The following is a 110107-nucleotide window of genomic DNA, read 5'->3' as shown; positions in this document are numbered from 1 at the left end:
GCGTCACCTCAAGGCTCGCCCCAAATTCGGTCAGTAATTTGGCCAGGTCTTTGTCATTCCTGCCCGACAAGCTACCCCAGAAAGAGTCCCAACTGCCTTGGTTCTGAAAGTCGTTCAATTGCGCTCTGATTTTCGAGCCACGCTGTATTGCAACGTTGAGCTTTTGCAGGCCTTCATGGAAGTCTTTCAGCTGGTTCTCTTCGGAGCGCGGCGTCGGAAGCAACTGCTGTGCCGGTTGAAGGGCTACTTCATCGGCCGGCGACACGGTAAGTACGACTCTGCCACCCAGAAAATTGAACACGTCAGGACTCCTGCGAAATACGTTTGGTCGGCAAAAGTGCCGAAAAATCGATTGCACGCACACTGGTGTGTCGAGCCAGCCGTTTGCGGTGGTCTATTGCGTCCGTGGCCAGCGCTTCTACTGAACGCGTATATTCGATCAGCCCTTCGGCCATCAGCCATTCGTTTTCCTGCACCGTAATAAGCTGCAACGCTGCCTCTCGTTTGGCTTCCAGCGAATCGCCCCACCCTGTCTTGAAATCCACCAAGTAGGCAACGATAGGGGGCACGAGGTTCTGCAAGTGATAACTGCACAGCCCGAAACCGATGGCCGACAACACGCAGGATATATAGGGGGCTGCCACCCCGGTAAGCGGAATTAATTGCGACTCGATCACTGGTTCTAGGCCGTCCCAGAGCACCAGCGTGCCACTGACTACTACTGTCTCGACGACCTTCTGGATCAACTCTTCCCGGCTCATCGATTGCGCGCCTTTGTACAATTGCCAGGCGCCGTGAGCGAGGTCGAAAAGGTTGCGAGCGAGGTTGTAGACTTGGCGGACCGCCTTGGACAAGGCATTGACGATGAATTCGACGATGCCATTGAGTAGTTTCAGAGGCGCCTCGATGATTTTTTCAATCACCGCCCAGATCTTTTTGAGGAAGCGCTCCACGCGCTGTTTCAGGCGAGCAGCGCCCCCCATGAACACGTCGACCAGTTCGTCTTTAACGGCCAATATCGCGGCTGAAGTCAGTTGTTCCAGCAACTGCCAGCCTGAATTTTTCAGCGCTTCTTTGCCAGCACCCAGAGCAACGTCAGTGGCATTACCCAAAGTATCTTTGAGCTTTTTGGCTTCGATGTTGCTGCGAGTGCCTTGTTCCTGATGCAGCTCCTGGCGCTTGTTGATGGGCGGGTTTTCGGTCTTGATGAGGTGTGCTTCCAAGGCAGCAGCTGTTTCGGCCGAGTCCATGGTCACGAATTTCACCTTGCATCCCGCTTCCAGTTGCTCGGAAAGCTTGTACGATTCTCCTTTTTTGTTGCCATTGCGATGGTCGTTCAGGTGTCCGTCCTGCCAACGCTGTCGCATGTTAGTGCTATCACCGATATAGACCAGCTTGCCGCTTGTGTCATACACCACATAAACACCTGGCTTCTCGGGCAGTTGGCTGGTGTTGGAGGTGTCGGCAGCGCTGAGGTCAAACTCTCCATCGAACTGCAAGGTAGCAAGTGAACCGATTCCCGCTGACAAGCTTTTGAGCAGAATCTCCTTCCACGCTACCCCCCGATTGGCAACATCCATCGCACTTTTCGCCGACGTGGCGGCAAGGGTGTCCTTACCGACCTGCAAAGGGTCTACTGTCTTGGCGTTCGGACGGGAGTTCTTCTTGTTGCGAAAACCGGCGATCAGCTTTCGATTGGTGTTCTCAATCGCGCGATCAACGATAAGGTTCGCCAATGGCGATAGCGTCTTTTGTTCGTATTGTGGGCCCATTATTCCTTCTCGAAAAACTTGCCTGTTTGAGGGGCGAACTACGGGCATGGAAGCTATCAAAGTGACACTAATGGTTCCACCTGAAAACGACGCGTTTGAAAAGGTTGTGTTCAGGGTGCTGTCAACGAGGCTCATACCGCCAATACCTTTGCTGAACACGGACGCACGCAAAGTCTCCCTCTGGCCGAAAACAGCCCACCACAAGAAAGCTTTTCACCCCATAGCTTTCATTGAATGAAGGTCACGAAGCTGGTTTCAATTTCGACGCATGCTGGCGGGAGCGTATTGACCAGCATGGCGGCATCGTCGCCCTGGTTAAGAAAAATCAGGAAGTCCCCGGACTCAAACTCGATCCTAAATCCGACTAGCCGAGATGCCTGGCCATTGAGGGCATCGAGAATGCCCTTGACCTCGAGAACTTTCTCGCCTTCGAGGTGGGACGCTGATAACGCTGCAAGGAGGTTTTCCCTCTTCCAGGCGCAGGTCACGTCAGGCTCTATCTCGAAGGAAACGGGCGTGTTGATGGGGTATATGTCAGCCCCAACACTCTCACCATCACTCAAGAGGTACATGGATATCACCTCTTGCCCGCCGAAATGCCATTCAATAGAGCCGACATCTCCCAGACTCCTTTCCCCGTTGAAATAGTACTGGTCATGCATCAGCGCGTTCAGCCGCTTACCCACCAGCAAACGCGCCCTGTGCAAGTCTTGGGCTGCCCTGGTATGAGAAAAGCAATAGCGGCTATCCATCAAGCACCTCATGTACGTCGGACGAGGGGCAGTCCAATGCTGACCGAAAACTGGCACTCAAGGACGATGCCGTTGAGTCGATAGCAGCCCCTTCTGCATTCGACCAGAAACAAGGGTTGGAAAACGCTACAACGAATGGCAGCCCACCCCTACCCCTGCGCCACCCAATACCAAACCGCTCCCCCCTCAAACTCCGGCATCACTTCCCCCTGCGCAAAGCAGCGCCGCGACTCCGGCTGCGCCGGGGTAAACCAATATCCGGCCTTGCTGCAGGACTGCCCTGCAGCCACCGGCGCTATACGTTTCGGGTGGCTCGGCCGAAGGTTCCTCGCATAGGCCACCAGATCCTTGGGATAGACCCTGTGCTCGACCCCGCTGTCATCAATGCCATACAGAAAGGCGATGGCGGCTGCCTCGAACGCCCAATACCCGCAATAGCTGCCTTCGTCCCCTTGCAGGTGGCTGTCGTGCCAGGGTGCCTGTTCGAACTCGGGGTACCAGTCGTCACAGTACTGCTGCAGAAGGTCGCTGGCTTCGGCCGGGTCGTCGGCGTAGATGGCCTGTATCAGCGGTGTGTAGACATCGTGGTACCAACGGTCCACGTCATATCGATCGGGCAGCAGTTTGCACAGCAGGTCCTCGTAGAGGGTGTCGTCCCCGGCGTAGCCCGCCGGGTCGATCAGGGCCACGAAGCGTTGGAGCAGGTCGCTGCGGTGCAGCAGGATGCACAGGCTGAACACCTGGACGCACTCTTGGTACTGGTCGAGCCAATCGTCGATCGCCAAGGGGGTGATGTTCGGAATCTGGTTGTATTCGGCCAGTTGTTTTTGCAGGTGTTCGTAACTGTCCACCAGGGTTTCCAGCAGGGGAATCAGCAGGTCGATGCTGTGGCCGGCGGTGTAGCGGATGAGGATTTCCTTGAAGATCCACTTCTGGAAATGCCGGGCCCTGAGGGACTTTTCCTGTGCTTCGGAGTCGGACTCAAAGGTGTGTTCGGCAAAGAATTCCACGCTGTGCTGGTAGTTGCTGAAGAAGTTCTCCAGGCGTGCGGCGCTGAGGAATGCTTGTCGTCTGTCCTTGATCATTTGTCGTCCTTGTTTGCCCGACGCCCGCTCCAGACCCTGTCCGCAAGCGTGGTTACGGCAGTCTCCGGGGCGTGGGCCGGTCTAAAAAACAAAGCCCGCGACACAAGGCGCAGGCTGGATAGGGTTGCAACAGGTCGAGCCGGATCAGTCACCCAGCCACTTAGAAGTTCGCCGGGGTGTTGGCGCTGATGATTTCCGCCTCATCCTGGCCAATGTTGCGAAAGCTGTGGGGCAAGGTGGTGGGGAAGTAATAGCCATCCCCCGGGTTGAGCACGCTGACTTGCCCGTCCACGGTCAATTCCACGGTGCCGCGGGTTACCAGGCCGCACTCTTCGCCTTCGCTGTGCACGATGGCTTCTTCGCCGGAGCTGGCGCCGGGGGCGTACTGCTCGCGCAGAAAGCGCATCTGCCGGTTGGCCACCGGGGCGCCGATCATCAACAGGCGCAGGCCGTCGCGGCCCAGGTCCGGCTGTTCGTTGGCGCGGAACACGTATTGGTGCTCCCGGGGTGGCTGGTCGAAGGTGAAGAAGTCGGCCAGGGACATGGGGATGCCTTCCAGCAGCTTTTTCAGGGAGCTGACGGAGGGGCTGACGCGGTTCTGTTCGATCAGGGAAATGGTGGCATTGGTGACGCCGCTACGCCGGGCCAGCTCGCGCTGGGAGAGTTTGTAGCTTTCGCGAACGAGTTTGAGTCGGGTGCCCGTGTCCATAACAGCCTTATGTGAGAGAAACTTAAGGGTATTTTTGCGGCGGTTGGGTCGCGAACTTCGCGATTTGGCTGCCCCTGGAGCCTGAAAAGGCGGCTATTTAAACATGTTTGACAGGCAAGCTGTAAAGACTGGCGATGGGCGTGAAGGCTGGGTGATGGAGTGTCGGTTTTCCGGGGCTTTGCGAGGCTTTTTCCGGGGCGGGTCAAGGGCCGGAGCTTCGCGAGCAAGCTCGCTCCTACAGGAGTGGGGGCTGTAGGAGCGAGGTGGCGTCAGATGCCGAAGCGGTCGCGCAAGGCGTAGTACGCGGCGCCCAGGGCGGTCAGTGGGGCCTGGAAGGTGCGGCCGCCGATCATCGGCATGTGTGGCAGGGAGGCGAAGGCGTTGAAGCGCTCGGCGTCGCCGCGGATCATTTCGGCAATCAGCTTGCCCGCCAGGTGCGAACAGGTGACGCCGTGGCCGCTGTAGCCCTGCATGTAGTAGGCGTTCTTTTCGATACGGCCGAATTGCGGCATGCGCGACATGGTCAGCAGGAAATTGCCGGTCCAGCGGTAGTCGATCTTCACGTCCTTGAGCTGGGGGAAGGTCTTGAGGATCTTCGGCCGGATCAGTTGCTCGATGTCGTCCGGTTCCCGGGCGCCGTAGACCACGCCACCGCCGTACAGCAGGCGGTTGTCGCCAGTGAGGCGGAAGTAGTCCAGCAGGTAGTTGCAGTCTTCCACGCAGTAGTTGTTGCTGATCAGGCTGCGGGCCAGTTGTTCCGGCAACTGTTCGGTGACCACGATCTGTGAACCGCAGGGCATGCTCTTGCGGATGACGCGGGGGTCGAGGTCTTGCTGCAGGTAGGCGTTGCCGGCGATCAGCAGGTATTTGGCGCGCACCACGCCCTTGGCGGTGCGCACCACGTTGGGTTCGCCGTAGGTGATTTCCACCGCCGCCGACTGTTCGAAGATCTTGCCGCCCAGGCCGATGATGGCGCTGGCTTCGCCCAGGGCCAGGTTCAGCGGATGGATGTGACCGCCCTGCATGTCCAGCAGGCCGCCGATGTAGTTCTTGGTCCCGACTTCGCGGTCGATCTGCGCCTTGTCGAGCATCTTCAGGTTGTGGTTGCCCAGGCGTTCCCAGTTGCGTTTCTGTTCCGCCAGGCCCTTGAGCTGCTTGTTGTTCAGGGCGGCGAAAATGCCACCGGGGCGGTAATCGCACTGAATGTCGTAGTGCTGGATGCGCTGACGGATGATGTCGGCGCCTTCGAAGATCATGCTGCCGAGCACTTCGGCGCTTTTTTCGCCGTAGCGTTCTTCGATCACGTCGACGTCGCGGCTATAGGAATTGACCAATTGCCCGCCGTTGCGTCCGCTGGCGCCGAAGCCGACCTTGGCCGCTTCCAGCACGGTGACGCTGTAACCGGCTTCCGCCAGGAACAAGGCCGAGGACAGGCCGGTGTAGCCGGCGCCGATCACGCAGACGTCGCACTCCACACTCTCTTCGAGTTGCGGGTAGTCGGTGGTCTGGTTGCGGGTCGCCGCGTAGTAGCTGTTCACGTAGGTTTGCATGAGAAATTCCCCAGCGGGTACGGGCCCAGGCCCGCCGCCGCTGTTGTTATAAGAGTTAGAGCTTGATCCAGGTCGCTTTGAGCTCGGTGTATTTGTCGAAGGCGTGCAACGATTTGTCGCGGCCGTTGCCGGACTGTTTGAAGCCGCCGAACGGCGCGGTCATGTCGCCGCCGTCGTACTGGTTGACCCATACGCTGCCGGCCCGCAGGCCACGGGCGAAGCGATGGGCGCGGCTGAGGTTGCTGGTCCAGACCCCGGCCGCCAGGCCGAAGATGCTGTCGTTGGCAATCTGCAGCGCCTCTTCTTCCGTATCGAAGCTGATGAGCGACAACACCGGTCCGAAGATTTCTTCCCGGGCGATGGTCATGGCGTTGGTCACCCCATCGAAAACAGTCGGCTCGACATACAGGCCGCCTGTGCTTTCCAGGGTGCGGACACCGCCGGCCAGCAGTTGGCCGCCCTGCTCCTTGCCGATCTCGATATAGCGCAGCACGTTGTCCAGTTGGCGCTGGTCCACCACGGCGCCGACCCGGGTTTCGGGGTCGAGGGCGTGGCCCGGCTGCCACCCCTTGAGGGCCTCCACCAGCAGCGGGATGAACTGCTCGCGGATCGAGCGTTGCACCAGCAGGCGCGAACCGGCGGTGCAGACTTCGCCCTGGTTGAAGGCAATGGCCGCAGCTGCCGCTTCTGCGGCTTCGCGCAGGTCCGGGGCATCGGCAAACACCACGTTGGGGCTCTTGCCACCGGCTTCCAGCCACACCCGCTTCATGTTGCTTTCGCCGGAATACACCAACAATTGCTTGCCCACGGCGGTGGAGCCGGTGAAGGCCAGCACGTCCACGTCCATGTGCAGGGCCAGGGCCTTGCCGACGGTGTGGCCGTAACCCGGCAGGACGTTGAACACGCCCTGGGGGATACCGGCGTCCAGGGCCAGCTGGGCGATGCGGATCGCGGTCAGCGGCGACTTCTCCGACGGTTTGAGAATGAACGAGTTGCCCATTGCCAGGGCCGGAGCGAACTTCCAACTGGCCATGATCAGCGGAAAGTTCCACGGCACGATGGCCGCCACCACGCCCGCCGGTTCCCGGGTCACCAGGCCCAGCTGGTCGTGGGGCGTGGCCGCCACTTCGTCGTAGAGCTTGTCGATGGCTTCGGCGTTCCAGCGGATGGCGTTGGCCGTGGCCGGAATGTCGATGGCCATGGAGTCGCCAATCGGCTTGCCCATGTCCAGGGTTTCCAGGAGCGCCAGTTCTTCCTGGTGCGCAAGGATCAGTTCGGCGAAGCGAAGCAGAATGCGCTTGCGCTCGGCCGGGGCCTTGCCCGACCAGACGCCACTGTTGAACGCCTGGCGCGCCACGGCTACTGCACGATCGGCATCGACCTGATCGGTGCTGGCGACGTTGGCCAGAAAGCGCCCGTCCACCGGGCTCAGGCATTCAAAGGTGGCACCGCTGGCGGCGGCGCAGTACTGGCCGTCGATAAAGGCACGGCCTTCAAGGCTGAGGGACTGGAAGTGCTGCTCCCAGTCGCTGCGGGATTTAGTCATGGCAAATACTCAACGCAGGAAGTGACACGGTCATCAGACCGTGTGCAGGTACCAGTTGTATTCCAGGTCGGAGATGGAGTTTTCGAACTCCGCCAACTCGCTTTCCTTACAGGCCACGAACACGTCGATGTACATCGGGTCGATGTACTTGGCCATCACTTCGCTGTCGTCCAGTACGCGCAGGGCGTCCCGCAGGTTGGTGGGCAGGCTTTGTTCGTTCTGCTCGTAGGAGTTGCCTTCAACCGGCGCGCCCGGGTCGATCTTGTTGGTCAGGCCGTGGTGAATGCCCGCCAGCACCGAAGCCATCAGCAGGTAAGGGTTGGCGTCGGCGCCAGCCACCCGGTGCTCGATGCGCACCGCATCGGCAGAACCGGTGGGTACGCGCACGGCCACGGTGCGGTTGTCGATGCCCCAGGTCGGCGAGTTCGGCACGTAGAACTGCGCACCGAAACGGCGATAGGAGTTGACGTTGGGGCACAGGAAGGCCATCTGCTGCGGCAGGGTGTCGAGCACGCCGCCGATGGCATGGCGCAGGGCTTCGTTGGTCTCTGGGTCTTCGCTGGCGAAGATGTTGTTGCCCTGTTTGTCGAGGATCGAGATGTGCACATGCAGGCCGTTGCCCGCCTGGCCCGGGTAGGGCTTGGCCATGAAGGTGGTGTCCATTTCATGGTCGTAGGCGATGTTCTTTACCAGGCGCTTGAGCAGTACTGCGTAGTCACAGGCCTTGATCGGGTCGCTGACGTGGTGCAGGTTGACTTCGAACTGCGCCGGGGCGCTTTCCTTGACGATGGCGTCGGCCGGAATGCCCTGCTCTTTCGCGCCTTCGAGGATGTCTTGCAGGCAGTCGACGTACTCGTCGAGGTCGTCGATCAGGTAGACCTGGGTGGAATGCGGACGCTTGCCGGAGATCGGCGAACGGGGCGACTGCGGACGGCCGTTCACGTTGTCCTGGTCGATCAGGTAGAACTCCAGTTCAAAGGCCGCGCAGATGGTCAGGCCCATCTCATCGAACTTGCTCACCACCTGGCGCAGCACTTCGCGGGGGTCGGCGAAGAACGGCTGGCCTTCGATCTCGTGCATGGTCATCAGCAGTTGCGCGGTGGGGCGCTTCTGCCAGGGCTCGACGCTCAGGGTGCCGGGGATCGGGTAGCAGATGCGGTCGGCATCACCGATGTCCAGGCCCAGGCCGGTGCTTTCCACCGTGGAACCGTTGATATCCAGGGCAAACAGCGAGGCGGGCAGGTTGATGCCCTTCTCATAGACCTTGTGCAGCGCGGTGCGCTCGATGCGCTTGCCGCGCACCACACCGTTCATGTCTGCAATCAGCAGATCGACGTAGAGAACCTCGGGGTGTTTTTTCAGGAAGGCATTGGCTTCATTGAGTTGAATGGCACGCGGGGGGACCGACATGATGCACCTATTGTGTTAATTATTATGTTCACTGCTGTGACACGCCAGCAGTCAACCCGAAAGAAAAACCGGAGTCAATAGCCAACAGCAGCCACCATTCGTCAATTATTTTGCCTCACTAAAGGTCGATACGCCGCGCAATCCGCGCCGCCTGCGGGTTTCAAGCAGATAATGTTTAGAATTTTTTACATGGAAGTTGTTAATTAAAATCAACGAGGATAAGCTCTGGAAAAACTCGTTCCAGCGTGAATTTCGAGGTGATAAAAATGGCATTCAAGCCATTGATCGGCGTTACTGCGTGCGTCAAAGAGATCGGCCTGCACCCCTACCACGTCAGCGGCGACAAGTACTTGCGTGCTGTCAGCGTCGCGGCCGAGGGCCTGCCCCTGATCATTCCTTCCCTGGCGGATCTGATCGACATCGACGATCTGCTGCGGCAAGTGGATGGGCTGCTGTTTACCGGCTCGCCATCCAATGTCGAACCCTTCCATTACCAAGGCACTCCCAGCGAGCCGGGCACCGCCCACGACCCGCAGCGCGATGCCACCACCCTGCCCCTGCTGCGCGCGGCGATTGCCGCCGGCGTGCCGGTGCTCGGCATCTGCCGCGGTTTCCAGGAAATGAACGTGGCCTTCGGCGGCAGCCTGCACCAGAAGGTGCATGAACTGCCGGGCTACATGGACCACCGCGAAGCCGACGATCCGCGCATCGAAGTGCAGTACGCCCCGGCGCACCCGGTGGCGATCCAGCCCGGCGGTGTGTTCGAGGCCATGGGCCTGGGCGGCGAGATCCGGGTCAACTCGATCCACAGCCAGGGCGTCGACCGCCTGGCCCCCGGCCTGCGGGTCGAGGCCGTGGCCCCGGACGGCCTGATCGAGGCGCTGTCGGTGGAACACAGCAAGGCCTTCGCCTTCGGCGTGCAGTGGCACCCGGAATGGCAGGTGCTGTCGAACCCGGCCTACCTGCGGATCTTCCAGGCCTTTGGCGACGCCTGCCGGCAACGGGCCGCACAACGGCGCTGAACCACCGGCCGCGGCCACAACCCAGACGATTCATCACGCCCTGCCCCGCGGCGAGCGCGCCTGTGCGCGCCCGTCGTCCAGCGTGAGCAACACACGGCAAGACCACAACAACAAATAGCGTCAGGCCGCCAGGGAGGCAGCGCCGAATCAGCCCGCACTCACTGCGGGCTGGCAATCAACCTTTAGGCCCGGCCGAATTGATCGGGCTGCTGACACCTGTTGGGAGTTTCACATGGCAAACGCCTCCAGCACTTACCGCAAGGCCCTCGAAGGCACTCCGAGCCCGCAGAAGGTCCTGGTCAAGATCGACCGCGTGACCAAGAAGTTCGATGAAACCGTGGCCGTGGACGATGTGTCCCTGGAGATCCACCAAGGCGAGATCTTTGCCCTGCTGGGCGGTTCCGGCTCCGGCAAATCCACCCTGCTGCGCATGCTCGCCGGCTTCGAACGCCCCACCGAAGGCCGCATCCTGCTGGATGGCGTGGACATCACCGACATGCCGCCCTACGAGCGGCCGATCAACATGATGTTCCAGTCCTACGCCCTGTTCCCCCACATGACCGTGGCCCAGAACATCGCCTTCGGCCTCAAGCAGGACCGCCTGCCGGCCAACGAGATCGACGCCCGGGTCGAGGAAATGCTCAAGCTGGTGCACATGACCCAGTACGCCAAGCGCAAGCCGCACCAGCTCTCCGGTGGCCAGCGCCAGCGCGTGGCCCTGGCCCGCTCCCTGGCCAAGCGCCCCAAGCTGCTCTTGCTGGACGAGCCCATGGGCGCCCTGGACAAGAAGCTGCGCTCGCAGATGCAGCTGGAACTGGTTGAGATCATCGAGCGCGTAGGCGTGACCTGCGTGATGGTGACCCACGACCAGGAAGAAGCCATGACCATGGCCCAGCGCATCGCCATCATGCACCTGGGCTGGATCGCCCAGACCGGCAGCCCGGTGGACATCTACGAAGCGCCGGTGAGCCGCCTGGTGTGCGAATTCATCGGCAACGTCAACGCCTTCGATGGCACCGTTACCGAAGACCTGGAAGGCTACGCCATCATCGACTGCGCGGACCTCGAGCAGCAGATCTACGTCGGCCACGGGGTCAGCACCTCGGTGCAGGACAAGTCGGTGACCTACGCCATCCGCCCGGAAAAGATGCTGGTCACCACCCTCAAGCCCGATGCCCGCTACAACTGGTCCAAGGGCAAGGTGCACGACATCGCCTACCTGGGCGGTCACTCGGTGTTCTACGTCGAGCTGCCTGGCGGCAAGATTGTCCAGTCGTTCATGGCCAACGCCGAGCGTCGCGGCTCGCGGCCAACCTGGGATGACGAAGTCTACGTCTGGTGGGAAGACGACAGCGGCGTGGTACTGCGAGCATGAGTACATCGACCATGAGCACTTTCAATCAGAAGCTGTTCCGTATGCTGCCCAGCGGTCGCAAGCTGGTGATCGGCATTCCTTTCCTCTGGCTGTTCCTGTTCTTCATGTTGCCGTTCTTCCTGGTGATGAAGATCAGCTTCTCGGAAGCGGCCCTGGCGATTCCGCCCTACTCGGAGATCTACAGCTACGCCGAACAGAAATTCCAGCTGCTGCTGAACCTCGGCAACTACGCCATGCTGGCCGGCGACGAGCTGTATTTCTCGGCCTACCTGGGTTCGCTGAAGGTGGCCCTGCTGAGCACCCTGATGTGCCTGGTGGTGGGTTTCCCCATGGCCTATGCCATCTCCAAGGCCAGCAAGGAGGCGCAGAACGTCTTGCTGCTGCTGATCATGATGCCGACCTGGACCGCGATCCTGATCCGCGTCTACGCCTGGATGGGCATCCTCAGCAACAACGGCCTGCTCAACAGCTTCCTGATGTGGACCGGGCTGATCAGCCAGCCGCTGGAAATCCTCAACACCAACACCGCGGTGTACATCGGTGTGGTCTACGCCTACCTGCCGTTCATGGTGCTGCCGCTGTACGCCAACCTGGTCAAGCACGACCAGAGCCTGCTGGAAGCCGCATCCGACCTGGGTTCGAGCAACTTCAACAACTTCTGGAAAATCACCGTGCCCCTGGCCAAGAACGGCATCATTGCCGGCTGCATGCTGGTGTTCATTCCGGTGGTGGGTGAGTTCGTGATTCCGGAACTCTTGGGCGGCCCGGAAACCCTGATGATTGGCCGCGTGCTATGGCAGGAGTTCTTCAACAACCGTGACTGGCCGGTGGCCTCCGCCCTGGCGGTGGTGATGCTGGCGATCCTGATTATCCCGATCTTGCTGTTCAACCGCAGCCAGGCCAAAGAGATGGAGGCACGGGCATGAAACGCTTCGAATTTTCCAAACTGATGCTGGTGCTGGGCCTGCTGTTCATCTACCTGCCGATGCTGATCCTGGTGATCTACTCGTTCAACGCCTCCAAGCTGGTGACAGTGTGGGGCGGCTGGTCGATCAAGTGGTACGTCGGCCTGCTGGACAACCAGCAACTGATGGGCTCGGTAATGCGCTCCCTGGAGATCGCCTGCTACACCGCCATTGCCGCGGTGGCCCTGGGCACCCTGGCGGCCTTCGTGCTGACCCGGGTCACCCGCTTCAAGGGCCGCACGCTGTTCGGCGGCCTGGTCACCGCGCCGCTGGTGATGCCGGAAGTGATCACCGGCCTGTCCTTGCTGCTGCTGTTCGTGGCCATGGCGCAATTGATCGGCTGGCCCATGGAGCGCGGCATCGTCACCATCTGGATCGCCCACACCACATTCTGCGCAGCCTATGTAGCCGTGGTAGTCTCCGCGCGCCTGCGGGAGCTGGACCTGTCCATCGAAGAAGCAGCCATGGACCTGGGAGCGCGACCGTTCAAGGTGTTCTTCCTGATCACCATCCCGATGATCGCGCCGTCACTGGCGGCCGGCGGCATGATGTCCTTCGCCCTGTCCCTGGATGACCTGGTACTGGCCAGCTTCGTCTCCGGCCCGGGTTCCACCACCTTGCCGATGGAAGTGTTCTCGGCGGTGCGCCTGGGGGTCAAGCCGGAGATCAACGCCGTGGCCAGCCTGATCCTGCTGGCGGTGTCCCTGGTGACCTTCCTGGTCTGGTACTTTGGCCGCCGCGCCGAAGCGGCCCGCAAGCGGGCGATCCAGGAGGCCATGGACTTCACCGCCAACGAATCCTGGCAGCCACCGGCAGCGAAAAAACCTGCGGTACGAACACCTGCGACGGCCTAACCGCCTCTTCGCCAGCAAGCTGGCTCCTACGGATAACCCAAACCTGTAGGAGCCAGCTTGCTGGCGAAAAAGGCTCACCCCGAACCCTCGAGTTGCACACGCAGCAATCTGCACAATAAGAAATGGAGTTGTAGTGATGAAAATGCTTGGCAGGACTCTGCTCTCACTGTCCTTGATGGGCGCAATGGTTACCGGCGCTCAAGCCAACGACAAAGTGCTGCGCGTCTACAACTGGTCGGACTACATCGCCCCGGACACCCTGAAGAAGTTCGAGGCCGAGACCGGCATCCACGTCACCTACGACGTCTTCGACAGCAACGAAACCCTGGAAGCGCGCCTGCTCACCGGCAAGTCCGGCTACGACATCGTGGTGCCGTCCAACAGCTTCCTGGCCAAGCAGATCAAGGCCGGGGTCTACCAGGAACTGGACAAGTCCCGCTTGCCCAACTGGAAGAACCTCAACCCGGTGCTGCTGAAAAACGCCTCCGCCAGCGACCCGGACAACGCCCATGCCTTTCCCTACATGTGGGGTTCGATCGGCATTGGCTACAACCCGGACAAGGTCAAGGCGGCCCTGGGCGCCGACGCCCCGACCAACTCCTGGGACCTGCTGTTCAAGCCGGAGAACGCCGAGAAGCTCAAGGCCTGCGGCATCAGCTTCCTCGACTCGCCCACCGAGATGCTCCCCGCCGCCCTGCACTACCTGGGCTACCCGGTGACCAGCAAGGACAAGGCGCAGATCCTCGAAGCCGAAGCCCTGTTCATGAAGATCCGTCCTTCGGTGACCTACTTCCACTCCTCCAAGTACATCTCGGACCTGGCCAACGGCAACATCTGCGTGGCCGTGGGTTATTCCGGCGACGTGCTGCAGGCCCGTTCCCGCGCCGAAGAGGCCGGCAACAAGGAGAAGGTCGCGTTCAGCATTCCCAAGGAAGGCGCCGGCAGCTTCTACGACATGATGGCCATCCCCAAGGACGCCACCAACGTCGACAACGCCTACCTGTTCATGAATTTCCTGATGCGCGCGGACATCATCGCCGAGGTCACCAACAGCCTGGGCTACAGCAACGCCAACGCGGCGGCCACGCCGCTGGTGGACGAAGCGATCCGCAACGACCCGGCGTCCTACCCGCCCCAGGCCGTACTGGCCACCCTCTACGCAGTACCGGACCAGCCGATCGCCATCCAGCGCGTGATGAACCGCGGCTGGACCAGGATCAAGCTGGGCAAATGACTCAAGCTGCCCGCCGCTGGCGGGCACCGCTCGCCTTTTTCCGTTCACGTCGCGCCTTACCACCGCGACACTCCTGCGAACGGCTTCACCCGGCTCCCTCGGTTGGGGTGAATCCTTGGCGCCTTCGGGCGCCTTTTTTGCGTTCCCTGCAGCCGCTGGCGCAGGCGCGAATGGCTGGAGCGACATAGGCGATCCCGGCAACAGAGGGTCCTGCGGCCCCTTTCGCAGCCTCGCTAACGCTCGGCAGCGGCTACAGCTGGCAGACAGCCATTACTTTGGCTAGATTCAGCCGACACGGCTCCCCTCCCACTTCGTTCAATGACCGGCATAGGTCCTTCGACATGCATGCAACCTTACGTGCGCTCTTGCTGGCTTCTGCCTTGTTCCCGCTGTACGCCAGCGCCGCACCACCGGTGCTGGCGCTGGTGGCCCTGCCCTCTACGGCCAAGCCGGCGCCGGGCAGCGAACACTCCATCGGCAACATGCCGCTGGCGACCTCGCAACAGGGCCTGGGCCTGTGCTTCAGCCACAGCGCGGCGGCGGTATTCAACTACTACCAGTGCCAGGCGGCCAAGGAAGACTGCACCCGCATCGACAAGAACCAGCTGGCGGCGCCCCTGGACATGGCGCGCTTTGGCCGCAAACCCACGGGCGAGGTAGACAGCGTCGCCTCCTACGAGGACATCGACGAGGGCGGTGACCCGCTCTACACCCTGGAAACCGCGGCCCTGATGGTGGGCTCCGTGGTGTCCCAGGCGTGCTTTTCCGAAGAGAAACTGTTCAAGGACAAGTTCGTGCCCAGCGGCGCCATCAGCGCCGAGGACGTCAAGGCCCAGCGCGCAGTACTCAAAGCGCTGGAGGACTTCTATCAACAGAACCGGCTCAAGGCCCCCTGTGCCGAGTGTGTCGCCAGCGCGACGCAGGTGGCCGAACTCCAGGCCATCTACGCCACCACCCGCGATCCCCGGGGCATCGCCCAGGCCCTGGGCAAGCCGCACTTCGGCGGTTTTTTCTCGGCCATCATCATCCCCCCCGAATGCCGGCGCCTGAGCCGCCGGGCACTCTTCGAACTCCAGGACAAGCTGCAGATCCGCGCCCTGCCGGAAACGGCCGCGCAGAACAACTTCGCCGGCCTGTACCCGGCGCTGAAACAGGCAATCAATGCCGACAACCCGGTGATCATTGCCAACGTCTGCCTGTATCGCGGCGCCAAGCAGAAAAAATGCCCCGAGCAGTACCGGCACAGCCTGGTGGCCTACGCACATGCCCGTCTGTGTACGCCCCAGGGCCAGTGCCAGGAAGGGCTCAAGGTGCTCAACAGCTGGGGCGAGCAATGGCAGAACCACGAGGGCCAGCAATGGTTCGATGCCCGGCGCCTGCTGGACAGCACCGGCTATGGCAAGCAGAGCATTGGCTGGCTGGAACACAGGAGCGCGGACCAGGACTGAGCAGCCCGGCGGGTCCCGAGGGTTCCTGCTCGCACCGGCCCCCTTCGGGCTGATAACAGCCGAATCCCGGCGCGGCCATTGCCCAGCGGCAACTGGCCGCTACACAACAGCAGGTTCCTCGCCTCAGGAAGTGGTATTTTTTGCGGCTTCTGGCGTGGCTGATCGGCATGAAGCCAAGGCCGCCAACTTTCAGGGAGCTGCACCGATGAAGTCTGCCGTACACCCTTGCCCGTTGCCCCATGACTCCAGCATCGCGGCCCTGGCCCCGGGTGCCACCTTCATCGACTGCCGCCGCACACTGGCCGAGGACCCCGAACGCAGCGCCATGCGTCACCTGCTGTGCCTGATGAGCCAGACCCCAGCCTGGATCGACCGCCTGATGGGCCTGCGCAACCGCGTGGTGCAGCTGTTCGGCCTCAAGGACCTGGGGCGCCTGACCCGCATCGACCTGTCGCGCCCCGACGAGGCTTACCAGCCCGGCGACCGGGTGGGTATCTTCACCCTGATTTCCCAGAGCCCCGACGAGGTGCTGGTGGTGGACCGCGACAAGCACCTGGACGTGCACCTGTCGCTCAACCGCCTGCCGCTGGACGCCGAGGGCCGGCGCCCGGTGGTGCTGTCCACCGTGGTCCACCCGCACAACCGCCTGGGGCGCCTGTACATGCTGCCGGTGGCGCCGTTCCACCGGATCATCGCGCCCATGACCCTGGCCACTATCAATAACTGCTGAGCCTTCTATCCCAAGGATCTTGCCGTGCACACACCGGATTTCGATGTTGTAGTCGTAGGCCTGGGCGCCATGGGCGCCGCCACCCTCTATCAACTGGCCAAGCGCGGGGTAAGGGTGGCGGGCATCGACCGCTTCGCCCCGCCCCACGACCTGGGTTCCAGCCACGGCGACACCCGCATCACCCGCCAGGCGGTGGGCGAAGGGGCGGCCTATGTGCCCCTGGCGATCCGCTCGCAGCAGATCTGGCGCGAACTGGAGGCGGAGCTGGATGTGCAGTTGTTCGAGCAATGCGGGGTGCTGGTGATGACCGCCAGCACCGACCCGCAGCGCCCGGCAGGGGCCCGGGACTTCACCGACAACAGCATCGAGCTGGCCCGGCGCTATGGCATCGAGCACCAGGAGCTGGACGCCGCCGAGATCCGCCGGCGCTTCCCGCAGTTCGCCCCGCTGGATGACAGCGCCCGGGGCTACTTCGAACCCGGCGGCGGCTTTGTCCGCCCGGAACGCTGCATCGATGCCCAACTGACCCGGGCCCGGCAACTGGGGGCAACCCTGATCACCGGCCAGACAGTGCTGGAGCTGGACGCCCAGGATGACGGGGTGCACATCATCAGCGACGGCTCGCGGCTGTTTGCCCGACAGGTCATCGTCAGCGCCGGCATGTGGTCGGCGCAGTTGCTGGGGGCGCCCTTCGATTCGCTGTTGCAGGTGTGCCGCCAGCAGCTGTACTGGTTCCGCCTGGATGAGCCCGAGCGCTACCCGGCCCGCTCCCCGAGCTTCATTCTCCACAGCGCCGATGACGTGGACGCCTGCTACGGCTTCCCGCCGATTCCCGGCGAAGGCAGCGTGAAGATCGCCACCGAGCAGTACAGCGCCAGCAGCCAGCCGGACAGCCTCGACCGCCAGCCCAGCAGCGCCGACGCCCAGCGCCTGTTCCACAAGCTGATCGCCCCCCATATCGCCGGGCTGGCCCCCGAGTTGGTGAAGGCCAGCGTCTGTGCCTACACCGTGACCCCGGATTCGGGGTTCATCATCGACCGCCACCCGCGCCTGGCCAATGTCACCGTGGTCAGCGCCTGTTCCGGCCATGGCTTCAAGCATTCGGCGGCGATTGGCGAAGCCCTGGCCCAGCAGCACGTGGACGGCTGCAGCGAAATCGACCTGAGCAGTTTTTCTCTGCACCGCTTCAACTGAAGGCAACGGCCCCTTTATCGGGGCCGTGGTGAAAAAAAATCCTCGGGGTGACGTTTTTCGCCGTTTATCTGCCGTTTTCAGCCTTGCTGGTTGGCCGAGTCTCTACGATTCTTTAGAAACCCCTCAGGGCGGCGCATCGCCGCCCCACGTAGAACAACCGGAGCGCCCCATGAAGAGCGTCGCAGAACTGCTGAAACTCAAGGCCAAGCACAACCAGCAAGTGCACACCATCGCCCCGCACCAGATGGTCCTGGAGGCGCTGATGGTGATGGCCGAGAAAAACGTCGGCGCCTTGCCGGTGCTGGAGAATGGCGTGGTGGTCGGGGTCATCAGCGAGCGCGACTACGCGCGCAAGCTGGTGCTCCACGGGCGCTCCTCGGTGGGCACCCCGGTCAGCGCGATCATGAGCTCGCCGGTAATCACCGTGGATTCGCACCAGAGCGTGGACACCTGCATGAACATCATGACCGACAGCCACCTGCGCCACCTGCCGGTGGTGGAAAACGGCCAGTTGCTGGGCCTGCTGTCCATCGGCGACCTGGTCAAGGAAGCAATCGCCGAACAGGCCGACCTGATCCGCCAGCTGGAGCAGTACATCCGCGGCGAATGACCCCAGGCCCTGCGCCGCCCTGGCTCACAGGGCGTCACCCGCCGTGAAGAATTGCCGCCCATCGCTCTTGAGCAGATCCAGCAGGGCCTGGGCTGCGGGCGACAGGTAGCCTTCGGCGCGTACCAGCACCACGATGCTGCGGCGCATGCAGGTTTGCGCCAGGGGCACTTCCCGCAGGTGGGCGATGCCCTTGAAGTCGTCCAGGGTTTCCCGGGCCAGAAAACTCAGCAGCCCGGTCTTGGCGATCAGCCGCGGCAACAGGGAGATGGTGTTGGTCTCTATCTGCACCGAGGGCAGCGGCAGTTCATGGCTCTGGAACACGTTGTCGATCCAGCGTCGCGCCGACACCCGGGTGCCCGGCAGCACCCAGCGGTAGGCGCACAAGTCGCGCAGGCGCATGGGCGTGGCGAATATCGGGTGGTCGCGGCTGGCCACCACCACCGCCCGGTCTTCGAACAGGGTGTGGTGGCTCAGGTGCGGGTCGCCTTCGAACATCGGGCAGATGACCATGTCCAGGCGCCCGGAGCGCAGGGACTCGCGCAACAGGTCGTCCTGGCCGATCACCAGGTTCAAGGTGATGTCCGGGGCCCGCTCCAGCAAGGTGGCGGTCATCTGCGGCAGCAGGTGTTCGGCCATGCTGGCGGCACAGCCCAGGCGGATATTGCCGAGCACGCCGCTGGCGAAGTCCCGCACCTCGCGGTGGGTCTCGGCGATGTTCTGCTGCAGTTGCCGGCTGCGCCGCTGCAGCAACTCACCCACGGCGGTGAGCTTGATGCCGCGGCCTTCACGCTCGAACAGCTTGGTGCCGAAGGACTCCTCCAGGCGCTGGATGCTCTTGGTCAGCGCCGGCTGGCTGCGATTGAGCTTCTGCGCCGCCCGGCCCAGGTGGCCGAGCTCGGCGATGGTGTCGAAATAGGTCAGGTCGCGCAGGTCCATGATCGATCAACAATAGTTATGAGTTGATCACAATTAGAAACTGGACTTGATCAATCGCGCTATCAATAATTTGCTCCGGCGCAGGTTTTACCGCTCCCGCAACAGGAGTGGCCAGCGTCTTGGAGAGTCGTCCCTTGTCGCCATCGCTTCGTCTATCCCTGAATACCTGGCCCCAGGCGCTGCAATGGCCGGCCTGGCTGTTGCTGGCCGGCATCAGCGGCCAGTTGCTCAAGTACCTGGAGATTCCCGCCGGGCAGTTTCTCGGGCCGATGCTCACGGCGATCCTGTTTGGCGTGTGCGGTGCCAGCATCCGCGTGCCGCGCCTGGCGTTTCGCCTGGGCCAGGGCTCGGTGGGCATGCTCGCCGCCCACTCCATGACCCTCGCCGTGCTCACGGCCATGCTCCAGTCCTGGCACGTGATGCTGGTGGCCACCCTGCTCACCGTCAGCCTCAGCGCCCTGGTGGGCCTGGTGCTGGTGCGCTTCGGCGCGATTGCCGCCAGCACCGCGGCCTGGGGCACGGCGCCCGGTGCGGCCTCGGCCATGGTGTCGATGGCCGACGAGTTCGGCGCCGACTCACGGGTGGTGGCCACCATGCAATACGTGCGGGTGGTGTGCGTGGTGATGGTCGGGGCCCTCGTCAGCCACTGGATTGGCGCTCCGGCCAGCGGCAGCGAGGCCCACGCCAGCCAGATGGCCCTGCACGGCATGAGCCTGCCGAATGTTGGCCTGAGCATCGTGGCGATCGTCTGCGGTGTGCTCCTGGGTTCGCGGGTGCCTGCCGGGGCCCTGCTGGTGCCGCTGCTGCTGGGCGGCGCGCTGCAGGTCAGCGGGCTGTTGCAGATCAGCCTGCCGTCCTGGCTGCTGGCCTGCGCCTACGGCGCCATCGGCGGCTATATCGGCCTGCGCTTCGACCGCCCGACCCTGAGCTATGTGTTCGGCCACCTGCCGGCGATGATCGGCGGCGCCCTGCTGCTGATCGCCCTCTGTGCCCTCTCTGCCTGGGGGCTGGCCCTGTGGATGGGCAAGGACTTTCTCTCGGTCTACCTGGCCACCAGCCCCGGTGGCCTGGACGCCATGGCGATCATCGCGGTGGACACCCATTCGGATGTCGGCCTGGTGCTGGCGATGCAGACCCTGCGCCTGTTCGCGGTGATTGTCAGCGGCGCGTTTTTCGCCCGGCTGATCATCAAGTGGTCGCGATAGGTGCCGGAGCAAGCTCCCCTGCCCCCCCCTACAGTGCTTGCCCTTGATTGATCGGCATCAGCACCCAAGGCACATTTTTTTAACAACCTGAAATAGTAAATCCAAGCGGTGTGAAACCTGCCCCTGCTCGCCGCCAGCCTTCCAGGCTGGGGCTTTGCACGGTTTCCACAGCCTCTGGGGGGCGATTCGCAAAGCCTGTCCCCAGGTCTTTCCTTGACGATTAAGAAACGTCTTGCCGTCAGCTCTTGTTAAGATCGCGCACATTTGCGTGAAGATTTGATGACAGGCAGGTTATTTGTGAAGTTGATCCGTCGTTGCCTACAACACCCTCTTGCACCCCTGTGCGCCCTGTTCGGCCTGCTGTTGCTGCTGCCCATGGGCGCGCGCCTGGCCCTGGGCTGGTCCAACCCGCTGGGCTATCTGTCGGACCTGGCCAGCGCCAGCCTGCTGACCGTACTCCTGTACCGCCGGCCCTGGTGGCTGGCGCTGCCGGTGCTGCTGGTCTGGGCCCTGCTGACCCTGGTCAGCGCCGAGCTGGTAAGCGCCGTGGGGCGCATGCCCAACCTCGCCGACCTGCACTACCTGGTGGACCCGCAGTTTGTCGGCAACTCCACCGGCGGCGGCCTGACCCACCCGGACCTGGGCCTGGCGCTGTTGCTGGGGCTGGTGCTGTGGCTGGTGGTCCAGCGCGCCCACCGCGGGGTGCGCCCCCCGGCACTGCCGCGCCATAGCTGGAGCCTGCCGGTGCTGTTGCTGGTGGCCCACGGCGGCATCCAGTACCTCAAGCCCAGCGAAGCCGACCAGTGGCAACTGTTCAACCTGCCCCACCAGGCCCTGGCCACCGCCACCGGCCAGGCGCAGATGCAGGTGGAGGACTGGCTGCAAGGCGACGTCGCCGATGCCCCACCGCCCATGGCCGGGCTCACCCGCCTGGACCTGGAAGGCCAGCCGCTGCTGCCCAGCGCAGGCCGCGCGCGCAACGTGCTGCTGATCACCCTCGAAGGCATTCCCGGTGCCTATATCCGCACCAACCGCGAAGCCCTGAACAGCCGCTACCAGGAAGACCTGATGCCCAAGCTCAGCGCCTGGGCCGAGCGCGGCATGAACACCCCGGACTACGTGCTGCACAGCCACCAGACCATCCGCGGCCTGTACGCCATGCTCTGCGGCGACTACGACAAGCTCGACAACGGCACCCCCAAGGGCGTCGAGATGCTCACCCAGAGCCAGCGCAACCAGGCCTGCCTGCCGGCGCAGATGCACAAGTTCGGCTTCAACACCCACTACCTGCAAGGCGCCGGCCTGCGCTTCATGGCCAAAGACAAGATCATGCCGCACATCGGTTTTGACGCGACCCATGGCCTGGAGTGGTTCAAGAACGACAACTACCTGGAGTTCCCCTGGGGCAAGGACGACAAGGCGTTCTTCGAAGGCGCACTGACCTACGTCGATCAGTTGAAGAAGAAAAAGCAGCCATGGATGCTCACCCTGCTGACCGTCGGCACCCACCAGCCCTACTCGGCGCCCGAGGAATACCTGGAGCGTTATGACACGCCAAAGCAGGCCGCCGTCGGCTACCTGGACGACGCCATCGACCAGTTCCTCAAGGGCCTGGAACGCAAGGGCGTGCTCAAGGACACCCTGGTGATCATCACCTCCGATGAATCCCACGGCATCGACGGCGTGCGTCTGGCCTCGTCCTGGGGCTTCAACCTAATGCTGGCCCCGGACCAGGACCTGCTGCCTCATCTCAAGTCCGGGACCTACGGCCACGTCGACCTCAGCGCCTCGGTGCTGGACTACTTCGGCCTGCCGGTGCCCGCCAGCCTCAGCGGCCGCTCGCTGTTTCGCGACTACGCCCAAGGCCGGGAAATCATGTCCTACACCAACGGCAAGCTGCGCTACCACGATGGCCAGGGCACCTTCACCGAGTGCGACTTCCAGCAACGCTGCCGCTACTACGCCAGCCCCGGCTTCATCGTCGACAGCGCCAGTCTGCAGGGTCAATACGGAGGCCTGCGAGCCCGGCAGATCAGTGCCCGAGCCACGCATCTGGATCGCAGCCTGCTGCAATCGCCACTGAACCAGCACTATCAGTTCGGCAGCCCGGCGATCATCCCGCTGCAGGCGCAGATCAAGGATGACTGGGCCGACAACCTGATCGGCGCCCAGTACCTGGAAATGCCCAAGGGCTCCCAGACCCGGGTGCGCTTCACCGTGCGCTCCGCCGACCCGCAGCAGAACGCCTACATCCTGCTCAAGGGCAAGGAACTGGAACAGGACGTGCCCCTGGGCCTGCCGGAAGAAATGCTGGTAACCCCGGACCAGCCGCTGCAGATGGACTTCAGCTTCGACAACCCGGAAACCCGCAAGGCGTTCTCCTTCCACCTCCTGGGCTACGGCCTGGGCGCGGTGGAAGTCAGCGACTTCAGCGTAATCACCGAGTTGCCGGGGCAACCTGAAAACGTCGACCCCGAAGAAGACAGCAGCGCCCATTCCAGCTGAACCCTGCCGGACATCGAGCATCGCCCTTTCGGGCGATGCTCGATGCACACCTCTACAAGCCCGCAAAAAATATCTTCCTGTACATGAAACTTTTTTTGTACAGGAAAAGTCGGACCGTTGATGTCATTTGAACATCATTGAGCTATCACGCTGCCTCATCTAGACACAGCCCTGTGAAGCATTCAGTCAACGGTTTAGGAGCGGTCCTTCCTATGTTTTCCAATCTGAGCATTTCGCAAAAGCTCTATGCCGGTTTCGGCGTCGTCCTGCTGATCCTCCTGCTGCTGGTGCTGGCGGCCCTGCGCGGTTTCGATCAGGTCAGCAGCAGTGTCAAAAGCAACATCCACAGTTACGAAGTACTCAGCCAGTCCGACGCCCTCTTGCGCAGCCTGATCAATATCGAGACCGGCATGCGCGGTTATGCCCTGACCGGCCGCGACAGCTTCCTCGAACCTCTGGAGCAAGGCGAAAAAGCCTTTACCGACTACTACGCCCGGATCAAGAGCAGCACCGCTGACAACCCCGAACAGCAGGCGCGCCTGGAGCGACTCAAGGCCCTTCACGACCAGTGGCTGCAAGACGACGTCCAGGGCAACCTGGCCCTGCGCCGGGCGATCAATGCCGGAAGCCGGCCTGCCGAAGCCATGGCGGCGCAGATCAGCGCCGGCCGCGACAAAGCCAAGATGGACGCCATGCGCCAGCTCACCAGTGAGTTGCGCGAAGCGGAAAAAAGCCTGCAGGACGCCCGCAGCCAGGCCATGGACGCTGCCAAGTCTTCAGCCCTGGCGATCCTGATCGGCGGCGGCTTGCTGGCGGCGGTGCTGGCCATGCTCGTTGCCTGGTCGCTGTCCAGCAATCTGGTGGGCCGTATCCGCCAGGCCGTGGAGGTGGCCAAGGCCATCGCCGCCGGCCGTCTCGACAGCAGCATCAGCGTCACCGGCCGTGATGAGGTGAGCAATCTGCTGCAAGCCTTCGCCGCCATGCAGGAGCGCCTGCGGACCATGATCAGTCAGATCAAACTGGGGGCCGACCAGTTGGTCAGCGCCTCCCAGAGCATTTCCAGCGCCTCGTTGCAGCTTTCGGCCTCGGCCCAGGAACAGTCCCACTCGGCCTCCTCCATGGCCGCCACGGTGGAAGAGCTGACCGTGAGCATCAACCATGTGGCAGACAACGCCGGGGATGCCCACGCCCTGTCCAGCGAGTCCGGGCGCCAGTCCGAGGAAGGCGGCAGCGTGATCCAGGACACCCTGGGCAGCATGCGCCTGATCGCCGAGACCGTGCAGGCTTCGGCCACTCAGATCGGCGAACTGGGTCAGCACGCCGAGCAGATCTCCAGCATTGTCAGCGTGATCAAGGGCATTGCCGAACAGACCAACCTGCTGGCCCTCAACGCGGCCATCGAAGCTGCCCGGGCCGGCGAGCAGGGCCGTGGTTTTGCCGTGGTCGCCGATGAAGTGCGCCTGCTGGCCCAGCGCACGGCCAATTCGACCCAGGAGATCACCGAGATGGTCGACAAGATCCAACTGGGCACCCGAGAAGCGGTGAGCAGCATGGACGTCGGGGTCAATCAGGTGAAAAGCGGCGTCGAACTGGCCCAGCAGGCCGGCGAGGCCATCGTCAACATCCGCACCTCGTCCGGCAATGTGGTGCGGGTGGTGGACCAGATCTCCCTGGCCCTGCGGGAACAGACTGCCGCCAGCCAGGATGTGGCGCGCAACGTCGAACGCATCGCCCAGATGTCCCAGCAGAACAGCCAGGCCGTGGAAGAAACCACCGAGACGGCCCGCTCCCTGCAACAACTGGCGCAGAACCTGGAGCAGCAGGTGAACGTGTTCAGGCTCTAGGGCTGGCGTCAGCACTGCCCGGCTGAAGGCGCCGTGCACGCACCAGCATCAGGCTCAGCCCCGCCCCCAGCAGCAAGACCGTGATCAGCATCAGCCAGGCGTTGGCAAAACCCGCCGCGCCTTGTTGCACGGCACCGAACAGCACCGGCCCGAGGGCGAACCCGGCGAAGAAGCCTGCCGAGAGCAGGCCCGAGGCCGCGGCCGGGCCGCCAAAGGCCGGATCGCGCAGCAGCATGCTCATGGCGATGGCATTGGTGGCCACCGCCGTGAGGCCCATGCCCAGGGCGCCGAACCACAAGGGCCAGTGCGCCTGGGCCGTGGCCTGGGCGGTCACCGCCAGGGCCAGGCTGGCCAGGAGCAATAACGTCAGCAGCAGCCAGGATTCCTCGGCCATACGTGCCGCCAATGGCGTCAACAAGGTCCGGGCCAGGATGCCCATGACCCCGAACCCGGCGACCATGGCTCCGGTCTCGCCGACCGCCATCCCTTGGCGAGCCGCGAATACCCCAAGAAAGGTCACGAAGGACGAAAGCACCAGGCCGACACACAACTGCACGCTCAGCAGCAGCGTCAGCCGTGAATTCGGCCGGGGAATCTTCAAGCTCATGGTCTTGCCCGCTGCGCTGCCCGGCGCCACCTTTGGCCCCCACAGGGCCAGCAGCAAGGTCGGCAGGAGCAGGCAGGCCAGAGCCGCGCGCCAACCCAGAGACCCGGCCAGAGGCGGCAGCAACAGGCCGGCGATCAGCACGGACAGCTGCACCCCAGACTGTTTCAGCCCCACCACCGCGGCCTTGCTACGAGCCTCGACACACTCGGACACCAGCAGATTGGTCACCGGGTTGGCCAGGGCCTGGGCCACTCCGCAGATCGCCAGGGCCAGCAGCACCCCGGCAAATCCCGGCAGGCTGACCAGCAGGCCATACCCCGCCAGGGTCGCCCAGAACAGCAAGGCCAGGGCCCGCCGAGTGCCGAGCCGGTTCACCAGCGGCCCCGCCCACAAAGACAGCAATGCCGCCAGGCCAAAAGCGCTCATCACCAGCCAGCCCAGCCAGTGGGGCGCCACCCCAAGATCAGCGATCAGCAAGGGCCCGAGGGTGCCGATGGCGTAGAAGATCAGCATCGGCAGACCCATGGCACACACCAGTACCGTGCGCAGCCAGAGCCCCCGGGGACCGGCGGTTTTCAAGTTCTGCAGGTTCATTGCTTGCTCCTTTGCAGGTGGGGCGCCGCAAGATTGCGAGGCTCGCCCCTGCTTGGGAAACAGCTTACTTTTTAGCGAGAATGCTTATCATGCGTGTTCATATGGGAAACGGATCCATTCCCATGGCAAACGCAGAACATCCATTGCAGGAGCGCGAACATGGCCGTTGCACCCGGTTCTTCCCAGTCCTATCGCTTGCCGTGCCACGCACCACGCGAGCACAGCCAGGCCCCGGGCGGCGGGTCACGCCAGCAGTTGCCCGAGATTCTGGGCGATTGCCATTTCGAGAGCCTGCCCTTGGCTCAGGGCCTGACCCTGGTGCGCTCGCGCTATCACCCCAATCGCCCCTTGATCGAGGAGGCCAGCAGTTGCCACGCAGGCCGCTTGCTGGTGATCACCTGCGCCCTGCAAGGTACTTCGGGCTACCTGGATGCCAAGGGTTCGAGCCTGGCGTTTCGCGCCGGACACACCACCGTCACCGCCTTCCAGGCCAGCCGAGGCGAACGCCGTTATGGCGCCAATGAAACGGTGGAGCAACTGCGCCTGCTGGTGGGCGAAGCCCTGCTCCAGCAGTACCTGGGGCCCGCCCGGGCCTGTGAGTTGCTGGGCCAGGACGCCTTGCAACTGCTGGCCTGCGGGCCCACTTCCCGGGCCAGTGCCGGCCATCTCAGTGCACTGGCCCAACCCTTGGGCCTGCAACAGCCACCGACGCTGGAGCTGCATATCCACGCCCTGAGCCTGCTGTCCTTGCAATTGCAGGCCCTGGCACCCGCCCCTGCCGTCCCGGGCCGGCGCCTGAAGGCCGCCGATCTTGAACGGCTACAGCAGGTGCGCGACCTGATGTTCGAGCAGATGCACCAGCCCTTGACCGTGGCCTACCTGTGCGCCGCTGTGGGTCTCAACGAGTTCAAGCTCAAGCAGGGCCTGCGCGAACACTACAACACCACACCGCAGCGCATGCTCCTGGAAATCCGCATGGGCCACGCCCACCGCCTGCTGGAGGGCGGGTGCCAGGTGGCCCAGGCGGCCTATCAGGTGGGCTACCGCTTTCCCGGCAATTTCAGTGCGGCCTTTACCCGGTTCTATGGCAAGCCACCCAAGTCGGTGTTCGGTCCCCGGCGCTGAACCTTGGGTAAAACACTGGCGCCGCGAGGGCTTTGCGTCTATTTCTGGTAGGCGTCCCTGGCCACTGGAAACGAGTGCAGCCCATGATCGATCGCCCCACTGCCCCGCTGCTCGAGCAACTCGCCGCCGCCATGCACGGCAAGCCGTTCATGGTCCTGACCGGGGCCGGCATCAGCACCCCCTCGGGCATCCCCGACTATCGCGACAGCGAAGGCGTGCGCCGCGGCAAGCAGCCGATGATGTACCAGGAGTTCGTCAGCGAGGCCAACGCCCGTCGTCGCTACTGGGCCCGGGCCATGCTCGGCTGGCCGCGCATTCGCCAGGCCCGACCGAATGCCGCGCACCAGGCGTTGGCGCAATTGCAGGCCGCAGGCCGGATCGCCGGGGTGATCACTCAGAATGTCGATGCCCTGCACGACGAGGCCGGCAGCCTGGAGGTCATCGAGCTCCACGGCAGCCTGCAGCGGGTCTTGTGCCTGGACTGCGGCCAGCGCAGCCAGCGGGAGGCCATCCAGCAGCAACTGGAGGCGCACAACCCTTACCTGGCCGGCGTTGACGCGGTGCAGGCGCCGGACGGCGACACCCTGCTGGACCCGGCCTTCGAGGAACGCTTTCAGGTGCCCCACTGCCCCTACTGCAATGGCTCGCGATTGAAACCCGATGTGGTGTTCTTCGGCGAGAACGTGGCCGCGGCCACCGCTGCCCGGGCCTTGAGCGCCGTGCACGAAGCCGCAGGCCTGCTGGTGGTGGGTTCGTCGCTGATGGCCTATTCGGCGTTCCGCCTGTGCCGCGCCGTGGCCGAGCAAGGCAAGCCGCTGCTGGCCATCAACTTCGGCAAGACCCGCGCCGACGAGCTGCTGGACCTCAAGCTCGGCGAGCCCTGTGACCTGTTGCTGCCCCAGTTGGCCGAACGTCTGCTGCGTTGAGCCTCAGAGTAGCGCCAGGCGCTGGCCGAGGTTTTCCTCGCGCAGGATGTCGAACAGCGCCTGGGCCGCGGTGGACAGCTCGTCCCCCGGCTTGGTCAGTACACCAATGGCCCGCTCCACCACCGGATCATGCAGGGTCAGGCAGTGCCCGCCCAGCTCGCGCATCTGCTGGGCGCACAGCGCCGGCACCGCACTCACCCCCAGGCCGCTGGCGACCATGCGCCCCACGGTCGCCAACTGGTGGCTTTCAAACTCCACCGGCAGTTGCACGCCCCGTGCCCGCAGGTGATCTTCGAGCATCACCCGCACCGTGGACGGCCGCTGCAAGGTGATGAAGGGCTCCTGCAACAGCGCCTGCCAGTCGATCTCGCTGCGCCGGGCCAGGGGCGAATCCCGGGGCACCACGGCGACAAAGCGGTCGATGTACAGCGGGGTGAACACCAGCGAGGTGCTGTCCTGGGGCTCGAACGCCACCCCCAGCTCCACCTCGCGATCACGGACCATCTCCAGCACCTGCTCGTTGACCACGTCGTTGACCGTGACGTTGACCTGGGGATAGCGGGCCCGAAAGTGCTTGAGGATCGGCGGCAGCAGGTTGCCGGCAAAGGACGGCATCGCCGCCAGGGTCACCCGGCCTCGCTGCAGGGTGAAACGCTGGCGCAGTTCGTCCTCGGCGTTGTCCCAGTCGGCGATCAGACGCCGCGCCAGGGGCAGCAGGGCCTCGCCTTCCGGGGTCAGGGCCACATTGCGCGTATTGCGCGTGAACAGGCGCCCACCCAGGCCTTCCTCCAGCGCCTTGATCGTCAGGCTCAGGGCCGACTGCGACAGGTGCAGCCGTTCGCAGGCCAGGGCAAAGCTCAAACTGTGGGCCACGGCCAGAAATGCCCGTATCTGTTTAACCGTCATCTGCCATTCTCTTGGGTGTATGCCGCCCTGGATTATGCTGCTTTTCCAATCAATCAACCTTAAAAATCAACTTAACAAATCAATCCCGCAGCGCAACACTGGCCCGCAAACGGCTGGCCAGCCGCCAACGAACAAGAAAGAGGAAGGTGCAAATGGCAGGTTTCGACAAGCGCGTGGCGTCCTACGAGGAAGCCCTGGAAGGTCTGCAAGACGGCATGACCGTGATCGCCGGCGGCTTCGGCCTGTGCGGTATCCCCGAAAACCTGATCGCCGAGATCAAGCGCCGCGGTACCCGCGACCTGACCGTGGTGTCCAACAACTGCGGGGTCGACGGTTTCGGCCTGGGCGTGCTCCTGGAAGACCGCCAGATCAGCAAGGTGATCGCTTCCTACGTGGGTGAAAACGCCCTGTTCGAGAAGCAGTTGCTCAGCGGCGAGATCGAAGTGGTACTGACCCCACAGGGCACCCTGGCGGAAAAAATGCGCGCCGGCGGCGCCGGGATCCCGGCCTTCTTCACCGCCACCGGCGTCGGCACCCCGGTGGCCGACGGCAAGGAGACCCGCGAATTCAAGGGCCGCACCTACCTGATGGAAGAGTCCATCACCGGTGACTTCGCCATCGTCAAGGGCTGGAAGGCCGACCACTTCGGCAACGTGGTCTACCGCCACACCGCACAGAACTTCAACCCCCTGGCGGCCACCGCCGGCAAGATCACCGTGGTCGAAGTGGAAGAAATCGTCGAACCGGGCGAGCTGGACCCGACGCAGATCCACACCCCCGGCATCTACGTCGACCGGGTCATCTGCGGCACCTTCGAGAAGCGCATCGAACAGCGCACCGTGCGCAAGTGATCGCCCTTCCCCAGCCCGACTAAAAGGACAACAAACATGGCTCTTACCCGCGAACAAATGGCTCAGCGCGTCGCCCGCGAACTGCAGGACGGCTTCTACGTCAACCTCGGCATCGGCATCCCGACCCTGGTGGCCAACTACATCCCCGACGGCATGGAAGTCATGCTGCAGTCGGAAAACGGCCTCCTGGGCATGGGCGCCTTCCCCACCGAGGACGAAGTCGACGCCGACATGATCAACGCCGGCAAACAGACGGTGACCGCGCGCATCGGCGCCTCGATCTTCTCGTCCGCCGAATCCTTCGCGATGATCCGCGGCGGCCATATCGACCTGACCGTGCTCGGCGCCTTCGAAGTGGACGTGCAAGGCAACATCGCCTCCTGGATGATCCCCGGCAAGCTGGTCAAGGGCATGGGCGGCGCCATGGACCTGGTGGCCGGTGCCGAGAACATCATCGTCACCATGACCCACGCCTCGAAAGACGGCGAATCCAAATTGCTCAGCCGTTGCAGCCTGCCGCTGACCGGTGCCCAGTGCATCAAGCGCGTGCTCACCGACCTTGCGTACCTGGAGATCGAGAACGGCGCCTTCATCCTCAAGGAGCGCGCCCCCGGGGTCAGCGTCGAGGAAATCGTCAGCAAGACCGCCGGCAAGCTGATCGTGCCGGACCACGTGCCTGAAATGCAGTTCGCCTGAGGAGCCCCATCATGCAAGACGTCGTAATCGTTGCCGCCACCCGTACCGCCGTGGGCAGTTTCCAGGGCTCCCTGGCGGGCATTCCCGCCGTTGACCTGGGCGCCGCCGTGATCCGCCAACTGCTGGCCCAGACCGGCATCGACCCGGCCCAGGTCGACGAAGTGATCATGGGCCAGGTGCTCACCGCCGGCGCCGGGCAGAACCCCGCCCGCCAGGCCGCGATCAAGGCCGGCCTGCCCCACGCCGTGCCCGCCATGACCCTGAACAAGGTCTGCGGCTCGGGTCTCAAGGCCCTGCACCTGGGCGCCCAGGCCATCCGCTGCGGCGATGCCGAGGTGATCATCGCCGGCGGCCAGGAAAACATGAGCCTGTCCAACTACGTGCTGCCCGGCGCCCGCACCGGCCTGCGCATGGGCCACAGCCAGATGATCGACTCCATGATCAGCGACGGCCTGTGGGACGCTTTCAACGACTACCACATGGGCATCACCGCCGAGAACCTGGTGGACAAGTACGGCATCAGCCGTGAAGCCCAGGACGCCTTCGCCGCCGCTTCCCAACAGAAAGCCGCAGCGGCCATCGAGGCCGGGCGCTTTGTCGACGAGATCACCCCGATCCAGATTCCCCAGCGCAAGGGCGAGCCGCTGACCTTCGCCACCGACGAGCAGCCACGCCCCAGCACCACCGCCGAAGCCCTGGCCAAACTCAAGCCGGCGTTCAAGAAAGACGGCAGCGTCACCGCCGGCAACGCCTCGGCGCTGAACGACGGCGCTGCCGCGGTGATGCTGATGAGCGCCAGCAAGGCCCGGGCCCTGGGCCTGCCGGTGCTGGCAAAAATTGCTGCCTACGCCAACGCCGGCGTCGACCCGGCGATCATGGGCATCGGCCCGGTCTCGGCCACCCGCCGCTGCCTGGACAAGGCCGGCTGGACCCTGGACCAGCTGGACCTGATCGAAGCCAACGAAGCCTTCGCCGCGCAGTCGCTGTCGGTGGCCAAGGAACTGGAATGGGACGCCAGCAAGGTCAACGTCAACGGCGGTGCGATCGCCATCGGCCACCCGATTGGTGCATCGGGCTGCCGGGTGCTGGTGACCCTGCTGCATGAAATGATCAAGCGTGATGCCAAAAAGGGCCTGGCGACCCTGTGCATCGGCGGCGGCCAGGGCGTGGCCCTGGCGATCGAGCGCTAACCTCCGCGCAAAACCGCCCTCCTTGTAGGAGCTGGCTTGCCAGCGAAGGCGCCCGTGAGAGCGCCTTCGCCAGCAAGCTGGCTCCTACGGGGAATGCGTGCGCAGGATGGTCTTTGCCAGCGAGTTTTTCCCGCTATGCCAGGTCCAGCTGTACGCCATCCACGGCACCATCGACTGTCCATTGGCGAGCCCAGTCGCTGTCTTGAACCACACTGCTATGGCCCTGGTAGACGACGCTCAACTGGGCAGCCTGGGCAGCATTGGCATTGCAGATCAGATACAGGTCGGCACTGGCATCCGCTTGCAGGACATAAAGAACCACGTTTCCTTGGGCAGGTATGTTGACGTTGGCCAGGTTGTTGCCCTGGGCGGTATTCCTGATGGCGACTTGCTGCGCAGCGGCGGTGTTGTTGCGTGCGTGAATGGCAATAGGCATTTTATTTGACTCCAGAACTGGTCAGGGGATTGAGTCGCTACGGTCCGGGCCTGCACCTGAGGCTTGTCACAAGATCAGCCGACCGCAGGGCTATCCTCGGTAACTGTCTGCCGCCATACGAGAGGGACATGTTTCCCTGAAGCGCCAACACACCCTCTTCACCAACAAGCTGAACATTGGGCCACGCCCCCATCAGCCTGAGCGATTCACCCCTTGCCCTCCCTGCACTATCCGCCCGACCTGCTCTTGCAGTGCCTTGGCCTGGGTGCGCAGGGCTTCACTGAAACCCTCGACAAAACTCGACGAGGGCCGGTAATCCGGGCGGATCAGCATCACCCGATAGGGCACCGACAGCTGCAACGGTCGGATCGCCAGACCGCGCCCGGCCTCTTCCATGGCACTCAAGGGGTTGATGATCGCCACCCCGAGCCGCTGGCGCACCATGGCGCACACCGAAGCTGCGTTGGTGGTTTCCACCACTATCCGGCGATCCACCCCGGCCTGGCGAAAATGCTCATCCAGGGTCTGGCGGTAGATATCCAGGCCCGAGAGGTTGATGAAGTCCTGGCCGCGAAAATCCGCAAGCGCCAGCCGTGGCCTGGCCAGCAGCGGATGGTCGTCCGCGAGGATGCAGACCATGTCGGCGCAGAACAGCAGTTCGCCCTGGGTGCCCCGGGGCAGGTGCTCGCTTTCGGTCAGGCCCAGGTCATGGCGCTGGGCACTGAGGGCCTCTTCCAACAGCGGCGATTCCTGGGCGGTGATGCTCAGGCCGATGCCCGGGTGCTGCGCCTGGAACTGCTTGCACACCGGCGGCAGCAGGGTCTGGGAGAACAGCGGCAGGCAGCTCAGGCTCAACTGGCCGTGCTCGAAGCGGCGGATCGACTGGGCCACGCTGTTGATCCGCTCCAGCCCCACATAGGCCCGCTCGACTTCCTCCAGCAACAGCAGGGCCTGGGCCGTGGGCAGCAGGCGCCCGCCTTCACGATCGAACAGGCGCAAGCCGGAAAGCGTTTCCAGCCGGGCCAGCTCGCGACTCACGGTGGGCTGCGAAGTAAACAGCAGGCGCGCGGCGCCGGTGACGCTGCCGGCCTGCATGATGGCGCGGAACACTTCGATGTGCCGCAGGGAGATGTCCATGGCGGGAAACTCGCTTAATCAACCAGCCCATATCAAATATGAATATCTTGGCAAAGAATAGATATTTTCTTGAATAAACACCAACGGGCATGCTGCCTCCATTCCCACTGATCACAGATTGCATTCGCCATGGCCATTCCATTTTCCCCCGCTCAACTTGTCGCCGCCGCCCGCCAGTACGGCACTCCACTGTGGTGCTATGACGCCGCCACCATCCAGGCGCGCATCGCCCAGTTGCAGGCGTTCGACGTGGTGCGCTACGCCCAGAAGGCCTCGTCCAACCTGCACCTGCTGCGCCTGATCCGCGAGGCCGGGGTACGGGTCGATGCGGTGTCCCTGGGGGAAATCGAACGCGCCCTGCTGGCCGGCTTCAGCCCGGTGGATGCCGGCATCGTCTTCACCTGCGACCTGTTCGACGAGGCCACCCTGGCCCGGGTGGTGGAACTGCAGGTGGAAGTCAACGCCGGCTCCATCGACATGCTCCGCCAACTGGGGGAGAAATCCCCGGGGCACCGGGTCTGGCTGCGGATCAACCCGGGCTTCGGCCACGGCCACAGCCGCAAGACCAACACCGGTGGCGAAAACAGCAAGCACGGCATCTGGCACGACCAGATGAGCGAAGCCCTGGCAGTGATCCGCCAGCATGGCCTGCACCTGGTGGGCCTGCACATGCACATCGGTTCCGGGGTCGACTACGACCACCTGGAACAGGTGGGCGCAGCCATGGTGGCGGCGGTGAAATCCCTGGACCACGACCTCGAGGCCTTCTCCATCGGCGGCGGCCTGTCCACCCCCTACCGCGAGGGCGACACCCCGGTGGACGTGCAGCGTTACGCCAATGCCTGGAAAGTGGCGCGCCAGGAGATCGAGGCCTACCTGGGCCACGGCGTGCGCATGGAGATCGAACCGGGGCGCTTCCTGGTGGCCGAGGCCGGCTGCCTGGTCAGCGAAGTGCGGGTGGTGAAGACCGCCGGCCAGCATCACTTCGTGCTGGTGGACACCGGGTTCAACGACCTGATGCGCCCGGCCATGTACGGCGCCTACCACGGCATGAGCCTGCTGGACGCCGCCGGCCACCCGGTGGAGCGCCCGCAACAGCTGACCGTGGTCGGCGGCCCGCTGTGCGAGTCCGGCGACATCTTCACCCAGGACGACGAATGCCTGACCCCGCGCCCCCTGCCCCAGGCCCGGGTCGGCGACCTGCTGGTACTGCACGACACCGGCGCCTATGGCGCCAGCATGTCCTCCAACTACAACAGCCGCCCGCTGCTGCCGGAGGTGCTGTTCGAGAACGGCCAGCCGAAACTGATCCGCCGCCGCCAGCCACTGGCGGACCTGCTGGCGCTGGAACTGGGGCTGTAAGCCGCCCCTGGGTACTGACCGGCAAAGGGACACAGGGCACCCAGGCCCTGTGTTCGCCCAACCGTGTGTTCGAGGCGTCCCCCTGCCCTGGCAGCACTGAAAGTGCTTGTCCAGCCCGTTCCGTGGACAACGCTCCCCCCTTGAACTAAGAGTTAGGAGCCAGGAGTTCCTGGGCAAGGGAGAGCGCCATGTGCGAAGCAGACAAGGGCAAGAAAGAGCCTGGCAAGAGCGAGGGCGGCAGCGGGCTCACCTCGATCCTCAACCTCATTCCCAGCGTCTATTACGATCTGATTGCGCGGATCTGCCCGGGCATGGCGTTCTGGATCGTCCTGGCCTTCAAGTACCCCCACGAACAGCTGCAACCCCCCGATATTCTCGGCGGCGCCCTGTTGTTCGTGCTGATCATCCTCAGCTACGTGTCCGGTATCGTCTTCACCGGCTTCGCCCCGCTCTGGGACTGGCTATCCATCGCTACGCTGAACCGCTTCAGGTTCCTGGCGGCGCTGGTAGGCCTGGCAGATGCCCCGGCATCCTCCAGCTTCGCCAGGTGGAAGGCGGTGACCAGGCAACTGGATGAAGTCATCCAGGCAGATGACGGCGCCGGCAAGACCCTGGTCAAGGCGATGGCGGAGGTCAGCCTCTGCCAGAACCTGTTGACCGGCTGTATCGCCCTGGCCCTGATCGAAATCGGCTTCAGCGCCTGTGGGGCGCTGTCCATGGCCCAGCATCCCGGGTTCAACGGCTTTAGCGCCCTGGCCCTGCTCGTGGCGATGTACATGCGCCAGATGATGTTTCTCGGGCGGGTGAGCCATCTGCACCAACTCCATGTGACAGGCCACTAGAGCAGGTGCGCCCAGGGCCAGCCCCGCTACCAGGGCATCAGTTGCAGCCGCTCCGTCTGGTCGTTGACGCTATCGTCCTGCTTGCTGTCACCAGGCGCACAAGCGATCCAACTGGCCGGGTTCGGCCGGGTGCAGTGAAGGTCGGCCCAGCAGGTGGTTGTCCTGCAAGGCGCCGGGCACATCATCGACAAAGCGCTGGGTACGGGTATCCAGCACGAAGAACGGATAGTTGGAACAGGAAAAGTCGTAGAACAGCTGCTTGACCGAACGGTGCTTGAGGTACTGATCGTTGCCGGACATCGCACGGTTCTGCACATGGCTGTCCTCGAAGCGCGGCCCATGGCTCCACTGGTAGCTCATGTAGGCGCCCATCGCCCAGTTGAACAGGGTGCGCTTGCTACCGTTCTTGTCGATGCGGTCCTGCGTTCAGTTGTCCTCGATCTCGTGGTCGTCGAGGATCATGTAGGTGGGTTTGTGCGCCAGCAGACGACTGATGAAGGGCGAGCCGGCCTCCTCGGACAGCCGGTTGCGCCCGGCGCTGAGCAAGGCCAGCAGCATCAGCAGCGCCGCCACGCCAAAGGTCCAGTGCATGCCGCGGGACACGGCCTCGACGCCGGCCTGCGGCCCCGAGCCCCAGGCGAACAGTGCGCCCATGGCCGCCGCGCCACTGATCAGCCCGAGGTTGCGCGACAGGCTCAGCAACCCCGCCGTCAGCCCGCGCTGCTGCGGCGCCACATCACGCATCACCAGGCTGTTGTTGGCCGCCTGGAACAGCGCGTAGCTGGCGGTGGCCAGGGCCAGCGGCAGCAGGTAGCCTGCCAGCCCCAGGCTCCGGGGCAGCAGCGCCAGCAGGCCCAGGCCGCCACACAACCCCAGCAGGCCGAGCCGGGACAGCGGCCGGGCACCGTAACGATCCACCAGACGCCCGGCGGGGGCGCCGCACAGGGTCGCCACCAGCGGCCCCAGGGACAGGCTCAGGCCCACTGCCAGGCTCCCGAGCCCCAGCCCCCGGGCCAGGTAGAACGGCCCCACCACCAGGGTGGTCATGATCACCGTCGACACCAGCAGGCTCAGCCACAGGCTGCTGCGCAGTTGTGGCCGGCGCAGCAGGGCCGGCTGGAACAGCGGCGCGGCGGCCCGGCGCTCGACACGCACCAAGAGCGCGACCCCGACCACGCTGGCCACCAGCAGGCCCAGGTTCAACGGCGCCAGCAAGTTGTGCCCCAGGGTCAGGGCCAGGGCATAGGCGCCCAGGCTCAAGGCCAGCAGCAGGCTGCCCGGCACATCGAAGGCACTGGCCGACGCCACAGGCCGGTCCGGCGGCAGGCAACGCCAGGCCAGTAACAGCGCCACCAACCCCAGGGGCACATTGACCAGGAACATCCAGCGCCAGCCGACGCTGGCCAGTATCAGGCCGCCGAGGGCCGGGCCCAGGGTGGTGCCCAGGGCCGACATACTGCCCAGCCAGCCCATCGCGGCCCCGATGCGGGCCTTGGGCAGCGCGTCACCCACCAGGGCCATGCTCAGGGCCAGCATTACCGCCGCCCCCAGGCCTTGCAGCGTGCGGGCCGCCAGCAGCCAGCCCAGGCCAGGGGCCAGGCCGCAGCACAGCGAGGCCAAGGTGAACAGGGCTATCCCCGCCAGCAGCGCCCGGCGCCGGCCCCACTGGTCCCCCAGGCGCCCGGCGCTGGCGATCAGGGTGGTAATGGCCAGCAGGTAGGCCAGGACAATCCATTGCACCTGCTGGAACGACGCCTCAAGGGTCTGGGCCAGGCTCGGCAGCGCGGCATTGGCGATGCTGGTGTCCAGGGACGGCATCAGCATCGCCAGCGACAGGCTGGCCAGGGCCCAGCGCGCACGGGGCGCCAGGGCTTCCTGGGGGGCGGTTTGGGGGGCGGTTTGGGACTCGGGAATGGGCATCGCACAGGCTCCGGCAAGGTGATGCCCGCCAGCCTAGGGCCAGCCGTGACCAGGCGGAAGGCGCAGCCTTTGCAGTTAATTGATGCATTCAACGCCATGCCAGCTGCCTGCGTGCTACATTGCGCCGATGTCGACTCCCGATCTGAACCTGCTGCTGACCCTGGACGTACTGCTGGCCGAAGGCAGCGTGGCGCGGGCTGCCCAGCGCCTGCATCTGAGCCCCTCGGCCATGAGCCGGGCGCTGGCCCGCCTGCGCCAGGCCACCGGCGACCCGCTGCTGGTGCGCGCCGGGCGCGGCCTGGTGCCCACCCCTCGGGCCCTGGAGCTGCGCCAGCGCATCGGCCAACTGGTGGCAGACGCCCAGGCCACCCTGCGCCCGGCCGAGCAGATCGACCTTGGCCGCCTGCAGCGCACCTTCACGCTGCGCAGCCGTGATGGTTTCGTCGAGAATTTCGGCCCGGCGCTGGTCAGTCGCCTGCGGGCTGAAGCGCCCGGGGTGCGGGTGCATTTCGTACCCAAGCTGGACCGCGACAGCCAGCCCCTGCGCGATGCCAGCGTCGACCTGGAAACCGCGGTGATCGACGCCGACACCAGCCCCGAGTTGCGCACCCGGGCGCTGTTTCGCGATCGCTTTATCGGCGTGGTGCGCGCCGGCCACCCCTTGAGCCGGGGGCCGGTAACCCTGGATGCCTACGTGGCTGGCGAACATATCCTCGCCGCCCACCAGGGCCATGCTCATGGGCGCATGGACGAGGCCCTGAAAGCCCTGGGCCTGGAACGGCAGATCGTCACCCTGGTCAGCGGTTTTTCCGCCGCCCTGGCCCTGGCCCGGGGTTCGGACCTGATCGCCATGGTGCCCGAGCGCCACACCAGCAACCTGCGGCACGGCCTGCACGGTTTCAGCCTGCCGGTGCCCCTGCCGGAAATGACCATCTCCCTGCTCTGGCACCCGCGCATGGAGGCCGACCCGGCCCATCGCTGGTTGCGCCAGGTGGTGCATGAGCTGTGCAGCCAGAGCGCCCTCCCCGACCATCAGCCCGGCTGATCCACAACTTCATTAGCGAGATCCTGCATGTCTTCCAGCTCCCTGCGCCTGCTCTCCCTGAATCACCTGCCCGCTGCCGCCGCGTTGCTCTGGGGGCTGTCCCTGGCAATCGTCCGGGCCTGGCAACCGATAGATTATTTCTGGGAGAACTTCGCCGCCTACTGGCTGCCCCAGGGGCTGATTCTCGGCCTGCTGCTGTGCACCCGGCCCACGCCGGCGCTGTTCACCGGGGTGGCCCTGGCCCTGGCCGCGCACCTGCAACTGTTCTGCCTGTGGATCAGTTCCCCGGAAGGCGCCTTGGGCTGGCTGTTCTATCTGTTCGACTTTCCCGGCGCGCTGATCGGCGCCGCCATCGCCCGCTTCCTGGCCACGCGCGTGGCTCCCGGCAAGCCGTTGATCAATGGCCTGCTGGGGCTCGGCTGGGTGTCGTTGGGGCTGTTGCTGAACTTCAAGCTGATGATGTACAGCCAGATCTGAAACGGGCCGGCGAATGCGGCCCGGGGGGACTGAAACCCGCCCGGGCCACCGACGGCCCGGGCAGACAATGCCTCAGCGGTGGCCCTGGCTGAGGTTCGACAAGCGCCCGGACAGGGCCTGCATGGCCTCGCTGACCTTGTCCAGGGCCTGGGCGTCCCGGGCGTTGTCCTCGCTGATGCCGTGGATGCGCACCGCCAGTTCGTTGATCTCCTGGGTCACGTGGCTCTGCTGCTGGGCCGCCACGGCAATCTGCTGCGCCCGCTGGGAAATATCGTCGAAGCTGGTCACCGTGCTGGACAGCGCATCCGATGCACCGGACGCCTCGCCCACCGCCTGGCGGGTTCGTGTTTCGCCGGCCTGGATCGCCTGCACCGCCTGACGCGAGGCCTGCTGCAAGTCGTTGATCATGCCGCTGATCTCGTTGGCCGAGGTCTGGGTGCGGCCGGCCAGGGTCCGCACTTCGTCCGCCACCACGGCAAAGCCCCGGCCCTGCTCCCCGGCCCGGGCCGCTTCGATGGCGGCGTTCAGCGCCAGCAGGTTGGTCTGCTCGGAGATCGCCTTGATCACATCCAGCACCGCGCCGACCTGCTGGCTGTCCTGCTCCAGGCGCTGGATCACTGCCGCCGCCTCGGCCATTTCCGCGGACAACTGCTGGATCGACTGGCTGTTGGCATCGACCTTGTGCTGGCCCTCCTGCACCACCACCAGGGACTGGCGCGCGGTGTCGGCGCAATTGTTGGTGTTCTGCGCCACTTCCAAGGCACTGGAGGACATCTCGGTGATGGCCGTGGCCAACTGGGTGTTCTCCTGGCGCTGCTGCTCGGCACGCTGGGCCAGGGTGCTGCTGAGTTGACCCAGGCGCGCGGCTTCGTTCTGCAACTGCCGGGCTTCGCTGGCGATCTTCTGCAGCATTTGCCGCAACTGCCCGGCATAGCGGTTCACCGCGGCGCGCAAGGCGCCGATCTCGTCGGCCCGGGCCACGTGCAACTCGGCGTTGTCGCTGGCCTGGCCACTGCCCAGGGCATCGATCTGCCGGGTGGTTTCTTCCAGCTGGGCAATCAGCTTGTGCCCGGCCAGCCAGGCAAAGAACAGCAGCAGCGCCAGCAACGGCAGGAGGAACAGCAAGATCTCGGTGGTCATGGCCCGGGCCAGGCCGGTGACCTTCTGCTCCGGGGTCACCAGGCCGATGGTCCAGCCGCTGCCGGGCATGCTGAACAAGCTGACCCGCGCCGCTTCCTGCAAGCGCCCGTCCTCGTCCAGGTCCAGGCTGCGCACCTGCCCGGTCGGTGCCGGCTTGGCCAGGGCCTCGGCCACCGGAAGCAACCAGGGTTGCTGCTTGCTCAGGGCGTCGAAGCTGAGCATCTGGCCCCCGCCGCCGGCCTGGGCATCAGGGAAATACAGCACGTTGCCGGCCTGGTCCAGGGCGAAGGCATAGCCACCGGTGACCGCCCCCTGCTCCTTGAGGAAGCGCGCCAGGTCGTCCAGGCGCAGGTCGATGGTGGCGACCCCGGCAAAGGCGCCGTCCTGGCGATAGGGCACGCTGCAGGTGGTCATCGGCACCTGGGTCACCGGGTCCTGGTAGGCCTCGGACCACAGGCAACGGCCCGGCGCGCTGTTGCGGGCGCCGGTATACCAGGCTTCATGGTGATAACCGGCGCTGCCGGCGGCGTTGTAGTCATCTGAGAATGCCAGGGGCCCGGCATCGCTGCGGGCCCAGAAGAAACTGCGGCGCTCCACGCCGGGGGTGAAGGCATTGGGTTCTGGCCAGATGCCGCCCCCGGCGATCGCCTTGTCGCCTTCATGGTCGATCACCTTGGGCAGGGTAGCCATGACCAGCGCCTGCTCCTTGGGCAGCCCTTCCAGCAGGTGGGCCATGCTCGCGGTCACCCCTTCGATGCCCGCCAACTGCAACGCCAGCTGGCGAACGATGGCGCTGCCGGTCTGCTCGATCAGTGCCGAGCTTGCCTCCACCACTTTGGGCTGCCCCCGTAAGGTCATCACGGCAAATACCGCCAACGCCGTGAACAGCAACAGCAACACACTGCCGAGGGTCAAACGATGAGACAGACGAACCGGTAGCAAGGCCATGACGAACTCCATATCAATAGGCATTCAGAGCTTATCGACCGGATGCCTGCTTCCCTTGAACAAAGAGTGATGCCGTTCACTTTTTTTGTCAGCGCAACAGGCGGGAGTACACCTGGAGAGGGGCGACTCAGGCAGGGCCCTCGGTAGCCGGGGCCCTGCCATCCTCGAAACAAGACCCCGGGCTACGGGCAGCCCGGGCCAGGCACGAGAAGCGCTACACAACTGGCGGCGCTGGCGCCTTCAGTCCTGCTTGGCGCCCATGTACAGCTCGAAGTTCTCGATGTAGTCCGTGAGGTTCTCTTCCATCATCAGGCGGAACTCCTCGACGAAATAATCCACCGCCTGCTGTTTGGCCGCCGCCAGCTCCTGGGCATTGCGGCACCCGCAGGCGCTGACCCAGGCGCTGAAACGGGAGTTGGCGTACATCAGCGACGCGCTGGCCTTGCCCCGGCTGCTGTCGGCGATATGGGAGTTGGCCAGCTCGATAACGGCGTCGGCGCGGTTGTAGAAATCCTGGTCGGTGTCATTGGCCACGGGGCGTTCCTCTGGCAGAGTGGGGAAAATAAAGCGCCGGAGTATAAGAGTTTTGTCCTCCTGCACCGACTACTTTCATCCCCAGGCCGCAGAAGCCGGGCTGCCGGCGAAGGGGCCCGTGAGCCTTGCGCCCGGCTGAGGGCCGCTTTCGCTGGCAAGCCAGCGCCTACAGATGGGTGGGCGCCGGCAAGGCTCGCAGCTGTTCGGCCAGCAGGGCTTCACTCTTGCCCTGGGACAGCACCACGCTGTTATTGGCCGCTTGCAGCGCCTGTTGCAGATGGTGCTCGCCCCGCTGCCGGTCGCCTTCAAGAATGGCTTGCAAGGCCAGGCAGCGCGGTCGCAGCCAGGGTGCGTTCCAATCCACTTCGGCGCTCATCGGCGTGTTGTTCAGGGGCGCGGCGTCACGCTGCAGCAAAGCGCGGCAGAACGCCAACTCGCCCCTCAATAACTCGATCAGGCCACTCATGCCGTTCAGTTGCGCCGACCGGGCCGCCAGCAATTGATCCAGCTCCTGCTCCATCTGCACCGCGGCCGGCCAGTCGCCCTGGTCCTGCAGGGCATTGAGGCGGCAGCCGAATGCGACCAGGGGCCCAGGCATGGGGCCTTCGGCCAGGCGCTGAAGATCGTCCACCGGCAATTGTGCGCTGGGCACCCCGGCCACGGTCAGGGCCAACAGGCGCGCCTGGGCCAGCTCCGGACGTTGATCGTCGCGATGCCGGTACCAGCCCAGCAGGAGCATGCCGTCGCTGGGCAATACCCGCCAGGCAGGCATCAGGTTACCCACCCCCATGGCCAGATTGATCACGGCAAACGCCAGGGCAATGGCCCCCGGCACCCCGGGCCAGGACAGCCCAAGCGCCAGGGAAGCGCCGCCCACCAGCAGATTCAGCAGCGGCCCGCACAGGACCACCAGCATCCACTGCTGCTGCAGCGGCCGTTGCAGATTGCTCGCGGCAATCACATAGCCGCCCAGGCGATTGCGCTTGAGCTGCGGCGCCCAGCGCACCCGCCAGCCGCGCCGCAGCACCTGGATCTCCACGGCGGCCACCCGTACATGCAACACCGGCATCGCGCACCCGCGTGCCCCCAGGTAATGCCCACCCTCATGCACCACCAACGCGACAACCCCCAACAGCGAAGCCAGGAACATCGCCAGAAAGGGCTGCAACCCGGACTTGATGGTGAACCCCAGCACCAGCGCGGCGATAAACCAGCCACTGAGCAGCACCAGGCGCTGCACAATCGTCAGCAGAGTATTCAAGGCCTTGAGCCAGGTGTTGCCATCCATCGAGTACGTCCCTGAGAGAAAACCGACACTGAACCGGGCGCGCAGACTGCCAGCTTCGCCCCAGGAAACTCAACCGCTGATTCACCTCTCTATCACCCCGCCTCCTAACCGCAGGAGCCGGCTTGCCGGCGAAGGGGCCCGCGAGCCCTGCATATGACTGGCGGCCGCTTTCGCTGGCAAGCCAGCTCCTACGATGCGGGGCAAAGTGCCCCGCTCCCATCAATATCAAAACCCACCGTAGGAGCCGGCTTGCCGGCGAAGGGGCCCGCGAGCCCTGCATATGACTGGCGGATGCTTTCGCTGGCAAGCCAGCTCCTACGAGGATGCGGGGGGCCAGTGGCGGGCCAGGACCGCGGCGATGCGCGGTTCGCGGTCGATGCGTTGCAGCAGGGCGAGAAAATCGGGATGGCTATCGCGCAGGTGCTCTCGCGCACCGGACCAGCGCGACACCACTGCCGCCTGGATATCCAGGGCACCCGGCGCCGCACCGCCGAAATATGGTCGCGACGCAAACTGCTCGGCGAACAGCCCCCAGCTGCGATACAGGCGCTCGGCCGCGGCGGCGCGCACCCGGACCTTGAGCGGTTCGTCGGGGGCGCTGATCCAGCGTTCCGGGTAGTCGAGAATGCCGATGGCCGAATAGCAGTTGGCGGCGATGTACACCAGGCCGCGTATCACCTGGGCCCGGGCCGACGCTGGCGCAGGCAGCAACCCGGAGTCGGGAAACTCCAGGCCCAGGTGGATCAGGATCGCCGCGCTTTCGGTGAGGATGCTGCCATCGGGCAGTTGCAGGGTGGGAATCTGCAACAGCGGATTGAGCCGTGCCAGGGCCTCGCGCCCGGGGCTGTCCTCCCAGGGCGCGGCCTCGATGCGGCGGTAGGCCAGCTGGCAGTACTCCAGGGCGATCTCGACGATGGCCGAGCCGGTGCCCTGGCTTCCATACAGGTGATACATGGCGACAACCTCCTTGATGACCCGGGCCCATTAGCCCTTTCACGACAGGGCGTGGCATTGCACCTGCAGCACTTGCTCGCTCAGTGGCCGCGCCTCGATCCGCACCGGCAAAAATGCCTCGATCACCCGGATATTGCTCTGCAGGTGCTCGGTCATGCACGGCGTGGTGAAGCTGCCGCCACCGGCCAGGGCCATGGGCAGCAACAGTTGATCGGCCAGGTGTTCCGCCACTGCGGCACCGGAGTCCAGCCAGTCCCGGGCCTGATCGATGGCGCCGTCGGCGACCTTCTCCGCCCGCAGGCTGTTCTGGCCGAAACCGCAAAACAGCTCGGTCAGGTGCTCGAAGGCGAACTCCAGCAGCAGCACATTGCCCGGGCCGTACTCTTCATCCAGCAGCACCGGGGTGAGCTGCTCGCGAGGCAGTTGCAGGCGATCGTGCACCCGGCGCAACTCGCGTTCCGCCACATGCTCCGGCAGGCCCGCGCTCAAGGCCCAGGCTCGACTGCCGAGCAATGCTCCGCGCTCTTGAAGATGCAAGGGTTGCAGCTCCGAAGGCTGGATAAAGGCCTCCAGCTCGCCACCGCCGGCCGGGACAAAACCATGGCGCAGCAGCTGCAGTTCCACCCGCCCGCCCATGCGCCGCAGTTGCGGCAGCCAGGCCTGCTGGAGGAAATCCACCGGCGGCGCCAGGGGGTTGTGGGTGCCGCCGCTGATGCTCACGCGGCTCGGCTGCGGCGCCCGCAGCAAGGCCGGCAGCAGGGTCTGCAGCACCAGGGTGCAACTGCCGGCGGTGCCGATGGCGAAGCGGTAGTCGCCGCCGCGGATCGGCCCCGGCTCGAAGCTCAGGACCTGGGAGCCAAGCTCGGCCCCAGTGGTTCTGGCGCCACATACCTGGGCCGCCGCCAGCACCGCGGTCAGGTGCTGGCGCAACAGCCCCGGGCGGCTGCGCCGGGCGCGAATATTATGGATACGCAGGGTCTTGCCGGTGAGCATCGACAGGCTCAGGGCGCTGCGCAGTACCTGGCCGCCGCCGATGGCGCCGTCCAGTTCGATTACATCCTGTTTCATCACATTCCTCAGGCGTAGTGCCGGACCGTTTCCCGCAGGTAAGCGTCCAGCAACGCGTTGTCTTCATGGGTACGCACCAGTTTCGGCATCGGGCGTTCCAGCTCGGCGGCGATAAAGGCGTGCAGTGCCGGGCGTCGCGGTCCGTAGGCGGACTCGTCGGCGCAGCGTTTCAAAACCAGCAGCTCAGCCACCTCGTCCAGCAGTGGCTGATGGTCGACGGTGGTCAGCAGGTCGGCGAAGGTCATCGGCGGTCGGCCGCGCCCCTGGTCGATCCAGCGCACCGCCAGCAATGGCCGCAGGACGTAGAAGTACTTCTTGAAGCGCACGCTGTCGCCTTGCAGGTAACCGCGAAAGTTCTTCCTGGCCATCGACAGATAATGGTTGCGCGCCGCCGGCGGGCTGTAGAACGCCTCGGCCAGCTCACGCAGGCGCTCGGCGGCGGTCGGTTCGCTGCGGTACACCAGGGGCGAATCCAGCCATTCCAGCAGGGTCGGGTTGGACTTGCGCAACAGCCCCAGGGTCTTGCGCAGTTCCCAGCCGCTGATGTCCAGCTCGTCGTCCAGGGGCCGCTCGATCACGTCGCGCCCGGCATCCACCTGGATGAACCATTCGGGCTTTTCCACATAGACGAAACGCACATCGTAATCGCTGTCGGTAGAGGCAAAGCCCGAGGCCCGACTGCCGGATTCGCAGGCGTACAGCACCTGCACATTGCGCTCGCGCTCGATCCGCGCCAGCTCGGCCAATACCCGTTCGCGCATGGCGCTGCTCAGGGGATGGCGCTCCAGATGTTCCATGATCCTTTTCCTTGTTCAATCCGTGGCGCTGGCGGCCAGCACACTCAGGGTCCGGCGCTCGGGGTTCCACACCGTCAGGCACCAGACGCCCCACCATTCCAGGCCTTCGTCGAAATATTCACTCCAGGGCAGCAGATGCGGGCCCATGGCCGGGGCCTGACAATCCAGCTCCAGGTCGCCCACCCAGTTGATCACCTGGGGCTGCTGCTGGAGATCGAGCCCCAGCAGGTCCAGCCATTGGCCGTACACCTGCCGGGCCTGCTCGGCCCCACCCGGGAAATGCAACCCGTACGGTGGCTGGCAAAACGCCCGGTACAAGGCCCAGTCCTGCTGCTCCGGGTCTTCGCAAACCAGTTGCCGGACCTGCTGCGGGCTGAGCCGCTCAGGCAGTGCCCGCTCCGGTTCCCAGCGCATCTGCGGTTCACCAACGTCGGCGTAGCGCGGGTCCTGGCGCAGCTTTTTCCAGGCCTCACGGCGCCTGGCCATCAGGTGTTGATACAGGTGCTGCAAGCCCTGGCGATGCAAGGCCTGATTCACCTCGACACCCGGCTCCACCGCCAGCCGCACAAAATCGAACACGCAAAACGCCGCTTCCAGCTGTTGGCGCAGCGCCTGGCTGTGCTCATCTTCAACCGGGGTCAACATGGCGGTTCTCCTTTCCTCACAACAGCCGCTGGACCGAACCGGCGGGTAATTCCCCGGCGGCTTCCATCGCCTGCAAGCGTTGCACCATGGCCTCGCGCAGGGGCTTGGGGGTCACCGGGTCGAACATCCCGTAGCGGCTATCGCACCAGCGTGCCAGGGCCTCGCGCCAATAGGCGGCGTCACTGCCGCCCTGCCCCAGGCGCCACAGCAGGTACTCCAACTGACGCCAGCCCGGTTTGAGGGCCAGCATGGCCCAGCGTCGCGCCTTGGGCAGATCGTGCCAATGCTGGTCCAGACGCTGCTCCAGGGCCTCGTCGAATACCGCCCACGGCTGCTGGCGCAACAGGCCCAGGGCGCAGTCGAAGACCTTGTCCGAGGCATCGTCCAGGGCCGCCAGTTGCTCGGCCATGCCACGTTCACCCAGGGTTTGCAGGGCCTGCAGGCGCACGCTCAGCGCCGGCGAAGCCAGGGCCTGGCGCACCATGGCATCGGCCTGTGGCTCCTGCAGCTCCCTGACCAACCCCAGTAGCCCCAGCCACTGGCGCTTGTTGCCCGGGGCCGGCTGCTGCAAGCGGGCCAGCAGCACTGCCCGCGGGTCCAGCCCATGGCGCGGCGCGGCCCAGTGGGCCAGGCAACGCAAGGCCCCCGAAGGGTCGAGCAGGGCCTGCGCCAGATACTCGCGACAATCGGCCAGACGCGACAGCAGCAGCCGCAGGGCCTTGACCCGCACACTGGCGCCGCAGCTGCGCATCACCTCTTCCAGCAAGGGCAGCGCCTGCTCATCGGGCAGTTCGGCGCAGGCGTCCACCGCCATCTGCCGCACGCTGACCTCCGGGTGGCGCAGGGCCATGGCCAGCAGCGCCGGTCGGTCCTCGACGCCCTTGAGCAACAGCTCGAAGACAAAGCGCGCAGCCTTGCCCCGGCAAGTGCCAAAGGCCCCTTGCACCTGGTCGCGCACCTGGGCCAGTTGCAACACGGCGCTGGCCCGCTCCAGAGTCGCGCCGTGGTCGGCGCGCTGCTTGCCGGCCAGGGCCAGCAGCGGTGCCAGGGTCTGCAACAGCAGCCCGGCATGCTCCGGCACCCAATAGGCCTCGACCGCCGCGGCGGCCTCCTGGCGAACCTGGGGCACCCAGTCGTTGAGGCGCTCCAGCAAAGCCACCAGGGCCTCTGCCGAAGGCTGCGCGGCCAGCCCGCGCACCGCGGCCTGACGCACGAAACCGTTGCCGAAGCGGCTCAGCTCCAGCCAGGCGCTGTGCCTGTCCAACTCGTCCATCACCTCCCGCACGCGGCGGGCTTCGTAGTCGCTCAGCTGGTACTGCCAGCCGGGCGGGGTTGCTATCAATGCATCCATGTCGTCCATTGTTCTACCCCTTAACGCACACCACCTGACGCAGGGTGTGCAGCACTTCCACCAGCTCGCGCTGGGCGTGCATCACTTGGTCGATGTCCTTGTAGGCCATCGGGATTTCATCGATCACCGCTTCGTCCTTACGGCACTCCACATGGGCGGTCGCGCGGATCTGGTCGGCCAGGGTGAAGGTGTTCTTGGCCTTGGTGCGGCTCATGGTACGCCCCGCGCCGTGGCTGCAGGAGCAGAACGCCTCCTCGTTACCCAATCCGCGGACAATGAAGCTCTTGGCCCCCATCGAACCCGGAATGATCCCCAGCTCGCCCTTCTTCGCCGACACCGCCCCCTTGCGGGTCACCAGCACCTCTTCACCGAAGTGGCGCTCCTTCTGCACGTAGTTGTGGTGGCAGTTGACTGCCTCCAGCGCCACCTCGAAGGGCTTGCTGATCACCTTGCGGGTGGCCTGGATCACCAGTTGCATCATCAGCTCACGGTTCTGCCGGGCGAAATCCTGGGCCCAGGCCACCGCTTCCACGTAATCGTTGAAGTGCTGGCTGCCTTCCTCGAAATAGGCCAGGTCGCGGTCCGGCAGGTTGGCGATGTGCTGGCGCATATCGGCCTGGGCCAGGTGAATGAACAGGTTGCCGATGGCGTTACCTACGCCACGGGAACCGCTGTGGAGCATGAACCAGACCCGGTTGGCCTCATCCAGGCAGACCTCGATGAAGTGGTTACCCCCGCCGAGGGTTCCCAGGTGCTGGCGGTTGTTGCTGTTGGCCAGGGCCGGGTACTTATCGGTGATCGCCTTGAAGCGCGGATGCAAGGCCGCCCAAGCCAGGTCGGTCTGCTGCGGCACATCACCCCAGGCACCTTTATCGCGACCGCTACGGGGCGAGGTACGGCCGTGGGGCACCGCCTGCTCGATGGCGCTACGCAACCCGGCCAGGTTATCCGGCAGGTCGGAGGCGGTCAGCGAAGTACGGGCGGCGATCATTCCGCAGCCGATATCCACCCCGACCGCAGCCGGGATGATCGCGCCCACCGTGGGGATCACGCTACCGATGGTCGAACCCTTACCCAGGTGCACGTCGGGCATCACCGCCAGGTGCTTGAAGATGAACGGCATCTTCGCGGTGTTCATCAATTGCTGGCGGGCTTCGTTTTCCACCGGCACGCCCTGGGTCCACATCTTGATCGGCTTGCCGTTGGCGACTTCCAGCAGCTGGTAGGTCTTGTGTTCCATGTCGTTGACTCTTTTTCCTGTGGCCGCGGATACGGCCTTGTTCAATAGGGTGCGCAGGAGCCGGGTCGCAGAAGACGATCTCGGGGGTCTCTTCGCTGGCAAGCCAGCTCCTACGCAATTGCGGTGTTCGGTGCAAACGGCGACAAGTGGAGGTGAAACATGCAGCGCGCTCTGCCTCTGAGCTAGCACCTTGCGGTGAACGGGACTCGAACCCGCGACCACGCTGTCCTGTAGTTCCACCGGCATTCGCCGGGTCAATCGGTGCAGGCCGGGCCTGCGGGCAGCGACAAGGGAACAGGCACATTTGCTCTACCGACTGAGCTACAGCCTTGCGGCTGGCGGGGTTCGAACCCGCGACACGATGTAGTACCCGTGGCATTCGCTGCCATCCCGCCGAGGCGGGGGGAAAAGATGCGACGACAAGGAGTCGATGAAACGGTGCATTCGCGTTCTGACCATTGAACCACGGCGCCGTTTTCCGGCACCGGCGGGAATCGAACCCGCATCTCGAACCTTGGATGTAGTTCCATCAGCATTCGTCGCAAAAACTGCAAAAAAGGTGGCACGACAAAAGAAGTGACTGATCGCCGGATTCGAACCGGCTTAACCAATATGTACAGCCACTGGCATTCGTGCCGTCACCGGCCCTGACAAGAGTTGCTGAGACGCCTTTGGATGTAGTCACAGCGGCATTCAGGGCCAATGAGCAAAAAATCTGTGGTGTGCGCCGGCTGGCCGGCGCACGGTCTGTGTCATCCTCTACCGATCAGCGTTACATCGCCTCGATCGCCTTTACCCAGTGCTGCGCACCGTAATTGCCCGCAGTGAACTGCTCAATCACATCGAACACCGCGTCACTGAAGCCGCCGACGTTGAGGATGTCCTCGCGGTCCGGTGCCTGGGTCGTGGCCCCGGGCTGCATGTCGATGCATACCAGCTTCGCCTGCGGGTTGATGGCCCGGATCCGCTCCCACTGGCGCATCGTTTCCGTGGCGCCGTGGCGCCGCGCATCGATCCACGACTCGTTGTCCGAGACCAGGATCAGCGTGTCCACGCGGCTCTTGGCATTGGCCAGTTGTGCCAGGGGCGCCGAGCAGTTGGTCCCCCCTCCGCCGATGTTCGCCAGCTTCTGCGCATTGCTCATCACGCTGTCCCGCGGGTTGAGGTGGATGTTCACCACTCCACGCTCGAACGGCATGACCCGCGCCGCCGGCTGCTTGCGCAACACCGCTGCCGCCACCAGTGCCGCCACATCGATGCAGCGCACCGCGGTGGTGGCGCCCTGGCGATAGCCGGTAACAGGGCTGTGCATCGAGCCCGATACATCCGGGCAGACCACCACGTTGCCCGCCAGCGCCGGCACGTTGGCCAGGGACAGCTCCAGGGCATCCTGCAGCGCCTCGCGGACCGGCTGCGGCACCTCGTCACCGGCCATGCGGTAGGCCGCCAGCAACTGGTACGGATAGACCCGAGCCTTGGCCGCCTCCCCCGCATCCGCCAGCCGCGCCGCCACGTACTCGGTGCAACCCGGCACCTGGAACGCGCCGTGGCGCGCCAGGGTATTGAGGTTCATGCGCAGCCCCTGCCAGCCCATGTTGCGGGCCTGCCCGGCCCATTGTTCGGTGCTCAGTGTCTCGTTGCCGAGCAACTGGAACGGCACCTGGGGCACTTCCCGGGTCGCTCCGCTGCGAAACGCCAACAGGTCCCGGGTCAGCTCAGGCAGCGCCTGCACATCCACCGGCTTGCCGATCAACCAGGCAAAGAAGGCTTCACGCCAGGCCTCGCTTGGCTTGGGGTGAACCATCTTCACCACGTCCGCCAGGGACGGCTGGTTGCCGATCGAGGCCTGCAACAGCTGGCGCTCGGTAGCGCTGTTCAACCAGTTCTGCACCAGGCGCTTGGGCTGCGACCCCAGGGATTTGCGCCCGGTCACGCCGCTGCGCAGGATCTGCACGAAGTTGCGCAGCATCTTGCCGTTGTCCACCACCTGGGCGAACAGCTCCGGCACCAGGGCCGAGCGTTGCGCGGTCAGTGCCGCCAGCAGCAGCGCCGGCATGTCCTTCATATGGCCTTGCTGCCGAGCGTAACGGGCGGCCTGGGCGACGAAGCGGCTGTCCAGCTCGCTCACCAATTGCAGTACCGCTTCCAGCTGGCCTTCAGGCGAGGTGTAGAAGGTCGAGTTCAGGCAACCGGTGACCGCCAGCTGGGCCAGGCGATGCTTGGCGTTGTAGGCATAGGCCCCGGCCTTGGAAGCGTTCAGGGTGGTGCTCGCTGGCGCTTTTGCCTGTTGGGTGTTGAACAGCTGGAAGTTGGCCATCTTGGCGTCTCGCTCTGTTGTCTTGTTCGTTGCCAGAGATATTGCAGCCGCTGTGCCAGGTTTTGATTTTCCAACAAATTATTTTTCAACTCATTGATTTATAAGGTTTTTATTTTTTATCACTTTTTCATCACGTATCCGGCAAGACAAACGCCTCGATAATTTTATATCTTTGCTTATCGTTTTTTATCTCCAGGTATAAACATGTCGAACAAGCCCACGGTCGCCATAGGTTTTGTCGGTTCCACCCTCGATCGCGTCGGCAAGGGTGCCAACCGCTGGAGCCATTGGCGGCCCACGGTCGGTCTGTGTCAGCAGCAGGATGTGCTGATCAACCGCCTGGAGCTGATCCATGGCCTGGACGCGCGGGATGTCAGCCTGGCCGAACGGGTGGCCAACGACGTGCGCCAGGTGTCGCCGGAAACCGAGGTGCGCCTGCACCCCATGGGCCTGAACAATCCCTGGGATTTCGAGGAGGTGTACGGCGCCCTGCACGACTTCACCAGCGCCTACCCGTTCGACACCGAGCGCGAGGACTACCTGGTGCACATCACCACCGGCACCCACGTGGCGCAGATCTGCTGGTTCCTGCTGACCGAGGCGCGCTACCTCCCTGCCCGGCTGATCCAGACCTCACCGGCGCGGCGCCGCGACCCGGACCAGCACGCCACCGGCACCCACGCCCTGATCGACCTCGACTTGTCGCGCTACGACCGCATCGCCTCGCGTTTTGCCCACAAGCGCCTGGAGGGCCTGGCCTTCCTCAAGTCCGGGATCGCCACCCGCAACCCGGCATTCAACCGCTCCATCGAGCAGATCGAGCGGGTCGCGGTGCGCTCCAGGGCACCGATGCTGCTGATCGGCCCCACCGGTGCCGGCAAGTCGTTCCTGGCCCGGCGCATCTATGAGCTCAAGCGTGGCCGGCACCAGGTGCAGGGGCGCTTTGTCGAGGTCAACTGCGCCACCCTGCGTGGGGACGGGGCCATGTCGGCGCTGTTCGGCCATATCAAGGGCGCCTTCACCGGCGCCCAGAATGCCCGCGAAGGCCTGCTGCGGGCGGCGGATGGCGGCATGCTGTTTCTCGACGAGATCGGTGAACTGGGGCTGGACGAACAGGCCATGCTGCTCAAGGCAATCGAGGAGAAGCGCTTCTTTCCCATGGGTTCGGACCAGGAGGTGCAGAGCGATTTCCTGATCATCGCCGGCACCCACCGCGACCTGCGTGGCCGGGTGGCCCAGGGGCTGTTCCGCGAGGACCTGTATGCGCGGATCAACCTCTGGACCTTCAACCTGCCGGGGCTGGCGGGGCGCCGCGAAGACATCGAACCGAACATCGATTTCGAGCTGGAGCGTCACGCCCGGGAACAAGGGCAGCTGGTGCGCTTCAACCTTGAAGCGCGGCGACGCTACCTGGCCTTTGCCAGCTCCAGCGAAGCGGCGTGGCTGGGCAACTTCCGCGAGCTGTCGGCCTCCATCACCCGCATGGCCACCCTGGCCGACAGCGGACGCATCGACCAGGCCCAGGTCGAGGAGGAAATCCAGCGCCTGCGCCACGCCTGGGGGCTGGAGAACCAAGAGGACGAACTGCAGAAACTGCTGGGCGACGATGTGGAGCTGGACCTGTTCGACCGCCTGCAACTCAAGGCAGTGATTGCCGAGTGCCGCCGCGCCGACAGCCTGTCGGAGGCGGGGCGCCGGCTGTTCGGCGTGTCACGCCTGGGCAAGGCCAACCCCAACGACGCCGACCGCCTGCGCAAATACCTGGCGCGTTTCGGCCTGGATTGGAAACAGCTGTAGCCGCTGCCGCAGGCTGCGCAGCAGACGCTGCGATCCTGAGGCCCCTGCGCGATCGACGGAAGATCGCCAGGCAAGGTCCTGCGGACCTTTGCGCAGCTTCGCAGGCTCAGCAGCGGCTACAGGGCTGCGGTTGGGACGGCGAAGACGCCGCTGGCCCGGGCCACTTCCTGTTCGCCGACCCGCAGCACCACGGTGGCAAAGGCCATCTGCCGGCCACGCTTGGCATGCTCCAGGTGCACCTCGATCCATTCCCCGACCTGCACCGCGCCCAGGTAGTCGAGGGTCATGCTGGCGGTGATCAACGGCAAGGGCGGATCGCTGGAAAACGCCATGGCGTAGCCCATGCCGATGTCCGCCAGGGTGGCGATGATGCCGCCATGCACCGTGCCCCGGCCGTTGGCGTGGCGGGTGTCGGCGCGCAGGCCGACGCGCAGTTCGCTGCCACTGCCGCAGCCGTAGACCGGGCCGATCAGTTCCAGCAGCGGGCTGCTGCGGGGCAAGGGGGCAAAGCCTGGGGGGATAGCCGACTCGCGCATGACGCACTCCTTGATCTGCGCCGAAACACCGTCGTCCCGGGCTGCCACAGGTGTAGCCCTGAACCCGCTCCGCGCCTATCAGCATCAGCCAGGAAAATTATCCTCGATAAGCCCAGCCGGGATCGTGGTCTTTCCCCGAACGACGGTAAGATGCGCACCTGCGACCCTGTCGCCGATTCATCCCTCAAGGAGCCCCCATGCAACATCAGGACGATCACCCTGCGAAATTCCGTCGACTGGCCCTGGCCCTGTTCGGCGCCCTGGCCCTCAGCGCCTGCTCTCCCGGCGACCACAACAGCAGCGCCGTGGCCTTGGGCGGGGCCCAGGGCAAGGCCGGCGCGCAATTGGCCTATGAGCATGAACTGAGCCTGTCGCTGCCAGCCGCGCAGATCGGTCCGCGCCTGGCGCAAACCCGCGAAGCCTGCGAGAAGGCCCAGTTCGGCCCGTGCAATATCCTGCGCCTGGAACAGGGCAAGTACCGCGCCCAGGTGACGCTGCGAATAGTTCCGGACGGTGTGGAGCCCATCGTCCAGCAGGCCTCCCAGGGCGCGGAACTGGGCGAGCGCATCACCAGCGCCGAAGACCTGGCCGATGCCGTGGCCGATGTGCAGCGCCAGCAGCAGCGGCTCAAGGCCCAACAGCAGCGCCTGGACGAACTGGCGGCGCGCAAGGACATCAGCGTCAGCGACCTGATTGCCCTGAGCCGGGAACAGGCCGGCATCGAGAACGACCTGCAGGCCCTGGCCCAGACCGCCGCCGGCCAGCAACGCCGCCTGGACACCAACCTCCTGACCCTGAAGTTCCTGCCCAGCGACGGCGTCCAGCGCGAATCCAGCCTCAAGCGCGCCTTCAGCAACCTGCTGGACAACCTGGCCGACGGCACCGCCGAGGCCCTGGAGAAAGGCAGCTATGTGCTGCCCTTCGTGATCCTGGCCTTCCCCCTGGTGCTGCTGTGGGTCTGGCTGTGGCGCAAATTCGTGCGCCGGCGCCCCTGACCCCACCCGTAGGAGCCGGCTTGCCGGCGAAGAGGCCCGCAAGCCCTGCACCGCCCTGGCGAATGCCTTCGCTGGCAAGCCAGCTCCTACAGCAAGCAGGCACTTCCCAGAGCCCCACCCGTAGGAGCCGGCTTGCCGGCGAAGAGGCCCGCAAGCCTTGCACCGCCCTGGCGAACGCCTTCGCTGGCAAGCCAGCTCCTACCGCACGCAGGCGGTCAGGCTTGCAGCGCCAGTTGCAGGCGCTCCAGGCCAATGCCGAAGCCGGCACCCTGGCGATAGGCGCCTGCCCCCACCACTTGCTGCTGCGCCCCCAGGCGCGGGCAGCGCACTTCGAAACCCTCGCCATTGAGGTAGTAGGTCAGGCCGCGCTTGACCCCGAGGTTGAGCTGGTATTCCAGGCCCAAGGCGTCGAGAAAGCCCACGCACAGCGCCCGCGCCTGCTCCAGGGCGCGCTGCGGATCGGGGCCGAGAATCTCCAGGCCCAACTGGGTGAACTCTCGATACCGCCCGGCTTGCGGGCGCTCGTAGCGATAGCAGCGGGCAACGTAGAAGAAGGCCGCCTGCTCGCGCCCCGCCAGCAGCTCGCCGGCGGTTTCCTGGAACAGCGCGGTGGCTTCCGGGATCAGGCAGCAAGGCCGCCCGGCCTTGTCGTTGAAGGCCCACATCTGGCCGATGACTTCGCTACCTCCGGCCTTCTCGATAAAGGTGTCCTGGCCCCACAGCGCCGGGACAATGACTTCTTCAGCGCCCGCTTCGATGAAGCCAGCTCCGGAAGCGTCCTTCCAGGGTGCGCAGGGTGGCGGCTTGTTCGCCGGTGATCATTCGAGTGCCACGTAACATGGTCATGGGTCATTCCTCTGGTTTTTTGACAGGCAATAAAAAAGGCGCCTTGTGGGGCGCCTTGGTTTTTTTTCATCGAAGGTCAGTGATCGCGATTGCTCGATGACTGACGGCTCGACGCGCACAAGCGACCACGGCCCCGGAGATGAGGTCGATGGTGATGAGGGCGGGAGACGAGCTGGAAAAAATTCATGGCGCATCCTGCCACGCCGCCCCCGGGCCTGACAAGCAAGCACCTGCTCCCCGCACAACAGTGCCCCCTGTGGAAGCCGGCTTGCCGGCGAAGAGGCCCTGCATCGCCCTGGCGGCCGCCTTCGCTGGCAAGCCAGCTCCTACAGCGGGCGTTGCAGGCAGCGCTGGTAGCGTTCGTCCACCCGTTTGGCGAACCAGGCTGTGGTCAGCTGGCGGGTGATCTTCGGGCTCTTGAGTTCGATGCCGGGCAGTTGCTGGCGCGGTACGGGCTTGCCCGCCGTGCGATCGGCCAGGGCGAACACCTGACGGTACAGCTCGGTTTCTTCGAAGTCCTGGCGGTCGCCCTTCTCCAGCTGGGCGCGGATCTGCGGGTTACGCAGCCCCAGCTGCTTGCCCAGGGTGCGCACCGCCAGCTCGGTGCTGCCGGGCATGACCGAGCCGTAGCGGATCAGGTCGCCATCCAGCGCCAGCCTGATCCCGCTCGCACGGCTCACCGCGCTCTGGAACGCCGCGTTGCGGCTGGCGTACCAGCCGGCGTTGAAATCGGCGAAACGGTACAACGGCTGCGGGTAGTCCACCGGGTAGCCCAACAGGTGGGCGATGCCGAAATACAGGCCGCCGCGGCGGCTGAAGACCTCATGACGGATGGAGTCCTGCACCGGGTAGGGATAGCCCTGGGCATGCTGCTGGGCGAACTCGATGCTGACCTGCATCGGCCCACCGGTGTGCACCGGGTTGAAGCCGCCGAACAGGGTCTTGCCCAGGGGCACCATGCCGATGAAGTCATCGAAGATCGCACTCAATTCCTTCTCGCTGCGGGCACTGGCCAGGCGCTGGCTGTAGGACTGGCCGTCCGGGCCGCGCACTTGCAGGGCGGCGCTGACCAGTAGCGCCGGCACATGCACCTTGGCCGCGCGGCGGTCGATCTCTTGCCGGGCGATGCGCCCCAGGCCCGGCACCGTCGGGTCGACCTGGAAGGTGGACTCCTGCTCGGTCACCGCCAGCACCGCGCACAGGTTGCTCTGGCTCGGCTCAAGGCCCTGGGCGCTGAAGGCCACCTGGATGTCCCGGGCCCAGCCCGGGCGGTCCGCCACCTGGGCCGGCAGCAGGCGCAGGATCCGGGCCTGGGTCTGTTCGGGGGTCAGTGTTGGTGCCTGGGGGCCGCGCTGGCTGGCGCAACCGGCCAGCAGCGACAGGCCCAGGAAGCAACTGAGAAGACGAGAGGAAATCATGGGGCTCCGCGAGATGGCTGGGCGAGGGCCGTGCAAGTAAAGCAGCGGCTGGGGCGTTCGACCAAGGAATGCGAGCGCTGTTCCCGCCGCGGCCCTTGTAGCCGCTGCCGCAGGCTGCGCAGCAGACGCCGCGACCCTGAGGCCTCTGCGCGATCGGCGGGAGATCGCCAGGCAAGGTCCTGCGGACCTTTGCGCAGCTTCGCGGGCTCAGCAGCGGCTACAGGCTAGAATCCTTCTATTGGCGGTGTGGCTGGGTGTATTTTGATGACCCCCGACCTCGGTGTGGCGCCCAGCCCTAACCCCGCGCCTGCCCTCAATGGAGTGATGCCCGGATGTTGACCCTGGATTTCCTGATCACCAGCCTGATCGTCGTGCTGATTCCCGGCAGCGGCGTGATCCTGACCATTTCCACCGCCCTGGTGGCCGGCAAGCGCGCCAGCCTGTTCACCGCCATCGGCTGCACCGCCGGGATTGTCCCGCACCTGCTGGCCTCGATCCTCGGCCTGTCGGCCATCCTGCACTCCAGCGCGCTGGCCTTCCAGGGCCTGAAGTTCGCCGGCGTCGCCTACCTGCTGTACCTGGCCTACGCCACCTGGCGCGACCGCTCGGCCTTCGCCGTGGACAGCAACGCCGTCAGCCATGGCCCCGGCGCGCTGATGCTCAAGGCCTGCCTGCTGAATATCCTCAACCCCAAGCTGACCCTCTTCTTCCTGGCCTTCCTGCCCCAGTTCATCGCCCATGACGGCAGCGACCCGATCCCGCAGATGCTGCTCCTGAGCGGCGTGTTCATGGCCATGACCTTCTTCGTGTTCGTGCTCTATGGCCTGCTGGCCAACCTGTTCCGCACCGCGGTGATCGAGTCGCCCCAGGTGCAGAACTGGCTGCGCCGCAGTTTTGCCGCAAGCTTCGCCGGGCTCGGCCTGAACCTGGCCTTCGCCCAGCGCTGAGCCCGGCGGCAGCCGCCTGCATGACCTTGATCGTCTACCGAGGGCAAGCCCATGAATTGCAGCGACGTACTGATCATCGGCGCCGGCCCCACCGGCCTGGTCCTGGCGCTCTGGCTGCGCCGGCAGGGGGTCAAGGTGCGGATCATCGACAAGACCCCGGGCCCGGGCACTACCTCCCGGGCCCTGGCGGTGCAGGCGCGAACCCTTGAGCTGTACCGCCAGCTGGACCTGACCCGGGCCATCGTCGAGCGCGGCCACCATGTGCCGGCGGTGAACCTCTGGGTCAAGGGCGAGCGCGCCGCCCACCTGCCGTTCAACGCCATCGGCGAAGACCTGACGCCCTACCCCTTCCTGCAGATCTTTCCTCAGGACGAACACGAGCAACTGCTGATCGAACGCCTGGCGCTGCAGGGGGTGGAGGTCGAACGCAACACCGAGCTGCTGGCCTTCACCGACCACGGCCACCTGATCAACGCCCGCCTGCGCGGCCCCGACGGGCGCGAAGAACACTGCCAGGCCTTCTACCTGGCCGGCTGCGACGGCGCCCGCTCCACGGTGCGCAAGACCCTGGGCACCAGCTTTCCCGGCGGCACCTACCAGCAGGTGTTCTACGTCGCGGATGTGCAGGCCAGCGGCCCGAGCATCGACGGCCAGTTGCACGTGGACCTGGACGACGCCGACTTTCTCGCGGTGTTCCCCCTGGCCCAGAGCGGCCGCGCACGGCTGATCGGCACGGTGCGCGACGAGCGTGCCGAGCACCCGGAGAACCTGCGCTTCGAGGATGTCAGCCAGCGCGCCATGCGCCAGCTCAAGGTCGAGGTGGCCCAGGTCAACTGGTTCTCCACCTACAAGGTGCATCACCGGGTGGCCGAGCAGTTTCGCACCGGCCGGGTGTTCCTCCTCGGGGACGCCGCCCACGTGCATAGCCCGGCCGGCGGCCAGGGCATGAACACCGGGATCGGCGACGCCATCAACCTGGCCTGGAAACTGGCAGCGGTACTGAGCGGCAAGAGTGCCGAACGCCTGCTGGAAACCTACGCCACCGAACGCATGGAGTTCGCCCGGCGCCTGGTGGCCACCACCGACCGGGTGTTCAGCTTCGCCACCGCCGACGGCCCGGTGGCCTACCTGGCGCGCACCCGCCTGGCGCCCCTGCTGCTGCCGAAGATCGCCGCCTTCGACAGCGCCCGGGAGTTTCTCTTCCGTACCGTGTCGCAGATCACCCTGAACTACCGCGGCATGCCCCTGAGCGCCGGCGGCGTCGGCCCGGTGCACGGCGGCGACCGCCTGCCCTGGGTGCGCGATGGTGAACACGACAACTTCGACAGCCTGGAGTACCTGGGCTGGCAGGTGCATGTCTACGGCGTCACCAGTGACGCCCTGCGCGACTGGTGCACCGCGCACCAGGTGCCGTTGCGCACCTTCGACTGGCGCCCGGCCCATGCCGCCGCGGGGCTGGCGCGCAACGCCTTCTACCTGCTGCGCCCGGACACCTACGTGGCCCTGGCCGAGCGCTCGGCCGACCCGCGCGTGCTGGAGCGCTACTTCCGCGAACGGGAGATCTCCCCGCAGAGCGCCGCCCCCTCCCTCAAGCCCCGATGAAAGGCTGCTTGATCTGCCCCCAGCGCCGGGCGAACTGCTCCGGCGTGGCCGCCGCGATCCGCTTCAGGTCCCGGGGGTAATCCACACCGGGGGCCTCCTGGGGGCGCCAGGCACTGAACTGGCCATTGCTGGCCCGCAGGATGTAGCCGCTGTCCTGGCACTGCTCGCTGACCAGAAACAGCACCCCCGGCGTCACCCAGTCCGGCTTGAGTTCCGGCGGCTCCTCGCTGACGCCCCACATGCGGGTCTTGGCCACCGGCGACACCGCGTTGACCCGGATCCCGTGCTCCGCCCCTTCCTGGCCCAGGGCATTCATGATCCCGACCTGGGCCATCTTGCCCGCGCAGTAGGCCAGCAGCCCCGGCTGGGCATATTCCGGGTACAGCGCACGGTCGGAGGTGGTCAACAGCAGCCGCGGTGCGGCGGACTGCCGCAGATGGGGCCAGGCATGCCTGGCCAGCCAGATGGGCGCATACAGGTTGATCCCCAGCATGCGCTCGAGAAACCCGGCGTCGGTCTGCTCCAGCGCCTGGTAGCCAACCCAGCCGGCGTTGTGAATCAGGATATCCAGGCTGCCAAAGGCCTCCAGGGTGCGCTGCACCAGCCCCTGGCAACCGGCCTCGGTGCCCAGGTCGGCGGTGTCGGCCAGCGCCCTGGCACCGCTGGCCCGCAAGGCCCGCACCGCATCATGGGCGACACTGTCATCCGCCCCGCTACCGCTGCCGTCACTCCCGCAATCGCTGATCACCACCTGGGCACCACGACGGGCCAGGGCCCGTGCATAACTCAAGCCCAGGCCGCGCCCGGCGCCGGTGACAATCGCCGTTCTGCCGCTGAAATCCATGCTCTTCCCTCCTGTGTGAATTCCAGGGTAACAGCATGAAAATCAGTGACTTAATACTAAATTCCAGGTTCTGTGAGAGGTTTTTGATATCAATGAATTCGCTGTGAAACCATGAGCCTTGGGGTTTACAGTCCCAAGGCCCCCAGCCAGGAAGCATCGCCATGATCGAAACGCGCCTGTTGCGCCAGTTCATCGCCGTCGCCGAAGAACTGCACTTTCACAAGGCCGCCACGCGCCTGCACATGGCCCAGCCGCCCCTGAGCCAGGCCATCGCCCGCCTGGAGGAAAAACTCGGTTTCAGCCTGCTGCGGCGCAATCGTCGAGGCGTGGCCCTGACCCCGGCCGGGGCGGATTTTCTGCACAGCGCCCGGCGCACCCTGGCTACCCTGGAACAGGGCATCGAGCAGGCGCGCCATATTGCCCAGGGCCTGGCCGGCAGCCTGCGCGTCAGTAGCCTGTCACTGGCCGGCTACCCGAGCTTGCTCGCCAGCCTGCGGGGCTTTCGCCAGGCCTTGCCCGAGGTGCGCCTGGAACTGCGGGAACTGCCTTCGGCCGAGCAGCTCAAGGGCTTGCTCGGCGGCGACATCGACCTGGCGTTCATGCGTGAGCTGCCGCTGCCCGAAGGGCAGATAGCCTCGCGCCTGATCCTCGATGAGCCGATCGTCATCGCCCTGCCCCACGACCACCCCCAGGCCCAGGCGCCAGAGGTGGACCTGCGGGAGCTGGCCAACGACGACTTCGTGTTCACGCCCCAGGCCCTGGGCAGCGGCTACCACAACCAGCTGATGGCGCTGTGCAGCGCGGCCGGGTTCACCCCGAAGGTGGTCCAGGAAGTGGCCCGGGTCCAGACCCAGCTGGGCCTGGTGGGCTGCGGTTTCGGCGTGGCCCTGGTACCCCGCTCGATGGCCGATGCGGTGCTGCAGGGCAGCGTCGCCTACCGCCCGCTGCGGGCCATGGGCACGCAGCCCGGGCCAAGCATCGGGCTGTACATGAACTGGCACCGGGACAACCCTTCGCCACAGCTGCAGCGATTCATGGCCTTGCTCGACGCCGGGCTCCCAAAGCCTGACGCGGCCGTGCAGAAGGCCTGCGCGACCGCCACCGGGCCTTAGAAGTCGGCCTTGACCGACAGGGTGAGGTTGCGCGGGTCACCGTAGAAATTGCCGAAGCCTTCGGTGCCGATGGTGGTGTAGTAGCGCTTGTCCAGCAGGTTGTTGCCGTTCAGCGCCAGGGACCAGGTGTCGTCGATGCGGTAACCGATGCGTCCGTTCCAGATCGCATAGCCGGCCTGGCGGATGTGGTTGCCGCTGGTGGGCGAGACCCGGTAGTTGTCACTCTGGGCGTTGACCCCGGCCCCCACGGTGAAGCGCTCCAGGGCACCGCCCAGCTGGTAGTCGCCCCAGACCCGCAGCAGGTGCCGCGGCACGTAGGTGGTGAACGGCAAGCCGTTGTTGGCGCTGTTGGCGTCTTCCAGGGTCTTGGTCTGGGTGTAGGTGTAGCCGGCCAGCACTTGCAGGCGTTCGATCACCTCACCGCTGAGCTCCGCTTCAAAGCCCTGGGCGCGGACCTTGCCCGAGTTCAGCGAGCAGGTGCTGTCCGGGCAGGCCGGGTCGTCCTGCTGCGCGTCCTGCTGGATGGTGCGGAACAGGCTGAAGGCGCTGTTGAGGCGGCCATCGAACCACTCGCCCTTGATCCCCAGCTCGTAGCTCTTGCCCACCAGCGGCTTGAGGGAGGCGCCGTCCAGGGTCCGATAGCTGCCCTGGGGGGTGAAGATGCTGGAGTAGCTGGCGTAGGCCGTGAGGTTGTCGTTGAGGTCGTACAGCACCCCGGCGAACGGCGTGACCTCGCCGGTTTCCTTGGATCGGGCACTGCTGGGCGTGCGCGTATCGCGCCAGTAGGCCACCGAATCGTTCTGCGACTTGTACCAGCTGACCCGGCTGCCCATGACCAGGGTCAGCGGGTCGGCCAGCTTCAGGCGCACAGTGGAATACAACCCTTGCTGCTGGATCCGCAGATCAGTGGGGCCGCCCCGGGTGGAGTTGCTTTCGTAGTAGCTGTCATCTGGCTTGGGCAGGTGGTGATCGGGGTCCAGCACGTTCTGCCGCTGGGGCAAGCCGGCCACGGCGTAGAAGTCGTCCTTGATCGAGCGGCTGGCGTTGGCGCCGAAGGTCAGCTCGTGCTCCTGGCCAAAGGCCTGGAAGTGCCCGTCGACATAGGCATCGAAGCCGTAGTCCACCTGGTCGTAGTCGTAGATGCTGCCCAGCATCAGGGTGCTGGAACGGCTGGCCCCCACCGGCACCGAACCGCTGGGGAAGGCGTACTCGATATCCTGGGTGTTGCGGGTGTAGACCCCGGCTACCTTCAGCGCCCAGTCATCGTTGAGTTGCTGGCGCAGGTCGGCGAAATAGGTCGCGCGCTTGCTGCGCGAATTGTTCCAGGCGGTGTTCAGGCAGGTGGAGCGGCCCAGCTTGAGGTCGCTGCCGTCGCTGTAGCGCGGCAGGCCGCCCCAGCACGGGCGCGAGTCGACGTCTTCATAGGCCATGCCCAGGCCCAGGGTGGTGGCGTCGCTGAGGTCGAAATCCAGGGCGCCGTAGTAGACCTGGTCCTTGCGCTCGCCCAAGTCGTAGAAGTACTGCCGGGTCTGCTGGGTCACCACCGCCCGGCCGCGGACGGTACCGGCATCGTTCAACGGCCCGCCGGTGTCCACCTGGGCCCGGTAGTTGTCCCAGCTGCCGGCGGACATCGTCAGTTCGGTGTGCGGCGTGGCCTGGCCGCGCTTGCGCACGAAGTTCACCGAGCCGGCCGTGCCGCCCGCGCCCTTGAGCATGCCGGCAGCGCCGCGCAGGATCTCCACCCGGTCATAGAAGGCCATGTCGCTGCTGAAGCTGTCGGCCTGTACGTAGCTGCTACCCATGTCCAGGGGCACGCCGTCGTACTGGTACTGGCCGGTCATGCGAAAGCCCCGGGAGTAGAAATACTTGCCGCCCATGGGCGAGTCGTAAAGGGTGATGCCCGGGGTCTTCTCCATCACCTGGTCAATGGTGTTGAGGTTCTGGTCATCGAGCATCTTGCGGGTGATCACGGTCACCGACTGCGGGGTTTCCTTGAGCGAGTGCTGGCCCTTGCCGATGGTGACCGCGCCGGTGGTGTAGGAACCGGAATACTCGGTGGTGGCCCCCAGCTCCTGGCCCTGCACCTGGGTCGTGCCCAGCTCCAGAGCGCCGCTGCCCTGGGGTACGGGGCGCAGCACGAAGCTGCCGTTGCTCTGTGGCTCGGCCTGCCAGCCGCTGCCGGCGAGAATCCGCGCAAAGCCTTCCTGTACCCCGTATTCACCCTTGAGCCCCGCCGAACGCAGGCCGGCGGTCTGCCGGGCATCGAAGGAAATTGCCGCGCCGGCAGCGCTGGCGTAACGGCTCAGCACCTCGGTCAGGTCACCGGCGGCAATATCGAAGCGGCGCACCGCGGTCTGTTCGCTGGCCGCCACTGCGGTCAACGGCAGCAGTGCCGCACCGTAGACCGCCAGTGCGCCCCAAAGCCCGACCTTGATCGCCTGGGCCAACTTCGACTTGTGAACATCAGACATGCTTTGCCTTCCCCGCTAACGAAAATGAATCCACTGGGGGATAAGCCGGACCAGGAGGGGCAAACATGCAAAGACCCTTGAATTTTTTTTCGCCCCGCGGATTCAACCCACGCGGCTATCGGAAACCCGTACCCAGTAGCGGGTGTAGCGCTTGATCTGCAGGGAGAAACCGCTTTCCAGCGCCGCCAGGGCGCGGTCGGTGTCATCGACGGGGAAGGCCCCGGAGATCTTCAGCCCGGCAATCTGCGGATCGCACTGCACAACCCCGCGGCGGTAGCGCGACAGGTCGGCCAGCAATTCCCCCAGGGGCCGGTCGATGGCGATGATGCTGCCCTGGCGCCAGGCACCCACAGCGGCATCGTTGGGCCGCAGCGCGGCAAAGCCCCCGGCGCTGAACGCCAGTTGCTGGCCGGCCTCGACCCGACGCGGCGCAAGGCCTGCGCCCAGGCTGACCTGCACCGCGTGCTCCAGCACCGCCACCTGCTCCTCACGCTCATCGCTGCGCAGCACGAAGCGAGTGCCCAGGGCCAGCACCTCGGCGTCCCGGGTGAAGACCCGGAACGGCCGCTGCAAGGGATCGGCAGCGGTGCTGACCAGCATCTCGCCCCACAACAGCTGCACCTTGCGTTGCTGGCTGTCGAACTGCACGTTGATCGAGGTGTTGGTGTTGAGCAGCAGCGAAGTGCCGTCCGCCAGGCGCACTTGCCGGCGCTCGCCGATCTGGGTCCGGTAGTCCGCCAGCAGTTGCTGGGCGCTGTCGCTGCGCCAGCCCAGCCAGCCCAGGGAACCGGCCGAGGCCAGCACCACCAGGTTGCGCATCAGCTCGCGGCGCGAGCGCCCTGCCCCGCGCAAGGCGGAACCGGCCAGGCCGCCGGGCAGCGCCGACATCTGCTCGCCCAGTTGCTGCATGCGTTCCCACGCCTGGCGGTGCAAGGGATCGGCGGCCAGCCATTCGCGCCAGGCGGCCTGCTCCTGCTCGCTGGCGCTGCCGGAGCGCAATTGCGCGTACCAGCGTGCCGCGCCGCTGATGGCCTGGCGCTCGCCGACGCTCAGTTGCAGGCCGGCGAAACTCATGACAGCTGCATCCGCATCTGCATCAGGCAGCAATGCTCCATGGCCTTGGCCATGTAGTTGCTCACGCTGCGCACGGAAATCTGCAGGCGCTCGGCGATCTGTTCGTAGGTCAGGCCGTCGCACTGGGACAGAAGGAAAGCCTGTTTCACCTTGGGCCCCAGGCCATCCAGCAGCCGGTCGATTTCCATCAGCGCCTGGAACAGCACGCTCTGCTCCTCCGGCGACGGGTGCTCGCCCTCGGGTACCAGGGCCAGGGCTTCGAGGTAGGCCTGCTCCAGGGAACGTCGGCGAAACAGATCGATCAGCAGGCCCCGGGCAATGCGCGACAGGTAGGGCCGCGGCTCACGGATCTCCACTGCGTTGCGCGCCTTGAGCACCCGCACGAAGGTGTCCTGGGCCAGGTCGGCGGCATCGAAGGCGTTGCCCAGGCGCTGGCGCAACCAGCCCTGCAGCCAGCCATGGTGATGGGTGTAGAGGTCGGTGACGGCACAGCGCAGGGATAAGTCGTCGGCGGGCATGACAGTAAGGATTCATATTTGATAATGAATCGCATTGTCATGTAGAGGCGGAAGTCTTGGCAATAGCCACGAACGCCGGGCGACGTTCGTGGCAGTGCTGCGGGGCCTGATCAGATCCCGGCCAGGGCCAGGTCCATGGCGAAGTAGGTGAAGATCAGATCGGCACCGGCGCGCTTGATCGAACCCAGGGTTTCGCGCACCACTCGCTGCTCGTCGATGGCGCCGGCCTGGGCGCCGAACTTGATCATCGCGTACTCGCCGCTGACCTGGTACGCCGCCACCGGCAGGCGCGAAGCCTCGCGGATGTCGCGGATGATGTCCAGGTAGGCCCCGGCGGGCTTGACCATCAGCGAGTCGGCGCCTTCCTGCTCGTCCAGCAAGGACTCGCGCACCGCTTCGCGGCGGTTCATCGGGTTCATCTGGTAGCTCTTGCGATCGCCCTTGAGCGCGCTGCCGCCGGCTTCACGGAACGGGCCATAGAGCGCCGAGGCGAACTTGGTGGAATAGGCCATGATCGGCGTCTGGGTGAAGCCGGCGGCGTCCAGGGCGCGGCGGATGGCCTGGACCTGACCGTCCATGGCCGCCGACGGCGCGATCACATCGGCGCCGGCACGGGCCGCGGCCACCGCCTGCTTGCCGAGGTTGAGCAGGGTCTGGTCGTTGTCCACTTCATGGCCGTGCATCACGCCACAGTGGCCGTGATCGGTGTATTCGCAGAAGCAGGTGTCGGACATCACGATCATCTCCGGCACCGCATCCTTGGCGATGCGCGACATGCGCGACACCAGGCCGTTTTCCTTCCAGGTATCGCTGCCGTCGCAGTCCAGGTGGTGGGAGACGCCGAAGGTCATCACCGACTTGATCCCGGCGCGGGCGTAGCGCTCGATCTCGCCGGCCAACCTGGATTCGGGAATGCGCATCACCCCGGGCATGCTCTTGATCGGCACGAAATCGTCGATTTCTTCCTCGACGAAAATCGGCAGCACCAGGTCGTTGAGGGTGAATTCGGTTTCCTGGAACAGGCTGCGCAGTTGTTCGGAGCGACGCAGGCGACGCGGACGGGCTTCTGGGAACTGGCTGGACATGATTTTTCCTAAGGCTGAGCGCGAAACAACACGAGCTATGGCGAAAAAAGGCTGAAAGCTTATGCCCGCAGCCGCCCCGGTACAAACCCGCACGGCTCAAGAGAGTCTTGCCCAAGCCGTAACAATGCCCTTGAGGCCCCGCGATCCAGGGGGTATCGGCCACTCGACGCGGCCAGCCTGCGACCATCTGACGCAACAGCGGCAGCCGCCATTGAAAAACCTACGTGCGACAAATCCGGCGGTTGACCGCTTGCAGCAGCTCCTGGCTCCCGCACGGGTGTGCACACTACGGCGGCTCACTGCCCTGCAAATTGAGGGTGTAGTCCTTCAGAGGCGTTTTGAAGTAGGCCATGCCGGTATCGTCAACCTTTCCCCTGAGCACGATTTTCTTGATCCGGTCGGCAACTTCATCGGCAGCGTTTTCGGACTGAATCGTCGCTTCGATGCACTCGCCAGGCCGGTAACCCACAGTTCGAACGATCAGATTGAGATCGACGTAATGGTCAGCCTCGCGGCCCACCACGCGACGATTTTCCGGGCCCTGGGTCCAATATATCTCCACGACTTTGCCGGCTGATGGCTTGACCGGCAGGTTGCACGTGGCATTCACCGCCACGCCGTTGTCCCCTGGCGTGGCCGCCACGCTGGCGGATGCCGCGGATTCGCTGCGCGGTGTATTACCAGGCAAGGTTGCCGGGCCGGGCGGTTGTTTGACCGCTGTGGTTTGTGCAATGCAAAGCAGTGGATCAAGCGCCAGCAAACCCAGCAGGCCTGCCCGCAGCATCCAGCCCTTCCAGGACACAACCTGGGCCCAGGCGCACAGGAGCCGTGCCGGCTTGTGCGTGCCGGTGCCTGCAAAATCGCCAGGTGCCAGCGCGCTCATGGATGCCTCGGTCCAGTGGGCGAAGGTGTGTTCTCGCACGTTTGCTCACTGCTTGGGAAAAGCCGCAGGTGCCCTTCGATGCAGGTTCGTGCCGTGCCGCCGATCCAGATTTCATCGCCGATCTGTTCCACGTCAATCCGCCCTGCCCGGCCCATGCTCAGGCCCTGGCTGACGCGGTAGCGAGCCGGTGCCAGCCCGGCGCCCAGCAACCACTGGGCGATGCCGGCATTGAGGCTGCCGGTGGCCGGGTCTTCGGGCATGCCATCACCGGCGATAAAGGCCCGTACCTCGAACTGCGCGTCGCTGTCATCACGCTCGGGGTCACAGGGCGCGATCACCCCGACCGCCAGACCGATCAGCGCCGGGTAGTCCGGTTGCAGGTCCAGCACCTGCTGGCGTTCGCCGAGCATCACCGCCAGCCAGCCGGCGCCGTTGTCGACCCACTGCGCCTGCACGATGTCCCCGGGCGTAAGGCGCAGGCCACGGCGCACCTGCTCCAGCACCTGGGGCTCCACCGGGCCGGCCTTGAGCAGCGGCGGCGCGAGAAAGGCCAACTGATCGCCCTGGCGGCGGATGCGCACCAGGCCCACTTCGCACTCCTGGATGATCTCCTCGCCCCGGGGCACGCCGCCGGCTTCGAGCCAGGCGTGGCAACTGCCCAGGGTCGGGTGGCCGGCGAAGGGCAATTCCTGGGTGGTGGTGAAGATCCGCAGGCGGTAGTCGGCCCGGGGATCGCGGGGCTGGAGCAGAAAGGTGGTTTCGCTGAGGTTGGTCCAGTTGGCGAAGGTGGCCATGCGCTCGGTGCTGAGCTCGTCAGCGTTGAATACCACGGCCAAGGGGTTGCCTTTGAGGGGAGTCGAGCTGAAGACATCGACTTGCTTGAAACTTAAGGGGCGCATGCAAAAATTCCTGTTTCTTAATAAGGCCCAGCGTTATGAGGCACAACGTTGGCTGTAGCCGCTGCCGAGCCAGGGTGAGGCTGCGAAAGAGCGGGCTGCGTTCGGTACGCAGGCCCTGGCTGGGCGCCCCCAGACACCCCCCTGGCATTCTTGGGATCGCCGCCACCGCTGCGCGCTCGTGCACAGCCTGCGGCTGCGGCTACAGGGCGTGCGTGCGTCAAGAAATCTTGGGAATCTCCAACCCGCGGATCACCGCCGGGCGCGCCACGAATTTGGCCAGCACTCGCTTGACCTCGGGGAAGTTGTCGATGCCCACCAATTCACCCGCCTCATAGAACCCGATCAGATTGCGAATCCACGGAAAGGTCGCGATATCGGCAATGGTGTAGCGCTCGCCCATGATCCACTCGCGCCCCCCCAGGTGCTTGTCCAGCACCCCCAGCAGACGCTTGGCCTCGTTCACGTAGCGCTCCAGCGGCCGCTTGTCCTCGTACTCCCTGCCGGCAAACTTGTTGAAGAACCCCACCTGCCCGAACATCGGGCCGATGCCGCCCATCTGGAACATCAGCCACTGGATGGTTTCATAACGCGCCGCCGACTCCTGGGCCAGCAGTTGCCCGCTCTTGTCCGCCAGGTAGATCAGGATCGCCCCCGACTCGAACAGCGCCAGCGGCTGGTCCCCCGGGCCGTGGGGGTCGAGAATCGCCGGGATCTTGTTGTTCGGGCTGACACTGAGGAACTCCGGGGTCATCTGGTCCTGGGTCTCGAAGCTGACCCGATGCGCCTCGTAGGGCAGGCCGATCTCTTCGAGCATGATCGAGACCTTGACCCCGTTGGGGGTCGGCAAGGAATACAACTGAATCCACTCAGGGAATTGCGCAGGCCATTTCTGGGTGACGGCAAAGGCGGAAAGATCGCTCATGACAGGCTTCCAGTCTCAATCAAAAGGGGGCGGCGCCACGGATGGGCAACGGCGGGGAATTATCCGCCGGGTTTTCTTAAATCGGCAACATGCAGCGCTTAAGCTGCCTGCAATCGAACCAAAAGCCGTTCAGGGACTCATAAGCCACGGCCCGATCAGGCCATGAGCAACGACAGGGAACATGGGTTTGTCAGCCTCACGCATCGCACTTGAAGAATGACCGCACCATGAACCTGCCCCGCCGCCTTGCCCGCCACTTCAAGCACCGCCGCTACCTGCCGTTGCCGGCCCTGTTGCTGGGCGGCGCCCTGTGCCTGTCCCTGGAATCCAGCGCCAGCCGCGCGCAACCGGTGGACGGCACCCAGACCCTGGTGTTCCTGCGCCACGCGGAAAAGCCCGCCGGCGGCCTCGGGCAGCTCAACTGCCAGGGCCTGAACCGGGCCATCGACCTGGCCTCGCTGCTGCCGGAGAAATTCGGCAAGGCGCAGTACGTGTTCGCCGCCAACCCCACGCGCAACGTCGAGGAAGGCGAGCTGGACAACTCCTACAGCTATATCCGCCCGCTGATGACCATCAGCCCCAGCGCCATCAAGCTCGGCCTGCCGGTGAACATCGACTTTGCCGCCAATGACACCAGCGACCTGGCGGACGAGCTGCTGCATGACCGCTACCACAACTCGATCATCTACACCGCCTGGTCCCACGGCTACCTGCCGGAGCTGATCAACAAGGTCGCCGAAGAAGCCGTGGGCGAGAAGCGCCCGATTACCGAGGATTGGGCCTCCAGCGACTTCGACTCGCTGTACGTGCTGACCCTGACCTGGCGCAACGGCAAGGCCAGCCTGCACAGCCAGAGCTACAAACAGGGCCTGGACGGCGGCGAGCAGGATTGCCCGAGCTGATCAGCCCAGGGCGTCGAGCAACCGGTACCAGGCTATCCCCGCTCCCAGGTAGAGGCGTTGCAGGCCGTGCAGCGGAATCGGCCGCAATGGCGTGACCGGGAAAGGAAAACCCTGCCCCGCTCCCGTCAGCCGCGCCGCCAGGTGCTTGCCCAGCAGGGTCGACAAGGCAATGCCGCGCCCGTTGTAGCCCAGCAGGATCGACAGCCCCGGCGCCGGCTCGTGCAACTGCGGCAGAAAACTCGGGGTCAGGGCCACGCGCCCGCTCCAGCGATACTCGATGGGGACGCCCGCCAATTGCGGAAACAGGTTCAGCAACGAACGCTCCAGGTGGTTCCAGTCGGCATCCCGGCGCGGCTCGGAAAACGGCCCGCGCCCACCCAGCAGCAGGCGCCCCTGGGCGTCCTGCTTGAAATACAGCAGCAGGCGCCGGGCATCGGAACACACCTCGCCGCCCGGCAGGATGCTCTGGCGCAGCTCGGCAGGCAGCGGCCGGGTGGCGATGATGAAACTGTTGGCGGCGATCACCGTCTGGCGCAACCCCGGCCACAAGTCGTCGGTGTAGCCATTGGTCGCCAGCAGTACCTTCGAGGCACGCACCCGAGCGCTGCGGTCGGTCTCCAGGGTCCAGCGCCCGCCATCGCGCTGCAGCTTCCGGACCCGGCTCTGGCCGTGAATGCTCACCCCCAGCCCCATCGCCACCCGGGCCAGGCCCCGGGCGTAGTTCAGCGGGTGCAGGCTGCCGGCCCGCGGGTCGACCCAGCCGCCCAGGTATTGCGAACTGCCGATGCGCTGGCTCACGGCGGCCTTGTCCAGCAACTCCACGGCCACGCCGCGCTGGCGCCACTGCTCGGCGCGCTGCTCCAGGGTGTGCATCGCCGCGCCGGAAAACGCCGGCTGGATCCAGCCCTTGCGGGTGGCGTCGCAGCGAATGCCGTGTTCCTTGATCAGCTCGAACACTTCATCGGCCGCGCCACCCACGGCATCGATCAGCGCCTCGCCCTGTACCGGGCCGAACTTGGCCAGCAGTTGCTCGGGGTCGAACTTGAGCCCGGGGATCACTTGCCCACCGTTGCGCCCGGAGGCGCCCCAACCGGGCTCGCCGGCATCCAGCACACAGACGCTGGCGCCGCTCTGGGCCAGGCGCAGGGCGCTCACCAGCCCGGTGTAGCCGGCGCCGACAATCGCCACATCGACCTCCCGGTCCTCGGCCAGTGCCGGGGTGTGCTCGGCCGGCCTGGCCGTGGCGGCCCACAGCGAGGGCGGCATGCGCAGGGTCTGGGACACACTCATGCCTGCACCTCCGTGCCCTGGTTGAGCAGGCGCCGCAGGAAGTCCTGGGTGCGCGGATGGCTCGGGGTGCTGAGCACGGTACGCGCCGGCCCGGCCTCGACGATGCGCCCGCTGTGGAGGAAGCACACCTGGTCTGCCACGTCCTGGGCAAAGCCCATTTCATGGGTGACCACGATCATGGTCATGCCCTCGTCGGCCAGCTTGCGCATCACCGCCAGCACCTCGCCCACCAGTTCCGGGTCCAGCGCCGAAGTCGGTTCGTCGAAGAGAATCGCCTCCGGGTCCATGGCCAGCGCCCGGGCAATGGCCACCCGTTGCTGCTGGCCGCCGGAGAGCTCGTCCGGGTAGGCGTGCATGCGATGGGCCAGGCCGACCTTTTCCAGCAGCGCCTCGGCCCGCAGGCGTGCTTGCCGGGGGTCCTGTTTCTTGACGTAGATCGGCCCCTCGGTGACGTTCTGCAAGGCCGTGCGATGGGGAAACAGGTTGAAGCGCTGGAACACCATGGCCACCCGGGTACGCAGTTCATGGATGCTCTTGGCCTGCCGGTCGACCCGCGCCCCGCTCACCAGGATGTCGCCCTGCTCGTAGCTTTCCAGGCCGTTGATGCAGCGCAGCAGGGTCGACTTGCCGGACCCCGAGGGCCCGATCAGGCACACCACTTCACCGCTGTGCACCTGTAGGTCGATGCCTTCGAGCACCGCCACGTTGCCAAAGCTCTTGTGTACGCCCTTGATCTGGATCATGGCTTTCTCCGGGTGCTGATGCGCGCTTCCAGGCGGCGCAGGGCAAAGGACAGCGGCAGGCTCAGGGCCAGGTAGAGCAAGGCCACCAGGGTGTAGACGGTCATGTTCTCGAAGGTCGAGGAAGCGATCAGCTGCCCGGCCCGGGTCATCTCGGCCACGGTGATGGTCGACACCAGGGACGAGTCCTTGAGCATCATCACCAGGGTGTTGCCGTAGGGCGGCAAGGCGATGCGCAGGGCCTGGGGCAGTACCACCCGACGCATGATCATCGGCCCGCGCATGCCGATGGATTCGGCGGCCTCGATCTGCCCCTGGTGGATGGCCTGGATACCGGCGCGGAAGTTTTCCGCCTGGTACGCCGAGTAGGCGATGCCCAGGCCGATCACCCCGGCCTGCATGGCGGTGAGCTGGATGCCGAAATCCGGCAGCACGAAGTAGATGTAAAACAGCTGGACGATGATCGGCAGCCCGCGAATGACGTTGACCACGCCGATGGCGAACAACGCCACCGAGCGCACCTTGGACACCATCATCAAGGCGAAGACCAGGCCGATCAGCGAGCTGAGCACGAAGGAGCCAACGGTGACCTGCAGGGTGACCACTGCGCCTTTCAACAGAATGGGCAGGAAGTCCAGAGCGTTCTGGAGAAACATGGAGAGACCCGTTTAATCAGCAGGAAAGGGACCCGGGCCAGGCGCCGGGCCGCGACTGGATCAGTTGAGCTTCCAGTGCTCGATGATGCGGTCCAGGGTACCGTCGGCCTTGATCGCGGCGATCCCGCGATTGACCTCGGCCAGGGTCTGGGCATCGCCCTTGCGCACGATCAGGCAGACATCGCCCATGACCACCGGCTGGTAGCCCTTGACCAGCCGCACCTTGTTCTGGGTGCCCTGGGCCAGTTGGTAGGCGAGGATCGGCCGGTCGGCGAAACCGGCCTTGATCCGCCCCAGGGCCAGGTCGCGCATCAGATCGGGAATCGAGTCGTAGCCGCGCACTTCCTTGAAGATCCCGCGCTTGTTCAACTCGTCGATAAACACCGTGCCGACCTGGGCGCCGACGGTTTCCCCGGCCAGGTCCTCCATGCGGCGGTAGTCGCTGGCGTCGTCGGCCTTGACGATCAGGCCCTCGCCGTAGCTGAACACCGGGTCGGAGTACTGCACCACTTTCTCGCGCACCGGGGTGCGCAGCATGGCAGCGGAAATGATGTCGATCTTGTTCGAGGTCAGTGAGGGGATCAGTGCGGCGAAGGTGGTCTGCTGGATGTCCACGGCGAAACCGCCGGCCTTGCCCACGGCCCGGGCGGCATCGATCATCATGCCCTCGATGCTCTGGCTCTTGACGTCAAGGAAGGTGAAGGGAATGCCGGTGGCGGTGGCCCCGACCTTGTACAGCGGCTCGGCCTGGGCCGACGCCGAAAGGCCCAGGCCAAGGGCGCAACAGAATGCGAAAACAGCGGGTGCAAGGACGCGAGTGCGGGTGTGCATGGCGAATCTCCCATTGGACGGTTTTATTGTTTGAAGTCCGTGATGGATAGCCTCTGTTGTGGAAGGCAGGAGGCATGAGCCCGACTATAAACAATTTACAAAAATCGTAAAGAGATTTATAAATATCGAATATCGATATTCAAAACACAAAATAACCTGAAAGGACTGGTCATGAGCGATAACAACAACTCCCTTTTCAACCAGTCACTGGAGAAAGGCCTGGCGGTGCTGCGGGCCTTCAACGCCGCGCAACGGACCATGAACCTGGCGGAAATCGCCACGGCCGCCGACATCAACAAAAGCTCGGCGCAGCGCATGATCCACACCCTGGAACAGCTGGGCTACGTGCGTAAGCACCCGCAGACCAAGCGCTTCCAGCTGACCCCGCGGGTGATGGAGATCGGCTACAACTACCTGGCCGCCGACACCCTGGTGGACGTGGCCAACCCCTTCCTCGCCGAGCTGGCCCAGGTCACCGGGGAAACCACCAACCTCACCGAGCCCGATGGCCTGGACATGGTCTATGTAGCGCGCTTCGTGGCGCCCAAGTTCATCCCCATCCACATGCCCATCGGCAGTCGTATCCCGATGTACTGCACCGGCTCGGGCCGCGCCTACCTCAGCGCCCTGCCCGCCGCCGAGGCCTTGCAGATCCTCCAGGCCAGCGACCGCAAGGCCCACACCCGGCACACCCGCACCGACCTGGACGAGATCCAGCGCGAGATCGACGCCACCCAGCGCCGCGGCTATGCCCTGAACCCGGAAGAACTGTTCCTGGGCGACATGGCGATAGCCGCGCCCATCCTCGATGGCAAGGGCTTGCCGGTGGCCGCGGTGCACGTGGTGGTGCCCAGCAGCCGCTGGACCCTGGAAGAAGCCGAACGCAAGCTCGCGCCCTCGGTGATCGAATGCGCCAGGGCCATCCGCACCTCGATTCGCACCCTTTGAAAATCACTCTCCTGTAGCCGCTGCCGCAGGCTCGGGCCGCGTTCGGACGAACGGCCCGTAGGGACGCGACGCTCTCAAGGCCGACAGAGTTCCGACGGGGGATCGCCAGGCAAGGCCCTGCGGGCCTTTGCGCAGCCTCGCTGACGCTCGGCAGCGGCTACAGGGCCAGTGCCGATCAAGGATTTGTGTAGCCGCTACCACAGGCTCGGGCCGCGTTCGGACGAACGGCTCGCAGGGACGCGGCGTTCTCAAGGCCGATGAGCTCCCGACGGGGGATCGCCAGGCAAGGCCGGACGAGATCGGTTCGCAGCGCGCCGGCGCCAGCGGCTACAATTCGCGCTTATTGTCTTCGTGCGGAATACCTTTCATGTCCAACCTCGCCTCCACCCAGCCCAACCGCGGCTGGGCGTTCTGGTGCAAACCCCTGCTGTTCCTGCTGGTCGCCGCCATCGGCCTGTATTACGTGAAGTGGTCGCCCTACTACCTCAAGGCCTTTGTCGCCGCCGACAGCCACAGCATCGGAGCCTCGATCCTCAACGATCAGCAGAGCTCGCCCTGGAGCGCCGCCCTGGCCTATTCCCAGGTGTACTTCCTGGCCATCTGGAAGGCTGCGGTGCTGGCGGTGATCCTGGGTTCCCTGCTGCAGGTGCTGATTCCCCGGGATTGGCTGCTGCGCCTGTTCGGCCGCGCCGGCTTCGGCTCGACCCTGCGCGGCGGGCTGTTCGCCCTGCCGGGCATGATGTGTTCCTGCTGCGCCGCGCCGGTGGCTGCTGGCCTGCGCCGGCAGAAGGTTTCGGTGGGTGCGGCCCTGGCGTTCTGGATCGCCAACCCGGTGCTCAACCCGGCCACCCTGGTGTTCATGGGCTTTGTCCTGGGCTGGGGCTTTTCCGCCCTGCGCTTGGTGGCGGGCATTGTCCTGGTGTTGGGCGTGTCCTTGGTGGCGCAGCGTGTCGCCGGCCCCGAGCAACTGCCCGAAGCCGCGGTGGATGCGGTGGTGGAAGCCAGCACGGTGAACGACCAGCCGTTCCTCAGCCGCTGGGGCAAGACCCTGTGGCAACTGTTCTGGAGCACCATTCCGATCTACGTACTGGCGGTACTGGTGCTGGGCGCGGCGCGGGTCTGGCTGTTTCCGCATATCGACGGCGCCATGGGTGACAGCCTGTGGTGGCTGGTGCCGCTGGCGATCGCCGGGACCCTGTTCGTGATCCCCACGGCGGCAGAGATTCCCATCGTCCAGACCATGATGACCCTGGGCCTGGGCACCGGGCCTGCGGTGGCCCTGCTGATGACCCTGCCGAGCATCAGCCTGCCGTCGCTGCTGATGCTGCGCAAGGATTTCGATGCCCGGGTACTGGTGACCGTGGCCGTGCTGACCATGCTGGTGGGGATTGTCTGCGGGTTGATTGGTGCGGTGTTGTTGTAGGGCTGGAGGGCCCTTTCGCTGGCAAGCCAGCTCCTACGGTCGGTGGGGAGCTGCCCATGTAGGAGCCGGCTTGCCGGCGAAGGCGATCTCGCGGGCCCCTTCGCTGGCAAGCCAGCTCCTACGGTCGGTGGGAGCGGCCCTGCAGGAGCCGGCTTGCCGGCGAACGAATCAGCGCGGTGAGCGCTGGCGCAGGTAATCGAGCACGGCGCCGTGCTCGCCGCTGAACTCGATCCGCGCGCCCTTGCTCTCGCGCTGGAAGGCGTACATCGGGTCGTAGTATTCACCCAGCAAGCCTTTGATCCAGGCCCGGTGCCGTTCCACGTCGCCGCTGCGGGCCTGTTCCGCCAGCGCGGCTTCCATCAGCAGGAACAGGCGCTGGTGACGCTCGCCACCGAGGCGCTTGTGGATCTTGTTCAGGCTTTCCAGCAGGCGCTCGGCGAACAGCGCGAAGCCCTGTTCGCCATGCACCGCCACAAACTCGGCGCAGAGGTTGACCACGTAGTCGTCAAGGATCCTTTGCACCCGGTTGGCCAGGCTGTCCTCCAGCCAGACCATGGGCAAGCCCTGCATGCTCTGGTACAGCGGCAGCGGCAAGGCGCAACTGCCGATCATGCGGTTCTCGTCTTCCAGAACAAAGCTCTGCACGCCGCGCTCACGCTTTTTCAGCAGGTCCACCGCCAGGCAGTTTTCGAAGTCGATGTTGCTCGGCTGGCCGGTGGCGCGGCGGCCGAAGCTGGAGCCGCGGTGGTTGGCGTGGCCTTCCAGGTCCAGGGCGTTGTCCAACTGGCCCAGCACTTGGGTCTTGCCGGTGCCGGTCATGCCCCCCAGGAGGACGAAATCGCACTGCTGCAGGGCCTGCTCGGTGGTGTCCAGGAGGAAGGTACGCATGGCCTTGTAGCCGCCGCCGACCCGCGGGTAAGCGATGCCTGCTTCGTCCTTGAGCCACTGCTGGACGATCTGCGAGCGCAGGCCGCCGCGAAAGCAGTACAGCAGGCCGTCGGGATGGGCCCGGGCAAAATCCGCCCAGGCCTGGATGCGCTGTTCCTTGATCGCGCCGGACACCAGTTGATGCCCCAGGACAATCGCCGCCTGCTGGCCCTGCTGCTTGTAGCAGGTGCCGACCCGTTGGCGCTCCTGGTCGGTCATCAGGGGCAGGTTGAGCACCCCGGGAAAGGCGCCCTTGGTGAATTCGATCGGCGCGCGGGTGTCCATCATCGGCCGGTCGTTGAGGAAGATCTCGCGGTAGTCGGTGCAGTCCAGAGACATCAGAACACCTCGACCGCGTGGCTCTGTCGCTCTACCAGCTCGCCAATCGGCGCCAGTTCCAGGCCCAGTTCCGCCGCCAGGGCCAGGAATTCGGCATTGCCTTGCGGGGTTACCGCCACCAGCAGCCCGCCACTGGTCTGCGGGTCGCAGAGCACGCGCTTGTGCAGTTCCTGCACTCGCCCGACCTTGTCGGCGTAGCTGCTGTAGTTGCGCAAGGTGCCACCGGGCACACAGCCCTGGTCCAGGTAGTATTCGACCCCCGGCAGGCGCGGTACGCGGTCGTAGTGAATGCGCGCGGTCAGGCCACTGCCGTCGGCCATTTCCACCAGGTGCCCGAGCAGGCCGAAACCGGTGACGTCGGTCATCGCGGTCACCCCTTCGAGCTTGCCGAAACGGCTGCCGGGCTTGTTCAGGGTGCACATCCAGTCCCGGGCCAGGCCGATGTCGGCGCTGCGCAGCTTGCCCTTTTTCTCGGCGGTGGTGAGCACGCCGATCCCCAGGGGCTTGGTCAGGTACAGCAGGCAACCGGCGGTGGCGGTGTCGTTGCGCTTCATGAAGCGCTTTTCCACCAGCCCGGTGACCGCCAGGCCGAAGATCGGCTCCGGCGCATCGATGGAGTGCCCGCCCGCAAGAGGAATGCCCGCGGCGTCGCATACGGCGCGGCCGCCGCGGATCACCTCCCGGGCGATTTCCGGGGCCAGCACGTTCACCGGCCAGCCGAGAATGGCAATCGCCATCAGCGGGTCGCCGCCCATGGCGTAGATGTCGCTGATGGCGTTGGTGGCGGCGATGCGGCCGAAGTCGAAGGGGTCGTCGACGATGGGCATGAAGAAGTCGGTGGTGGAGACCACGCCGCGCTCTTCATCGATGGCGTACACCGCCGCGTCATCGCGCGAGGCATTGCCGACCCAGAGCTTGGGGTCGAGGTTCTGCGCCCCGCTGCCGGCCAGGATCACCTCCAGTACCTGGGGGGAAATCTTGCAGCCGCAACCGGCTCCGTGGCTGTACTGGGTCAGGCGAATCGGCTCGCTCATGGGGCACCTCGTCAAGTCTGGGACGGGGATTCTAGCAGAGCCCTCAGGCACTTGGCCGCGGCGTGCCCTGATGGAACAGCATCTGCCAGCGCCCCTCCTGGCAGCGCCACAGCGAGCTGCGCCAGGCACTGCTGGCCGCCCGCCCGGGCGCTGCGGCGTTATGGCACAGGTAGGTGACCTGGGCCAGGTCGGCCCCCAGGCACTGCACGGCGAACTCGCTGATGCGCCGTTCGATGAACACCTGCTGCGGCAGGCTGGCCAGCACCTGGGCCTTGTCCCAGCGCCCGCCGCTGACGCCGAATTCAAGAAAGTCATCGGCCAGCAAGGCCTCCAGCGCCTGGCGATCGGCACGCACTTCGGCCTGTTGCAACTGGCGTTCAAGCATCAGCAGGTGGTCGGACAGCTCCATGGTCACTCCCGAGGTGGTGGCGGGTAAGTGGCGCACTCTAGCATTGCGCGCCTGCACCAGCGCCGGGCCTGGGGGCCGGGCATTGCCCAGGCCTGCAGCGCCCGGCCCTCCCCGCCATCGGCACGCACCCCGCCCCAAGCGCCAATCCCGCGGCCATTCACGCCTTTGTCGCAAGCCGCTGTTTCAAGTTGGTACGCCATATGCAAACGTTTGCGAGTTGTAATTTTGTGGGTGTTCGCCGCCTTCTTTCGAAGTGTCGAGCACAAGGGACTTCACACTGCAAGAACAGGGACTTTCCATGCTCAACCCTCTGCGACGCCATGCGTCCTGCCGTACCCTGGCTGTTTCGTTGTGGCTGGCCGGCGTTACGGGTCTACCCAGCGCCTTCGCCCAGCCCCCCGCCGCCCCGGCGGACGACTCGGCCCAGGGCGAAAGCCTGAGCGCCGATGTACAACCGGCCAAACAGGGCGCCTACCTCTCCGACTGGTACAACCAGGACCTGATGCTCATCGGCAGCAAGGACATCAGCTTCGGCCCGCGCCCGGCAGACGACATCTACCTGGAATACGAATACTTCGGGCGCAAGGGCCCCTTCGAGCTGTACGGCTACATCGACCTGCCGAAGATCCTCGACATCGGCAACAGCCACGACAAGGGCATCTGGGACCACGGCTCGCCGCTGTTCATGGAGCACGAGCCGCGAATCTCCATCGACTACCTGGCCGGCCGCAGCCTGGCCATCGGCCCGTTCAAGGAGTGGTACGTGGCCTTCGACTGGATCTACGACCACGGCAGCCGCACCGCCAACCGCGCCAACACCCTGTACAGCGGCCTGGGCACCGACATCGACACCCATTCGCGGGTCAACCTCTCGGCCAACTTCTACGGCCGCTACCAGTGGGAAAACTACGGCGCCAGCAACGAGTATTCCTGGGACGGCTATCGCGCCCAGCTGAAATACATCGTGCCCATCGACAGCTTCAGCAACGGCGCCTCGCTGACCTACATCGGCTTCACCAATTTCGATTTCGGCTCCGACCTGCACAAGGACAACCCGGCCCGCACCGCCAATGCCACGGTGGCCACCAACGTGCTGCTCTATTCCTTCACCCACCTGCGCTTCACCCTGGTGGGCCGCTACTTCCACAACGGCGGCAACTGGGAGGATGGCAGCGTGCTGAATTTCGGTGATGGCGAGTTCCGTGCCCGCTCCAATGGCTGGGGCTATTACGCGGGGGTGGGCTATCAGTTCTAGAGCAGTGCCAAGACGGAACAGGTTGCGCTGAGTTGCAACCTGGATCAGGCAGGATAAGCGCCAATTAACGGCAGTCATGGAGGTTGTATGCGTGGGATTCAAAAGGTTTCGTGGGCAATGGGCTTGAGCGCACTGGTGGCTAGCGGCGCCTGGGCCAGTGAGGCACCGATCAAGCCCAAGGTGGTGCTGATCAGCATGTTCGCGCCGGAAGCGCAGCACTGGATCGAGCGCCTGGAGCTCAAGCGCGAGATCCGCGTGCCGGGGCTGGCGGCGGAGTATCCGGTGATTCGCTGCAACGACCGGGAGGTGTGCCTGTTGACCACGGGCATGGGCCAGACCAATGCCGCGGCGTCGACCCTGGCCCTGGCGCTGTCGCCCAAATTCGACCTGCGCAAGAGCTATTTCCTGATTGCCGGGATCGCCGGCATCAGCCCCCAGCACGGCACCATCGGCACCGCCGCCTGGGCCCATTACCTGGTGGAGTTCGGCACCCAGTGGGAAATCGACTCCCGGGATGCGCCCGAGGGCTGGCCCACCGGCTACCTGGGGATCAACACCAAGGGCCCCAACGAAAAACCGCCCCTGGACTACAAGACCGAAGTCTTCGAGCTGAACCCCAAGCTCCAGGCCAAGGCCTTCGCCCTGAGCCGCAACGTGGCCCTGAGCGAGAGCAAGGAGTCGGCGGCCTGGCGCCTGAAATACCCCAAGGCCCCGGCCAACCAGCCACCGGTGGTGACCCGTTGCGACACCCTGGCGGGCAACACCTGGTTTTCCGGCACCCGCCTGAGCGAACGGGCGGAGGTCTGGACCCGCTTGCTGACCGACAACAAAGGCACCTATTGCACCACCCAGCAGGAAGACAACTCCACCTACGAAGCCTTGCTGCGGGCCAGCCGCGAGGGCCTGCTGGACATCCAGCGCCTGGCGGTGGTGCGCGCCGGTTCCGACTTCGACCGCCCGGCCCCGGGGGCCAGCGAAGTGGACAACCTGCTCAAGTACGCCGACCAGGGCGGCTTTGTCCCGGCCCTGGAAAACCTCTACCGGGCGGGCAACCCCCTGGTGCAGGACATCCTCGGCAACTGGTCGGCCTGGGAAAAGGGCGTGCCCGAGACCTGATTTCTCTCCCGGGAGCGGCCAGGCGGCGTTCCGCTTGCCGGCGATGGAGGTCTCAAGGCCCTCTTCGCCAGCAAGCTGGCTCCTACACAGAATACGCAGCGCACGCATCCCCCGTAGGAGCCGGCTTGCCGGCGAAAGCGATCTCAAGGGCCCCTTCGCCAGCAAGCGGGCTCCTACACAGGACACACAGCGCGCGCATCCCCCGTAGGAGCCGGCTTGCCGGCGAAAGCGATCTCTGGGCCCTCTTCGCCAGCAAGCGGGCTCCTACACAGAACACACGGCGCACGCATCCCCCGTAGGAGCCGGCTTGCCGGCGAAGGCGATCTCAGGGCCCCTTCGCCAGCAGGCGGGCTCCTACGCAGGGATGGCCGCTGCGCTCAGGGGATGAGGATGATTTTTTCGCCGCGCCCCTGGTTCACTTCGGCATAACGCTCCAGCCCCCGCTCCAGCGGCGATTCCACCAGGCCTTCCGGCAGCGGCAGCAGGCCTTCATCGAAATAGCGGCCGAACTGCTCCAGCATCGCCGCGCACGCCTCTACGCCATACAACAGCGAGTTGATCCCCACCACCGAGCCACCCTTGCGGTACAGCGCCAGGGCCGGCAGTTGCACATGGCCGTCCACCGGGGCGGCGATGATGGCGATGCGGCCAAAGGTGGCCAGGGCCGGCACCGAGGCCGGCAGCCAGAAGCCGGTGGTGTCGAAGATCACCTCGGCACCGCCGGCATAGACTTCGGCCACCTGGGCCGCCAGGGTTTCCGGCTGTTGCAGGTGCAAGGTCGGGTAGCCCTGGGCTTCAAGCGCCTGGACCTGCTCCACCCGGCGCGCCGCCGCCAGCACCCGGGCGCCGCGCACCTTGGCCAGGGCCAGGGCCGCCGAGGCCACCGCGCCGCCGCCGATCACCAGCAGCCGGGTGTCACGGGCTACGCCACTGCGCTCCAGGGCATCCCAGGCCGTGGTGTAGGGCACCCCGAGGCTTGCGGCCTGGGCAAAGCTCAGGTGCCGTGGCTTGCGGGCCACGCCCTGGGCGGACAGCACCACGTACTGGGCATGGCTGCCGTCGGCGAAGAAGCCCAGCTCCTTACCGGTGCCCCAGACTTCCTGGCCCAGCAGTTGCGCCGGCCCCTGCTCCACCACCCCGGCAAAGTCCCGCCCGGGCACCCGCGGCAGTGTGGTGTAGGGAAAGCGCCCGAGGACGTTCTTCACATCACTGGGGTTGAGGCCCGCGGCCTTGATGCGCACCAGCACCTGGCCAGCACCCGGCACCGGGGTGGGCAGGTCCACTACGTGCAGGGCCGCGAGGTCGCCGGTGGCGGAAAATTGCAGTGCTTTCATCGTCGGTTCCATGAGTCGGGGGAGAAAGGAAAAATGCCTGTTCAGGACAGCCAGCTGCCGAGCAACTGGCGCCCCAGGGGCCACAACTGCTCACCGCCGAGCATGCCCAAGAGGCCGACCAGGGCGATTGCCGGCGGCGCCGGAGAACGCACCTGCAAGGCGCCGTAAAGCAGGCCGACCAACAGGCCGGCGGCCAGGGAAATCAGGTAGTTCATGCTGCGCTCCAGAGGCCGTGCGGCTCATGCCGGGGTGAAGTGGCGTGTGCGGCACAGTCTAGGTGGCACGGTCCCGCGGCATCGGCCAAGTGCTTCAGGATTTCGGCCAAGGCCGAAACCCTGGCGGTCGCTTGGCTGGCGTCCGCCTGATGCACATCCGGCGCTCTCCGGATCTTCACGTCTCCTGCGGAGCCGTTCGTCCGAACGCGGCCCGAGCCTGTGGCAGCGGCTACACCTGGCTGGCGCTGGCGTACTGGGAAGGCGCGACCCCCAGTTCCCGGCGGAACATGTCGCTGAAGCTGCTGGGGGAATAACCCAGCTCCCGGGCAATGCGGCTCACCGGTACACCCTGGATCAGTTCCGCGGCAGCGGTGGCCAGTTGCACCTGGCGCCGCCATTCGGCAAAGCCCACGCCCAACTGCTCCTTGAACAGCCGCGCCAGGGTGCGCACGCTGGCCCCCGCCGCATCGGCGTGCTGTTCAAAGGAGATGGCCAGGGACGGCGCCGCCATCACCGCCTGGCACAGGCTGCCCAGGCGCCGGTCGGAGGCGTCCGGCAGGGCTATCTTCAATTGCGAGCGGCGAGCCCGGCGCAGTTCCAGCAGGGCCAGCCCCACCAGCGCCTCGTAGTACTCCGGCTGCGGCGGGTCGAGTTCCACCAGGCGCACGATCAATTCGCGCAGCAGGTTGTCCACCTGCAGCACCTGGACGCTGGGGTCCAGGGTCGCCGCCAGGGACGGGCGCAAGTAGATGTTGCGCATCTGCAGGTCGCTGACCACGCGAATCCCGTGGCTCACGCCCGACGGCAACCACACCGCGCGCTGGGGCGGCACCACCAGGGCTTCATGGGGCGTCTCGACCCACATCACCCCGCTCATGGCGTAGAGCAACTGGCCCCAATCGTGTTCATGGGGCTCGATGAACAAGCCCCGCAGATAGGTGCGGGCCAGGGGTTGCACCGGGATCGCGGGGTCGCTGAGGTCGGGGGGTGCGGCTAGGGCCATGGCAAGGTCGCGGCAGGTCGGCGGGCGCCCATGGTAACCAGCCGCCCGGGGCGCCGCCAACCGCTGCCGCACCCATCCGGATGAAGGCCTGGGCGCCGCTCGGGAATCCATTCGGATAGAGCGGCTGGCGGCCCATGACCGTCGGTAGCCCGGGCGGACAATCAGAGTGAATTTTTCCGCCGCGCCAGGATCACTAAAAGATCACAGGGAGGAACCAAGGCTTTATGAACAACGCAAAACTTTTCGTCATCGAATACACCCTCCACGGCGCCCCCAAGTCCTTCATCATCCGCCAGGAAAAGATGGACAACGCCGAGGCCTGGCACTGGGCCAGTTGCGACGCTGGAGTGGGTCGGATAGGACGTTTCGGCCGCGAACGGGTGAAGAAGACCAGCAAGCCCATGGCCGAAAAGTTCGGTATCGAAAACGTCACCTGGCGCCCTTCGGTCTAGGACGCAGCAACGCGGGTGGAGCCGCACGGCCCCACCCGCCGATCCCCCCTCAGCCGTGGGCGCCCTTGGCGCATTTGCAGCCTTCGGTGGAAGCGCAAGGCTCGCCGTGGGCGTGATGGTCGGCGCACGCCTGGCAGCAGTAGTGCTTGCCGTGACGGACGATGGCATGGGCGCCCAGCTTGCAGGTGCAGGCCGGGCAGGCACAGGTTTGCGTGGACATGGCATGGCTCCTCGGGTTCAAGGCTCGGGCCTTTGAGCGGGTGCTTCACCGAGCGCCCCGCTCGGGCCGAGTCCCCACAGGTTAGGCCAAGGCACCGCCCGGCCACGGCGCACGCGACTGATGGTCGGCCCCTCACTCCCAGCCCTGCAAACGCAAGGTAGCGCGCACCAGCCGCTGTTCTTCGTCCTCGATGTCCCTGAGGTTGCGGGCAATGCCCTGGATATGCGCCACCGCCGCCTTGCGCGCTTGTTCCGGCAGGCGCCCGGTGACTGCGTTGTACAGCCGCGCATGCTGGCGGTCGATCTGGCGCTTGGGCGCCGGGCGGTGATAGAGGTTGTTGACCGAGGCGAACACCGAGTTCAGCAGCAGGTCGGTGAGCGAGCCCAGGGTCTGCACCAGCACCGGGTTGTGCGAGGCCTCGCAGATCGCCAGGTGAAAGGCGTGGTCCAGGCGCGCCAGGGCGGCGGGCTCCAGGGCCTGTTCATGGGCCTGCAGCAGGGCCTGGTAGGCGCGCTCGATCAGCACGAAATCCGCTTCGGTGCCGCGCAGGGCCGCCAGCCGCGCCGACTCGCCTTCAAGCAGGCTGCGCACTTCCAGCAGGTCGTAGAGGGTGCGGGGCTGGGAGCTGAACAGATGCATCAGCGGCGACTGCGCCGCCGGGGCCGACAGTTGCGCCACCTGGGAGCCGCGGCCCTGTCGAGTGTCGATGATGCCCCGCGCCCGCAGCAGTTTCAGGCCCTCGCGCAGGGCCGTGCGCGAAACCCCGAGCTTGGCCGTCAGGCGCCGTTCCGAGGGCAGCAACTGGCCGGTCTTGAATACCCCGTCGACGATCAGCCGCTCGATCCGTGCGCAGACCAGGTCCGCCACCTGGGGCCGACGCCCCGCTTGCGTGTCCTGCATGCTTCCTCCCACTGGTATGACCAGCCCTGTGCCATTTGTCCGGCTATTGCTGCGTGCCCGCCAAGCGTTTGAAAAAACTGATTTTTTGGAAAAAGCCCGGCCTGCCCTGGAAAACAAAGTGGTTCGACCACTGCCAACGCACATGGACACTAAAGCCCGCCGGGCCAATCATGCAAGGCAGCCGTACAGCATTCGCGACCTGATAAAAACCACACAAGGTCCTTAGCCGCCATGACGATTCTCTACGACGAACGCCTCGATGGCACCCTGCCCGACGTCGACCGCCAGGCCCTGATCCAGGCCCTGCGCCAGCAGCTACCGGAGCTGGAGCTGCTGGACCAGGAGCAACAGCTCAAACCCTACGAATGCGATGGCCTGAGCGCCTACCGCAGCACGCCGATGCTGGTGGCCCTGCCCCGGCACCTGGACCAAGTGCAGCGCATCCTGCAGATCTGCCACGCCCACCGGGTGCCGGTGGTGGCCCGGGGCGCCGGCACGGGCCTGTCCGGTGGCGCCCTGCCCCTGGAAAAGGGCCTGCTGCTGGTGATGGCGCGCTTCAAGGAAATCCTCCAGATCGACCCCGCCGCCCGTTGCGCCCGGCTCCAGCCCGGGGTGCGCAACCTGGCGATCTCCCAGGCCGCCGCGCCTTGGGGCCTGTACTACGCCCCCGACCCCTCTTCGCAGATCGCCTGTTCGATTGGCGGCAATGTCGCGGAAAACGCCGGCGGCGTGCATTGTCTGAAATACGGCCTGACCGTGCACAACCTGCTCAAGGTCCAGATGCTCAGCGTCGAAGGCCAGCCCCTGACCCTGGGCAGCGAGGCCCTGGACGCGCCGGGCTTCGACCTGCTGGCGCTGTTCACCGGCTCCGAAGGCCTGCTGGGGGTGATCACCGAAGTCACGGTCAAGCTGCTGCCCAAGCCGCAGATCGCCAAGGTGCTGCTGGCGGCCTTCGACTCAGTGGAAGCCGCCGGCCGCGCCGTGGCCGACATCATTGCCGCGGGCATCATCCCCGGCGGCCTGGAGATGATGGACAACCTGGCGATCCGCGCCGCCGAGGACTTCATCCATGCCGGCTACCCGGTGGACGCCGAGGCCATCCTGCTGTGCGAGCTGGACGGCGTGGAAGCCGATGTCCACGACGATTGCGAGCGGGTGCGCCAGGTGCTGGAACAGGCCGGCGCCAGCGAGGTGCGCCTGGCCCGGGACGAGGCCGAGCGCGTGCGTTTCTGGGCCGGGCGCAAGAACGCCTTCCCGGCGGTGGGGCGCTTGTCCCCGGACTACTACTGCATGGACGGCACCATTCCCCGCCGCGAGCTGCCGGGGGTGCTGCGGGGCATCGCCCGCCTGGCCGACGAACACCAGCTGCGGGTGGCCAACGTGTTCCATGCCGGCGACGGCAACATGCACCCCTTGATCCTGTTCGACGCCAACCAGCCCGGCGAGCTTGAGCGGGCCGAGGCCCTGGGGGGCAAGATCCTCGAACTGTGCGTGGCAGTGGGCGGCAGCATCACCGGCGAACACGGGGTGGGCCGGGAGAAAATCAACCAGATGTGCGCCCAGTTCAACCACCACGAGCTGACCCTGTTCCACGCCATCAAGGCGGCCTTCGACCCCAGCGGCCTGCTCAACCCGGGGAAGAACATCCCGACCCTGCACCGCTGCGCCGAATTTGGCGCCATGCACATCCACCACGGGCAACTGCCCTTCCCCGAACTGGAGCGATTCTGATGAACGTGGCCAGCGATTTCGACGCCGCCGAGACCTTGCTGGAACAGGTGCGCGATGCCTTGGCGAGCGACACCGCGCTGCGCATCCAGGGTTCCAACAGCAAGGCCTTTCTCGGCCGCGAGAGTGCCGGGGAAATACTCGATACCCGCAGCCATCGCGGCATCGTCAGCTACGACCCCACGGAGCTGGTGATCAGCGCCCGGGCCGGTACGCCGCTCGCCGAGCTGCACGCCACCCTGGACGCCGCCGGGCAGATGCTGCCCTGCGAACCGCCGTCCTTCGGCGCGGGCGCGACCCTGGGCGGCATGCTCGCCAGCGGCCTGTCCGGGCCGCGCCGGCCCTGGGCCGGGGCGGTGCGCGATTTCGTCCTCGGCACCCGGGTCATCAGCGGCAGCGGCCAACACCTGCGGTTTGGCGGCGAGGTGATGAAGAACGTCGCCGGCTATGACCTGTCACGGCTGATGGCCGGCAGCTACGGCTGCCTGGGGCTGGTCACCGAGGTCTCGCTGAAGGTCCTGCCCAAGCCCCGGCAATGCCTGAGCCTGAGCCTGGAAATGGACCGCCAGCGGGCCCTCGCCCAGCTTGCCGAATGGGGCCAGCAGCCCTTGCCCATCAGCGCCGCCTGCCATGACGGCGAACGCCTGCACCTGCGCCTGGAGGGCGGTGAAGGCTCGGTGGCGGCGGCCCATGACCGGCTCGGCGGCGAGCCCCTGGACCCGGGCTACTGGAGCCAGCTCAACGAGCAGCAACTGGACTTCTTCAACCCCGGCCTGCCGCTGTGGCGCCTGTCGGTGCCGCACAACACCCCGCTGCTGCCCCTGCCCGGCGAACAACTGCTGGACTGGGGCGGCGCCCAGCGCTGGCTGAAGACCGATGCCACGGCCGCCGACATCCGCGCCGTTGTCAGCGCCGTTGGCGGCCACGCCAGTTGCTACAGCCACGGCCTGCTGGACAGCCCGTTCCAGCCCCTGGCGCCGACCCTGCTGCACTACCACCAGCGCCTCAAGGCCCAGCTGGACCCGCAAGGGATCTTCAACCCCGGCCGACTCTACGTGGAGCTCTAGACCATGCAGACCACCCTCAGCCCCGAGGCCCGGCAACTGCCCCGGGCCGCCGAAGCCGAGCGCATCCTGCGCAGTTGCGTGCATTGCGGCTTCTGCAACGCCACCTGCCCCACCTACCAGTTGCAGGGCGATGAGCTGGACGGCCCGCGGGGGCGCATCTACCTGATCAAGCAGGTGCTCGAAGGCGCCCCGGCCACCGCCCAGACGCAGCAGCACCTGGACCGCTGCCTGTCGTGCCGCAACTGCGAAAGCACCTGCCCTTCCGGGGTCGACTACCACAACCTGCTGGACATCGGCCGCGCCGCGGTGGATGCCGCCCTGCCCCGGCCCGCCGGCCAGCAATTGTTGCGCCGCGGCCTGCGGGCGCTGAGCGCCAACCCGCAGCTGTTCAAGGCCCTGATCCATGGCGGCAGCCGCCTGCGCCCGCTGCTGCCCCAGGCCCTGCAGGACAAGCTGCCGCGCCAGGTGCCCAGCGCCAAACCGCGTCCGCCCCTGCGCCATCCACGGCGCGTGCTGCTGCTCGAAGGCTGCGTGCAGCCGGGGCTGTCACCCAATACCAACGCCGCCGCAGCGCGGGTCCTGGATCGCCTGGGCATCAGCGTGCAACCGGTCAGCGAGGCCGGCTGCTGCGGCGCAGTGGACTATCACCTGGATGCCCAGCAAGCCGGTCTGCAGCGCGCCCGGCGCAATATCGACGCCTGGTGGCCGCACCTGCAACTGGGGGCCGAAGCCATCGTCCAGACCGCCAGCGGCTGCGGCGCCTTCATCAAGGATTACCAGCACCTGCTGGCCCATGACCCGGCCTACCGCAGCAAGGCCCAGCGCGTCAGTGCCCTGGCCCGGGACCTGGTGGAAGTGCTGCGGGACGAACCCCTGGAACAGCTCGGCGCCCACAGCGGCCAGCGCCTGGCCTTCCACTGCCCCTGCACCCTGCAGCACGCGCAGAAGCTCGGCGGCGCCGTGGAAAGCCTGCTGCAACGCCTGGGCTTTCACCTCACCGCGGTGCCCGACAGCCACCTGTGCTGCGGTTCGGCGGGCACCTATTCGCTGACCCAGCCGGCGCTGGCGCGGCAACTGCGGAACGACAAGCTGCAGGCCCTGGAAAGCGGCCAGCCGGACCTCATTGCCACCGCCAATATCGGCTGCCAGAGCCACCTCGACGGCGCCGGCCGGACCCCGGTACGGCACTGGATCGAAGTGCTGGAAGCCGCCCTGCCCTGAACCTCACGCCCCTGGAGCTCGCCATGCAGCACAAAGCCGTACTGGGTCAAGACGAAGCCCGCCGCATCCTCGCCGCCGCCCGCGCCGAGGCCCAGCGCCACCGGTGGGCGGTGAGCATCGCCGTGGTCGACGACGGCGGCCATCCCCTGGCCCTGGAACGCCTCGACGGCTGCGCGCCGATCAGTGCCTATATCGCCACCGAAAAGGCCCGCACCGCGGCCCTCGGCCGGCGCGAAACCAAGGCCTACGAGGACATGGTCAATGGCGGGCGCAGCGCCTTTCTCTCGGCGCCGCTGCTCACCTCCCTGGAAGGCGGCGTGCCGATCCGCGTCGGCGGCCAGGTGGTCGGCGCGGTGGGGGTTTCCGGGGTCAAAGCCGGTGAAGACGCCCAGGTGGCACTGGCTGGCGCCGCGTGCCTGGAGCGCGATTGAAGCGGGTTCAGGCGCGGCGCACGCTGCTGCGGTACATGAACAGCAGCGCCAGGGCCAGGCACAGCATCGCCAGCAGGCGGCTGGGCGACAGTTCGATGGCCGGGTTGCCGAACCAGCCGAAGTTGTCGATCAGCATGCCCATGCCCAACTGCCCGAGAATCACCGCCACCGTGGCCACCGCAGTGCCGACCCGGGGCACGGCCCCCACCATCACCAGCATGTAGACCACGCCGAACAACGCGCCGGTCAGTTGCCATTTCGGCGCCTGCAGCAGGCTCATGGCCTGGGGCGGCTGGAAAAACACGATCAGCAGCCCGGTGATCAGGGCACCCACGGCAAAGGTCAGCAGGCTGCTGCGCAACACACCGACGCTTTCCCCCAGGCGGCCATTGATCGCCGCCTGCACACTCAGCACCGCACCGGCGGCCACCACCACAACCAGCAATAGAAACAGATTCATCTTCAACCTCGGGCAATCAGGATCAGGGCCAGCACAATCAGCGCCAGGGCCAGCCAGCGTTCGGCATTGACCGGCTTGCGGGCGCTGCCGAACCAGCCGAAATGGTCGATCAGCACGCTTTTGCCCACCTGCCCGGAAAGGATCGCGATCATGGTCATGGCAATGCCGATATGGGGCGTGGCCAACGTCAGCACCACCACGTAGATCGGCCCCAGCACCCCGCCCAGCAACTGCCAGCGCGGCAACTGGCTGAAGGCCGGCCCGGGCTGCGGGCCGCTGAACAACAGCAGCAGCAACAGCAGCGCCGTGCCCACGCCGAAGATGCTCAGGGTCGCCCACAAATGGCCCACCTGGCTCCCCAGCGGGCCCAGCAGACCGGCCTCCACCGACAGGCCCATGCCCGCCAGGATCACCAGCGGCAACAGCATCAGACGCTGCCAGCCGGCAGCGGGTACAGCGTTCGCCACCGGGTTGGGCAGCGGTACTTCTATCGTTTCAGAGGACATGCAACACCTGCTCGACATCAAGGAATGGCCGACATTATCGATTGCGCAAGCTTTGCGATAAATGGGAGCATACCGACAACACCTTTGCGCAAAACGCACGGCAGGATCGACCCATGCACGGCTTCAACGACCTCGGTTTCAAGGCCCTGCGCCTGTTTATTGCCGTGCTCGACCAGGGCAGTTTTTCTGCCGTGGCGCGCCGCGAAGGGCTGGCGCCCTCGTCCATTTCACGGCAGATCCAACTGATGGAACAGGCCCTGGGCCAGCAGTTGCTCTACCGCCACACCCGCGCCGTCAGCCCCACCGAGGCCGGGCGCCTGCTGGGGCACCACGCGCGGCGGGTGCTGGCGCAGTGGGAGGAAGCCGAACAGGCGTTGCAGGAACAGCAGGACGAACCGGCCGGGCTGGTGCGGATCAACGCCCCGGTGGTCTTTGGCCAGCGCCACCTGTCGCCCTGGCTCGGTGAACTGCACGGGCGCTACCCGAAGCTGCAGCTGGATATCCAGCAGACCGACAGCTACATCGACCCCTTGCAGGACGGCACTGACCTGCTATTTCGCATCGGCACCCTGGAAGACTCCTCGATGCAGGCGCGCCTGCTGGCCCCGCAGCGCTACCGGGTAGCGGCCAGCCCGGCGTACCTGGCCCGGCACGGCACCCCGCACCATCCGGAGCAACTGCAGCGGCACCAGTGCCTGGCCTACAAGGGCGAGACCGGCCAGCAACGCTGGTTCTTCCGCCAGGGGCGGGCAGACTGGACGCCCTACAGCGTCAAGGGCCCGCTGACCGGCAACCACGCCGACACCCTGACCCAGGCCGCCGAACAGGGCCTGGGGCTGGTGATGTTCCCTTCCTGGCTGATTGGCGAAGCCCTGCACCAGGGCCGGCTGGTGGCGCTGTTCGAAGACTTCGACGTGGCCACCAGCCTCGAACCGCAACAGATCGCCGCCCTCTGGCCCGGCAGCCGACGGCTGTCAGTGAAAGTGCGCACGGTGATCGACTTCTTCGTCGAGAAATTCGGCCCCGAGCCCTACTGGGACCGCCGCCCCGCCCCGTAGGAGCTGGCTTGCCAGCGAAGGCAGCGGCAAGACTTGTGCAGAGTCCAAGGGCCCCTTCGCCGGCAAGCCGGCTCCTACAAGAGCACGCCATTCACCCGCCCCGTAGGAGCTGGCTTGCCAGCGAAGGCGGCGGCAAGGCTTGCGCAGGATCCAGAGGCCCCTTCGCCGGCAAGCCGGCTCCTACAAGAGCACGCCATTCACCCATCCGTAGGAGCTGGCTTGCCAGCGAAGGCGGCGGCAAGGCTTGCGCAGGATCCAGGGGCCGTTCGCCGGCAAGCCGGCTCCTACAGGGCCATTTGCAGGATCAGCCAGGCATTGGCCGCGCTGATGATGGCGAACAGGCTCCAGGCGAGGATCCGGGTCGGCCAGCGGTTGACGAACTCGCCCATCAGGCGCCGGTCGTTGGTCATGCGGATCAGCGGGTACAGGGCGAACGGCAGTTGCAGGCTGAGCACCACCTGGCTCAGCACCAGCAACTGGCCCACGGCGCCGTCACCCAGCAGCCAGACGCCGATGAACGCCGGGATCAGGGCCAGCCCACGGGTAATCAGGCGCCGCTGCCAGCAGGGAATCCGCAGGTTCAGGTAACCCTCCATGATCACTTGCCCGGCAATGGTCCCGGTGAAGGTCGAGCTCTGCCCCGAAGCCAGCAGCGCCACGCCGAACAGCACGCTGGCCAGGGCCCCGCCCACCAGCGGGTCGAGCAGGTGGTAGGCGTCCTGGATCTCCACCACATCGCTGTGGCCGGTGTTGTGGAAGGCCGCGGCGGCGAGGATCAGGATCGCCGCGTTCACCAGCAGCGCCAGGGCCAGCGAGCCGATGGTGTCGATCCGCGCCAGCTTGATGGCGTCGGCGCGGCTGGCGCGGTCGTTGCCCACCAGCCGGGTTTGCACGACGGAGGTGTGCAGGTAGAGGTTGTGGGGCATGACCGTGGCGCCGAGGATGCCGATGGCCAGGTACAGCGGCGCGGCGTCGCCGATGGCCGAGAGCGAGGGTACAAAGCCCCGGGCCACGTCCGGCCAGTAGGGCTTGATCAGCAGCAGCTCGATGAAGAAGCACACGCCAATGGTCGCCACCAGCGCCAGCATGATCGCCTCCAGCCGGCGGAAGCCGCGGTTCTGCAGGGCCAGCACCAGCAGGGTGTCGAAGGCGGTGATGACGATCCCGGTGCTCAGGGACACCCCCAGCAGCAGGTGGAACGCCAGGGCGCAGCCCAGCACTTCGGCCAGGTCGGTGGCGATGATCGAAACCTCTGCCAGCAGCCACTGGGTGCGCGCCGAACGGGTGCTGTAGCGCTCGCGGCAGAGCTGGGCCAGGTCGCGCCCGGTGGCGATCCCCAGGCGGGAACACAGGCACTGCACCGCCATCCCCGCCAGGCTCGCCAGCAGTACCACGAACAGCAGGTTGTAACCGTAGCGCGAACCGGCCTCGATGGCCGTGGCCCAGTTGCCGGGGTCCATGTAGCCGATGGAAATCAGCAGCCCGGGGCCGGCAAAGCGCAGCAGGCGGCGCCACAGGGAAGCGCCGGGGTCGACGGCGACGGAACCCGCCACCTCCGGCGGGCAAAAGGGCGCGGTGGCGATTTTCGGCAAGCTGAATTTCACGGATATTTCCCAGGCGGATTGGCGCAGGGGCCCAGCTTAGACGTTTCAATGCGGGCACCCAAGCCTGAGTTTACCCCGCCAAGGCGAGTATGCTGCACAGGTTGTGCCCTGCGCCGAAACCTTCGGCAGTGAGTATTTTCTGGCCCAAGGTAGCCCTGTGAACAGCACTGCGACGCCCCCCGAACCTCTGCCCCCTTTCCTGCAACCCGGCGACCGGGTCCTGCTGTTCGATGGCGTGTGCAAGCTGTGCAATGCCTCGGTGCGCTTCGTCATCCGCCACGACAGCCAGCGGCGGATCAAGCTGGCCTCGGTGCAATCGCCCCAGGGCCAGGCGCTGCTGGTCTGGTTCGGCCTGCCCACCGAACAGTTCGACAGCGTGCTGCTGATCGAGGAAGGCCGGCTGTCCCAGCGCTCCGATGCGTTTATCCGCCTGATGGCGCAACTGCCGGCGCCCTGGCGCTGGCTGCGGCTGTTGCGCGGGGTTCCCCGGCCGCTGCGGGATTGGGTCTACGACCTTATTGCGCGCAATCGCTATCGGTTGTTCGGCCGTCTCGACGTCTGTTTACTGCCAAGCCCGGATCACCAGGGGCGCTTTCTCGACGACCCGTCCTGAGGCCGCGACCCGGCCCGATCAGCCGGGCTGACGCCGGAAGAACAGCGTCACCTGCCCGAGCTCGAAGCCGAACTTGGTCATGTAGGAACGATTGGCCAGGGTGTTTTCGTCCAACAGGTACATCCAGTCGTCGAAGTGCACCTGGTAGGTCTTGCCATCCACCGGCAGGTTGAGCACGTAGCGCCAGCGCAGGGCATTGCCGGCGACCTCACCCCGGGCCTCGCCGACCACATCGTCGGCGGTCCCGCGCCACAGGCCGGGCCCCGCGGGGACCAGGGTCCAGACCCGGGTCTGGCGGGTGCCGTCGCTGTAGGTGAAGTCTTCGTGCATGATGAATTTCTCGCCTTCGCTGCGGCTGTCGATCTGCACATGAAAACGCTTGATCACCTCGCCGGAGCGCTTCTGGAACAGGCCCCAGGCCTCGACACGACCACTGAAGAACTGCCGCAGTTCCAGCTCGGGCTTCTGGTCACGGTACTGCTTGACGTCGGTGTCGCTGCATGCGACCAGGCCGACGCACAGCACTAGCAAGTATTGCTTGAGCATGGAATATCTCCTGTGCTGCGCCCGCTATTGGCCCAGCAGTTGTGCGCGCAACTGCGGATTGCGCGTGCGCGGGTCGAGCCAGATGGCGAAAAACGCTCGGGCGAAGGCTTCGTCCTCGACCCTGTACTGCAAGCGCTGGTCAACAAAGAACTGCACCCCGCGCCCGGGCAGGAACACCCCGGTGATGCGCTGGCCCGGTTCGACATCGACGAAGGCGCGCTGCATCTGCGCCTGCCAGTCCTTGAGTTGCGCCGGGCTCACCGCGCTGCCGGACAGGCGCTGGATCTCGTCGAGGCTGGACTGCACCAGATCGCCGCGGCTGATCGTGCGCCGGTAGGTCAGTTCCAGGGCGAAGGGGCTATCGGCCGTCAATGGCAACGTCGTGCCCCAGAGCCGCGCGGTGTAGACCTTGAAGCCGAACCAGCTGAACTCACCGCTGCCCAGCAGCCGCGCATTGGGCAACGACTCTTGCCAACCGGCACTGGCCGTAGCGCTGAGCAGCACCAGCAGCCACAGCAACCGGGCCACGCCCACTCGCCGCATGCGTTTCATTCAAGGCTGCCTGCGCAACAGCTGAAGAAACTCCTGGCGGGTGCTGGCCGACTCGCGAAAGGCCCCCAGCATTACCGAGGTGTTCATCAGCGAGTTCTGCTTCTCGACCCCGCGCATCATCATGCACATGTGCCGCGCTTCGATGACCACCGCCACCCCGGCCGCCCGGGTCACTTCCTGGATCGCCTCGGCAATCTGCCGCGTGAGGTTCTCCTGGATCTGCAGGCGTCGCGCATACATGTCGACGATCCGCGCCACCTTGGACAGGCCCAGCACTTTGCCGGTGGGGATGTAAGCCACATGAGCCTGACCAATGAACGGCAGCAAATGGTGCTCGCACAGGGAATACAACTCGATGTTCTGGACCATCACCATCTCGTCGCTGGTGGAGCTGAACAACGCACCGTTGACCAGTTCTTCGAGGCTGGTTTCGTAACCGTGGCACAGATAACGCAAGGCTTTTGAGGCTCGCTGCGGGGTGTCCCGCAAGCCCTCGCGGGTCGGGTCTTCACCCAGCCCCTGCAAAATGCCGTGAAAGTGCTGGGAGAGAGGATCGTGCATGGCGCATGGCTTCCGAAAGGCTGGCAGGGCGGGCAATTCCTTGCACGTGCCAAGGAAAAAAGGCCTCCGAGGTGGTCGACCACCTAACTGACCCAGCCCCGGTTCCACCCGGGCCTGACCTCGGAGCCCAAAAAGCGTGGGCAGCGACCGCCGCCCCTTGAAAACTGAGCAGCTATCGGCACATCCCACACCTTAAAAACCTATACGACAATTTAATTTTTGTACAATTTTTATCGGCTAAAAATGCCTTTTAAGCCAAAATACTTGTACAAATAAGCCTTTAATCGATTCAATACTTTTTATCCGTACAAGAAAAAACGACCCTGCACTTCACTCCCGACCACTTCCCTGCCTGCAGATACGCGCCAATCGCTTCGTTGGATGCTAGCGTGGCGCACCGTTCATCCGCCGAGTGCGCCCATGCTGCTGTTGAAACTGCTGACCGTTCCCGGATTTCTGTGGTTGATCTCCCTGGCGAGCAAGCGCTGGGGCCCGAATGTCGCTGGCTGGCTGGCGGGATTTCCCGTGGTGGTGGGGCCGATCCTGCTGTTCCTGGCCCTGGAGCAGGGCCAGGTGTTCGCCACCCATGCCGCGGTGGCGGCCCTGTCGGCGGTGTTCGCGATGATCGCCTTCAGCGTCGCCTATACCCATGCCGCGCAGCGCTTCTCCTGGCCCGGGGCCCTGGCCATTGCGACCCTGGTGTGGGCCTTGCTGGCCACGGTCATCGCCCAGGTGCCGCCATCCCTGGGTTTTTCCAGCCTCTGCGCCGCCAGCGCCCTGCTCCTGGCCCCACGGCTGTTTCCGCCGGTGGGCGAACTGCCCGCCAGCCCTGGGCCGCGCTCCGACAAACTGCCCTACCGGATGCTCGCCGGGGCCCTGCTGACCCTGGCCGTGACCCTGTTGGCCAGCACCGTCGGCGAACGCTGGAGCGGCATGCTCGCGGTGTTCCCGGTGCTTGGCAGCGTCCTTGCGGTGTTCTCCCATCAGAGTCGTGGCGTGGCCTTCACCACTGTCCTGCTGCGCTCCCTGACCACCGGCCTGTACGCCTTCGCCGCCTTCTGCCTGGCCCTGGCACTGGCCCTGCCCCCGCTGGGCATGCTCGCTTTCGCGGTGGCGCTGGCAGCGTCGATGCTGGTCCTGGGGCTGAGCAAGCGGCTGTTGCGAGCCACTGTGCAGGAGCCGGCTGGCCGGCGCAGGGGCTCTTGAGTCTTGCACCGGGCTGGCGGAAGTTTTCGCTGGCCAGCCAGCTCCTACGAGCCTTGGCTGGCCGTCATCGGAGTCGCGCTGAAAAATCCTTGTGGAGCAGGCCGCAACGGCCGTGGGATGATGCGCGCCTTTGATCACTGCCCGGAGATTGCGCATGTCATCTTTCGCTAGAAAAGCCCTGGTCCTGGTGTTCGCCGCCGTGGCGGGCCTGGGCGCGCTGAACGCGGTCGCCGCCAGCAAATCCGCGGCCAGGCAGGCCTCGGGGGAGAAGGTCGCAGTCCTCGACGGCAAGCTCGCCTTCACCCTGCCCAAGGGGTTCAGCGCTTCGGTACTGCCGGCCGGCAGCGAGGCCAATGGCACCGAGGGCGCCAGCGGCACCCTGTATTCCAACGCCACCACCCGTACCGTGGTGATTGCGGCGCAGAACACCATTCCCCATGGGGCCAAGGTCCAGGACAACGACGCCGCCTTTCTCGATGACGCGGTCAGCGGCTTTCTCGCGCAACAGGCCGCGGCGCTGCCGGATTTCAGCAAGCAAAGCGAAAAGAACATGACCCTCAAGGGCCTTGGCGTGCGCCAGATCGACAGCACCGCCACCATGGGCGGCGGCCTGACCCTGAACTCCACCCTGATTGCCGGCTCCGGCACACGCATGGCGGTGATCCAGATAATTTCCCGGGCCACCGACAAGGCCGGCCACACCGCGCTGATGAAGCAGATCCTCGGTCAGTAGACCCCGTGCCGGCTCAGGGGTTGAGCCCCTGCAGCCAGCCCTTGAGGTCGTCGATCTCCGCTTCGCTGATGCTGTGCCCCAGGCCCGGGTAGGCATGGAACTGCGGTTGCAGTGACAACCCCTGCAGCAAGCGCTGGGCATCCACCGCATCGCTGTAGGGCAGGCGCTGGTCAAGGGTGCCATGGCCGATGAAGATGCCCAGGCGCTGCAGGCTCGGGTTGTTCTTCACCTGCGCTGCCAGCACCGGCAGGATCTTCCCGCTCAAGGCGGCGATGCCCCGCACCGACTGCGGATGGCGCAGGCCCACTTCATAGGCCATCACCGCGCCCTGGCTGAACCCCACCAGCACCACCTTGTCCGGCTGGGTCTGGTACTTGGCCAGCGCCGCGCGGACAAACTGGCCGATCAGCTCGACGCCGCTGGCCAGCTCGCTGGTCACACCGTCGTAGGGGCCCTGGCCCTTGCGGTGGAACCACTGGTAGCTGCCCTCCTCCAGGGTCTGCGGTGCCCGCACCGACACATAGGTGTAGCTCGCCGGCAGGCGCTGGCGAAGGCCGAACAGGTCGGCCTCGTTGCTGCCGTAGCCATGCAGGAAAATCACCAGCGGCTGGTTGCGCGGCTCGGCCGGGGCCTGCTCCAGGTACTTGAGCGGCAGGTCATCGTGCAGTACATCGGCGGCCTGCACCCAAGGCGCGGCCAGCAGCGCCAACAGCGCCAGGTAGCGGATCATGTGTAGCTCCTTGAAGGGGTAAAAACGGGTCGCCAGAGCCTAGCACTGCCAGTCCCGAGCGTTCATCTGCCCAGCCCGCGCCAGGCCAGCGGCAAGCACAGCAGCACCGCCAGTGCAAACCCCACCTGGGACAGGTAGAAGGTCTCCAGCCACTGGCCATGGGCCGCCACGTAGAGGCTGTTGTGCAGCACATCCAGCAGGATGATTGCCAGGGTCAGCAGCAGGCCCCAGCGCGGGCGCACCAACAGCAGCAGCGCCGCCAGCGGATCGAACAGCGTCAGGGAGCCCCAGAAGGCCCGGCTGGCCAGGGGCGTGGCGGCGCCGTAGCCATAATCCCAGAGCAGGCCATGCTCGAAGGCGGCGCGCAGGTGATTGAACGTCGCCGCCAGCAGACACAGGGCGAACAGCAGGCGGATACACAGCGACACTCGGGGCATGGGCACATCTGTCATAGGAGCCGGCTGGCCGGCGCAGGGCGTGACGCCGGATCAAGGGGTGGGCGCGCTGCAGCTTGCGCTGGCCAGCCAACGCCCGATCGACCCCTGCGGTGGCGGTTCAGTCGTTGATCAGCTTGCCTTCACGAATCGCCTCGCGGCCGGCCACCTTGGCCAGCCAGATGCCCGGCTGGGTGTAGCGCCCACGGTCCAGGGCAAAGAGCACGCCGCTGGTGCCGGCACACACGGTGCTGACGCGATCGCTCAAGGGGTCCACCACTTCGAACAACGCATCGCCACGCTCCACCCACTCTCCGGCATCGCGCAGGAAACTGACCACGCCATGGTGGGGGGCGAACAGGTACTGGGTGCCTTCGAAGGGCATGCCTTCACAGCACTGCTGCGCAGCGGCCGGCCACTCGCCGCTGATCAGCCCCTGTTCGGCGAGAAACCCCAGGATGGCTTCGCAGTTGGCCCGGGCCTGCTGCACCCGGGTGTCGCCCATGCTGCCCAGCTCCAGGGTGGCGGCCAGGTTTGCCGGGGGAATCGCCGCCCGCGGAAAGTCCCGGGCCAGGCGCAGCCAGGGCGCGGAACAGGATTCATCGAAAGAGCTGCCGCCGGAGTCTTCGCACAACAGCGCCACCCCGGCCTTGAGCCGCGCCGCCAGGGATTGCCAGCGAGGCCAGTGCTGGGGCAAGGCATAGAGGTGGATCGCCGCTTCGAAATCGCAATGCAGGTCGAGGGTGATGTCGGCGTCGCAGGCATGGCGCAACAGCAAGCGATGCAGGGCTTGCAGCTGCGAATCAGCCGCTGGCAGCTCATCCAGCACCTGGACCATGGCCCGGCGGATCAGGGCGATATTGGCCGTGGCGTCGTCCCCCAGTTGCTTGCCGATCAAGTCGCCCACCGGGCCGCTGAGCTCGACGAAGGCGCGATTGAAATTCTTGCCGCTGCCCAGCTCGAAACGCCCCAGGTGGCTGCCCTGCACCTGCTGGTCGAGGCCGATGGGATTGGCCACCGGCACCAGTTCGACCACTGCCTGCAGGCGCCCATGGTTCTCCAGCTGCGCCAGGCGCTGCTTGAGCTCCCAGGCAGTGCGCATGCCGGGCAGTTCGTCGGCGTGCAGGCTGGCCTGGATGTACACCTTGCGCGGGCCGCTGCCAAAGCGGAACACACTGAGCTGGCGCTGGGTGCCCAGGTGGCCCCAGGGCAAGGAATGGTCGATGCGTTGCATGGCAACTCCGGAGATCAGAAAAAGGCGTGGCGCAGAATAAAACAGTGGCGCACAAAAAAGGTGGCTGCCGGCCCCCGGCAACCACCTTTTTCAACGTCCGGGCTTACTCGCCGTAGACGTCGAAATCGAAGTACTTGTCCTGCACTTGCTTGTACTTGCCGTTGGCACGGATCTCGGTGATGGCCTTGTTGAATTTCCCGGCCAGTTCCTGATCCCCCTTGCGCACGGCAATGCCGGCACCGCCGCCGAAGTATTTCGGATCGTTGTACTCCGGGCCCACGAAGGCGAAGCCCTTGCCGGCGTCGGTTTTCAGGAAGCCATCGTCGAGGTTCACCGAATCCGCCAGCAGCGCGTCGACGCGGCCGGAGACCATGTCCAGGTTGGCTTCCTGCTGGGAGCCGTAGCGCACCAGGTCGATACCCGCCGGCACCAGCACTTCGGTGGCGAAGCGGTCATGGGTACTGGCCCGCAGCACACCGACTTTCTTGCCCTTGAGCTCGGTCAGCGGGTCCTTGATGCTGGTGCCGGCCTTCATCACGAAGCGCGCCGGGGTGTGGTAGTACTTGATGGTGAAATCGACGTTCTTCTTGCGGTCGTCGGTGATGGTCATGGACGACAGGATGGCGTCGATCTTCTTCACCTTCAGCGCCGGGATCAGGCCGTCGAACTCCTGCTCGACCCAGGTGCACTTGGCCTGCATCTGCTCGCACAGGGCGTTGCCCAGGTCGACATCGAAACCGGTGAGCTTGCCGTCGGGGGTCTTCATCGAGAACGGCGGGTAGCCGGCTTCGATACCGATACGGATCGGCTTGGCCTCGTCGGCCGAAGCGGTAAAGGAAAACAGCGACAGTGCCAGGGCACCGAACAGCGCAAACTTGTTCATTTATAACTCCAGGAGACGGAGGCTTTTATTGGCTGGTTTCGATTGGGGGGCAAATCGAAGTGGCCAGCAGTCTAGAGCGGCTCCCGGGATGCAAATTGTGTTTATGCGACAAATACTTATAAAAAATATGCGCCCGCGATCCTCTACCTCCTCCCTCGCCCAGGCATGATGCGTTTGTCCCTGAAAATCCCGACGTTCGCCTCAGAACGGGCCATTTTTACCGACACATCCCCGCTAGCCGCAGCCCAAGGCCGCTACCAGCGGAGTCAGCCCTTCAGCAGGCGCAGGACAGATCCGCTCCCTCGCGGCGCGGTTGCCCGGTGCTGAGCTGGAAGCCCTCATCGAGCCAGCCGGTGACACCGCCGATCATCTCCTTGACCGAGTATTCCAGGGCCGCCAGCTTGACCGCCGCCTTGTTCGCGCCATTGCAGTGAGGGCCGGCGCAATACACCACGAACAGGGTGTCGCGAGGATAACCGGCCAGGTGTTCGGCGGTGAGCAAGCGCCCGGGCAGATTGATCGCCCCGGGGACATGGCCACGGGCAAAGGCTTCGGGGCCACGCACATCCACCAGGACAAAATCCACTTCACCGGCCTCCTGGCTGCTGTGGACGTCGGAACAGTCGGTTTCAAAGGTCAGGCGGTTGCAAAAATGCATCAGGGCAATGGCCGAAGGGGCGGCGGCAGTGCTGCGGACCAGGCTGGTCATGGGCGTCTCCAGAAGCTTGCGATTAGGGTGGGAAGGACTTTATAGGCCCTGCCCCACCACGCTAAAGTGGCGACCCGGACACTGACTGGTAACTTTCCGCCAAATGCACAATCCTCCCGGTTTGGTCGCGATCCTGGCCTACGACGGCCTTTGCACCTTCGAGTTCGGCATTGCCGTGGAGATCTTCGGCCTGGCCCGGCCGGAGTTCGATTTCCCCTGGTACCGGCAAACCATCGCCGCCGTGGACCCCGGCCCGATGCGTGCCCTGGGCGGGATCCAGGTGCTGGCCGACGGGGGCCTGGAGCTGCTGGAGCAGGCGCGGACCATCATCATTCCCGGCTGGCGCAGCCGCGAGCAGGCGCCGCCGCCGAAGTTGCTGGAAGCGCTGCGCCAGGCCCACCAACGCGGTGCGCGGCTGCTGTCGATCTGCTCCGGGGTGTTCGTTCTGGCGGCGACCGGGCTGCTGGATGGTTGTAGCGCCACCACTCACTGGCGCTACGCCCGCGAGCTGGCCGAGGGTTTCCCGAATATCCGGGTGGACCCGGATGTGCTCTATGTCGATGCCGGGCAACTGATCACTTCCGCCGGCAGCGCCGCCGGTATCGATGCCTGCCTGCACCTGGTGGCTCGGGATTTCGGCACCCAGGTGGCCAACAGCGTGGCCCGGCGTCTGGTGATGTCGCCGCAGCGCACCGGCGGCCAGGCGCAGTTCATTCCCGCACCGGTCAGCCGTACCCCGCGCAGCGACCTGTCGCGAATCATGCAATGGGCCCGGGAGCGCCTGCATCAACCGCTGAGCGTGAGCGAACTGGCGGCCCGGGCGCTGATGAGCGAACGCACCTTCCTGCGGCGTTTCCACGACGCCACTGGCGCCTCGCCCAAGGCCTGGCTGCAGCATGAACGGCTGGCCCGGGCCAGGGAACTGCTGGAAAGCGGCAGCGAGAGTACCGAAAGCATTGCCCTGCGCTGCGGTTATCGCTCGGTGGAGAGCTTTCGAGTGGCCTTTCGCGGCCTGGTGGGCGTACCGCCGTCGGTGTACCGCGAACGCTTCGGCCGCGGCCTGGAAAGCACCACACCACCGCGCCCGTAGGAGCCGGCTTGCCGGCGAAGGGGGCGACGCTGGTCCGGCGGGGCGTCAGTCCTGGGGTTTGCGCAGCAGGTAGGTGTCCATGATCCAGCCATGGGTCTGGCGGGCCTGCAGGCGTACACGGCGGATTTCATCGGCCACCTGGTCCAAGGGGCCGCTGATGAGGATTTCATCCGCGGTGCCCAGGTAGGCCCCCCAGTAGATGTCCAGGCCCTGGTTGCGCAGGTGGCGGTAGGAATCCTCGGCGTCGAGCATCACCACCAGGCTGTCGGCGGAGCCGGCCTGCCCCGCTGCCAGGCGGCGTCCGGTGGTGATTTCCACGGAGCGGCCAATGCGGTTCAGCGGCACTTTGTGCCGGGCCGTCAGGGCCTGGACACTGGTGACGCCGGGGATCACTTCGTACTCGAACGACGCCGTACCGCTGGCCAGGATCTGCTGCAGGATGCGCAGGGTGCTGTCGTACAGCGCCGGATCGCCCCAGGCCAGAAAAGCGCCGGTTTCACCGTCCGCCAGTTCCTGGTTGATCAGCCGCTCGAAGACCTGCTGCTTGTCGCGGTTCAGGGTCTGCACACTGGCCTGGTAGTCCACGTCGCCGCGCTCGCGCTCGGGGTTCTGCGCCTCGACGTAACGAAAGGGCCGCTCGGTGAGGTAGCGCTCGCACAGCTCGCGCCGCAGGTCGATCAGGGAATCCTTGCTCGGCCCCTTGTCCATGAGGAACACCACGTCGCTGCGGTTCAGCGCCTTGATCGCCTGGATCGTGATGTAGTCGGGGTTGCCGGCGCCGATGCCGATCACCAGGAGGGTTTTCATGGGCTTGCTCTCGCTGTTTTGCCAGCGGGCCAGTATGCGGCGCTTTGGCCTGATGAGAAATGCTTCTGTAGCCCTCTGGGGCGGCGGGCATCGGCGCGGCGATGCTGGCCTGGAGGCCGTCGCATGTCCGGCTGGAGATGGCCAGGCAAGGCCCCCGGGGCCTTTGCGCAGCCTCGCGGGCTCGGCAGCGGCTACCGGGATGGCGTCGGGGGGCCGGGCAGGCGCAGGCGCCAGCGGCCGGCGTGGCTCAGGTCGAGCCGGGACAGGGGCTCGATGTCGATCTGGTTGAAGCTGGCCAGCGGCGCCTGCAGCACCTGCACCAGCACGGCGCGGATGACGAAGGGATGGGTCACCGCCAGCCAGTGGCCCGGGCGCTGCGCCATGACCTCCAGCCATTGCGACACGCGCTGGCACAACTGGGCCAGGGATTCGCCTCCCGGTGGCGCCAGCTGCGGGTCCCTGAGCCAGGCCTGCAGCGCCTCGGGTTCACGCTCTTGCAGTTCATCGATGCGCAGCCCCTGCCAGGCGCCGAAATCACAGTCACGCAAGGCGTCCTGCACCTCATGCTCGGCGCTGAACAGCTGGGCGCTCTGGCGGGTACGCAGCTCGGGCCCGCACAACACCCGGATGCTGCGCTTGAAATCACCGGCGCGGCTCAGGGCCTGGGCTTGCCAGTCCAGCTCCAGGGGTTCGTCCCGGGGAAAACGCGCCAGCTTCTGGGCGGCGGTACGGGCATGGCAGATCAGGGTCAGACGGGTGGCCTGCACGGTGTTTACTCTGGCGTTATCGATTGGCAAACCTACACGGGCCGGGCAGATGCAACATCTTTGCTGCAACCGCCTCCAAGGTTCATTGCAAAACAGCACGCCGGTGCCTGTCCGGTGCGGTCGCGCCACTGTATTCGGCCTGCTCGGCGTAAGCCAGACCCTGTTGCGATCGCTCCCCTGCGTCCCGCACCGTGGCTTCCCGCCCCGCCAACAACAGATTCCCACCTGAAACCGCCCCATTTCAGGGCAATTTGATATCAGAGGAAAATTCACTAGACATGTAGCGTCTATTACATAAATATCCATTTCGCCATTTTATGAAATAAAAACGACATCACTTTCCAAGGCACCCCGATGCCCTCTCTCAGAGACCTGATCACCGACCCCGCCCTCGACCTCACGCCCTCCGAGCGCAAGGTCGTGCGGGCCCTGCTCGATCACTACCCGCGCAATGGGCTGGGGCCGATGTCACGCCTGGCGGAACACGCCGGGGTCAGCGATCCGACCATCGTGCGCCTGGTGAAGAAGCTCGGTTTCAGCGGCTACGGCGAATTCCAGGAAGCCCTGCTCAGTGACATGGATGACCGCCTGCGCTCCCCCAGCACCCTGCTGCGCCCGCGTTCGCAAGTGGCCCAGGGCGATACCTGGGGCCGCTACCTGGCCGACAGCCAGCGCGTACTGCAGGACACCCAGGCCCTGACCCAGCCCGAAGACATCCGCGTGCTCATGGACTGGCTGCTGGACAGCCGGCATTCGGTGTACTGCTTCGGCGGCCGCTTCAGCAGCTTCCTCGCCCTCTACCTGTTCAACCACCTGCGGCTGATGCGCCCGGGCTGTTTCTTCCTTGACGACAACGCCCAACTGCCGGACCGCCTGTTCGATGTCCAGCGCCAGGACCTGGTGCTGCTGTTCGACTACCGCCGCTACCAGTCCCAGGCCATGCGCGTGGCCAGTGCGGTCAAGGCACGCAACGCCCGGGTGGTGCTGTTCACCGATATCTATGCCTCGCCGCTGCGGGAGCTGGCGGACCTGGTCATCAGTGCACCGGTGGAATCCTTGTCGCCATTCGACACCCTGGTGCCGGCGCTGGCCCAGGTCGAGGCGCTGGTCGCCTGCCTGACCCCGCGCAGCCCTCATCTTGATCAACGCCTGGAGGGCATCGATGCCCTGCGGGCGGAATTTGCTACCCATGTGCTGGAGGAAAAATAAGGATGTTCAGCCTGCCCCACCGTTCGCCCCGGGACCTGCCCTTCGTCGTCGACCACACCGCCCTGCTGCTGGTGGACATGCAGCGGGCGTGGCTTGAACCGCAGTTCGACCCGCACCTGCAAGGGCCCGAGGGCGAGGCCTTTCTCAAGCGCGCACGAGAGCGGGTGATCCCCAACCAGCAACGGCTGCTGGCGGCGGTGCGCGAGGCGCGGCAGAACGTGCTGCACACCATTATCGAAAGCCTGACCGCCGATGGCCGTGACCGCTCCCTGGACCACAAGCTGTCGGACATGCACCTGCCCAAGGGCAGCCCCCAGGCGGCGATCATTGCCGAGCTCGAACCGGTTGAAAACGAGATCGTGCTGCCCAAGACCTCCTCCGGGGTGTTCAACTCCACCAACATCGACTACGTGCTGCGCAACCTGGAAACCCGCCACCTGATCATCGCCGGGATCGTCACCGACCAGTGCGTGGACATGGCCGTGCGCGACGCCGCCGACCGCGGCTACCTGGTGACCCTGGTGGAAGATGCCTGCGCCACCTACGGCGATACCCGGCACCAGGCCTGCCTCAACGCAATCAAGGGCTACTGCTGGATCACCGACACCGACACCGTGCTCGGCCGCCTGCGGGAGATCCGCGGATGAGCCGCGGCCAGGGCATCGAGGCCCTGACCCCGGTGGCCATGACCAGCATCGTCACCACCGACCTGATCGGCGTCACCCGTGGCCGCTCCTTTCCCAGCGACGAACTGGAGCGCTACAAGGTCGGCGGCTGCGGCTGGGTGCCGGCCAACAGCGCGCTGACGCCCCAGGACCTGATCGCCGAGGACAACCCCTGGGGCGCCTATGGCGACCTGCGACTGATCCCCGACCTGGACAGCCGGGTCAGTGTCGGCGCCGGGCCGGATGCCAGCGCGGCGCCGCTGGATTTCATCCACGCCGACATCTGCGAGACCGACGGCACGCCCTGGGCGGCCTGCCCGCGCACCCTGCTGCGCAAGGAAATCGAGCGCTACCGCGAGCTGGGCATCCAGATCACCGCGGCCTTCGAGCATGAATTCAACCTCGACACCGGCACCGGCCAGCGCGAACACCTGGCCTTCTCCCTGGAAGCCCAGCGCCAGGGCGCGGCCTTCGGTGGCTGGCTGCTGGCGGCGTTGCGGGCCGCCGGCGCCGAACCGGAAATGTTCCTCCCCGAATACGGCAAGCAGCAGTACGAGATCACCTGCCGGCCGACCCAGGGCCTGGCCGCTGCCGACCGGGCGGTGAACGTGCGCGAGATCACCCGGGAAATCGCCCGGCAACTGGGGCACCGGGTCAGCTTCGCGCCCAAGACTGCCGACGACGCGGTGTGCAACGGGGTGCACCTGCACCTGAGTCTGCAAAACCTGGACGGCGAGCCACTGCTCTACGACCCCCACGCGGTGAGTGGCGACGACCTGTCGAGCCTGGGCCAGCACTGGGCCGCCGGGGTGCTCAGGCACCTGCCGGCGCTGTGCGCCTTCACCGCGCCGACGCCGATTTCCTACCAGCGCCTGCAGCCCCATCACTGGAGCGCCTCCTACGCCTGCCTGGGCCTGCGCAACCGCGAAGCCTCGCTGCGCATCTGCCCGACCCTGAGCCTGGGCGGCAAGCCGGTGGCGCCGCAGTACAACCTGGAATTCCGCGCCCTGGATGCCACCGCCTCGCCGCACCTGGCCATGGCGGTCATCCTGATGGCCGGGCGCCTGGGCCTCGAACAGCAACGGGTGCTCAATGCGGTGACCGACAAGGCACCCTCGGACCTGAGCGCCGAGCAACGCCTGGCCAGTGGCATCGTGCCGCTGCCGGGCTCCCTGCCCCAGGCCCTGGAATGCCTGCGCGGCAACACTGAACTGCTGCAGTTCCTGCCCCAGGACCTGCTGGCCACCTACTTCGCCGTCAAACAAAAGGAAGTGTCCCTGACCGAGCACCTGACCGCTGCCCAACTCTGTGAGCACTATGGACACCTGTACTAAATCCGCCGAGCTGGGGTTCTACACCGAGCCGGCCTACCGCCTGATCCGTGAAGACTCCGAGCACCCGCTGATTCTGGTGTGCGAACACGCCAGCCACTACATTCCACCGGCCCTGCACGACCTGGGCCTGGACCCGCTGGCGGCCCGCGAACACATCGCCTGGGACCCGGGCGCCCTGGAACTGGCCCAAAGCCTGTCCCAGGCCCTGGGCGCGACCCTGATCGCGGCCAATTACTCGCGCCTGCTGATCGACCTCAACCGGCCGCGCCACGCCCCCGACAGCATCCCGCTGCAAAGCGAGATCTATCAGGTGCCGGGCAACCAGCAGCTGGACGAGGCCACTCGCGAGTACCGCCGCCAGCAGCTGTTCACGCCGTTTCACCAGCGCCTGCAAAGGATCATCGACCGGCGCCTGGCCCAGGGCCGTGAAGTGCGGGTGGTGGGGATCCACAGCTTCACCCCGGTCTACTACGGGCAGCCGCGCGCGCTGGAAATCGGCGTGCTGTATGGCAGCGCCACCGACTACGCGGCGCGGATCCTCGAAGGGCTGTGGAGGCTGCCGATCAAGGTGGCGGGCAACCAGCCCTACGAGATCGATCCGTTGAGCGACATGACCGTGCCGGTGCACGGCGACGCCCGTGGCCTGGCGTCGGTATTGATCGAGGTGCGCAACGATCTGCTGCGTACCCCTGAAGCGGTGCAGCACTGGAGCGATACACTGGCGCCGCTGCTGTAGCCGCGGCGAGAGGAAGGTTTCACCGGCGCGCCCCGAAGGACTCACCCGGCGCGCCAAAACGCTGTTTGCAGGACCGGTACAACAACTAGAAAAACCGCTGTGGTGTGTCTTTAAACCCTGCCAGGTTCAAACACGAAAGCGCGGCCCGAGGTGTCAATGACGACCCGCAGGGCCCCGCCTTTACCCACTTACACAGGCTCAAGGAGAACGGCTTCATGGAGATTGAAGAATTCGGCTACAAACAGGAACTCAAGCGCGGGCTGAGCCTGCGTGACCTGGTGGTCTACGGGATGATTTTCATGATTCCCATCGCCCCGTTCGGGGTCTACGGCTACGTCAACCAGGAAGCCCCGGGCATGGTGCCCCTGGCCTACATCATCGGCATGGTGGCGATGGTCTTCACCGCCCTGAGCTACGGCGCCATGGCCCGCGCCTTTCCCATCGCCGGTTCGGTGTATTCCTACGCCCAGCGCGGCCTCAACCCCCATGTGGGCTTTCTTGCCGGCTGGCTGATGCTCCTGGACTACCTGCTGATCCCGCCGCTGCTCTACGTCTACGCGGCCATGGCGCTCAACCACCTGTACCCGGAAGTGCCCAAGGTCGGCTTCATCCTGGCGTTCCTGGTCAGCGCCACCTTCGTCAACCTGCGCGGCATCACCTTCACCGCGCGGATGAACATCCTGTTCCTGCTGGCGCAACTGGCGGTCCTGGGGATCTTCCTGTTCTACGCCTGGAATGCCCTGCACGGTGGCGCCGGCAACGGCCAGCTGACCCTGGCGCCGCTGTACAACCCGGAGAACTTCCACTTCGGCATGCTGATGCAGGGCGTCTCGATTGCGGTGCTGTCGTTCCTCGGCTTCGATGCCATCTCCACGCTCGCCGAAGAGGTCAAGGGCGACCCGGGCCGCAGCGTCGGCCGCGCCGCGCTGATCACCCTGGTGGTGATGGGCGCGATCTTCGTGGTACAGACCTGGATCGCCACCGACCTGGCCGCCGGCATGGGCTTCAAGTCCGCCGACACCGCCTTCTATGAAATCGCCGAACTGGCCGCCGGCAGCTGGCTGGCGACCCTCACCGGAGTGGCCACCGCGCTGGCCTGGGGCGTGGCGGTGGCCATCACCTCGCAGGCCGCGGTATCGCGCCTGCTGTTCGGCATGGCCCGCGACGGCAAGCTGCCTAAGGTGCTGGCCAAGGTCCACCCCAAGCACAACACCCCGCACATCAGCATCTACCTGGTGGCGGTGCTGTCGCTGCTGATCTGCTACCTGTTCATCAACTCGGTGGACACCCTGACCTCCCTGGTCAACTTCGGCGCCCTGAGCGGCTTCATGCTGCTGCACATCACCGTGATCAATTTCTACTGGCGCCGGCAGAAGTCCGGCCAGGTGGTGCGCCACCTGATCTGCCCGGTAATCGGCTTCGTGATCGTCAGCGCCATCATGTACAACATGGGCGTGGATGCGCAGAAACTCGGCGCCATCTGGATCCTTGCCGGGCTGGTCTACCTGTTCCTGCTGAACAAGCTGGGCAGCGGCGCCGCCCTGCCCGACCCGCTCAAGCACTAGTTGCACCCGCGCGGCGCCCCAGGGCGTCGCGCCAATCCCGGCGCTGCCAGCAAGAGCGGCCCGGGGACTGGCCGCCGGATGCCGCGGCCGTGGAACTGCGTGGTAACCGACAGTGATGTCTGGCCAGTGCCTGCCCCCCGGGGCAAGCGGCCCTTGATACAGGAGTACACCCATGCTGGCCTTGCGTCCGGTGGCGTTATCCGATCTGCCCCAACTGCGGCGCCTGGCCCGCGAACGCCTGCTGGGCGTCACCTCCCTGGTGGCTGACGAAACCTGCCTGCGGGACAAGATCCTCGATTCCCAGGCCTCCTTCGCCAAGAGCGAGGCCAGCCAGGGCCCGGAGAACTATTTCCTGGTGCTCGAGGACCTCGACAGCGGCCAGTTGCGCGGCTGCTCGGACATCCTCGCCACTGCCGGTTTTGCCAGCCCGTTCTACAGCCTGCGCAACCGCCCGTTCATCAGCAGTTCCCGGGAGCTGAACATCCAGCACGGGGTGCCCACCCTGTCGCTGTGCCACGACCTCAGCGAACAGACCCTGCTGCGCAGCTTCCATGTCGACCCGCCGCTGGGCGG

107 protein-coding genes, 1 tRNA gene and 3 pseudogenes (2 of these 111 only partly in view) are annotated in these 110107 nt (G+C 65.6%); 48 read left to right on the top strand and 63 right to left on the bottom strand.

Features of this window, described 5'->3' with window-relative positions:
* From PFLCHA0_RS12055 to PFLCHA0_RS12020, 8 genes are all read right to left on the bottom strand, one after another.
* On the bottom strand, window positions 1–301 hold the 5' end (the start) of the coding sequence (locus tag PFLCHA0_RS12055; protein ID WP_015635123.1) for a hypothetical protein. 674 nt of this gene lie to the left of the window's left edge; 301 of the gene's 975 nt are visible here — the first part of the coding sequence; its start codon is at window positions 299–301; its stop codon lies beyond the left edge, outside the window.
* Window position 302: 1 nt separating this feature from the next.
* Window positions 303–1907 carry a nucleotide excision repair endonuclease gene (locus PFLCHA0_RS12050; protein ID WP_015635122.1) on the bottom strand — a complete coding sequence of 535 codons (1605 nt, stop codon included), beginning with the start codon at window positions 1905–1907 and terminating at the stop codon, window positions 303–305.
* 92 nt (window positions 1908–1999) lie between these two features.
* Window positions 2000–2524, bottom strand: a complete 525-nt coding sequence (locus tag PFLCHA0_RS12045; protein WP_041752156.1) for a hypothetical protein — start codon at window positions 2522–2524, stop codon at window positions 2000–2002.
* Between the two features lie 149 nt (window positions 2525–2673).
* Complete coding sequence (locus tag PFLCHA0_RS12040) at window positions 2674–3609, bottom strand: PoNe immunity protein domain-containing protein (protein ID WP_015635121.1); 936 nt, start codon at window positions 3607–3609, stop codon at window positions 2674–2676.
* A gap of 160 nt (window positions 3610–3769) precedes the next feature.
* A complete protein-coding gene (locus PFLCHA0_RS12035) occupies window positions 3770–4318 on the bottom strand; it encodes a cupin domain-containing protein (RefSeq protein WP_015635120.1) in 549 nt (182 codons plus the stop codon).
* Between the two features lie 269 nt (window positions 4319–4587).
* Window positions 4588–5868 (bottom strand): NAD(P)/FAD-dependent oxidoreductase, encoded by a 1281-nt coding sequence (locus PFLCHA0_RS12030; RefSeq protein WP_015635119.1) that lies wholly within the window; start codon window positions 5866–5868, stop codon window positions 4588–4590.
* Window positions 5869–5923: 55 nt separating this feature from the next.
* Window positions 5924–7414 carry an aldehyde dehydrogenase gene (locus tag PFLCHA0_RS12025; RefSeq protein WP_015635118.1) on the bottom strand — a complete coding sequence of 497 codons (1491 nt, stop codon included), beginning with the start codon at window positions 7412–7414 and terminating at the stop codon, window positions 5924–5926.
* A gap of 33 nt (window positions 7415–7447) precedes the next feature.
* On the bottom strand, window positions 7448–8824 hold the full coding sequence (locus PFLCHA0_RS12020) for a glutamine synthetase family protein (protein ID WP_011060639.1): 1377 nt from the start codon (window positions 8822–8824) through the stop codon (window positions 7448–7450).
* Between the two features lie 266 nt (window positions 8825–9090).
* On the opposite strand from PFLCHA0_RS12020, the gene PFLCHA0_RS12015 reads away from it, so the two are divergent.
* The 9 genes from PFLCHA0_RS12015 (at window position 9091) to PFLCHA0_RS11975 (ending at window position 18256) form a co-directional block, all read left to right on the top strand.
* The gene (locus PFLCHA0_RS12015) at window positions 9091–9846 is read left to right on the top strand and encodes a gamma-glutamyl-gamma-aminobutyrate hydrolase family protein (RefSeq protein WP_015635117.1); all 756 of its coding nucleotides are present in this window, start codon (window positions 9091–9093) and stop codon (window positions 9844–9846) included.
* A gap of 232 nt (window positions 9847–10078) precedes the next feature.
* Window positions 10079–11221 (top strand): polyamine ABC transporter ATP-binding protein, encoded by a 1143-nt coding sequence (potA, locus tag PFLCHA0_RS12010; protein WP_015635116.1) that lies wholly within the window; start codon window positions 10079–10081, stop codon window positions 11219–11221.
* A gap of 44 nt (window positions 11222–11265) precedes the next feature.
* Window positions 11266–12147: an ABC transporter permease subunit gene (locus PFLCHA0_RS12005; protein WP_162865010.1), complete on the top strand. Its 882-nt coding sequence runs from the start codon at window positions 11266–11268 to the stop codon at window positions 12145–12147.
* A complete protein-coding gene (locus PFLCHA0_RS12000; RefSeq protein ID WP_011060635.1) occupies window positions 12144–13040 on the top strand; it encodes an ABC transporter permease subunit in 897 nt (298 codons plus the stop codon). Before PFLCHA0_RS12005 ends, PFLCHA0_RS12000 begins: the two co-directional genes overlap by 4 nt.
* 136 nt (window positions 13041–13176) lie before the next feature.
* Window positions 13177–14274: a polyamine ABC transporter substrate-binding protein gene (locus PFLCHA0_RS11995; protein ID WP_015635115.1), complete on the top strand. Its 1098-nt coding sequence runs from the start codon at window positions 13177–13179 to the stop codon at window positions 14272–14274.
* 341 nt (window positions 14275–14615) lie between these two features.
* Complete coding sequence (locus PFLCHA0_RS11990; RefSeq protein WP_015635113.1) at window positions 14616–15722, top strand: hypothetical protein; 1107 nt, start codon at window positions 14616–14618, stop codon at window positions 15720–15722.
* Between the two features lie 205 nt (window positions 15723–15927).
* Complete coding sequence (locus PFLCHA0_RS11985) at window positions 15928–16452, top strand: DUF2867 domain-containing protein (RefSeq protein ID WP_015635112.1); 525 nt, start codon at window positions 15928–15930, stop codon at window positions 16450–16452.
* Window positions 16453–16476: 24 nt separating this feature from the next.
* Window positions 16477–17646: an N-methyl-L-tryptophan oxidase gene (gene solA / locus PFLCHA0_RS11980; protein WP_015635111.1), complete on the top strand. Its 1170-nt coding sequence runs from the start codon at window positions 16477–16479 to the stop codon at window positions 17644–17646.
* Between the two features lie 169 nt (window positions 17647–17815).
* Entirely contained in the window at window positions 17816–18256 is a 441-nt protein-coding gene (locus tag PFLCHA0_RS11975) for a CBS domain-containing protein (RefSeq protein WP_011060630.1), read from the top strand.
* 24 nt (window positions 18257–18280) lie between these two features.
* Here PFLCHA0_RS11975 and PFLCHA0_RS11970 read toward each other — a convergent pair whose 3' ends face one another.
* A complete protein-coding gene (locus tag PFLCHA0_RS11970) occupies window positions 18281–19192 on the bottom strand; it encodes a LysR family transcriptional regulator (RefSeq protein ID WP_011060629.1) in 912 nt (303 codons plus the stop codon).
* A gap of 134 nt (window positions 19193–19326) precedes the next feature.
* Here PFLCHA0_RS11970 and PFLCHA0_RS11965 point away from each other — a divergent pair, with 134 nt between their 5' ends.
* The 4 genes and pseudogenes from PFLCHA0_RS11965 (at window position 19327) to PFLCHA0_RS32305 (ending at window position 24746) form a co-directional block, all read left to right on the top strand.
* Complete coding sequence (locus PFLCHA0_RS11965; protein ID WP_041752151.1) at window positions 19327–20397, top strand: AbrB family transcriptional regulator; 1071 nt, start codon at window positions 19327–19329, stop codon at window positions 20395–20397.
* Window positions 20398–20676: 279 nt separating this feature from the next.
* Window positions 20677–22902 carry an LTA synthase family protein gene (locus tag PFLCHA0_RS11960; RefSeq protein ID WP_015635109.1) on the top strand — a complete coding sequence of 742 codons (2226 nt, stop codon included), beginning with the start codon at window positions 20677–20679 and terminating at the stop codon, window positions 22900–22902.
* Between the two features lie 212 nt (window positions 22903–23114).
* A pseudogene (locus PFLCHA0_RS32310) lies at window positions 23115–23891 on the top strand (CHASE3 domain-containing protein); the annotation flags it as partial.
* A complete protein-coding gene (locus PFLCHA0_RS32305; protein WP_373940310.1) occupies window positions 23883–24746 on the top strand; it encodes a methyl-accepting chemotaxis protein in 864 nt (287 codons plus the stop codon). The pseudogene PFLCHA0_RS32310 and the gene PFLCHA0_RS32305, both read left to right, overlap by 9 nt.
* On the opposite strand, the gene PFLCHA0_RS11950 is transcribed toward PFLCHA0_RS32305, so the two are convergent.
* A complete protein-coding gene (locus PFLCHA0_RS11950; protein ID WP_015635107.1) occupies window positions 24736–25947 on the bottom strand; it encodes an MFS transporter in 1212 nt (403 codons plus the stop codon). The genes PFLCHA0_RS32305 and PFLCHA0_RS11950 overlap by 11 nt on opposite strands.
* 159 nt (window positions 25948–26106) lie before the next feature.
* On the opposite strand from PFLCHA0_RS11950, the gene PFLCHA0_RS11945 reads away from it, so the two are divergent.
* Together PFLCHA0_RS11945 and PFLCHA0_RS11940 are read left to right on the top strand one after the other, a co-directional pair.
* Entirely contained in the window at window positions 26107–27072 is a 966-nt protein-coding gene (locus tag PFLCHA0_RS11945; protein WP_015635106.1) for a helix-turn-helix transcriptional regulator, read from the top strand.
* Window positions 27073–27155: 83 nt separating this feature from the next.
* Window positions 27156–27998 carry an NAD-dependent protein deacetylase gene (locus PFLCHA0_RS11940; RefSeq protein WP_015635105.1) on the top strand — a complete coding sequence of 281 codons (843 nt, stop codon included), beginning with the start codon at window positions 27156–27158 and terminating at the stop codon, window positions 27996–27998.
* Between the two features lie 3 nt (window positions 27999–28001).
* Here the strand turns inward: PFLCHA0_RS11940 and PFLCHA0_RS11935 are convergent, their stop codons facing one another.
* Complete coding sequence (locus PFLCHA0_RS11935; protein ID WP_015635104.1) at window positions 28002–28904, bottom strand: LysR family transcriptional regulator; 903 nt, start codon at window positions 28902–28904, stop codon at window positions 28002–28004.
* 152 nt (window positions 28905–29056) lie between these two features.
* On the opposite strand from PFLCHA0_RS11935, the gene PFLCHA0_RS11930 reads away from it, so the two are divergent.
* The 3 genes from PFLCHA0_RS11930 to PFLCHA0_RS11920 are packed head-to-tail and all read left to right on the top strand — an operon-like array spanning window position 29057 to window position 31641.
* Window positions 29057–29755 (top strand): CoA transferase subunit A, encoded by a 699-nt coding sequence (locus tag PFLCHA0_RS11930; RefSeq protein WP_011060621.1) that lies wholly within the window; start codon window positions 29057–29059, stop codon window positions 29753–29755.
* 36 nt (window positions 29756–29791) lie between these two features.
* Complete coding sequence (locus tag PFLCHA0_RS11925) at window positions 29792–30451, top strand: CoA transferase subunit B (RefSeq protein ID WP_011060620.1); 660 nt, start codon at window positions 29792–29794, stop codon at window positions 30449–30451.
* 11 nt (window positions 30452–30462) lie between these two features.
* Complete coding sequence (locus tag PFLCHA0_RS11920; protein ID WP_015635103.1) at window positions 30463–31641, top strand: acetyl-CoA C-acetyltransferase; 1179 nt, start codon at window positions 30463–30465, stop codon at window positions 31639–31641.
* A gap of 133 nt (window positions 31642–31774) precedes the next feature.
* Here PFLCHA0_RS11920 and PFLCHA0_RS11915 read toward each other — a convergent pair whose 3' ends face one another.
* Window positions 31775–32077 (bottom strand): hypothetical protein, encoded by a 303-nt coding sequence (locus tag PFLCHA0_RS11915; protein WP_015635102.1) that lies wholly within the window; start codon window positions 32075–32077, stop codon window positions 31775–31777.
* A gap of 192 nt (window positions 32078–32269) precedes the next feature.
* A complete protein-coding gene (locus PFLCHA0_RS11910) occupies window positions 32270–33214 on the bottom strand; it encodes a LysR family transcriptional regulator (protein WP_015635101.1) in 945 nt (314 codons plus the stop codon).
* A 129-nt stretch (window positions 33215–33343) separates the two neighbouring features.
* Here PFLCHA0_RS11910 and lysA point away from each other — a divergent pair, with 129 nt between their 5' ends.
* Together lysA and PFLCHA0_RS11900 are read left to right on the top strand one after the other, a co-directional pair.
* A complete protein-coding gene (gene lysA / locus PFLCHA0_RS11905; protein ID WP_011060616.1) occupies window positions 33344–34576 on the top strand; it encodes a diaminopimelate decarboxylase in 1233 nt (410 codons plus the stop codon).
* A 188-nt stretch (window positions 34577–34764) separates the two neighbouring features.
* Window positions 34765–35418 (top strand): hypothetical protein, encoded by a 654-nt coding sequence (locus PFLCHA0_RS11900; protein ID WP_015635100.1) that lies wholly within the window; start codon window positions 34765–34767, stop codon window positions 35416–35418.
* A gap of 87 nt (window positions 35419–35505) precedes the next feature.
* Here PFLCHA0_RS11900 and PFLCHA0_RS11895 read toward each other — a convergent pair whose 3' ends face one another.
* Together PFLCHA0_RS11895 and PFLCHA0_RS11890 are read right to left on the bottom strand one after the other, a co-directional pair.
* Window positions 35506–35778: a hypothetical protein gene (locus PFLCHA0_RS11895; protein ID WP_230493592.1), complete on the bottom strand. Its 273-nt coding sequence runs from the start codon at window positions 35776–35778 to the stop codon at window positions 35506–35508.
* 66 nt (window positions 35779–35844) lie between these two features.
* On the bottom strand, window positions 35845–37338 hold the full coding sequence (locus tag PFLCHA0_RS11890) for an MFS transporter (protein WP_015635098.1): 1494 nt from the start codon (window positions 37336–37338) through the stop codon (window positions 35845–35847).
* Between the two features lie 127 nt (window positions 37339–37465).
* Here PFLCHA0_RS11890 and PFLCHA0_RS11885 point away from each other — a divergent pair, with 127 nt between their 5' ends.
* Window positions 37466–38383: a LysR family transcriptional regulator gene (locus PFLCHA0_RS11885; RefSeq protein WP_041752147.1), complete on the top strand. Its 918-nt coding sequence runs from the start codon at window positions 37466–37468 to the stop codon at window positions 38381–38383.
* Window positions 38384–38410: 27 nt separating this feature from the next.
* Entirely contained in the window at window positions 38411–38860 is a 450-nt protein-coding gene (locus PFLCHA0_RS11880) for a hypothetical protein (protein ID WP_015635096.1), read from the top strand.
* A 72-nt stretch (window positions 38861–38932) separates the two neighbouring features.
* Here the strand turns inward: PFLCHA0_RS11880 and PFLCHA0_RS32300 are convergent.
* The 12 genes and pseudogenes from PFLCHA0_RS32300 to PFLCHA0_RS11830 all read right to left on the bottom strand — a co-directional run.
* A pseudogene (locus PFLCHA0_RS32300) lies at window positions 38933–39472 on the bottom strand (methyl-accepting chemotaxis protein); the annotation flags it as partial.
* Window positions 39473–40054: 582 nt separating this feature from the next.
* A pseudogene (locus PFLCHA0_RS32295) lies at window positions 40055–40690 on the bottom strand (cache domain-containing protein); the annotation flags it as partial.
* A gap of 498 nt (window positions 40691–41188) precedes the next feature.
* On the bottom strand, window positions 41189–41482 hold the full coding sequence (locus PFLCHA0_RS11870; protein WP_011060609.1) for a DUF3144 domain-containing protein: 294 nt from the start codon (window positions 41480–41482) through the stop codon (window positions 41189–41191).
* Window positions 41483–41648: 166 nt separating this feature from the next.
* Window positions 41649–42770: a site-2 protease family protein gene (locus PFLCHA0_RS11865; RefSeq protein WP_015635094.1), complete on the bottom strand. Its 1122-nt coding sequence runs from the start codon at window positions 42768–42770 to the stop codon at window positions 41649–41651.
* Window positions 42771–43085: 315 nt separating this feature from the next.
* Entirely contained in the window at window positions 43086–43724 is a 639-nt protein-coding gene (locus tag PFLCHA0_RS11860; RefSeq protein ID WP_015635093.1) for a glutathione S-transferase family protein, read from the bottom strand.
* Between the two features lie 39 nt (window positions 43725–43763).
* On the bottom strand, window positions 43764–44792 hold the full coding sequence (rtcA, locus tag PFLCHA0_RS11855; RefSeq protein WP_015635092.1) for an RNA 3'-terminal phosphate cyclase: 1029 nt from the start codon (window positions 44790–44792) through the stop codon (window positions 43764–43766).
* Between the two features lie 8 nt (window positions 44793–44800).
* A complete protein-coding gene (locus PFLCHA0_RS11850; RefSeq protein WP_015635091.1) occupies window positions 44801–45589 on the bottom strand; it encodes a nucleotidyltransferase domain-containing protein in 789 nt (262 codons plus the stop codon).
* Window positions 45590–45604: 15 nt separating this feature from the next.
* Window positions 45605–46234 carry a hypothetical protein gene (locus PFLCHA0_RS11845; RefSeq protein ID WP_015635090.1) on the bottom strand — a complete coding sequence of 210 codons (630 nt, stop codon included), beginning with the start codon at window positions 46232–46234 and terminating at the stop codon, window positions 45605–45607.
* A 16-nt stretch (window positions 46235–46250) separates the two neighbouring features.
* Window positions 46251–47594: a hypothetical protein gene (locus PFLCHA0_RS11840; RefSeq protein WP_015635089.1), complete on the bottom strand. Its 1344-nt coding sequence runs from the start codon at window positions 47592–47594 to the stop codon at window positions 46251–46253.
* A gap of 4 nt (window positions 47595–47598) precedes the next feature.
* Window positions 47599–48825 carry an RtcB family protein gene (locus PFLCHA0_RS11835; protein WP_041117328.1) on the bottom strand — a complete coding sequence of 409 codons (1227 nt, stop codon included), beginning with the start codon at window positions 48823–48825 and terminating at the stop codon, window positions 47599–47601.
* Between the two features lie 330 nt (window positions 48826–49155).
* Window positions 49156–49297: transfer RNA gene (locus tag PFLCHA0_RS31685), tRNA-OTHER, on the bottom strand.
* A gap of 300 nt (window positions 49298–49597) precedes the next feature.
* Window positions 49598–51142, bottom strand: a complete 1545-nt coding sequence (locus PFLCHA0_RS11830) for a hypothetical protein (protein WP_015635087.1) — start codon at window positions 51140–51142, stop codon at window positions 49598–49600.
* A 204-nt stretch (window positions 51143–51346) separates the two neighbouring features.
* Between PFLCHA0_RS11830 and rtcR the strand changes: the two genes are divergently transcribed.
* Window positions 51347–52939 (top strand): RNA repair transcriptional activator RtcR, encoded by a 1593-nt coding sequence (rtcR, locus tag PFLCHA0_RS11825; protein WP_015635086.1) that lies wholly within the window; start codon window positions 51347–51349, stop codon window positions 52937–52939.
* 116 nt (window positions 52940–53055) lie between these two features.
* On the opposite strand, the gene PFLCHA0_RS11820 is transcribed toward rtcR, so the two are convergent.
* Window positions 53056–53475: a PaaI family thioesterase gene (locus PFLCHA0_RS11820; protein WP_041752146.1), complete on the bottom strand. Its 420-nt coding sequence runs from the start codon at window positions 53473–53475 to the stop codon at window positions 53056–53058.
* A gap of 197 nt (window positions 53476–53672) precedes the next feature.
* Between PFLCHA0_RS11820 and PFLCHA0_RS11815 the strand changes: the two genes are divergently transcribed.
* Window positions 53673–54470 carry a DUF4349 domain-containing protein gene (locus PFLCHA0_RS11815; protein WP_011060598.1) on the top strand — a complete coding sequence of 266 codons (798 nt, stop codon included), beginning with the start codon at window positions 53673–53675 and terminating at the stop codon, window positions 54468–54470.
* 215 nt (window positions 54471–54685) lie between these two features.
* Here the strand turns inward: PFLCHA0_RS11815 and PFLCHA0_RS11810 are convergent, their stop codons facing one another.
* Together PFLCHA0_RS11810 and PFLCHA0_RS11805 are read right to left on the bottom strand one after the other, a co-directional pair.
* Window positions 54686–55228 (bottom strand): ATP phosphoribosyltransferase regulatory subunit, encoded by a 543-nt coding sequence (locus tag PFLCHA0_RS11810; protein ID WP_041117318.1) that lies wholly within the window; start codon window positions 55226–55228, stop codon window positions 54686–54688.
* A gap of 414 nt (window positions 55229–55642) precedes the next feature.
* Window positions 55643–56734, bottom strand: coding sequence for a DUF1615 domain-containing protein (locus tag PFLCHA0_RS11805; protein WP_015635084.1), 1092 nt, complete (start codon window positions 56732–56734; stop codon window positions 55643–55645).
* A 332-nt stretch (window positions 56735–57066) separates the two neighbouring features.
* Between PFLCHA0_RS11805 and PFLCHA0_RS11800 the strand changes: the two genes are divergently transcribed.
* Together PFLCHA0_RS11800 and PFLCHA0_RS11795 are read left to right on the top strand one after the other, a co-directional pair.
* Window positions 57067–57681 carry a LysE family translocator gene (locus PFLCHA0_RS11800; RefSeq protein ID WP_011060595.1) on the top strand — a complete coding sequence of 205 codons (615 nt, stop codon included), beginning with the start codon at window positions 57067–57069 and terminating at the stop codon, window positions 57679–57681.
* A gap of 51 nt (window positions 57682–57732) precedes the next feature.
* Window positions 57733–59283 carry an FAD-dependent oxidoreductase gene (locus PFLCHA0_RS11795; protein WP_015635083.1) on the top strand — a complete coding sequence of 517 codons (1551 nt, stop codon included), beginning with the start codon at window positions 57733–57735 and terminating at the stop codon, window positions 59281–59283.
* Here the strand turns inward: PFLCHA0_RS11795 and PFLCHA0_RS11790 are convergent.
* Window positions 59270–60127 carry an SDR family NAD(P)-dependent oxidoreductase gene (locus PFLCHA0_RS11790; protein WP_015635082.1) on the bottom strand — a complete coding sequence of 286 codons (858 nt, stop codon included), beginning with the start codon at window positions 60125–60127 and terminating at the stop codon, window positions 59270–59272. The two genes, PFLCHA0_RS11795 and PFLCHA0_RS11790, sit on opposite strands and share 14 nt — an antisense overlap.
* Window positions 60128–60288: 161 nt before the next feature.
* Here PFLCHA0_RS11790 and PFLCHA0_RS11785 point away from each other — a divergent pair, with 161 nt between their 5' ends.
* A complete protein-coding gene (locus PFLCHA0_RS11785; protein WP_015635081.1) occupies window positions 60289–61239 on the top strand; it encodes a LysR family transcriptional regulator in 951 nt (316 codons plus the stop codon).
* On the opposite strand, the gene PFLCHA0_RS11780 is transcribed toward PFLCHA0_RS11785, so the two are convergent.
* The 7 genes from PFLCHA0_RS11780 to PFLCHA0_RS11750 all read right to left on the bottom strand — a co-directional run bounded on the left by PFLCHA0_RS11780 (window position 61236) and on the right by PFLCHA0_RS11750 (window position 69091).
* Window positions 61236–63710 (bottom strand): TonB-dependent siderophore receptor, encoded by a 2475-nt coding sequence (locus PFLCHA0_RS11780; RefSeq protein ID WP_011060591.1) that lies wholly within the window; start codon window positions 63708–63710, stop codon window positions 61236–61238. The genes PFLCHA0_RS11785 and PFLCHA0_RS11780 overlap by 4 nt on opposite strands.
* A gap of 102 nt (window positions 63711–63812) precedes the next feature.
* A complete protein-coding gene (locus PFLCHA0_RS11775) occupies window positions 63813–64784 on the bottom strand; it encodes a FecR family protein (RefSeq protein WP_015635080.1) in 972 nt (323 codons plus the stop codon).
* Window positions 64781–65302 (bottom strand): sigma-70 family RNA polymerase sigma factor, encoded by a 522-nt coding sequence (locus PFLCHA0_RS11770; RefSeq protein WP_015635079.1) that lies wholly within the window; start codon window positions 65300–65302, stop codon window positions 64781–64783. Before PFLCHA0_RS11770 ends, PFLCHA0_RS11775 begins: the two co-directional genes overlap by 4 nt.
* 110 nt (window positions 65303–65412) lie before the next feature.
* Window positions 65413–66387, bottom strand: coding sequence for a porphobilinogen synthase (hemB, locus tag PFLCHA0_RS11765; protein WP_015635078.1), 975 nt, complete (start codon window positions 66385–66387; stop codon window positions 65413–65415).
* A 286-nt stretch (window positions 66388–66673) separates the two neighbouring features.
* Window positions 66674–67270 (bottom strand): hypothetical protein, encoded by a 597-nt coding sequence (locus PFLCHA0_RS11760; protein WP_041752143.1) that lies wholly within the window; start codon window positions 67268–67270, stop codon window positions 66674–66676.
* A complete protein-coding gene (locus PFLCHA0_RS11755; RefSeq protein WP_015635076.1) occupies window positions 67267–68169 on the bottom strand; it encodes a PhzF family phenazine biosynthesis protein in 903 nt (300 codons plus the stop codon). The genes PFLCHA0_RS11760 and PFLCHA0_RS11755 overlap by 4 nt, the downstream gene beginning before the upstream one ends.
* A gap of 217 nt (window positions 68170–68386) precedes the next feature.
* Window positions 68387–69091, bottom strand: coding sequence for a glutathione binding-like protein (locus tag PFLCHA0_RS11750; RefSeq protein WP_015635075.1), 705 nt, complete (start codon window positions 69089–69091; stop codon window positions 68387–68389).
* Between the two features lie 227 nt (window positions 69092–69318).
* Between PFLCHA0_RS11750 and PFLCHA0_RS11745 the strand changes: the two genes are divergently transcribed.
* Window positions 69319–69993, top strand: coding sequence for a hypothetical protein (locus tag PFLCHA0_RS11745; protein WP_015635074.1), 675 nt, complete (start codon window positions 69319–69321; stop codon window positions 69991–69993).
* Here the strand turns inward: PFLCHA0_RS11745 and PFLCHA0_RS11740 are convergent, their stop codons facing one another.
* The 4 genes from PFLCHA0_RS11740 to PFLCHA0_RS11725 are packed head-to-tail and all read right to left on the bottom strand — an operon-like array spanning window position 69994 to window position 73510.
* On the bottom strand, window positions 69994–71283 hold the full coding sequence (locus PFLCHA0_RS11740) for an NAD(P)/FAD-dependent oxidoreductase (RefSeq protein ID WP_015635073.1): 1290 nt from the start codon (window positions 71281–71283) through the stop codon (window positions 69994–69996). It lies immediately after the preceding gene.
* A complete protein-coding gene (locus tag PFLCHA0_RS11735; protein ID WP_015635072.1) occupies window positions 71280–72026 on the bottom strand; it encodes an amino acid ABC transporter ATP-binding protein in 747 nt (248 codons plus the stop codon). The genes PFLCHA0_RS11740 and PFLCHA0_RS11735 overlap by 4 nt, the downstream gene beginning before the upstream one ends.
* The gene (locus PFLCHA0_RS11730; protein ID WP_011060581.1) at window positions 72023–72679 is read right to left on the bottom strand and encodes an amino acid ABC transporter permease; all 657 of its coding nucleotides are present in this window, start codon (window positions 72677–72679) and stop codon (window positions 72023–72025) included. The genes PFLCHA0_RS11735 and PFLCHA0_RS11730 overlap by 4 nt, the downstream gene beginning before the upstream one ends.
* 60 nt (window positions 72680–72739) lie before the next feature.
* On the bottom strand, window positions 72740–73510 hold the full coding sequence (locus PFLCHA0_RS11725) for an ABC transporter substrate-binding protein (RefSeq protein ID WP_015635071.1): 771 nt from the start codon (window positions 73508–73510) through the stop codon (window positions 72740–72742).
* Between the two features lie 171 nt (window positions 73511–73681).
* Between PFLCHA0_RS11725 and PFLCHA0_RS11720 the strand changes: the two genes are divergently transcribed.
* The gene (locus PFLCHA0_RS11720; protein WP_011060579.1) at window positions 73682–74458 is read left to right on the top strand and encodes an IclR family transcriptional regulator; all 777 of its coding nucleotides are present in this window, start codon (window positions 73682–73684) and stop codon (window positions 74456–74458) included.
* Window positions 74459–74825: 367 nt separating this feature from the next.
* Window positions 74826–75881, top strand: a complete 1056-nt coding sequence (locus PFLCHA0_RS11715) for a permease (protein WP_015635070.1) — start codon at window positions 74826–74828, stop codon at window positions 75879–75881.
* Window positions 75882–76049: 168 nt separating this feature from the next.
* Here the strand turns inward: PFLCHA0_RS11715 and mnmH are convergent, their stop codons facing one another.
* Genes mnmH through PFLCHA0_RS11700 form a run of 3 tightly spaced genes read right to left on the bottom strand, consistent with a single transcriptional unit; the run spans window position 76050 to window position 78626 of the window.
* Window positions 76050–77147: a tRNA 2-selenouridine(34) synthase MnmH gene (mnmH, locus tag PFLCHA0_RS11710; RefSeq protein ID WP_015635069.1), complete on the bottom strand. Its 1098-nt coding sequence runs from the start codon at window positions 77145–77147 to the stop codon at window positions 76050–76052.
* Window positions 77147–78181, bottom strand: a complete 1035-nt coding sequence (selD, locus tag PFLCHA0_RS11705) for a selenide, water dikinase SelD (protein WP_015635068.1) — start codon at window positions 78179–78181, stop codon at window positions 77147–77149. The genes mnmH and selD overlap by 1 nt, the downstream gene beginning before the upstream one ends.
* A 43-nt stretch (window positions 78182–78224) precedes the next feature.
* The gene (locus PFLCHA0_RS11700) at window positions 78225–78626 is read right to left on the bottom strand and encodes a nuclear transport factor 2 family protein (protein ID WP_230493591.1); all 402 of its coding nucleotides are present in this window, start codon (window positions 78624–78626) and stop codon (window positions 78225–78227) included.
* 262 nt (window positions 78627–78888) lie between these two features.
* Here PFLCHA0_RS11700 and PFLCHA0_RS11695 point away from each other — a divergent pair, with 262 nt between their 5' ends.
* Window positions 78889–79845 (top strand): nucleoside-specific channel-forming protein Tsx, encoded by a 957-nt coding sequence (locus tag PFLCHA0_RS11695; protein WP_015635066.1) that lies wholly within the window; start codon window positions 78889–78891, stop codon window positions 79843–79845.
* An 87-nt stretch (window positions 79846–79932) separates the two neighbouring features.
* Window positions 79933–80961 carry a purine-nucleoside phosphorylase gene (locus tag PFLCHA0_RS11690; protein WP_041117289.1) on the top strand — a complete coding sequence of 343 codons (1029 nt, stop codon included), beginning with the start codon at window positions 79933–79935 and terminating at the stop codon, window positions 80959–80961.
* A gap of 377 nt (window positions 80962–81338) precedes the next feature.
* Here the strand turns inward: PFLCHA0_RS11690 and PFLCHA0_RS11685 are convergent, their stop codons facing one another.
* The 3 genes from PFLCHA0_RS11685 to PFLCHA0_RS11680 all read right to left on the bottom strand — a co-directional run bounded on the left by PFLCHA0_RS11685 (window position 81339) and on the right by PFLCHA0_RS11680 (window position 83513).
* The gene (locus tag PFLCHA0_RS11685) at window positions 81339–82295 is read right to left on the bottom strand and encodes a quinone oxidoreductase family protein (RefSeq protein WP_011060572.1); all 957 of its coding nucleotides are present in this window, start codon (window positions 82293–82295) and stop codon (window positions 81339–81341) included.
* 41 nt (window positions 82296–82336) lie between these two features.
* Window positions 82337–82510, bottom strand: a complete 174-nt coding sequence (locus tag PFLCHA0_RS31190) for a DUF1427 family protein (RefSeq protein WP_015635062.1) — start codon at window positions 82508–82510, stop codon at window positions 82337–82339.
* A 229-nt stretch (window positions 82511–82739) separates the two neighbouring features.
* Entirely contained in the window at window positions 82740–83513 is a 774-nt protein-coding gene (locus PFLCHA0_RS11680; protein WP_041752743.1) for an AraC family transcriptional regulator, read from the bottom strand.
* A 224-nt stretch (window positions 83514–83737) separates the two neighbouring features.
* Here PFLCHA0_RS11680 and PFLCHA0_RS11675 point away from each other — a divergent pair, with 224 nt between their 5' ends.
* Entirely contained in the window at window positions 83738–83965 is a 228-nt protein-coding gene (locus PFLCHA0_RS11675; protein WP_011060569.1) for a DUF6555 family protein, read from the top strand.
* Between the two features lie 49 nt (window positions 83966–84014).
* On the opposite strand, the gene PFLCHA0_RS11670 is transcribed toward PFLCHA0_RS11675, so the two are convergent.
* Together PFLCHA0_RS11670 and glcC are read right to left on the bottom strand one after the other, a co-directional pair.
* Window positions 84015–84185, bottom strand: a complete 171-nt coding sequence (locus PFLCHA0_RS11670; protein ID WP_015635060.1) for a hypothetical protein — start codon at window positions 84183–84185, stop codon at window positions 84015–84017.
* Between the two features lie 132 nt (window positions 84186–84317).
* Complete coding sequence (gene glcC / locus PFLCHA0_RS11665; protein ID WP_011060568.1) at window positions 84318–85085, bottom strand: transcriptional regulator GlcC; 768 nt, start codon at window positions 85083–85085, stop codon at window positions 84318–84320.
* Between the two features lie 231 nt (window positions 85086–85316).
* On the opposite strand from glcC, the gene glcD reads away from it, so the two are divergent.
* From glcD to PFLCHA0_RS11645, 4 genes are read left to right on the top strand one after another with little or no spacing between them, the layout of a single operon-like run.
* Window positions 85317–86816, top strand: coding sequence for a glycolate oxidase subunit GlcD (gene glcD / locus PFLCHA0_RS11660; protein ID WP_015635058.1), 1500 nt, complete (start codon window positions 85317–85319; stop codon window positions 86814–86816).
* The gene (glcE, locus tag PFLCHA0_RS11655; protein ID WP_015635057.1) at window positions 86816–87880 is read left to right on the top strand and encodes a glycolate oxidase subunit GlcE; all 1065 of its coding nucleotides are present in this window, start codon (window positions 86816–86818) and stop codon (window positions 87878–87880) included. The genes glcD and glcE overlap by 1 nt, the downstream gene beginning before the upstream one ends.
* A gap of 3 nt (window positions 87881–87883) precedes the next feature.
* Window positions 87884–89101, top strand: a complete 1218-nt coding sequence (gene glcF, locus PFLCHA0_RS11650; protein ID WP_015635056.1) for a glycolate oxidase subunit GlcF — start codon at window positions 87884–87886, stop codon at window positions 89099–89101.
* Between the two features lie 23 nt (window positions 89102–89124).
* Entirely contained in the window at window positions 89125–89532 is a 408-nt protein-coding gene (locus PFLCHA0_RS11645) for a heme-binding protein (protein ID WP_015635055.1), read from the top strand.
* A 7-nt stretch (window positions 89533–89539) separates the two neighbouring features.
* On the opposite strand, the gene PFLCHA0_RS11640 is transcribed toward PFLCHA0_RS11645, so the two are convergent.
* Window positions 89540–89992 carry a DMT family transporter gene (locus tag PFLCHA0_RS11640; RefSeq protein WP_011060563.1) on the bottom strand — a complete coding sequence of 151 codons (453 nt, stop codon included), beginning with the start codon at window positions 89990–89992 and terminating at the stop codon, window positions 89540–89542.
* 2 nt (window positions 89993–89994) lie between these two features.
* Window positions 89995–90498, bottom strand: coding sequence for a DMT family transporter (locus PFLCHA0_RS11635; RefSeq protein ID WP_015635054.1), 504 nt, complete (start codon window positions 90496–90498; stop codon window positions 89995–89997).
* A 113-nt stretch (window positions 90499–90611) separates the two neighbouring features.
* Here PFLCHA0_RS11635 and PFLCHA0_RS11630 point away from each other — a divergent pair, with 113 nt between their 5' ends.
* A complete protein-coding gene (locus PFLCHA0_RS11630) occupies window positions 90612–91556 on the top strand; it encodes a LysR family transcriptional regulator (RefSeq protein ID WP_015635053.1) in 945 nt (314 codons plus the stop codon).
* Window positions 91557–91840: 284 nt separating this feature from the next.
* Here PFLCHA0_RS11630 and PFLCHA0_RS11625 read toward each other — a convergent pair whose 3' ends face one another.
* Entirely contained in the window at window positions 91841–93109 is a 1269-nt protein-coding gene (locus PFLCHA0_RS11625; RefSeq protein ID WP_230493604.1) for an Nramp family divalent metal transporter, read from the bottom strand.
* Between the two features lie 208 nt (window positions 93110–93317).
* On the opposite strand from PFLCHA0_RS11625, the gene PFLCHA0_RS11620 reads away from it, so the two are divergent.
* On the top strand, window positions 93318–93773 hold the full coding sequence (locus PFLCHA0_RS11620) for a thiol-disulfide oxidoreductase DCC family protein (protein ID WP_015635051.1): 456 nt from the start codon (window positions 93318–93320) through the stop codon (window positions 93771–93773).
* Between the two features lie 18 nt (window positions 93774–93791).
* On the opposite strand, the gene PFLCHA0_RS11615 is transcribed toward PFLCHA0_RS11620, so the two are convergent.
* The 3 genes from PFLCHA0_RS11615 to folE are packed head-to-tail and all read right to left on the bottom strand — an operon-like array spanning window position 93792 to window position 95432.
* Entirely contained in the window at window positions 93792–94319 is a 528-nt protein-coding gene (locus PFLCHA0_RS11615) for a DUF3833 domain-containing protein (RefSeq protein ID WP_015635050.1), read from the bottom strand.
* Window positions 94320–94343: 24 nt separating this feature from the next.
* A complete protein-coding gene (locus PFLCHA0_RS11610; RefSeq protein ID WP_015635049.1) occupies window positions 94344–94871 on the bottom strand; it encodes a chalcone isomerase family protein in 528 nt (175 codons plus the stop codon).
* Complete coding sequence (gene folE, locus PFLCHA0_RS11605; RefSeq protein ID WP_015635048.1) at window positions 94872–95432, bottom strand: GTP cyclohydrolase I FolE; 561 nt, start codon at window positions 95430–95432, stop codon at window positions 94872–94874.
* Window positions 95433–95852: 420 nt separating this feature from the next.
* On the opposite strand from folE, the gene PFLCHA0_RS11600 reads away from it, so the two are divergent.
* Together PFLCHA0_RS11600 and PFLCHA0_RS11595 are read left to right on the top strand one after the other, a co-directional pair.
* Window positions 95853–96638 carry a hypothetical protein gene (locus tag PFLCHA0_RS11600; RefSeq protein ID WP_041117263.1) on the top strand — a complete coding sequence of 262 codons (786 nt, stop codon included), beginning with the start codon at window positions 95853–95855 and terminating at the stop codon, window positions 96636–96638.
* Between the two features lie 154 nt (window positions 96639–96792).
* Window positions 96793–97371 (top strand): DcrB/PsbP domain-containing protein, encoded by a 579-nt coding sequence (locus PFLCHA0_RS11595; RefSeq protein WP_011060554.1) that lies wholly within the window; start codon window positions 96793–96795, stop codon window positions 97369–97371.
* A 13-nt stretch (window positions 97372–97384) separates the two neighbouring features.
* Here the strand turns inward: PFLCHA0_RS11595 and PFLCHA0_RS11590 are convergent, their stop codons facing one another.
* The 5 genes from PFLCHA0_RS11590 to PFLCHA0_RS11570 form a co-directional block, all read right to left on the bottom strand.
* Window positions 97385–98101 (bottom strand): alpha/beta hydrolase, encoded by a 717-nt coding sequence (locus PFLCHA0_RS11590; protein ID WP_015635046.1) that lies wholly within the window; start codon window positions 98099–98101, stop codon window positions 97385–97387.
* A 62-nt stretch (window positions 98102–98163) separates the two neighbouring features.
* The gene (locus tag PFLCHA0_RS11585; RefSeq protein ID WP_026020012.1) at window positions 98164–98538 is read right to left on the bottom strand and encodes a hypothetical protein; all 375 of its coding nucleotides are present in this window, start codon (window positions 98536–98538) and stop codon (window positions 98164–98166) included.
* 118 nt (window positions 98539–98656) lie between these two features.
* Window positions 98657–99769, bottom strand: coding sequence for a succinylglutamate desuccinylase/aspartoacylase family protein (locus tag PFLCHA0_RS11580; protein WP_015635044.1), 1113 nt, complete (start codon window positions 99767–99769; stop codon window positions 98657–98659).
* Between the two features lie 103 nt (window positions 99770–99872).
* Window positions 99873–100652 carry an ABC transporter substrate-binding protein gene (locus PFLCHA0_RS11575; protein WP_011060550.1) on the bottom strand — a complete coding sequence of 260 codons (780 nt, stop codon included), beginning with the start codon at window positions 100650–100652 and terminating at the stop codon, window positions 99873–99875.
* Between the two features lie 274 nt (window positions 100653–100926).
* Window positions 100927–101361: a rhodanese-like domain-containing protein gene (locus tag PFLCHA0_RS11570; protein WP_011060549.1), complete on the bottom strand. Its 435-nt coding sequence runs from the start codon at window positions 101359–101361 to the stop codon at window positions 100927–100929.
* A 103-nt stretch (window positions 101362–101464) separates the two neighbouring features.
* On the opposite strand from PFLCHA0_RS11570, the gene ftrA reads away from it, so the two are divergent.
* Window positions 101465–102451: a transcriptional regulator FtrA gene (gene ftrA / locus PFLCHA0_RS11565; protein WP_015635043.1), complete on the top strand. Its 987-nt coding sequence runs from the start codon at window positions 101465–101467 to the stop codon at window positions 102449–102451.
* Window positions 102452–102496: 45 nt separating this feature from the next.
* On the opposite strand, the gene cobF is transcribed toward ftrA, so the two are convergent.
* A complete protein-coding gene (cobF, locus tag PFLCHA0_RS11560) occupies window positions 102497–103258 on the bottom strand; it encodes a precorrin-6A synthase (deacetylating) (RefSeq protein ID WP_015635042.1) in 762 nt (253 codons plus the stop codon).
* 191 nt (window positions 103259–103449) lie between these two features.
* The gene (locus PFLCHA0_RS11555) at window positions 103450–104025 is read right to left on the bottom strand and encodes a histidine phosphatase family protein (protein ID WP_015635041.1); all 576 of its coding nucleotides are present in this window, start codon (window positions 104023–104025) and stop codon (window positions 103450–103452) included.
* Between the two features lie 354 nt (window positions 104026–104379).
* On the opposite strand from PFLCHA0_RS11555, the gene PFLCHA0_RS11550 reads away from it, so the two are divergent.
* From PFLCHA0_RS11550 to PFLCHA0_RS11525, 6 genes are all read left to right on the top strand, one after another.
* Window positions 104380–105234: a MurR/RpiR family transcriptional regulator gene (locus tag PFLCHA0_RS11550; protein WP_011060545.1), complete on the top strand. Its 855-nt coding sequence runs from the start codon at window positions 104380–104382 to the stop codon at window positions 105232–105234.
* 2 nt (window positions 105235–105236) lie between these two features.
* On the top strand, window positions 105237–105881 hold the full coding sequence (locus tag PFLCHA0_RS11545) for a cysteine hydrolase family protein (protein WP_011060544.1): 645 nt from the start codon (window positions 105237–105239) through the stop codon (window positions 105879–105881).
* A complete protein-coding gene (locus PFLCHA0_RS11540; RefSeq protein WP_015635040.1) occupies window positions 105878–107233 on the top strand; it encodes a type I glutamate--ammonia ligase in 1356 nt (451 codons plus the stop codon). The genes PFLCHA0_RS11545 and PFLCHA0_RS11540 overlap by 4 nt, the downstream gene beginning before the upstream one ends.
* Complete coding sequence (locus tag PFLCHA0_RS11535; protein ID WP_011060542.1) at window positions 107217–107969, top strand: N-formylglutamate amidohydrolase; 753 nt, start codon at window positions 107217–107219, stop codon at window positions 107967–107969. Before PFLCHA0_RS11540 ends, PFLCHA0_RS11535 begins: the two co-directional genes overlap by 17 nt.
* Window positions 107970–108184: 215 nt before the next feature.
* Window positions 108185–109534: an APC family permease gene (locus tag PFLCHA0_RS11530; RefSeq protein ID WP_011060541.1), complete on the top strand. Its 1350-nt coding sequence runs from the start codon at window positions 108185–108187 to the stop codon at window positions 109532–109534.
* Window positions 109535–109706: 172 nt separating this feature from the next.
* Window positions 109707–110107, top strand: partial view of an arginine N-succinyltransferase gene (locus tag PFLCHA0_RS11525; protein WP_015635038.1) — the start only. It continues 616 nt past the right edge of the window; the window shows 401 of its 1017 coding nt (coding positions 1–401); its start codon is at window positions 109707–109709; the stop codon falls past the right edge of the window.

This window comes from Pseudomonas protegens CHA0 (assembly GCF_000397205.1).
Lineage (GTDB): Bacteria > Pseudomonadota > Gammaproteobacteria > Pseudomonadales > Pseudomonadaceae > Aquipseudomonas > Aquipseudomonas protegens.
The sequence above is the reverse complement of the archived record's forward strand: the minus strand, read 5'-3'. Positions and strand labels throughout refer to the sequence as shown.

What these genes read in the sequence shown, in the direction of transcription:
- PFLCHA0_RS12050 (WP_015635122.1), bottom strand. Translation starts at nt 1,907, where the DNA reads ATGAGCCTCGTTGACAGCACCCTGAACACAACCTTTTCAAACGCGTCG.
- PFLCHA0_RS12045 (WP_041752156.1), bottom strand. Translation starts at nt 2,524, where the DNA reads ATGGATAGCCGCTATTGCTTTTCTCATACCAGGGCAGCCCAAGACTTG.
- PFLCHA0_RS12040 (WP_015635121.1), bottom strand. Translation starts at nt 3,609, where the DNA reads ATGATCAAGGACAGACGACAAGCATTCCTCAGCGCCGCACGCCTGGAG.
- PFLCHA0_RS12035 (WP_015635120.1), bottom strand. Translation starts at nt 4,318, where the DNA reads ATGGACACGGGCACCCGACTCAAACTCGTTCGCGAAAGCTACAAACTC.
- PFLCHA0_RS12030 (WP_015635119.1), bottom strand. Translation starts at nt 5,868, where the DNA reads ATGCAAACCTACGTGAACAGCTACTACGCGGCGACCCGCAACCAGACC.
- PFLCHA0_RS12025 (WP_015635118.1), bottom strand. Translation starts at nt 7,414, where the DNA reads ATGACTAAATCCCGCAGCGACTGGGAGCAGCACTTCCAGTCCCTCAGC.
- PFLCHA0_RS12020 (WP_011060639.1), bottom strand. Translation starts at nt 8,824, where the DNA reads ATGTCGGTCCCCCCGCGTGCCATTCAACTCAATGAAGCCAATGCCTTC.
- PFLCHA0_RS12015 (WP_015635117.1), top strand. Translation starts at nt 9,091, where the DNA reads ATGGCATTCAAGCCATTGATCGGCGTTACTGCGTGCGTCAAAGAGATC.
- potA (WP_015635116.1), top strand. Translation starts at nt 10,079, where the DNA reads ATGGCAAACGCCTCCAGCACTTACCGCAAGGCCCTCGAAGGCACTCCG.
- PFLCHA0_RS12000 (WP_011060635.1), top strand. Translation starts at nt 12,144, where the DNA reads ATGAAACGCTTCGAATTTTCCAAACTGATGCTGGTGCTGGGCCTGCTG.
- PFLCHA0_RS11995 (WP_015635115.1), top strand. Translation starts at nt 13,177, where the DNA reads ATGAAAATGCTTGGCAGGACTCTGCTCTCACTGTCCTTGATGGGCGCA.
- PFLCHA0_RS11990 (WP_015635113.1), top strand. Translation starts at nt 14,616, where the DNA reads ATGCATGCAACCTTACGTGCGCTCTTGCTGGCTTCTGCCTTGTTCCCG.
- PFLCHA0_RS11985 (WP_015635112.1), top strand. Translation starts at nt 15,928, where the DNA reads ATGAAGTCTGCCGTACACCCTTGCCCGTTGCCCCATGACTCCAGCATC.
- PFLCHA0_RS11975 (WP_011060630.1), top strand. Translation starts at nt 17,816, where the DNA reads ATGAAGAGCGTCGCAGAACTGCTGAAACTCAAGGCCAAGCACAACCAG.
- PFLCHA0_RS11970 (WP_011060629.1), bottom strand. Translation starts at nt 19,192, where the DNA reads ATGGACCTGCGCGACCTGACCTATTTCGACACCATCGCCGAGCTCGGC.
- PFLCHA0_RS11960 (WP_015635109.1), top strand. Translation starts at nt 20,677, where the DNA reads ATGACAGGCAGGTTATTTGTGAAGTTGATCCGTCGTTGCCTACAACAC.
- PFLCHA0_RS32305 (WP_373940310.1), top strand. Translation starts at nt 23,883, where the DNA reads ATGCAGGAGCGCCTGCGGACCATGATCAGTCAGATCAAACTGGGGGCC.
- PFLCHA0_RS11950 (WP_015635107.1), bottom strand. Translation starts at nt 25,947, where the DNA reads ATGAACCTGCAGAACTTGAAAACCGCCGGTCCCCGGGGGCTCTGGCTG.
- PFLCHA0_RS11945 (WP_015635106.1), top strand. Translation starts at nt 26,107, where the DNA reads ATGGCCGTTGCACCCGGTTCTTCCCAGTCCTATCGCTTGCCGTGCCAC.
- PFLCHA0_RS11940 (WP_015635105.1), top strand. Translation starts at nt 27,156, where the DNA reads ATGATCGATCGCCCCACTGCCCCGCTGCTCGAGCAACTCGCCGCCGCC.
- PFLCHA0_RS11935 (WP_015635104.1), bottom strand. Translation starts at nt 28,904, where the DNA reads ATGACGGTTAAACAGATACGGGCATTTCTGGCCGTGGCCCACAGTTTG.
- PFLCHA0_RS11930 (WP_011060621.1), top strand. Translation starts at nt 29,057, where the DNA reads ATGGCAGGTTTCGACAAGCGCGTGGCGTCCTACGAGGAAGCCCTGGAA.
- PFLCHA0_RS11925 (WP_011060620.1), top strand. Translation starts at nt 29,792, where the DNA reads ATGGCTCTTACCCGCGAACAAATGGCTCAGCGCGTCGCCCGCGAACTG.
- PFLCHA0_RS11920 (WP_015635103.1), top strand. Translation starts at nt 30,463, where the DNA reads ATGCAAGACGTCGTAATCGTTGCCGCCACCCGTACCGCCGTGGGCAGT.
- PFLCHA0_RS11915 (WP_015635102.1), bottom strand. Translation starts at nt 32,077, where the DNA reads ATGCCTATTGCCATTCACGCACGCAACAACACCGCCGCTGCGCAGCAA.
- PFLCHA0_RS11910 (WP_015635101.1), bottom strand. Translation starts at nt 33,214, where the DNA reads ATGGACATCTCCCTGCGGCACATCGAAGTGTTCCGCGCCATCATGCAG.
- lysA (WP_011060616.1), top strand. Translation starts at nt 33,344, where the DNA reads ATGGCCATTCCATTTTCCCCCGCTCAACTTGTCGCCGCCGCCCGCCAG.
- PFLCHA0_RS11900 (WP_015635100.1), top strand. Translation starts at nt 34,765, where the DNA reads ATGTGCGAAGCAGACAAGGGCAAGAAAGAGCCTGGCAAGAGCGAGGGC.
- PFLCHA0_RS11895 (WP_230493592.1), bottom strand. Translation starts at nt 35,778, where the DNA reads ATGAGCTACCAGTGGAGCCATGGGCCGCGCTTCGAGGACAGCCATGTG.
- PFLCHA0_RS11890 (WP_015635098.1), bottom strand. Translation starts at nt 37,338, where the DNA reads ATGCCCATTCCCGAGTCCCAAACCGCCCCCCAAACCGCCCCCCAGGAA.
- PFLCHA0_RS11885 (WP_041752147.1), top strand. Translation starts at nt 37,466, where the DNA reads ATGTCGACTCCCGATCTGAACCTGCTGCTGACCCTGGACGTACTGCTG.
- PFLCHA0_RS11880 (WP_015635096.1), top strand. Translation starts at nt 38,411, where the DNA reads ATGTCTTCCAGCTCCCTGCGCCTGCTCTCCCTGAATCACCTGCCCGCT.
- PFLCHA0_RS11865 (WP_015635094.1), bottom strand. Translation starts at nt 42,770, where the DNA reads ATGGATGGCAACACCTGGCTCAAGGCCTTGAATACTCTGCTGACGATT.
- PFLCHA0_RS11860 (WP_015635093.1), bottom strand. Translation starts at nt 43,724, where the DNA reads ATGTATCACCTGTATGGAAGCCAGGGCACCGGCTCGGCCATCGTCGAG.
- rtcA (WP_015635092.1), bottom strand. Translation starts at nt 44,792, where the DNA reads ATGAAACAGGATGTAATCGAACTGGACGGCGCCATCGGCGGCGGCCAG.
- PFLCHA0_RS11850 (WP_015635091.1), bottom strand. Translation starts at nt 45,589, where the DNA reads ATGGAACATCTGGAGCGCCATCCCCTGAGCAGCGCCATGCGCGAACGG.
- PFLCHA0_RS11845 (WP_015635090.1), bottom strand. Translation starts at nt 46,234, where the DNA reads ATGTTGACCCCGGTTGAAGATGAGCACAGCCAGGCGCTGCGCCAACAG.
- PFLCHA0_RS11840 (WP_015635089.1), bottom strand. Translation starts at nt 47,594, where the DNA reads ATGGACGACATGGATGCATTGATAGCAACCCCGCCCGGCTGGCAGTAC.
- PFLCHA0_RS11835 (WP_041117328.1), bottom strand. Translation starts at nt 48,825, where the DNA reads ATGGAACACAAGACCTACCAGCTGCTGGAAGTCGCCAACGGCAAGCCG.
- PFLCHA0_RS11830 (WP_015635087.1), bottom strand. Translation starts at nt 51,142, where the DNA reads ATGGCCAACTTCCAGCTGTTCAACACCCAACAGGCAAAAGCGCCAGCG.
- rtcR (WP_015635086.1), top strand. Translation starts at nt 51,347, where the DNA reads ATGTCGAACAAGCCCACGGTCGCCATAGGTTTTGTCGGTTCCACCCTC.
- PFLCHA0_RS11820 (WP_041752146.1), bottom strand. Translation starts at nt 53,475, where the DNA reads ATGCGCGAGTCGGCTATCCCCCCAGGCTTTGCCCCCTTGCCCCGCAGC.
- PFLCHA0_RS11815 (WP_011060598.1), top strand. Translation starts at nt 53,673, where the DNA reads ATGCAACATCAGGACGATCACCCTGCGAAATTCCGTCGACTGGCCCTG.
- PFLCHA0_RS11805 (WP_015635084.1), bottom strand. Translation starts at nt 56,734, where the DNA reads ATGATTTCCTCTCGTCTTCTCAGTTGCTTCCTGGGCCTGTCGCTGCTG.
- PFLCHA0_RS11800 (WP_011060595.1), top strand. Translation starts at nt 57,067, where the DNA reads ATGTTGACCCTGGATTTCCTGATCACCAGCCTGATCGTCGTGCTGATT.
- PFLCHA0_RS11795 (WP_015635083.1), top strand. Translation starts at nt 57,733, where the DNA reads ATGAATTGCAGCGACGTACTGATCATCGGCGCCGGCCCCACCGGCCTG.
- PFLCHA0_RS11790 (WP_015635082.1), bottom strand. Translation starts at nt 60,127, where the DNA reads ATGGATTTCAGCGGCAGAACGGCGATTGTCACCGGCGCCGGGCGCGGC.
- PFLCHA0_RS11785 (WP_015635081.1), top strand. Translation starts at nt 60,289, where the DNA reads ATGATCGAAACGCGCCTGTTGCGCCAGTTCATCGCCGTCGCCGAAGAA.
- PFLCHA0_RS11780 (WP_011060591.1), bottom strand. Translation starts at nt 63,710, where the DNA reads ATGTCTGATGTTCACAAGTCGAAGTTGGCCCAGGCGATCAAGGTCGGG.
- PFLCHA0_RS11775 (WP_015635080.1), bottom strand. Translation starts at nt 64,784, where the DNA reads ATGAGTTTCGCCGGCCTGCAACTGAGCGTCGGCGAGCGCCAGGCCATC.
- PFLCHA0_RS11770 (WP_015635079.1), bottom strand. Translation starts at nt 65,302, where the DNA reads ATGCCCGCCGACGACTTATCCCTGCGCTGTGCCGTCACCGACCTCTAC.
- hemB (WP_015635078.1), bottom strand. Translation starts at nt 66,387, where the DNA reads ATGTCCAGCCAGTTCCCAGAAGCCCGTCCGCGTCGCCTGCGTCGCTCC.
- PFLCHA0_RS11760 (WP_041752143.1), bottom strand. Translation starts at nt 67,270, where the DNA reads ATGAGCGCGCTGGCACCTGGCGATTTTGCAGGCACCGGCACGCACAAG.
- PFLCHA0_RS11755 (WP_015635076.1), bottom strand. Translation starts at nt 68,169, where the DNA reads ATGCGCCCCTTAAGTTTCAAGCAAGTCGATGTCTTCAGCTCGACTCCC.
- PFLCHA0_RS11750 (WP_015635075.1), bottom strand. Translation starts at nt 69,091, where the DNA reads ATGAGCGATCTTTCCGCCTTTGCCGTCACCCAGAAATGGCCTGCGCAA.
- PFLCHA0_RS11745 (WP_015635074.1), top strand. Translation starts at nt 69,319, where the DNA reads ATGAACCTGCCCCGCCGCCTTGCCCGCCACTTCAAGCACCGCCGCTAC.
- PFLCHA0_RS11740 (WP_015635073.1), bottom strand. Translation starts at nt 71,283, where the DNA reads ATGAGTGTGTCCCAGACCCTGCGCATGCCGCCCTCGCTGTGGGCCGCC.
- PFLCHA0_RS11735 (WP_015635072.1), bottom strand. Translation starts at nt 72,026, where the DNA reads ATGATCCAGATCAAGGGCGTACACAAGAGCTTTGGCAACGTGGCGGTG.
- PFLCHA0_RS11730 (WP_011060581.1), bottom strand. Translation starts at nt 72,679, where the DNA reads ATGTTTCTCCAGAACGCTCTGGACTTCCTGCCCATTCTGTTGAAAGGC.
- PFLCHA0_RS11725 (WP_015635071.1), bottom strand. Translation starts at nt 73,510, where the DNA reads ATGCACACCCGCACTCGCGTCCTTGCACCCGCTGTTTTCGCATTCTGT.
- PFLCHA0_RS11720 (WP_011060579.1), top strand. Translation starts at nt 73,682, where the DNA reads ATGAGCGATAACAACAACTCCCTTTTCAACCAGTCACTGGAGAAAGGC.
- PFLCHA0_RS11715 (WP_015635070.1), top strand. Translation starts at nt 74,826, where the DNA reads ATGTCCAACCTCGCCTCCACCCAGCCCAACCGCGGCTGGGCGTTCTGG.
- mnmH (WP_015635069.1), bottom strand. Translation starts at nt 77,147, where the DNA reads ATGTCTCTGGACTGCACCGACTACCGCGAGATCTTCCTCAACGACCGG.
- selD (WP_015635068.1), bottom strand. Translation starts at nt 78,181, where the DNA reads ATGAGCGAGCCGATTCGCCTGACCCAGTACAGCCACGGAGCCGGTTGC.
- PFLCHA0_RS11695 (WP_015635066.1), top strand. Translation starts at nt 78,889, where the DNA reads ATGCTCAACCCTCTGCGACGCCATGCGTCCTGCCGTACCCTGGCTGTT.
- PFLCHA0_RS11690 (WP_041117289.1), top strand. Translation starts at nt 79,933, where the DNA reads ATGCGTGGGATTCAAAAGGTTTCGTGGGCAATGGGCTTGAGCGCACTG.
- PFLCHA0_RS11685 (WP_011060572.1), bottom strand. Translation starts at nt 82,295, where the DNA reads ATGAAAGCACTGCAATTTTCCGCCACCGGCGACCTCGCGGCCCTGCAC.
- PFLCHA0_RS31190 (WP_015635062.1), bottom strand. Translation starts at nt 82,510, where the DNA reads ATGAACTACCTGATTTCCCTGGCCGCCGGCCTGTTGGTCGGCCTGCTT.
- PFLCHA0_RS11680 (WP_041752743.1), bottom strand. Translation starts at nt 83,513, where the DNA reads ATGGCCCTAGCCGCACCCCCCGACCTCAGCGACCCCGCGATCCCGGTG.
- PFLCHA0_RS11675 (WP_011060569.1), top strand. Translation starts at nt 83,738, where the DNA reads ATGAACAACGCAAAACTTTTCGTCATCGAATACACCCTCCACGGCGCC.
- PFLCHA0_RS11670 (WP_015635060.1), bottom strand. Translation starts at nt 84,185, where the DNA reads ATGTCCACGCAAACCTGTGCCTGCCCGGCCTGCACCTGCAAGCTGGGC.
- glcC (WP_011060568.1), bottom strand. Translation starts at nt 85,085, where the DNA reads ATGCAGGACACGCAAGCGGGGCGTCGGCCCCAGGTGGCGGACCTGGTC.
- glcD (WP_015635058.1), top strand. Translation starts at nt 85,317, where the DNA reads ATGACGATTCTCTACGACGAACGCCTCGATGGCACCCTGCCCGACGTC.
- glcE (WP_015635057.1), top strand. Translation starts at nt 86,816, where the DNA reads ATGAACGTGGCCAGCGATTTCGACGCCGCCGAGACCTTGCTGGAACAG.
- glcF (WP_015635056.1), top strand. Translation starts at nt 87,884, where the DNA reads ATGCAGACCACCCTCAGCCCCGAGGCCCGGCAACTGCCCCGGGCCGCC.
- PFLCHA0_RS11645 (WP_015635055.1), top strand. Translation starts at nt 89,125, where the DNA reads ATGCAGCACAAAGCCGTACTGGGTCAAGACGAAGCCCGCCGCATCCTC.
- PFLCHA0_RS11640 (WP_011060563.1), bottom strand. Translation starts at nt 89,992, where the DNA reads ATGAATCTGTTTCTATTGCTGGTTGTGGTGGTGGCCGCCGGTGCGGTG.
- PFLCHA0_RS11635 (WP_015635054.1), bottom strand. Translation starts at nt 90,498, where the DNA reads ATGTCCTCTGAAACGATAGAAGTACCGCTGCCCAACCCGGTGGCGAAC.
- PFLCHA0_RS11630 (WP_015635053.1), top strand. Translation starts at nt 90,612, where the DNA reads ATGCACGGCTTCAACGACCTCGGTTTCAAGGCCCTGCGCCTGTTTATT.
- PFLCHA0_RS11615 (WP_015635050.1), bottom strand. Translation starts at nt 94,319, where the DNA reads ATGCTCAAGCAATACTTGCTAGTGCTGTGCGTCGGCCTGGTCGCATGC.
- PFLCHA0_RS11610 (WP_015635049.1), bottom strand. Translation starts at nt 94,871, where the DNA reads ATGAAACGCATGCGGCGAGTGGGCGTGGCCCGGTTGCTGTGGCTGCTG.
- folE (WP_015635048.1), bottom strand. Translation starts at nt 95,432, where the DNA reads ATGCACGATCCTCTCTCCCAGCACTTTCACGGCATTTTGCAGGGGCTG.
- PFLCHA0_RS11600 (WP_041117263.1), top strand. Translation starts at nt 95,853, where the DNA reads ATGCTGCTGTTGAAACTGCTGACCGTTCCCGGATTTCTGTGGTTGATC.
- PFLCHA0_RS11595 (WP_011060554.1), top strand. Translation starts at nt 96,793, where the DNA reads ATGTCATCTTTCGCTAGAAAAGCCCTGGTCCTGGTGTTCGCCGCCGTG.
- PFLCHA0_RS11590 (WP_015635046.1), bottom strand. Translation starts at nt 98,101, where the DNA reads ATGATCCGCTACCTGGCGCTGTTGGCGCTGCTGGCCGCGCCTTGGGTG.
- PFLCHA0_RS11585 (WP_026020012.1), bottom strand. Translation starts at nt 98,538, where the DNA reads ATGCCCCGAGTGTCGCTGTGTATCCGCCTGCTGTTCGCCCTGTGTCTG.
- PFLCHA0_RS11580 (WP_015635044.1), bottom strand. Translation starts at nt 99,769, where the DNA reads ATGCAACGCATCGACCATTCCTTGCCCTGGGGCCACCTGGGCACCCAG.
- PFLCHA0_RS11575 (WP_011060550.1), bottom strand. Translation starts at nt 100,652, where the DNA reads ATGAACAAGTTTGCGCTGTTCGGTGCCCTGGCACTGTCGCTGTTTTCC.
- PFLCHA0_RS11570 (WP_011060549.1), bottom strand. Translation starts at nt 101,361, where the DNA reads ATGACCAGCCTGGTCCGCAGCACTGCCGCCGCCCCTTCGGCCATTGCC.
- ftrA (WP_015635043.1), top strand. Translation starts at nt 101,465, where the DNA reads ATGCACAATCCTCCCGGTTTGGTCGCGATCCTGGCCTACGACGGCCTT.
- cobF (WP_015635042.1), bottom strand. Translation starts at nt 103,258, where the DNA reads ATGAAAACCCTCCTGGTGATCGGCATCGGCGCCGGCAACCCCGACTAC.
- PFLCHA0_RS11550 (WP_011060545.1), top strand. Translation starts at nt 104,380, where the DNA reads ATGCCCTCTCTCAGAGACCTGATCACCGACCCCGCCCTCGACCTCACG.
- PFLCHA0_RS11545 (WP_011060544.1), top strand. Translation starts at nt 105,237, where the DNA reads ATGTTCAGCCTGCCCCACCGTTCGCCCCGGGACCTGCCCTTCGTCGTC.
- PFLCHA0_RS11540 (WP_015635040.1), top strand. Translation starts at nt 105,878, where the DNA reads ATGAGCCGCGGCCAGGGCATCGAGGCCCTGACCCCGGTGGCCATGACC.
- PFLCHA0_RS11535 (WP_011060542.1), top strand. Translation starts at nt 107,217, where the DNA reads ATGGACACCTGTACTAAATCCGCCGAGCTGGGGTTCTACACCGAGCCG.
- PFLCHA0_RS11530 (WP_011060541.1), top strand. Translation starts at nt 108,185, where the DNA reads ATGGAGATTGAAGAATTCGGCTACAAACAGGAACTCAAGCGCGGGCTG.